The sequence below is a fragment of the Niallia sp. HCP3S3_B10 genome, assembly GCF_052064465.1.
Lineage (GTDB): Bacteria > Bacillota > Bacilli > Bacillales > Cytobacillaceae > Niallia > Niallia hominis.
The window spans coordinates 1-115,343 of sequence record NZ_JBQHVO010000004.1; the positions used below are offsets into that span (position 1 = coordinate 1).

Genomic DNA, 115,343 nt, shown 5'->3' on the forward strand with positions numbered 1-115,343 from the left:
AGGGGCCACCACCATATTTGCGGTGAATTTAAAAAGAATTCTAAAGTTAATGAACGAAAAATAAGGGGAGGAATTGAAGGATTTAGGAAATCCACCTTTCATATATGGAGATATGTGGAAATAAGACATAAAAAACTAGAAAATAGATTTACCGATGATTTTTAGGATTTAAAAATCATCGGTTTTTCAGTGCCCTCAGTGAAGCGACGAGGAGGCTCACGGACCGCCCGCGGAAAGCGCCCGCCTGGAGCGGAAATCAACAACAAAGTTCGTAGGGTTAAACTTAAAAAAATCCTATATTTATCTTAGGGATACTCTAAACTTTTTTAAAACAGGTAATTATGAAATTGATTCAAAAGAAATAATAATTAAAAAAGCACGGATAGTTTTTTTATTGTTCCGTGCTTTTTTCGTGGTTTTTAGCTTAATTTTATTGTTTCTAGAAAAAATATAATGTGCTGATCTAATAGAGATTCTATTTCAGATGTATCCTTTTCATCAAACTTTAAAATATTGTATTCAGTTAATAAGGTAAAAACAGGATATTGATATTCTATTGCTAACATTTTTGGATTAAGCGGTCGTATTTTTTTCATTTCTATTAATTTGGAGAAGACTATTTCAAGGAATTGGATGGTTGTTTTGAATAAATCATTTAATATTATTTCTCTTGCAAGTGAGGAACGATATTGCTCTACTTGAAGAATTCGCCACACTTTTTGTCCGTTCTCGTCTTCCATATATTTCTTGAAGTTTCTATGGCCTGCCTTTAAGAATGATTCTACGGAGTTTACTTTTAAAATATCATCTAATGCATCAACTGGTGGTAGAGTTTTTGAAAAGTCATTCCTAAAGAAAGTAAAGATATCCTCCAAGATAGCATCCTTGTTACGATAGTGATTATATAAGGAACTCTCTTTGATTCCAACTTCTCTTGTAATTTCTCGTATAGATACCCCGCTAAAACCTCTTTGGGAGAAAAGGTCCAATGATGTATAAAAAATTTTATCCTTTGTACTAATTGTCAATTTAGACACCTCATTTTCAGTTATTTACCTATTCAAAAGTATTATGTTCAGATAAAACAATACTAAATTTTAAATAGATATTGCAATTTATTATGAAATGATTATAATATCATTATACACTAACGTTCGTTAGTTTGCACTATGAAGTATTAAACCAAAGTAATTATTAAAAGGAAGTGTAAGTGTTGACCGAGATACTTGCAAACAATGGCAATAATCTTCAACAATATAAAGCTGATTGTGGAAGTTGCTTTGCTTTATGTTGTGTGGCGTTGCCTTATGCGCAGTCTGTCGATTTTGCTAAAGACAAAGATGGTGGGACACCTTGTATACATCTTAAGTCTGATTATAGATGTAAAATTCACCAAAATCTTAGAACAAGCGGTTTTAAAGGGTGTACAGTATATGAATGCTATGGAGCAGGACAAAAGGTTTCTCAACAAACATTTCATGGTGTAAGTTGGGGAGATTCCCCCAATATTGCTGATGAGATGTTTAGGGTATTTCCAATTATGCAACAGCTTCATGAAATGCTTTATTACATACAGGAAGCTTTAAACATACAAGAAGCGAGACCCTTACATGATGATTTGCTACGAATTTATAAGGAAACAGAAATGCTTACGAATGGTAGTCCACCTTCTCTCTTTGAGCTTGATGTGCCAACACATCGTATAATTGTTGGCAATCTGCTGTCAGAAGTAAGCAAAATAGTAAGAGCCAAAGTAAAAGGTGGGAAAAATAGAAAGTATAAAACCATGACGACAAATGATTTAATTGGTGCAAATTTTAAGAGTGCTAATCTAAAAGGTGTCAACTTTAAAGGTGCGTATCTAATAGGTGCTAACCTGAGAGATGCTGATTTAAGAGTATGTGATTTTCTTGGCGCAGACTTAAGAGATACAGACTTAAGTGGTGCAGATTTGACAGGAAGCATATTCCTAACTCAGGCACAAGTGAATGCAGCTAAGGGTGATAAAATGACTAAATTACCTAAAACGATTTCAGCACCACAGCATTGGTTAGTTTAATTTTAAATAATAGTCAGTAACAAAATGATTGGAGTGATAGAATTGGAAATCTTTATTAGCACAGATCAATTTAACTTTATAAAGAGACAAGTACAAAATCTTGTTAATGGTCAATCTACAGCTACGGATGACGGTGTAATAAATGCTTTGAAATCAATGACTCTAGAAAGGGTTATAGGCAAATTTCCAAAAATAGTTGAAGAACAATAGTCATAAAGAGGTTGGGATGTTCCTTGCTAAAGAAAAGGGGAAAGAACAAGGAACCTTTAAGACTAGAGGAAATTATATTTGTTATGATAGTAAATCATGCAACGAGAGTCTTACATCTTTAGATAAATTATATGAATTTGTGGATCTGTTTAAGTGATAAGAACTGATATACCGTAGAAACAGTGTTAAATGAAATGGGGTCGTGGTTCATTATAAATCAAAAACTTATCCATTAGTAAGCTATCAAAATTTCAGAAATAAAGAAAGTAGGTGTTTTATGTGAAAATAATGGAGAAGGTTACACTAGGAAATGTTGACCAATGGTATATTGCTAGAGGTTCGAATATAGATAATCCAATTTTAATATTCTTTCATGGTGGTCCAGGAAGTCCTCAAACTGGGGCACAACATAAATATAATAGAGAATTAGAGAAACACTTTCTTGTTGTAAATTGGGATCAGCGAGGTTGTGGTAAATCTTATAACAAAAATATAGACTCACAAACGATGAATGTACAACAATTACTCTCTGATGCATATGAATTAGTACAATATTTGTTAGAGCGTTTCAACAAAAAGAAAGTCTATATTATGGGTCACTCGATGGGAGCCTTACTGGGGATACTTTTTGTAAAAAAATACCCAGAGGTAACCATAGCATATGTGGGAATCAATCAGCCTATTAATAGACCATTGGAAGAGGAAGATTCTTATAGATGGACATTAGATTATGCTTCCAAAATAAATGACAAGAAGGCCGTTGAAGAATTAGAGAAAATAGGCGCTCCTAAAAATGGTTCATATAAATCAATTGATGGACTTGTAAAACAGAGAACCTATCTAACAAAAATAGGTGGAGTTACCTATAAGAAAAATGCTATGTTCATCAATATGCATTACTTGTTAAGTTCTCACTTTAATCTGAGGGATCGTTTAAACTTTTTTAAAGGCTTCTCTTTCACTTCTCAATACTTATGGGAGGAATTAAGTTCTTACAATATAACTGAAAGCATAGTTGAGCTAAATGTACCTGTTTACTTTGTAATGGGTCGACACGATAAAATTGTCCATAATTTAGTTGAAAACTTTTATCAAAATGTCAAAGCGCCAAGAAAAAGTCTCATAGTTCTTGAAAAATCTGGTCACTTGGCTTGTTTTGAAGAACCGGAAGTTTTTAACGCATTTATGATTAACAAGGTACTAGAAGAGAATGAGGTAGCCTAATAATAGATTAAAAATTATTGTAATTGATAAGAGAGGATTTTTCATATGTTTGGCATGTTTTATAACAGATATAAGGTTGTTTTTTGGCTTATTTTAGCCTTTTTATTTGGTACAGGTAGTATCTCAAATATCTATACAGGTACTACATGGGAAGTAGCGTTGAATGCTTCTCTTGGTACTATTTGTCTAGTTGTATCTATTGTATTATTAATTAAAAAAGGGAAAAAAGAGAAATGAGTCAAAATACAACTGAAAAAGATGGAAGAGTAATTATACTTTTTACACTTTTGGGGGCTTTTGCTGCCGTGGTAATGATTCCTTATCAAAAGGAGATGGGGCTACTAGATATTTTAATGGAGACCTATCATATTTCTTTTACCCTTGCTGTAATAATCAACATTATTCAGGTGACCTTATATTCATTTATTGCTTCTGCAATTGGACTTCATCTTGCAAGAAGTGTAGGTTTACAAGTTTCTTATCTTAGAAGTTTAGTATATAGAAATCACAGAGATACTTTGTCTTTAAAATGGGTAATAATTGCGATCCTAGGGAGTGCAATAGGAACATTACTTATATCACTCCTAGAAGTAAAGGTATTTCAACCGCATCTTGTAAATCAAATAGTACCTACAGTTAATCTTTGGAAAGCCGGATTGCTTATGTTTTATGGAGGTATTGTTGAGGAGATATTACTACGCCTGTTCCTTCTATCCCTGATTGTATGGATTTTCTCCATTTCTTATCGGAAGCAGTCAAAGCCTATACCAAAATCTATCTATTGGATAGCTATTCTGATATCAACATTATTATTTGGGCTCGGTCATTTACCTGCAACCGCTTCTGTCTTTGGTGAAATTACTACATTATTAGTTGTTCGTGCCATAGTATTAAATGGGTTGATGGGTGTTTTCTTTGGTTACTTATTTTGGAAAAAAGGGTTAGAGTACTCAATTATTGCCCATATGTTAGGGGATTTATTTTTGCATGTAGTATGGTATTCTTTGTTCACTTAATGGTAGGCATGTATAACATATGAGTTTATACAATAGGAGAATTGAAGTAGTGATATAAAATTTATTAAATTCAAGGAGGAGAAAAGGGTATGAAGGATATAACATTACGAGATATAGATAGTACCAACTTTTTTCAGTGTATATTGTTAAAGTCACAGGAGTCTAAAGGATACCCTCTTTTTGAGGAGCATGTTGCTTCAAATGCATTCTCCATTGCACAGTCAAAGGTTGAACCAGAGTGGATTACGAAGGCAATTTATAATAAAGAAAGTCAGATGATAGGTTTTGCGATGTATGGTCTCTCTCCAATTTTAAATGTGTTTTTTATTACACGCTTAATGATTGATTATAGATATCAGGGAAAAGGATATGGAAGATTAGCTATGTTGGAAATAATACAGGAATTGAAAGAAATCTCTTCTGGAGAAATCTATACAAGTTTCGTACCTTCTAATGGAAGAGCTAAAAAGTTGTATACGAGTTTAGGTTTTAAAGATACTGGTCGTGTCGTTGAATTTGGGGGAGAAACCGAACCACTTTACTGTTTACATGTTAGTTAAAATAGTGGAGCCACCTGTATAGCCCATATAAAATTAGTAAACTTAGTAGAATTAACAAGGGTTTAAGATAAATTGTCAGGAGTCATCAAAATGGACTTGAAAGGGATCTATAGTAATTGGGAGATTGGAAAGGTTATAGAGATTAGGGAAATTAACCAAGGCTTTATGAATAAAACCTACTCTATAATTACAGAGGAAAATTCGTATATTTTAAGAATTTATGAGAGTGAAAGTGATTTATCAAAAGTTAGACGTGAGTATTTTGTATTGGAGTATCTTAAAGATTGTCAGGTTTCCTTTGAAGTACCAACCTTTATAAGAAGTAGTGACGATTATGTTTACCATTCTTCTGAAAATGGAATTATTGCAGTCCTAATGCCTCTCTTGAAAGGAGATAGTCCAGACTTAAGCGATGCTAACCAAGCTTATGAAGTTGGAAAGGCATTGGGGAAATTAAATAAAGCACTGAGTAAACTAAGTGAAAGTATACATAAAAATCTAGGGGGAAATCCCAGTTATGATCAATTTCGTAACTTTCATCCCTCAATAAAAAACATTGACAAAATCTTTGATCAGTTACCAACTTCTTTTGCCAAAAGACAGCAACTACATAAGATTTTTCAACAAATAGATAAGGAAATTGAAAATAGTTATTATCCTATGCTTGCAAAACAGTATATTCATGGTGATTATACTCCGGGGAATATATTGACAAACAATGGTAAAGTAACAGGAATCATTGACTTTGAGTTTTTTTGTTATGAGGTTCGACCTATGGATTTGGCAATTGCACTAGGAGGAGGTCCGAAAGCCTTATGGGAAATGGACAAAGACCTAACAAACGTTGTTATGTTAACTAAAGGCTATGTAAGCATGAACCCTTTAACAGAACAAGAGCTTTTGTGTATTCCATTTTTAATTAGGCTTCGTCGTGCAGCAATGTTTGTTTATTTTACAGCAAGATATTTAAAAGGGCTTGATAATGAAAAGTGGATGAGTGGAATTATAGATTGGATACTCTTTAGTGAAGATTGGCTCAGGGATAACAAAGGAAGATTACTAAATAAGATTCTACAAAAAGGATAAGCGGGAAGGTGAGTGCCTTCCTTATAAGGTTTGGTATTATGATTTCAAAAAAGCTTGATTTTTAAAGTACCTCTTCCGTTTATAGTTTTAACTAAGTAAATTAAGGTTATATATTCTGATTATGTATGTTAGTTTTGGAACAAGGCTAACAAGTAAATCGTTAATAAGCGAAGTGGTTTAAGAATTAGTATTGTATTATTTGGGAGAAAAGGTTAAAATGGCTTTAATAACTAACAAACGTTAGTTATTAACCAAGGAGAACTAATCTATAGATTGCTTAGAGTTAAAATATTCCGAGGGATTAAAGAAGAATTAGAAAAAAGAGGGATAATATGACACGAAACATTTTAGTTAGAGAAATTACAAAAGAGAATTGGGAAGAAGCCTTCAAAATTTCTGTTCATGAAAATCAAGGTTCATTTGTTCCTACTGTAGCAGAATCTCTTGCTTATGCTTATCTTAAGCCTTGGGATGAGGCGTTAGATCCTTACGCTCTTTATAGTAACGATGTAATCATTGGAACATTCTACATTTCTTATACACCAGGTAGTGAGCATAATTATTGGATTGGTGGATTTCAAATTGATAAGAAATATCAAGGAAAAGGGTATGGTAAAGCTACTTTACTTAAAATAGTAGACTTCATAAAAATTATCCATCCTGCCTGTAAAAGTATTTCATTAACTGTTGAAAAAGAGAATAATCAAGCAATATATTTATACGAAAAAGTAGGATTTACAAGTCAGAAAAAAGCTAATATGTATGGAGAACTTGTTTTTAAGCTGGATCTTACAGACTGAGGGAAGAAAATAAGCACCATTTAAAGTTTAAGGGAAGATAGAAATCTAACGAACTTAGTGTTGAAGTTTTACAGTTGTGCAGTTTTATATATCAAAAAATTGAATCTTAGTCTATGAGCAATAATAGATTCTTTTGATACCATTATCACTAAAAAATTCTTTTCTAAGGAGGTACACAAGGTTGAATAAGATAACAGGAAAAAAGGCTAGAAGTCTCATGTTTTTAGGGTTTGCCCTTATATTCGTTGTTATAGGAGTACTTATTTTTTGGGATAAAGAAACATCTCATAAAACCCCTTCAACAGAGGTATCTGCTGATAAAGGAACATCACACGGGGAAAAAGCGACTGGAACAGGAGAGGGCGACGATAATACCGAATCTGTTACAAAGGACCAGCCTGATGATGCAAAGTATCAACTTATTAATGGAAAATTAGTTCCTACAACTGAATCAACAACAACAGTGGGCGGTTATTATGACAAGCTATCATTTATTGAAAAAAACATGTCGAAACTGTCCGACCGAGAATATGAAACGGATTCTATTGTTTTAACTTGTAGAACAATTGGAGCGGAGCGTTGTGAAGACCCACTTATAACCTTTAAAAATCCTCCTTCTACTGTAGAAGAGGCATATGAATTACTCAAAGGGCACCTTCCTATTGATGTTGCGATTGAAGGTGAGAACCAAACCAGCGATACAGTGTATGAATATTTGCTATCAAGTAATCTAGCACGGGAAAGTTATTCTGAGGTAGATTTAGCAGCAGGATCTATTCCTCTAAAATTAGAACTCTCTAATGAAGGTAAAGTAGTAAAAGCAAGATTCAAATAAGATTACACGAGCAAAAGTAAAAAAATTCCCCAAAATGTCCAACTCAGGCGTACAATTTGGGGAATTATCTTTCTAAGTTTCAGGCATTGGTGCTATATGAATTGTTAAATTAACAGGGAAGGGTAATTTAAGTAACTATAGAACTGATTTAGCATTATTTTTATAAATTTTAGGAGGTCACAAATGCTACTCGGAAGTGAGAGTTATCAGTATAAAGATAGTTATTTTGTTGTTGTACGTCCAATTACATATGTTGTAATTGGGATTTTGGTATTTGTAAGTGTTGTAACTTTTATAACATTAAAAATGAGGAAAAAGTAGAATATCTGTTACGCTATAGGATAGTTCTAGGTTGAAATAGACTGTGATTGCATAATAAAAAGGAGCAGAATAAAATCTGTTCCTTTTGTCTTGCTACTTGTCTTTTAAATGTGAATATGTTTAGATTTAAGTTATTTGACATGTAAAATTGATTTTTTTCCCCGTAACCGAGCCCATTATTCTCAAAAGATAGCTGGCTTTTATAATATGGTTGTACAATAATAACTATAGTGAATTCATAAATTTATCGGTTTCTCATACATATGACGCTGAAGGTCTTCAATTGTCTGTGGCGGCAACTTATCTATTTCCTTTATAGCATTTTTAATATCTTCTTTTGCGTTACTAATAATTGTTTCTTCTAGCTTTTCGCTCCATAGTCCTTTCTTATTAAGAAATTTTCTGAAGCGTTTTAAAGGGTCCTTACTTTTTGTTTTTTCTACTTCATCTGAATCTCTATAAAGGTCAGGATTATCACCTGAAGTTGAGTGTGGACCATATCGATATGTTAATGCTTCAATAAGTGTCGGTCCTCCGTTATTAATTGCTTGATTACGTGCATCTTTTGTGGCTTTGTAGACGGTTAATACATCCATTCCATCTACTCTTATACCTTTAATACCAGCCGCAACAGACTTTTGTGCTATCGTTTTTGCAGCAGTTTGCTTTGAAAATGGTGTGGATATTGCAAATTGATTATTTTGAACAAAAAAGATAGCTGGTGTATTAAAAGCCCCAGCAAAATTCATTCCTTCATAAAAATCACCTTGTGAGGTACCGCCATCACCTGTATACCCTACTGCAACTGCCTTTTGGCGTTTTTTCTTTAAACCGAGGGCTATTCCTGCCGTTTGAATAATTTGTGCACCAATTATGATTTGTGGAAGCAACGCATTAACACCTTCAGGAAATTGACCAGCTTTAAAATGTCCTCTGGACCATAGAAATAAGTTTTGTAATGGCACACCATGAAATAATAATTGTGGAATATCTCGATAACCCGGTAGTATCCAGTCATCTTTTTCAAGTGCAAATTGACTTCCTAACATTGATGCTTCTTGCCCATAAATAGGGGCATAGAAACCAAGTCTCCCTTGGCGATTTAACAAAATAGATTGCTTATCAAGAGCCCACGCATAAACCATCCTTTTCATCAATTCAATTAGTTCCTTATTGGACAATTTTGGAAAATTAACCTCATTAACCACATTCCCTTCTTCATCTAAAACTCTCAATTCTTTAAATTCCCTTTCAATTTCATTTAATAGATTTTCATTCAAAAGAACCCAACACCTTTATAATGTAATTTTATACGAACGTATATAAAGTAATTATAATAATTTTGGGTAATACTGTCAATATCAGCTGAAGATGCACAGTGTTATATAGATAATGCTTTTACAACAATCACAGTAAAAATGAGTTGAAAATCTACGGACATTCTATATCATTAACATTGAGGTGAATACTTTTGACACTTGAAAAACAATTGTTAAATCTAATCTCTATAGTAGAAGAAATTGAAGGTAAGGAACTAATCAAAATATATGAAGTTATGGGATATAGCCCACAGATAATAAGAAATTTATTAACTAAATTAAAAAAAGAAAAGTATATTGATTCCATAAATCGTTCCATCTATCGAATTACTCCATTTGGAAAAGAAGTTCAAAACTCTTTATATTTTAAAAGGGATTTGTACAGCAAGCATTGGGATGAGAAATGGTACATAGTCCTAATTGAAATACCAGAAAAACTCAGGAAGAAAAGAGATATATTTAGGAGAAAACTGATCCAATATGGATTTGGACAATTAAATAAAAGTGTTTATATTTACCCTTGGGATATTACAAAAGATGTAATGAATATCATCGATACACTTGAGATTGAGGATTTTGTAACGATTCTGGCAAGTAATGAGTTCCTATTAAATAAAATTTCTAAAGAGGGTGAGAAGGGAGCGAATAAAGCATTAGAAATATGGAACATTGAAGAACTTAATAATATATATAAGGAAAAATTTGATCAGTTCGAGAATGAGTTTAAATCAGGAATTAATAACCTAATAACTAATCAATATCCGGATGATTTAACAGTATTTATCTATTATTTGGAGGTTGGTAAAATAATAAACGAACTGATGGACATTGATCCAATGTTACCCCCAGAGTTTTTACCGGGGAGCTGGGTTGGTACAAAGGTATTATCAGAATTGAATAGGCTATATAAGTTGTTAGCAAGTATTATTCCAAAAGAGTCCTTCTATTCTAATTTTGTTGAGAAGGATTTATAGATTTAGTTTCTTTTATAGGGTTTTTAGCCTTACTTTCAGAACTGTTAAAGGAAAAATCTATTAAAAAAACATGAATAGTGAAGTTAAGTAAGGGATGCGTTAATCCAAAAATGGATTAACGCATTTTTGCTGACTAGTAATTGGTTTATAAGGAAAATAAAATCTGATAAAAAATCAATTTAATTAAGTTTTAGGGGATACTGAATGGTTAGCAATCTATACTACCAATACGCCGAGATGTAATTTAATGGATTTATTAATTAATATCTATCTTTTTTTCGCTTCTCATATATTTGACCCTAGAGATTTCAGCCGTTTGCGGAGGCAGCTTTTAAAATTGCTCATAGCATTTTAATATTTCTATATATTCTAAAAAGCAATTATTTTATTTAATAACCATTCACGGGTATCAGTACACTCAATAATTAATAATCCTTCTGTGTTAGGGGCCATTTTACCAATTAGTTTTCCTTTTGAATTCCATGCACAACTTCCCCCAGCTGCTTTATATCCGCCTGTTTCACCACAGTAATTTGCCATTAAGACTGTCATATTATAATATTTTGCCGTGTGCTGAAGTACCATAGTATCATTTTCATAACCATTGGTTGACAACAATGCGCTGGTGATATAGACAGAGGTATTAGTATAGTAAGCATTACTACTGTGGATAGGGCTGCTTGAATCAGCACAGATGGCAAAAGAGAATATTTCATTTTTTTCAATTACTTTTGGATTTAAATCGCCCGGAATAAAGTAGTGTTCTTCGCCTGGATGTAAAAAATGTTTTGTATAAAGTTCAAAAGTACCGTCTTTAAAGAATATTAAACTACAAATAAATAAATCTTTCCCTAATCTAACAGGTGCCCCTACAACTGCATTTACTTTATTGTTAATACAACAGTTTTGAATATCTATTAATCTTTCATCCTTGATAGAGAATGCAAGTTGATTTGCACGATCTAATTCGTACCCCGTTAAAGAGAGTTCAGGAAAAATGACAAAATCTCCGTTATTTTTTCCTGTTGTTTCAATGACATCACAATGCTTTTTTATGTTGGATATGATGTCTCCATCTATTACTGAGATTTGAGCTAACGCAATAGTTATACTATTTTTTTCTTGTAACAAAAGGTGCTCTACTACCATAAAATGCTCCTCTCTTATACCTCAAAACATGTATAAAGAATGTTGTGAAACCTTGTCATCTCCTCTCAAAACTCATTATCAGAATATTAACCAAACAAATTTAAAGGGTTTAATATCATTCAGAGAACTGTAACATTAGAATTCCCTACCATATTAAATTAGGTAAATTTTACACTAACAACCGTTAGTATGGAAGTGCAAATATTTTTCTATTAATTGGTATTTTCCTGTTGCATTTTAAAAAAGAAGTATTATAATAATCAATGTACTAACGTTCGTTAGTATACATTACAATAAGGGTAAAAAATAACAAAATAAAGGAGATTATTAGATTGAGTAAAATAATGCGTTTAGAAGGGTTCATTGTTTTTTTACTTGCCATTGGATTTTATTATGTAAATGATTTTAGTTGGGTAATATTTATTGTTTTCTTGCTTGCCCCTGATATTGGGATGATAGGATATACGATTAATAATGCAATTGGTGCATATATTTATAACATTTTTCACACTTATTCGTTCCCTCTTATTTTAATAGGAGTGTCAATTTTGATGAACGTTGATATCTTCTTGTTGATTGGCTTGATTTGGAGTGCCCATATTGGAATGGATCGGGCATTAGGTTATGGACTAAAATACAGGACAGGGTTTAAAGTCACACATCTTGGCAAGTTGTGATTATTAATAAACTATTATGGTGAAATCATTTATATAATCAATTGAATTTTGAAGGGGAGAAAGAATTATGAAGAAAATAGCCGTTTTTTGTGGATCAAGTGATGGGGCTCAAAAGGAGTATAAGGAAGTGGCAGCGGAGCTTGGTAAAGAACTAGCAAATAGGGGAATTACATTGGTTTATGGAGGGGCTAGTGTAGGAGTAATGGGTGCATTAGCTGATTCAGTTTTACGTAATGGGGGAGATGTCATCGGGGTAATTCCTAGGTTGTTAGAAGAAAGGGAAATATCGCATAAAAAGTTATCAAAACTATATGTTGTAGATACCATGCATGAAAGAAAGGCACATATGTCTGAGTTGGCTGATGGGTTTATTGTTTTACCAGGAGGTCCTGGAACCTTGGAAGAATTTTTTGAAATTTACACATGGGCACAAATCGGCATACACCAAAAACCTTGTGGTATTCTTAACATCAACAATTATTTTAAACTACTATTTGAATTGCTTGATCATATGATTGACCAAAAATTTTTGCAAGAAAGATTTAGGTCTTTAACGATTATAGAAAACAAACCAGAAGATTTATTAGATAAACTTTACCAATTTGAGCCACTAGCAATTAAAACGTATCTACGTTAATTGTTATAAAGTAATTGCTAATTATAGGATATACCTACTCCTTGGTAATAAAATTAAAAAGGGAGAATTGAAGTTATGAAAGTTAAAAAAAGGTTTAAATTTTTGAAAGTCGCTAGAAATGTATTTTTAATTCTATTATCTATCTTTCTACTTTGGATGGCATACCATCAGTTAATGACTAAATTAGAACAAAATAAGTACCCTGCAATTGGGCAATTAGTAGAGGTTGATGGGAAGAAAATGCATATCTATAAACAAGGGGAGGGTGAACATACCATTCTCTTATTAAGTGGGCTAGGTACGGTAGCCCCATCGCTAGATTTTGAACCGTTGATGAATGAACTAGCAAAAAATAATAAAGTTGTAGTCATAGAGCCTTTTGGTTATGGTTGGAGTGACATAACAAAGAAGGAACGAACTGTTGATAACATTGTAGAGGAAATTAGAACAGCTCTTAAGGAAAGCAATATCAATGGACCGTATATCTTAATGCCTCACTCCATTTCGGGAATATATAGTATGTATTATGTAAATCAATACCCTAATGAGATAGAAGCTATAATTGGGATTGATAGCACTTTACCCAGGGCAACAGAGTACTTTCAAGAAGCTACACCAAGTTTACCAGGATATTTAAAACTTGTTGCCCCAACAGGGATTGCAAGAGCTGCAGTAAATATTATTCCTGACAATTTTCTTCCAATTGCAGATGAAGAGACTTATTCAGAGGACAATTTAAAGATGACAGAGAAGCTTTCTGCGTGGAAGGCATATAATTCTAATGTTATAGAAGAAGCAAAAGAATTAAGTGGAAATATCAAGAAGACAAGAGATATGTCGTTTCCTTCAAAAATGCCTATTCTGATGTTCACGACTAAGGAAGACAAGGTAAATGAAGAAGGAAAATCAAATGTCACCTTTTATCAAGACGAACTTCGAAATCAAGATTCGAGCAAACTCATCACTTTAGATGGACATCATTATTTACATTGGACAAAATCCCAGGAGATGAGTAAACAAATTAATGATTTTATTAAAAGTTACATTGAATTTGAATAAAGCCCGATGGAAAGGAATCGGAGCAACCTAAAGAGATCATTGAAGGTCATGAGAGGATAGATTAATGGGGTATAACAAGCTTCAAACAAAAATTGAATTATTAAGAAATATGATGATTGAGGTTGGTTTAAAAGAGGGACTTAGTAGTACCGAAACTATAAGGATAAGCAAAGAGCTTGATAGATTAATTATCAGTACTTTCAGTAAGAAACTAAGATGCTAGCTAAAAGCTAACCTTGTTCAGATTCGAATAAAAGGCTCAATACACGCGTATATTTGGATGCAGAAGCCTAACGATGCAGGTTATGCAGCTTATAAATTTATTGAAAAGATTTCTTCATAAAGTGTTTTATAGATAAAAGGTGATATAAACTATTATAATGTCTCCCATGGTATACTACCCAAATGAACCAAAAAACCTTCCACTAACTCATTAATGGAAGGTTTTTTGGTCTAATAAAAAATTTTACTACATATAAATTTACTTCATTTTAGCTAATTGTTCTATAGCCTCCAATACCTTCTCAGGATGATTTTCAGGAATCATGTGACCAACATTGGGTAATATGACCATTTTAGAATTTGGAAGATCCTTTTTAAGTCTTTCAGCCATTTTGATAGTTCCAAAAGGATCATTTTCACCTACAACTATAACAGTGGGAACTTCTATTTCCTTATAACGAGGGCTAATCTGCATTGATGTTAACGGAAATGCTAAAGTATCCTCTCTATTAGCTTTAAACTGAGTTGGTCTACCCCATAAAGCTAATAGTTTTTCCTCGTAACCAGCTGGAGGTGTCTCCGGTAAAAACGTTGCTTTAGTTGTTTCTTTACCCATTGACTTACCTAATGGTGTTGCTAATAGGGTATTCATAATTAAATCGCCCAAGATAGGAGTAGTTACTAGTTCTGAAAGGGTATCTCCATGCTCAGCAGGGTATCCTTCTTTATACATTGCTCCTCCCAAGGTAACAAGACCTTCAACATCCTTAGGAAATTGAAGTGCATAAGACATAACCATGGTGCCACTCCAAGAATGTCCCACAAGGATAATTGGCTCCGTTATATTCAGCTTTTTTAATGCATTATGAATTAACTTAGCTTGTGTAATTGGAGTGACTTTTTCGTTGGATGGCCTTTCGCTATGCCCATACCCAGGGCGGTCAAATGCGATAGCCTTATATCCTACTTCGGCTGCAAGCTCAATTACATCGGAAAAATCCTCACTTGAAAGTACGCCTCCATGCCGGAACACAACTGGCTTACCATTTCCTTTACTCAAAAAATGAAGTTTGATACCATCAACTTCAACAAAATCTCCTTTAGGAGGATATGCCAATTCAGTCTTTCTAAATTGATATTGGTTGTAAAAATATAAAGAAACCATTCCTATAAGGAAAGTTACAAAAAAAATGATAAGCATATACTTCCACCTCATTCTATTCACCTACTAAAAAGTACTTCATTAACATACTTGTAAGTATGTTATGTTCAAAAAAACACCCGGTTTTTAACGGGCATTTTTGGGATTTATTCCGTCCCATATTATTTTCGATATAGAGTCAACCATTTGAGCAAGAGGTACGGAACTTGGAGATACCGTCCACATGAGAACCATCCCATTTATTAAGCCGTGGAGAGTTATAGATAAAGATCTAGCATCAACTTCTTCAGAAATCAACTTTCTTTTTTGAAGGTCCCTTAAGATTATTTCAGTTCCTGCAAATAGATTTGCAAACACTTCATCTAACTTCTCTTTAACTTCAGAATCACGCCTTCTGGAGATAAACTCAAAAAACAAGGTAGGTTGTTGGCTTTTGTCATCTTCACAAGCTTTAAACTGGTTATGAAGCAATCTGCTTATAGCAAGTTCAGGGCTTGAAGACCTAAATACCTGTTCTAATTGAGAAGGGAGTTCCATTAATAAATTTGTTAGGCTCGTATTTATTAACTCAATAAAAAGGTCTCCTTTACTAGAAAAGTGCCAATATACAGCTCCTTTGGTTAATCCCGCATCCTCGGCTATTATATCAAGGGTTGCGCCTTCGTAACCAAGTTCTCCAAATACTTTACCTGCAGATTTCAATATTTTAGTTCTCGTATCTAAGTGATGATTTAGGTTTGGTTCCTGAAAATCAACTAATTTCTGCCGCATTCCCTCCTTACTACCAAAATGTCTCCTTACAGTAGTCCAATGAACTCCAGCTAGTTCCGCAATATCGGCAAATGTTATTTTATCTACAGGATATTTAGTGGCTAGATCTTTAGAAGCCTCCAAAACTCTCTCATGCGATCTCATTTATTACTACCTCCATTTGTTACATTAGAATACCCGTAAGTATGTTAATATTGTAAAATTATTGAAGTTAGATGTCAATAGCTTTTAGTAATGACCTTGCACCAAGTCGTGAAGATATTGAGGTGACTAAGCGATTAGCTGAGGCGGGTAAGACAATGTGGATATAGGTTTTAGTCCATCTTGTAGTATGTTCAGATAGATTATATCTCTTAAAGAGAAGGGTTATCTATGAATCGTACTTATAGCGAATAATCACTAAACTCAATTAATTTAAATATTGTATACTTTAGTACAAATTATTACATTTTTCGAGTTGTTTCATAATAATTATATGCAAAATTGGTAAATAATGTGATAGATTTGTAGTGTAATACATAAAGAAGGGGAGTTAATTATGAAAAAGAAAACTATGGTAGTATTTTCAATACTATTAGCGGTTCTATTGACTGCATGTGGAGATTCTACATCTTCATCAGGCGATGGTAACAAGGGAGATAATGAGAAAACAAAGGGATTATTGAAAACAGAGGATATTGATAAAATGTACACTGACCCCGATAAGTACAAGGGGTATGAAGTAGAACTAACTGGGCAAATCTTTACTGATCCAGAGAAAGATGATGAGGGTACTTATTTTCAAATGTGGGGAGACCCAGAAAATGTTGAAAAGAATACTTTAGTTGCTGTTAATGACCCAAATTTAGAAGTGAGAACTGACCAATACGTAAAGATAAAAGGTATAGTGAAAGATAAATTCGAAGGTGAAAATGGTTTCGGAGCAGAAATAGTAGCACCAATGATTACTGCAGAAAGTGTAGAAGTTATTGATTATATAACAGCAATCGCGCCAACTATAAAAGAAATAAAAGTAGATCAAGAGATTAATCAGCATGACCTAATTGTTACTTTACAAAAAATAGAAATTGCTGAGAACCAAACACGAGTATATATTAAAGTCCAAAATAATACACAGGATAACGCATCTTTTTATTCGCACTCTACAAAATTAATTGTTGGAAGTAAACAGTTAGAAGAAGAATATATGGATCCTACAACAACAGGACTTGCTGAAATCCAATCCGAACTGCTACCTGATATTGAAACAGAAGGGGTAATAGTGTATCCTGCAATTGATCCAAATGAAACATCGTTAAAGTTACATGCCGAAACATACTCAGATAATTATGATTTGGATTTTCAACCATATGTTTTTGAGGTAACTATAAATTAAATTGGACTAAGAGATAATAAAGTATTTGACTAATGTATATCTAGTCAAATGCTTTGTTTTTTTTCGTTTTTCTTTTGGTTTACAGATAGAAACGTTACGGTGAACCGTATCACAAATAGTGGTAAAATAGAGAGTGGAAATTGTACTTGATAATCAGTGGTTAGATAAGTTATTTACTAACATAAAATGAGGAATAAGAGAAGATTAAAAATTGAAAAAGCCTCTGGTATACACCAAAGGCTTTTATCATCTTTTAAGTTAGTTTATTGCATTAACGAGTGCTTTTCCAAATTCTTCAGCGCCATCTGGGCCGTCACCTGTGATAATGTCACTATGTGCAATAACATGTTTCTCAACATACTTTACATTATTTGCTTTCAGTTGGTCTTTTTGTACGTCAACAGGGTAGCAAGTTGCTTCTCTACCTTCAAGTAAGCCAGTTTGCACGACAGAAACTGAACCAGCACAAATTCCAGTAACAAGAATTTTATCATTATGTGCTTTCTTTAAATACGTGGATAATTCTCCATTATTCCAGAGATGATCATTTGTGCCAGAACCACCAATAACAGAAATAACGTCAAAATCGGTTGCTGTAGTATCGGTAAAGACCTTTTCGGATATTGCCTTACCTTCAAAATCGCCAATAATTTCGCCAGTTTTTGTGCTTGCAATTGTTACATCTATTCCTGCTTTTTCAAGTGCCTCTTTTGGTTTAAATAATTCATCTTCATTAAATCTTTCGGGTGGTATAATTAAAAGTGCTTTTTTACTCATAATTGTTATTCCTCCTAAAATAGTTTGTCTTTAACTCACAAATATATATTACAACCTGTTTGTTATTCTGGGAAGAATGCACTTTTTTGTAACAGGGTAACCTTAAAGTAACAATTGAAAGCGGAGGCAGAAAATATGTCGGATACACTTAGAGATGAAATTAAAGAGAAGATAATAAATGGTGATTACAACTGTGAAAAAGAACTTACTTTATCGATTATCAGTGGTAAGTGGAAAGTTGTGATTTTATGGCATTTAGGTGTTGAAGGTCCGCACCGCTTTAGTGAATTACAAAGATTATTTCCAAAAATATCCCATAAAATTTTAACGAATCAATTAAAGGAATTGGTGGAAGACGGCATTGTTCATCGAGAGGTTTATCCAGAAGTTCCGCCTAAAGTGGAATACTCAATGACTGGATTGGGTATGACGTTACTTCCAATTGTGGAAATGATGTATGATTGGGGGAAAAAACGAATAGAAGAAATCAAAAGAGAAATAGGGGAATCAAATTAAAAGTAATAGAGTGTTTAATTAAAAAAGTAATGGTATGAATCAATTTCATAAATTTAACGCTTAGAGCCTTAAGGTCTCAGAGACACAAAAAAAGGAGTACCTCCCCAAAATGTCGAATTTAGTAAGCACCACACAAACTAATAAGACTGGAGGAAGACTCCCTATGACTATTATACGACAAGGAAGCCTATTTGACCTACAAGAATTATATCATTTAGAACCTACCCAACGGTTTGAAGCTGTTTTTTCTACCATTGACATTGAACCGATCTTCGCTGTGGTAACGAAGAAATCGCGTTTTGGAAGGCCTGTTGAGCTAAACTATGCAGCGATGATTTATTCGCTCATCGCTAGAATTACGGAACGAATTCCATTTATTAAGGATTTAGTGAAACGATTAAAACATGACATGATCTTCCGCCTCGACTGTGGGTTTTTAGTTTCCGACTCTATCCCTTCAGAAGCAGCTTATTCTAGAATGATTACTATTCTTTGTGAATCCGATGTTCTTGAAAATGTGCAAGCAGTTATGTTCACAGTGACTCCCCGGAATTTGTCGAATATGGATAGAGAGTGTATCTACATGAATTTGCTAAACTGAAATAGTAGCTAACTTATTCTAAAATGTCTATTCGGAAAATAGTTTTTTGTAAAATCTGAGAAAAGAACAATTCTAAATAGGCGTTTTTACAGTCGCTATATTTATTAAACAATAATCGTAAACTTATATGTTATGGACTGTGTAACATTTATGTGAAACAAGGTTTTCTGGGGAGTCACTGTGGCAAAGATTACTATAGTGTGTCCTTACTTTTTTTAAAACGTTTCCATATCAAGAGCACTAAATTAATGAAAATAATGTACACAAATACTAGGATCATATAAATCCAAAATAAGAGGGTGATGGTGTCTTGCCATTTATTTAACTCTAATTGAGTAACTGTTATAACTAGTATTAAGAACACAACTGCTAATCCTATTAATATCCCCATAACAGTGTAGCGTAGTTTTTTAAATGTCATTTTGTCAATCCCTTCATTAAACATGAGACACATATTCTCCGTAATAATCTCCTGTACTTGCAGTAAATTCTCTTTGTTTTCCATAATTATCCTCATAAGTATATACTGAATTCGATAGCCTCAGTATTTAACTGAGGAATTGGCAGCACTTGAACTGTACGGGCAATGTTACAGAAAAGAGTCGAGATAAACGAACAAACGGCACTAAAATTTTCTTCATAAATTCCTCTTTTAATTATTTTAAGTGGAGGTTGTTATGAAGGGGCATTTTTATGTAACCGATTACACTTCTATGTTATCATAGGAAAATATTATTTCAATAAAAGATACCGAATAATATCCTGTTTCTAAACGAAATCGCATAAACAAATGGATATTCGATAGCCAAATCCCCGTCTTTTGATAAGTTTTATTTTATTATGGTTTTCCTCCATGATGCCATTGGAAAGGGGGAGAACGCCAACACCCTCCCCTGAAGAATACCTTCATAAAGTTATATTCGCATTGACTCCTCGGATTTTGTTGAAGATTGACAAAGAGTGTTACTACAAGAATTTGCTAAATGAAATAGCAGCTAATTGATTCAGAATGTCTATTAGGAAAGTAGTTTTTTGAAAAATCTGAGAAAATAAAAACCAATCCTAAATAGGCTTTTTAACAGTCAGCTTTATTTATTAAACAATATTCGGAGCGGTCTATGATATGAATGTACAACATTTATGTGAAACAATATCTTCCGTGGAATCAATGACTGAGAATAATCCCTAAAAAAATAAATTTTAACCAATAAAAGAGGAGTCTGAAACGTCTTGTATGTGAAAGGAGGCTTAAGTAAAATGGGTCAAACGAGTTTGCATCAATCAGATACATCCATAGATAACATCGAAGAGTTTAAGAAATTGTTCAGTGAATATAAGAAGCATGTGTTTGCAATTGCACTTTCTATACTAAGAGACTTTGAATTGTCTGAAGATGTGTTACAGGAAGTGTATATTAAACTTTTTCAGCATATGAAACATAATGAGATAACAAATGTTAAAGCGTGGCTTACTAGCGTATCTCGAAACACAGCATTAGATCTGTATCGAAAGAAAAAGCGGGAACTAACAGGTTTTGACAATGATTATTTTGAACATGTGCAATATCTTTCGGGTGATCCTTTAGAAAAAATGATTTTATCTAAATACTTGGAATTGCTTGATTGCGAGGAAAGGCAGATTGTCATCTTGAAGGACATCTCGGGTATGAAGCACAGAGAAATCGCCAAAATCGTTGAAATGCCTTTGGGAACAGTACTTTGGAAGTATAGTTTAGCTCTAAAAAAACTTAGAAAAGGTATAGAGTAAGGAGGATTTCTGATGAAGAAAGATAAAATATTGAAGCATTTGGACAATGCTATTGAAAAGCAAGTGCCAGATGTTTGGGATGAAATAGAGACTCAGATACATAAAGCGGAAAAACTAGGCAATGGAGAAAAGGTTGTTAGACTAAGTAATGTTAGTACCCAAAACAAAAAAGTAACTCTTTATAAAAGAATTTCATTAGCTGCAGTAGTTGGCTTAATTGTTGCTATTATGTTCACTTTTACTCCTGTTTTAGCAACTATTCAAGAGGTATATGATAAAATCTTTTCGAGTAAGCATATTGATGATACCGGTGTAAGAACGGCAATTAATCTAGGGAATGGTCAAGCTGTTAATCAAACATTTTATGATAAAAAATATGATATAACCGTGCATTTTGAGAGTGTAATGACGGATGATAAGGAGACAAAACTTCTATTGACCTATCAAAGTGATAATACAGATTTAAAAAACGTTTATATTGATTTGTTTGAGGGTGAAAGTTCGATCAACCTGATAGTCGGAAATCAACAAAAGAAATTAGGTTCTGTAGGTTGGGGAAGTAGATATTACGATAGTAAAGAAAACAAGGTGGCTGAAGCCTTATCTTTTGCTTCAGTAAAAGAATATGAAGGACAGGACATTCGTTTAGAAATTGAAAACTTGACAATATATGATGATAAAAACGGGCCTAGTAAGGTTCAAACAATTTGGCCTATTGATTTTAAGCTTGCTAAATCAGCCATCTCAGATAGAGAAACTGTAGAAGTAAATAAAGAATTCACTTTTAGACAAGAAACATACAAGATTAAGCAGATAGAATTTTCGCAGCTAGAAACAAGAGTGGTCGTTACTATACCACCTAATCCGAATGCCGTGCAGAACATGGATGGAATACAAACTAGAGTAATGAGTAAATTGGAACATAAATTTCTTGATGCAAGAAAAATAGATAAGGAATATGGTTATATCGTTGATGAAAAAAAATCGGGTGTATTTTTGAAATCAGCTGGTGAACGAGTTGACCCAATTTTTAGTAAGGGTGAAGTTGAAGGTGCAGAAGATGAGTACATTATGATTTTTGCTCCGGTTAAAAATCGACAAGACTGTATTCTTGAAATCGGTGACGATATTAAAATACCACTCATTGGTAGTGGAACTGCAACTTTAGAAAAACAATCCGAAGATAGTGAAAAACAAATTATAGACGAAGTGTTAGCTAAAAATGGATATACAGCAGAACCACTTTCACATGATGAAATGAAAGAAATAGATTTATATCTTAAAAAATATCAATCCGAATTTTCAATCGACAGAACAGTAATAGGAAAATTGAAAAATCATGAAAATTCTAAAATTATAGAAGTTTCCATATCACAAACATCAGATATTCTTACTGAAATTCAAGCTGAAAATCCAGAAGAAGCTGAAAAAGCTAGAAAAGAAAATGGGTTATCTTTCATTCCGATTTATTTAACGAACTGAGAAATAAGTTATGTTCACAGGGACTCCCCGGAATTTGTCGAATATTGATAGTGAGTGTAACTATATGAATTGTTAAACTGAAATAGTAGCTAATTTATTCTAAAATGTCTGTTCGGAAAAATGGAAATAGTAGGAAATTTAAATTATCAGTATAAATTGATTAAAACAGAAAAAATTGAAATCTTTTACATGTGTAATTAGAATCCATATGTTAATATTAATTAAACAATAAGTAAAAGGACCGAATAAAAATGTTAAAGGATATCAGTGATTGGGAACTAGTGGGCTATGGTGGGAAAAGTACACTCGAAAAAGAGGAGTTACGTTCTCCAAATCGAATAGATTATTTGATTAAATATCCAAGAGAGTTTGATGAAGGTGTTTCTTGGGAAGATCTTACTGAATTAATTGCTGCTAAAATTGATACACTTTGCGGTCTTGAAATGATGAAAGTTGAAATGGTAATAAGAAAGGGGAAGAGGGGGTGTCTTTTACGTAATTTTGTAAAAGAGCACAATGCAATGATGGCTGAAGAAGGTGGTTCCCTTTTGCCTAGTCTAGTGGACGGTTATCAAGAATTATTAGAGTCACCTCTGAAAAACATTGAATTAATTGAATATGGATTCAAATTTATGGAGAAATTTCCTTATTGGTCCGCGATGAAATCTGAATTTATTAATTTACAATTATTCGATGTCCTAATTGGCAATCAAGATCGACATCCGTTTAATTGGACATTGCTGTTTTTACATTCAGGAGTGAAATTTTCTCCAATATATGATAATGGTGCCTCCTTAGGCTTCCGTTTTGACGATACTAAACTTGCATACATGTTGTCCAATGAACAGGAGTTGAACAAATATACTAACAAAACAAGAGTAAAAGCAGGTATATTTGAAAAGAAAAAAGTCAAAGCTAGAGATTTGATCATATATATTAGTTCTCAATATCCAGTTGAATTTAATAATGGTGTAAAGATGTTAGAGGACTTTGACATGAAGCAATATACTATTTTTATAAAATCATTAAGTATTCTAAGTGAAACACAAAAGAAGTGGTTAACGAATCTAATACCTTTTCGAAGGGGAAAAATATTAGATTGGGTAGGAAGGGGTGAAGAATAATATGAGCAACGTTCACACATTATTAGTTGTTTGGCAAGATACGAAAAGTCGGTTGTATTATCACGTAGGAACTTTATCTTATTATAATGATCAATACGAGTTTGCTTATACAAACTACGGAACAGGTCATCGAAAACTTAAAGATGCATTAGATAATGGCTACATGTTGCATCCTGCATTTCCTGATGCAAATAAGATATATCAGTCAAAAAAACTATTTCCAGCATTTGATCGTCGATTGCCTTCCCCTGATCGTTCCGATTTTAAGGCAATCATGTCTGATTTGCGTTTAAACGAAAACTCTACAAAAATGGATTTTTTACAACAAACACGTGGTCGACTTGCTAATGATACCTATTCTTTTGAGCAGCCACTACGTCGAGAAAATGATGGGAAATTTTACTCTAGCTTTTTTGTTCATGGAATGCGATATCAAAACCTTCCAGAAGAATGGCCAACATGGTTAGCCGTTAATGAACAAGTAAAGTTAATACAAGAGCCAACTAATCCTCATGACACTCATGCTGTTGGAATTTTTACTCAAGGAGGGAAACATTTAGGTTATGTCCCTGGTTTTTATAGTAAAGCCATCTTTTCATTATTATCATATAATGCGAAGCCAGAGGTTCGAGTAATTTATATTAATGAAAAGTCAACTCCACATTGGTGGCTTAAATTAAACTTTGAATGTAAAGTTCCTTCTATTCAATTATCTGCTTCATCAGAAGTATTGTCTGTGATGCAATAAACAAAATAGTTAAAACAAGCTCGTAAATCTAGATTGTTTAGAGGTACGGGCTAATTATATACTTTTAAAGTAAGTTAATGAAATGGCGTCCCTTTCCAACTTTACGTTGAACCCTATCATAAGTAAATAAGCTTTTGTTATAATAATTAGTATCAAAAACACCCTGGAGGCAAATATGCTATCATTTGAAGATAAACTAAAAATCATCGAATCGTTCCCCCAATTGGAACGAAAAAATGTGTCATTAAAACGTGTTAATTTTCATTATTTGGAAAGTGGAAGTGACAAAAAGAACGTAGTGTATCACTTACATCCAAATGGAAATGGATTTGTGTATGCGGACAAGCTAAATGAGTATGATACAGATGATAAAGGTATGGTAAATATTCGAGATTTTTCAGAGGAAGAATTAAGAGAAATTATCGAAAAATCTATTCAATCATTAGAACCCAATGCACTAGAAGGAGAGAAGATTGAAGAAGAAGCAATGGAAGAAGAAAAATGGGCTGATTCTGAAAATAATACGCTCCTCCTTCTTCAAGAAGAAGGATTTTGGAATATATATGCCGGAGTAAATTTAGAAAATAGTTTTTCAAGCTATATGGAAGCGCGTGAATATCTACAAGAAGAAGGCTTTACCAAATCTAACATGTAAGAATTATAGGAAAGTCAGGATAGCCATACTCCTAATCAAGAGTATGGCATTTTGAGATTGAAAAAATGGAACAGCTAAGGGGGCTTATCCAAAAAAAGGGAGAGAAAGAACTTGAGCCAAAATAGTGTAGTGCCAAACACCTTTCTATATACATTTAATTATGCTGAAGAAGAAGAACATTTATGTAAATTGGAAGTTCGTTCCCTATTTCGTGCTAACTTACATGCCTTTATATTAGAGAGCAGGATGAATGTAGACCCAAGTAGGAGTCCTTTTATAAAAGGAAAAATAGAAGTTCTATTTAAGGGTGATACGTTGGTAGATCTATTAAAAAAGGTTGAAGCCATGCCTGCGTGGAATAGTACTTATAAGGTAATTGGCATCAATTATCGAGATATAGATCCCCGAGATAAAATGGGTTTTGAAGAAAGGAAAGCGATCGCTAGACAAGTTGGATGCTTGATTCCAGGTGTAGCGAATCTTCATCATCCTGAGATAGTTTTCGCGATTACCAAGTTAAAAGGAAAATGGTATTTCGGATGCTATTCGGAAAACCAAGGTATTTGGCTTATTCATCAACAAAAGCCTCACAATTACTCAACGGCATTAAATACAAGAGTGGCCAGAGCACTAGTGAATATTGCGGTTCCAGAATTAACTGGTGTTAAGGTGATTGATCCATGCTGTGGCATCGGGACAGTATTGGTAGAGGCCTTATCGATGGGAGTTAATATAACAGGTAGTGACAACAATCCTTTAGTAATGAAAGGCATTCGTAATAATCTCGCACATTTTGACCTTTCTGGACCAGTATTCTTAAGAGATATCAGAGACATAACAGAAATGTATGATGTTGCCATTATAGACATGCCTTATAACCTTTGCTCCGTCGTGTCAGATAAGGAAAAATTTGAAATGCTTCAATGCGCACGTCGCTTTGCGAAAAAAATGGTCGTCGTGACAACGGAAGATATAGATGAAATACTAAATGAAGTAGGTTTTGAAATAGTAGATCGGTGTGAAGTTAAAAAGGGGAAGTTTATACGCCAAATAATTGTTTGTTGTTAATGCGTGGGGATGGAATCAAAGAAATTTTCCATTTAGAAGGGAAAGATTGTTTACTATTTTTTCGATTAAGTAAAACAGAAATCATCATAACAAAACAGTATTCCTCGGTCAATTTGAGGAATGCTGTTTTGTTTTTTTATTCTTGGAAAACTCACTATTATGCGGATAAGTTCATGCCATATTTTAATAGTTAAAAAGAAATTACTTCGAAAGTAGCTGTGAATAAATAGTTATAATTGTTAAACTATTAATAATATCATGAATTATCTTCCATTTAATCCTATAGGAGGGAAGAAGATGCAGCGAAAAGAAAACATGGCTTCAAATCAGGAAGTAGAATCGAATCAAAACCAGAAATTTGAGATTCAAGAAATGCTAGTACAGGAACTAGATATAGCAAAAGCAACCTATTTAGAGTACAGCAATAACCACGCTTATTATGAAGAGAATAGAGACAAAGAAATGAAACAAACATATTATAAAGATAGCTCGCTTGATAGAAAAACGATGCATGAGTTACTAGAAAAAACACATCAAAATAAGTTAGGTTATGCACCCCACCGTTATGTTTATCCATGGGTCGATCTTAATGAGAATGGGAAACTTAAAAGTATTTATTCAGGGAAGGAAATGGATCCGCTAGCTGTTATAGAAAAGGATATTCGTATGCTTGAAGAGACAGGTATTAATAGTAATAGTTTATCCGATAAGGTCACGTTAAACTGTGAGCATGTAGTACCTCAGTCTTGGTTTGATAAACGTCAGCCAATGAGAGGGGATTTGCATCATTTATTTGCCTGTGATCCCTCGTGTAACAGCCGCCGTGGAAACAGCCCTTATGCGGATTTTCCTGACTATGTTCCAGAAAGTTCTATTTTAGGTATTAAAGAAGGCTGTGGAAAGGCGGATGAAGGGAAGTTTGAACCTGAATATGGAAAGGGAATTGTTGCAAGAGCAACCTTTTATTTTATGACTCGATATATTGGAATAATGGACAATAATCTAGTAAATCTGGAGGTTTTACTAGAGTGGCATCAGAAATTTCCGGTATCTTTGTATGAAAAACATCGTAACCTTGCTATCTATGACTTACAGGGAAATCGGAATCCATATATTGATTTTCCAGAGCTTGCAGAGAGATGGATATATGAAAAGTAAATCAATCTCCATTTGAGAGAAGAGTTTAAATAGATTCTCTCTTTTATAAGGCCCCATAGTTAGTTTAGAGGCTGGGACAAAACTAAATAACTAGTCATTAAAGACGAACAATCTTTAATTTAGCTCTTAAATAAAGCTACTTTCTCATGATGGTTATCTATGTTTTTAAACATAGTCAATTATAAAAACTAAGTCGTTCCATTGCGCTACAGACGCACGATGCGCCGGAGAGGAAGCTTAGCCTTTCCTCTATCTCCCGCAGGAGTCGAGCGTTTAATTCTGGGCTAGAAGGTCTATGTGAAAATTATGGTGTGGAGATAAAAGCTGAGGAGCAAAATAAGCCATCCGAATCTATAACTATTCAAAAACAAACACTTAAGGAACCTGTCGGAGCTGTAAATTTTCCTGAGAATAAAAATAAACAAAATACCAAGATAAGCCTTGAAAAGGTAAAGGGGAAGGTAAGTCTCGATAAAAGTCAAAGGCCAGTTATTATCGAGAAAACGCCTGAAATTACTGCGACAGTATCTTGGAAGACTGGTACCGATTACGATATATATGCTTTAGTCTACACTAAGAATGGTGAGCAAATAGATGTGGCTATGTTTGGAGCAGAAGGAACCACTCCTCTTAGAAGCTTTGGAAACGGAGCAGTTGAACACATGGGGGATGTTAGGAGAGATAGTCGAGCAACTAAGACAGAAGTAATAAAATTAAGGTTAAATGATACTATACTCGCAGTTGTTCCCGTGGTCTATTCTGCTCAGTCAAATGGGACAGGCTCATTCCACAGATACAAGGTGTCCATGAGTATAGATAATCATAACGGAACATCTGTTACCATATTTGCCAAGAATGCAAATAATAATGACAGAATTTATTCCTGTGTGCCCGGAATCCTTCATAATACGGAAGATGGGGTTATGATAAGTCCGTTGGATCTTTATAGTAAGCCAAACTCAGAATTTAGACCTAAGCTTAGGATGGGTGCTTCTAATTTGGTCGAGGTAATAATGGATGAAGGACCGAAAAATGATTACAAGTAAATTAGTATTCTATAAAAAATTTAACGTTTTATGGTTTTGTTTTAGATAGAATCGATTCTAAAAGTGACTTTTTAAGTCAATCTATTTCCTAAACAATATTTTTCGTGCATCACTAGTACTGAAAAAAACTATATATGATTAAAAACTGAAAATAGGAGGGTTATATGAGTGGAGATGGATTGATTTGGCTTGTATTGATAGTAGCTCTATTAATTTTAAATTTTTCTGCAATTTACTTCAATCGAAGAATCAAATTACCTTTTTGGTTATCAGGTATTATCTTAGGTGTATTTGGCCCCATTATTGCTTTCATTTCTGGTTCCCTATTTGTGAATCTGGACCATAGTAGTGGTGGTACTGGTGAAGGAGCAGGATTTGGAGCAGCTTTCATTGGTTTAGTCATTATTGCTAACGGAATTAGTTATCTAATCATCGGCATAGCTGCAAAAATAAAAAGTTTTCTAGCGCATAAGAATATTAATCAATAGCTAGAAAACGGAACACACAAAATATTTTCCGGATAGTCATTGTACAGTGAGCCACTCAATCACACCTGTTGAAATCTCCATCCCTGCTTTTTTGATGAAGAAATCTGGAAGCTTGATTCGTATGACTAATTTGAGAGTAAGGGATTCTATTATTTTTTATAAAATGGTGAATGATGAAGTACAGTAGCGCAAGTCCATACCCTTGTCTTTTGTATTTTTCAATCACTACTAGTAAGCCAATTGAACCTTCATCGTGAATGCCAATAAATCCAATCACCTTATTATTTGAAAACCCACCGAAAAGAGTACCTTCCATAAGACGTTGGATAACATATGTATAATCATTGGTAGGATAAAAAGTTTTCACTAAAGAAATGTCATTTTCATTAAGACGTCTTATGGTTAATATTGGTTTTGGAATAGTTACGGGAAACTCTTTTAAAATCGCTGCCTGATAATAGGTATCTCTATGAATTAAATGGTATTTCTCCTGAACATAAGATTTGGCCCAACTTTGAAATACTTCGCATTCTTTTATCTCTTCAATATCTTGTAACAATCTCTTATAATCTTCCAAACTGTCACAACTAATCATATAGGTCTCACTCGGAACATCAAACAATACACCCCCGTGAATATCTGATCGTATGATATTTGCTTGATGTCGTTTAATACTTTCTATTATATTAATATGATGAAGAATATTTTTATTTAAATACCTAAGCGCCATAGCTTCCATTTTTTAAGCTTACTCCTTTCGGGGGTCATAAATCTTCATAACTTTTTACTTCCACAAAAATAGCGTTAACCCATCTGAATGCTAATTGATCGTTTAAGATAGTTGGAATCATTGCTTATTAAACTATTTTTTCCTAATTCCCCAAGCCTTTAGTGGTTAATTAGTATAAGAGAAGAGGGATATTCATAGCTCGTCCGAACCTGTACTCCCCCCATTTACTATTCGTGGCCTTCAGCCCATGGCTGGCTTCCAGTCTTAACCATTTCCTTCAACTTTTTTGGTCAGCATAAAAGGTATTATTTGAAAAAATGGAAGCGCTTTACCTACACTTAGTTTACACGATAAACAAAGTATAGGTAAAACACAAATTTCTTTTAGGAACTACAAAAGTATTTTTCTATTAAGTAGATACGGAGGAGAGAAAATGAAGAAAAAGGTTGTCATTACAGGTGGAAGTGGTCTACTTGGCCGAGATGTCATAAAAGAGTTTATCAATCATGGTTATGAAGTTCTTAATGTGGATAGGCAGTATCCAAAAGAAGCGCTCTGCAGAACAGTAATAACAGATTTAACAAATCTTGGTGAAGTATATGGGGTATTAGCTGATGCAGATGCGGTTGTCCATCTTGCAGCGATTCCGGTTGCATATTCCCATCCAAATGAAGTGACCTTTGAAAACAACGTTATATCTACATATAACATTTTAGAAGCAGCAGGGAATTTAGGGATTAAAAAAGCGGTAATCTCTTCAAGTGAGTCCTCCTATGGTATTTGTTTTTCAAAGCAAAATTTAACACCACAATATGTGCCAATAGATGAAGATCACCCACAATTGCCGGAAGATAGCTATGGTTTATCCAAGATTGTTAATGAAAAAACAGCGGATATGATTCATCGTAGAACAGGGATGCAGGTCGTATCTTTTCGTTTAGGAAATGTTATCTCCCCTGAAAAGTACGAAAATTTCCCTGAATTTATCCATGATCCAGAACAGCGAAAAACGATTCTGTGGAGTTATATTGATACACGAGATGCTGCGAGTGCCTACCGATTGGCAATTGAGACAGATGGACTTGGGTCAGTTGCCCTTAATATCGGGGCGGATGAAACAAGTATGGATATAGAAAGTAAACAGTTAATGGAAACATGCTTTCCAACTGTAAAGGATTTTCGTAAAGATATATCTGGATTTGCGCCATTATTAAACAATGAAAAGGCGAAGAAATTATTAAATTGGCAGCCTGTTCATAAGTGGAGAGATTACGAAAAAATGTAATGACTATTTTAATAAGGAGAGATAATAGATGATTTCTAATCTTAAAAGTACTACTACTTTGCATAACGGTGTTGAGATGCCATGGTTAGGTTTAGGCGTTTTTCTAGTAAAGGATGGAGAAGAAGTTGTAAATTCAGTTAAAGCTGCTCTTGAAGTGGGCTACCGAAGCATCGATACTGCTGCTGCTTATAAAAACGAAGAGGGTGTAGGCAAAGCCATTGCTGAATCAAATGTTCCTCGTGAGGAACTATTTATTACAACAAAAGTTTGGAATGCTGACCAAGGATATGAAGCAACATTAGCGGCTTTTGACGTAAGCATGAAGAAATTGGGGCTCGATTATCTAGATCTGTATTTAATTCACTGGCCACTTCCCTCACAAGGAAAATTTTTAGACACATGGAAAGCACTTGAGCAGCTTTATAAGGATGGACGTGTCCGGGCAATTGGGGTAAGTAATTTTAAGGTTCATCATCTTGAAGAAATAATCGCAAACAGTGAAATTGTGCCGATGGTCAACCAGGTAGAATATCATCCCAGATTTAATCAACGAGAATTGCATGATTTTTGCAAAAAGCACGGCATCCAGCTTGAAGCTTGGTCTCCATTAATGCAGGGTGGTCTGCTTGAGGAACCAATTTTGGTTGAACTTGCAAAAAAATACAATAAATCACCAGCGCAAATTATTATCCGCTGGGACATACAAACAGGAGTAGTGACGATTCCAAAGTCGGTTAAGCCCCATCGCATTGCTGAAAATAAGGATGTCTTTGATTTTGAACTTTCAGAAGAGGACATGGATAAAATCAGTGCACTAAATCAGGACCAAAGGATGTTTGCTGATCCTGATACTTTTTATAAAGTATAAGTTTAGTATTAAATATTCTCTAGTAGTAATAAAAAGGGCAACCGAATAATACAAAAAAACAGCATCCTCCATTGATAGAGAGGTGCTGTTTTTATCAAAATACCAACTCTAATATTCAGGATACAGAAGAATAATCTGAACTAATAAAATTGACTCCTTTTTCTTAGGAGATGATATCAAGATAAAGGAAATCCCCGAACAATGTTTAAAAGCCTAGACAGTAATTTCCTTGGAAAAGAATTGTTTACGTAAACAATTACAAGTATACAAAAAGTAAACAATACGTATACAAAGTCGTTTACGCGTAAACAAATGTGTAAACATACTGTATTTACCTAATGTATACACATTTGTATTCAAAGATTACGAAAATGTCTACAAATACTCTTAGTTTACGAGATGTTTACAATTAAGTGTTTTTTTGGTAAATCAATTGATTTAATCTAGCAATCTCTTATAGCCTTAAATAAGAAATAGGAGATTTAGAAAACAGAGTATCCAATAAAAAGAAAAGGAATGATGAAAAGATGAGCTCTAGAATTGCGGCTGTAGATGTTGGTAATGACTCCATTAAGGCAATCTTTGGAGAAGTAGAGTACGAATTGAATATTCCTAATATTGTGGCAAGAGATACAGAAGATCGTCCTGTAATAGGAATAGAAGAATTAGATAACAAGAATCCTCTCGAAGGAATACATATTAAGGTTCACTCCCCTGCATTAAAAGAAAATAATGCTATCTATCGTGTTGGCCATTTAGCAACAAAGAGTAGCAGTGCAACCGAATTAGATCCAGGCAGTGCTAAATCGGAGGAAGATCAAACTTCAGTCATGCTTTTTGCTACATTGGCTTTAGATGCAGTCAATGAGAAGAATTCGAATTCTTTCCCACGAATGAAAAATGTCATTGACGCAAACTATACGCTTGGAACAGGGCTCCCTCTAAGAGAAGTAAAGGAAGGTAAGGACGCTGGATATCGATCTAAATTAGTTGGTTCTGTCCATCAAGTGGAATTTCTTGTGACACCTAAATACCAAGGGTTGAAAGTAAATATTAAATTTAATGAAGTGAAAATTTATCCTGAAGGATTTGCAGCCTATATCAATCTTGTCATGGATAATCAGTTGAAAATTATTAATAAAGATTTAATTGATAAAAGAATAATTATTCAGGATATAGGTGGTTTATCTACAGATATCGCGGTTATAAAAAATCGAAATGTCGATGATGATAAAGCGCAAGGATTTAATCTTGGTGTATCGGAATCACTAGAGTCTATAAGAGAAGAAATTCGATCCAAACACGGCATTGAATTAGACAGTCGACGTGATGTAGTGGAAATTATCACGCGAAAAAATGACAGAAACCATATTATGGTTAAGGGAAGCCGGACAAGTGTTCATGACATTACGGATCGTATCTTACTTGAACTAGCGAAAAAACAATATCGATTATTACGTAACGTATGGCAGAAGAATTCTCAGACAGAAATCTGTTATTTTGTTGGTGGAGGAGCAAATGTACTAAAAGAGTACATTAAAACATTAAATAATAATTTAGATGGCTATAACATTGAATTCTTTGAAGATGAGAAAGAGAGCATTTGGATGATGGCAAATGCTTATTATAAGCTCATTACTGATTTTGTAAGAAAGACAGAGAAGCCTAATCTACCGCAAGAACCTGTGAAAAATTAATAGGGTGATGATATGAAAAGCTCTAGTTCAAAGGGAATTAAGCGAGGACAAGCTATTTCATTTCGTGTCCCTTCTGATATTCCTGATCATCTTTTAAATCATTTACAAAAGCTTAAGGAAGTCGAAAGAAGAAATTTTTCAAGTAAAATAGCTGAGTTTGTGCTACAAGGGGTTGGTCAGTCCTTTTCAAAGGAACGAGAAACAATTACAATTCCTCTTCCCCATAAATTAAGCAAATCACAGCGAGATTGGTTGAAGCACGAGCATTCTGAGGCGTTGTTAGGTGCGATTATATACCAGCTTTTAAAAGATCCAGTTCGTTCAACAGCTTTGCTTGCATCTTTAAATAGTAATTCTTTAGATATAGACGAGGCCTTGTATTTGCAAGAAGAAAGAACAAATGAACGGGAGAAAGTAGCGGAAGCGGATGACTATTTGCATGCAACGGAAGAAACAGCTGTTATCGAAGAGATAGATAGCATGGATGATTTAGACAATTTTGATTGGGATAAAGCAACACATAATCAATCAATAGAAGCAGAAGCGGAAAAGGAACCAGAAGACAGTGAAAATGAAGATTTAGATAGTTTATTAGGAGACTTTCTTCATTCCATGAACAAGTAGTGTAGGTTGAAAGTTAGGATGCACAGGGAATTCTCGAAATTTGTCGAAGATGGATAGAGTGTGTAATTCCATGCATTTTCTGAAATGATTTAGCAACAGATTCTAAAATGTCTATTCAAAAAATAGATAGTTAACTAAAATAGAGAGATTAAAACCAAAAAATGCTGAGAACTCAACATTTTTTGGTTTTTTGTTTGGGCTCAATCGCTTCCATAAATAGGATTTTTTACAGTTACTATATTTATTTAAACAATTTCCGTAGATTTATATGCTAAGGGATGTGTAACAGTTAGGGGAAACAAGTTTTTCATGGAGTTCCTTTGTACGGAGAAATGCAATACAAGTGATAGAAACGATAAAACAAAAATTCGACAAAAAAACCAATAAATAGTTTGACATTTCAAAAAACAGACGTTATATTAATAGAATGTGAAAAATTATCTGAATGTTTCTAAAACAGTGATTAATCGGAGGTCATCTTATGGAACAACGTCAACAATGGGGATCACGGTATGGCTTTATCTTGGCAGCTGTCGGATCTGCTGTTGGTTTAGGGAATATCTGGAGGTTTCCAGCAGTTGCTTATGCAAACGGAGGAGGAGCCTTTTTCTTACCTTATTTATTTGCAATCATAACAGCAGGGATTCCAATATTAATTTTAGAGTTTACAATCGGTCAGAAATTTCGTGGATCAGCACCATTATCGCTGTTCCGTTTAAATAAAAAAGCAGAATGGCTTGGTTGGTGGCAGTTATTAATTGCCTTTGTCATCTGTACTTATTATGCAGTTATTGTCGCATGGGCGATAAAATTTACAATTTATTCATTTGGTACGCAATGGGGTTCAGACCCTGAAAGCTTCTTTTTTGGTAGTGTATTAAAGATAGCGGATCAACCTGGCACAATAGGCGGATTAGTTCCTGGTATTGTTATTCCAGTACTTTGTGTGTGGGCAGTGGCTCTCTTTGTTTTATATCGTGGAGTTTCAAAAGGGATTGAAAGATTAAATAAAATATTCCTTCCTATCCTGATTGTTATGTTTTTAGTAATCGTAATTCGTGCTTTAACTCTTGATGGAGCGACACAAGGATTAAACGCATTTTTCAAACCAAACTGGGAAATGATTCTTGACGGAAAGGTTTGGATTGCAGCATATGGGCAAATATTCTTCTCTTTATCGATTGGATTTGCAATCATGATTACTTATTCAAGTTATCTACCAAAAAAGTCGGATATAAATAATAATGCATTCATTACTGCATTTGCAAATTCTGGCTTTGAATTATTGGCAGGTATTGGTGTATTTGCTGCACTCGGCTTTATGGCAAATCAACAAGGCGTTGCTGTTGAAGATGTAGTAAGTAGTGGGATTGGACTAGCATTTGTAGTCTTCCCTAGCATCATCAATGAATTCCCTGGAATGAATGGTCTATTTGGGGTATTATTCTTCCTTTCTCTTGTTTTTGCAGGTATGACATCGCTTATTTCTATCGTAGAAACCTTCATCGCAGGAGTTCAAGAGAAGTTTAATGTATCACGAACAAAAGCGGTACTAACAAGCGGGCTAGTGGCAACAGTAATCTCCTTGCTTTTTGCAACAAATGGCGGTTTATATTTACTTGATGTAGTTGACTACTTTATAAATAACTTTGGAATTGTTACGGCAGGATTAGTAGAAGTCATCTTAATTGCTTGGTTCTTTAGAGGATTAAATGGACTACAGACTCATTCGAATGCTATTTCTGATATACGTATTGGTGCTTGGTGGAAGTTCTGTTTAAGTATTGTAACACCTCTTGTTCTTGGTTATATGATGGTTGACAACATTCGTCAGAATTTAAAGGAGAATTATGAAGGATATCCAACAACATTAATTTTGTATGCAGGTGTGTTAGTAGTCGCTTTGAGCATCATTATTGGGGTTCTTCTATCCTTTAAAAAGTGGAAATCTAATGCTCTAGACAAGAATAAGGAGGTTGTTTAATATGTCAGCTAGTGCGATCACCATGATGGTAGTTGGAATGGTTATCCTATGGGGCGGCTTAGCAGCCAGTATCTTTAATGTCGTAAGAGTTTCTAAGAAAGCTAAATAATAATTTTAAAAGGGATTGGCCATAACGATATGGTTGATCCTTTTTTATTGGTTGAAAAAGAGGAAAAGTTCACTAAAAATTCAAAATAAATAATGGATAACAAAAAACAAGTTGACGAATATCGACAAAATACGTTACTATAAAAACTAATTGAATAAGACCTCACTTTTTTTTACAGTGAGGTAGAGGCGCGATATTTAACAGTCTTTAGTGGAGTTTGAGGAGCTTTGATGCTAGGGAGAAGGAAATGTCGCCGAAGTTTGTAATATTCTCCATATTACATGCTGGGTCTGTAGTTAAGAGCTGCAGGACTGTCTCAATAAACACCTAGTTTATTGAGTTGTGCTATCTCATTTGGGATAAAAGAGAGGACTTTAGGGCTATCGCATATACTACGACCTGAGTTTATCTCAGGTCTTTTTTTGTTTTAGTAGATTAATAGGAAAACAGGGGGAAAGACATCATGAGAAACAAGTTAACATTATTTTTAGTTTTAATATTATCCGCAATGCTTTTATTAGCTGGATGTGGGACAAGCAGCGATTCAGCTTCTGGATCGAATGATGATAATACATTTAAAGTAGGGATGGAGGCAGGTTATGCTCCGTTTAACTGGACGCAAAATGATGATTCTAATGGTGCGGTGAAAATTGAAGGGTCTTCAGAATATGCTGGAGGCTATGATGTAGAGATTGCTAAAAAAGTGGCAGAAGGTTTAGGAAAAGAATTAGTGATTGTAAAAACAGAGTGGGATGGCTTAGTACCAGGATTAGTTTCAGGAAAAATTGATGCCATCATCGCAGGGATGTCACCGACTGCAGAGCGTAAAGAAACAATAGATTTTTCAGGTAACTACTATACATCCAATTTAGTAATGGTAGTAAAAAAAGGTAGTGAGTTTGAAAATGCTACGTCTATCCAGGATTTTAAAGGAGCAAAAATTACGGCACAGTTAAATACATTCCATTATTCTGTTATTGATCAAATTAATAGTGTAGAAAAAAAGACGGCAATGGATAACTTCCCCGCTATGAGAGTAGCACTGGAGTCAGGAGTTATTGATGGATATGTATCTGAACGTCCAGAAGGGATTAGTGCTTCCACTGCAAATGATAAGTTTGTAATGGTTGAATTTAAGGATGGATTCAAAACGTCAGAAGAGGAGACAACTACCGCTGTTGGTCTTCAAAAGGGCAGTGACTTAACAGAGAAGATTAACAAAATTTTAGCAGATATTCCAGAAGAAGAACGTACAAGCATGATGGATAATGCTATTAAAAATCAACCTGCAGCAGAATAAAAAAGGATAAAACCGACTGTAGCCTTTATACAGACGGTTTTATCAAGTAAGTGAGGAGAAAAGATGAGTTTTGAGTGGATCATTAAAATAATTTCAGAGAACTGGCCGATGTTTCTTCGTGGTGCTGGTGTAACGCTTTTGATTGCGTTAATCGGAACTATTATTGGAGCAGCAATCGGATTGGTTGCAGGGGTTATTCGCACTATCCCGACCCCGGAACGAGTAGTAAAAAAAGTTATATTAAAAGTAATTAATATCATCTTGTCTATCTATATTGAATTCTTCCGCGGAACACCGATGATCGTCCAAGCGATGGTTATCTTTTATGGTTCCGCGCTAGCTTTTGGTTTAAATATGGATGTGCTCACTGCAGCTATTATTGTTGTATCCATTAATACAGGAGCATATATGGCGGAAATTGTTCGTGGTGGGATTGTTTCCGTTGATAAGGGCCAGTTTGAAGCGGCTCATGCAATTGGCATGAATCATCTACAAACAATGTGGAATGTAGTGTTACCACAGGTTATTCGAAATATCCTACCAGCAACAGGAAACCAATTTGTTATTAATATTAAAGATACATCTGTATTAAACGTAATTTCTGTTACGGAATTATATTTTGTTACAAAATCCATTTCAGGAAATAACTTTAGATATTTTGAATCGTTTTTCGTAGCTTGTATGATTTATTTTGTAATGACCTTAATTGTTACGAGAATATTGCTATATATGGAGAAAAAGTTAGATGGATCGAATAATTACACGATCATCGGAAATGATGCACAGTTAGAATTAGATAAAAAATAATGGAAGAAGGTGAAGAACGATGGAACAAATCATTGATATACAGCATCTGAACAAATCCTATGGAACACATGAAGTACTTAGAGACATTAATTTCTCCGTAAATAAAGGGGAAGTTGTTTCCATCATTGGTTCCTCTGGATCTGGTAAATCTACGCTTCTTCGTTGTATAAATTTATTAGAAAAAGCAAGTGGCGGGCAAATATTTTACCATGGTGCAAATATATTGGATAGCAATCATAATGTCGCAGATTATCGCAAACATCTTGGTATGGTATTTCAACAATTTAATTTGTTTAATAATCACAATGTCCTTAAAAATTGTGTGGTGGGACAAGTAAAGGTGTTGAAACGATCCAAAGAAGAAGCAGAAAAGATGGCCATGCATTATTTAAAAGTTGTGGGAATGGATAAATATATTAATGCAAAGCCAAAACAGCTATCTGGTGGTCAAAAGCAGCGTGTTGCAATTGCGAGAGCCCTATCGATGAGTCCAGATGTCATGTTGTTTGATGAGCCTACTTCCGCTCTTGATCCAGAAATGGTGGGAGAAGTACTAAAAGTCATGAAAGACCTCGCCAATTCCGGTCAAACGATGATCATCGTAACACATGAAATGGAATTTGCGAAGGAAGTATCTGATCGGGTTATCTTTATGGACAAAGGAGTTATTGCAGAAGAAGGAAGTCCAGATCAAATTTTCCATAACCCGACACAAATACGTACGAGAGAATTCTTAAAGCGCACTTTAGTAACGCAACCATCCTAACTTATAGCTATAGCTAGAGAATGAGGAAGATAATCCGCAACCAAATAAGTGAGTTTTAGTCATAGAAGATGGTCTCTGCCTGTGTAGAGGTCATCTTTTTCTATTAGCAAAAATTGGTGAAATGGGAATATGCATCTAAAGCGCCCTAATACAGGCAAAATGGAGCATAAGATTGGTGAACCATAGCATAAGTTAAAGATGTTTTTAATATTTGAGGATTCTATGTCATAATAGAGTGAAGTGCAAGCTGTGCTCTAGGAAGGATAGATATCTTATGAAATACATGAAATCACAAATGAAAAAGTTAATCAAAGATAATAAGGACTTACAGATACGCTTAAAGGATTTGATTGATGAACATGACCTTGATAAAAGTTCGGCTATAAGAGCATTGTATCATTCGGAAGTAGCAGCAGGCGGAAAGTATCAATCCGCATATCAAGCATTAGACTTACCAAAAGGGTAGGTCTTTTTTAAACTGTTTTATGAAGGATTGTACATTTGCCAAGAAAAGATAGCGTATAATAGAAGTTTGTATAAGAGAATGAATGTTACGGAAATAATAAAAAGAATAAATAAAAAAAGAGGCTTTGTGATGAGTGAAAAAGGTTTTCATGATTTTAATTTAAGTAATCAAATAGTAAAGGCTCTAGATAGTTTAGACTATCAAATTCCAACAGAAGTACAGAGGAAGGTGATTCCTCTTGTGTTAGAGAAAATAGATCTTGTAGTGAAATCCCAAACAGGAAGTGGGAAGACAGCATCTTATGGGATTCCAATTTGTGAATTAATAGAGTGGGAAGAAAATAAGCCTCAGGCGTTAATTTTGACACCAACAAGAGAGCTTGCCGTTCAAGTAAAAGATGACATTATTGATATAGGAAGATTTAAACGAATAAAAGCAGCGGCTATTTATGGAAAACAGCCTTTTGCCATTCAAAAAACAGAATTAAAGCAAAAAACACATGTAGTGGTAGGAACACCAGGACGTGTATTAGATCATATAGAGAGAGGTACGTTGACTTTAAATCAAATAAACTACCTTGTCATAGATGAAGCAGATGAAATGCTGAACATGGGCTTTATTGAACAAGTGGAGGCTATTATAAAGGCATTACCAAAGAATCGAGTGACAATGCTATTCTCAGCTACACTACCTGAGGCGGTTAAGGACCTATCTCTTCGCTATATGAAGACACCTATTGATATAGAAATAAAGGCAACGGGACTCACAACAGATAAAATTGATCATTCGCTTCTGAAAGTAGAGGAAAAGGACAAATTCTCTATTCTTCAAGATATAACGATTGTGGAAAATCCTGATAGCTGTATCATTTTTTGCCGAACAAAGGATAGAGTAGATACATTATGTGAGCAGTTGTTAGATTTAGGGTACAGCTGTGATCAAATTCATGGTGGTATGGTCCAGGAAGACAGACTTGAAGTAATGAATGATTTCAAAAGGGGAGAGTTCCGCTATTTAATCGCAACAGACGTAGCGGCAAGAGGTATTGATATTGATAGTATCACCCATGTTATTAATTATGACCTTCCTTTAGAAAAGGAAAGCTATGTACATCGTACTGGACGAACAGGTCGGGCAGGGAAAAAAGGGAAAGCTATCACATTTGTTACCCCATTTGAAGATAAGTTTTTTAAAGGGATTGAAGAATATATCGGTTTTGAAATTCCAACTTTAGCAGCACCTTCCAAAGAAGAGGTTTCTGCAAATAAAGCAGACTTTGAGGCAAAGAAGAACGTGGAGCCAACCATTAAAAAAGCAAAAAATGAAAAACTAAACAAGCATATTATGAAGCTATACTTTAATGGTGGTAAGAAAAAGAAGCTCCGAGCAGTAGATTTTGTGGGTACCATTGCTAAAATAGACGGAGTAACAGCAGAGGATATTGGGATCATTACAATAATGGATACACATTCTTATGTTGAAATTTTAAATAATAAAGGGCCTATCGTACTGAATAAAATGAAGAAAACAACCATAAAAGGAAAGCTGTTGAAGGTATATGAGGCTAATAAGAACGGATAAATGATTAGTTACTATTGATTACGAATCTTTCGTATAGTTCCTTTGGGTTTATTGTAATTACCTTTCCCATATATAGCATCAACTACAAAATTAGCTATCTTTGGAATTTTTAAAAGAACGTCATAAGCAAGAAAGACCTTATTTGAATGAATGATTGTATGGAGGTTCTTTCTACTGCTCCACTGTTTTTGATATAATAATACTTTAGTACAAATTCAAGCGGTGGAGGAAATAAAATAATGAGCAATTTGCCTAATTGTCCGAAATGTCATTCGGAATATACATATGATGATGGGACACTTTTGGTTTGTCCAGAATGCGGATATGAGTGGACGTCAAACACTGATTTGGAAACAGACGGTGATAATAGAGTGATCAAAGATGCAAATCGAAATGTTTTGAACGACGGAGATACAGTTACGGTAATCAAGGATCTTAAGGTAAAAGGCAGTTCCTCTGTTTTAAAGCAAGGAACAAAGGTGAAAAATATTCGCTTGGTAGACGGTGATCATGATATTGATTGTAAAATTGCTGGATTTGGAGCAATGAAATTAAAATCGGTATTTGTAAAGAAAATATAGGCGTTTAAGAACAAGGCAGTCAAAGGGACGGTTCTACTGGAGGACAATTAATATTGTTTTACAGTAGAACCGTCTTTTTGCAGCTTATAGAACGAACATTTCATAAAGTGCTTCTGTAATATCTTCTGGTGAATATCCACGAACCTCTCGTTGAAATAAATAGGAATCACTTTTTAGAGCGGCTAATAAAATATCTGCTTTAAAGACATTGGTGTCAGGTTTTTTTGAAGTGCTGTTCATTTCATTAAATAGGTTCACAAATTGCTGATGCAATTGATCGTGTAAGGGACTGCGCGTTCTGGGTTTTGAGGGGGGGATGCTTCAGAATCCTCTACACCTTTAAGCAATTGGGCTTTGCTTTCTCTAAATTGGATGAATAAACGAATAATGCCTTTTAATCGCATAAAGTTTTCCAGTGTATTAAAGTACGGTGGGATGACTGTCCTTAAGGAGTACAAGAGGAAAAACGAGTGGTTGGAATAAATTAGTTTTAACATATGACTATATGTATAATCATAAATTACAAATATAAAAAAGCCCAAACAATTAGCCGAATCCTTCGTTGGTATCTTCGTATAATTGTTTGGGTTCATCTTAAATTAGCATATTTATATCTTCATATTTTTGCATGTCTAGTTAGCCTAGTACAAAAGCGTTTTAATTCCTATTTCTTTTAATTAAATAAAGAATTATGCAATGTATTCCGCCATTTTTCGATAAATCCTTCTTTTGGAGGATCAATGTTCATTAAATCAGGTGTATAGAACTTAAAGCGATTTTTTCCATTGTTTTTCGCATAGTACATTGCTCTATCCGCATTTTCAAGAAGTATTTCTTTCGTTTCACCGTCATTCGGATAGAGACTTATACCAACGCTAACAGAAACTTTGGCTTCCGCTTTGTTTATGGAATATGGTTGCGAACTACTTTGGATAATCCGGTCTGCAATATTTTCTAATTCATTTTTTGATGATTCTTCTACGATAACAATGAATTCATCTCCACCAATTCTGCTTATAACATCCTCTTCTCTTAAATTATCTTGGAGTCTTGAAGCTACTTCGATAAGCAATTGATCTCCTGCGTCATGCCCTAACGTATCATTCACATTTTTAAACCCGTCCAAATCGATAAACATAATGCCAAAACAATGCCCATGTCTTTTTGACCGAGCAAATGTTTTTTCAATATGGCGGTCGAGTGCTTTTCGATTTGGTAAATCAGTAAGGTCATCAAGATACGCCATTTGTTTGAGGTTCAATTCTAGCGTCTTTCTGTCTGTTATATCTATTAATCTATTAAATGACCATTTATTTTTGAAACAGTACCGTTTTTATCGATAATAGGAATAGCTTTTTGAACGACCCATTTTACATGGCTCTCGTCTTGAATGACCCGATATTCGACCTTACTAGGATGTCCTTTCAACAATTTATGTTCAAATTCTAAGATTTTTGTAAATTCTTCCGGGTGAACATATTGTTTATAATCAAAGGGATACTTTAGCTCATTGTTAATAGTTTTTCCGAAAATCTTTTCTAAATCCTTTGAGAAATTTATTAGTCCATTTTGAATATCAACAGAATAAATAGAGCCTTCTAGTGAATGAAGTAACCGCACATAGTCTTGAATAGTATTCGATAATTCTTTCTCTCTTTCCTCGCGCTTTTTTAGAGATTCTTTGAGGATCTGACTTTGCTTAGTTAGCTCAATTGTTCGACTCCTCATTGTCCATAGTAAAAGTAAAAACACTATAATAATTCCTATTCATATTATTTGCTTTTGTTTAAAAAACGTTAAATTTAAGACTGTCATTAAAATAGATAGGATTATTACTAATATTGTTCTATTTATATTCATATTCTCACCTTGTTTCCATATGGAATTTCTATTCTTATTTCGACCACTAATCCATATTTTACACTATTTATTTCGATTACCTTTAGGGAACACTGAAATATTTAAATTTACAGATTACTGGAGTAGCGACTAGATGCAGTATTTGCTTCTATATCACACTGGAATGGGCTCTGAGCCGCGTGTAAGCTCTTATAAATTTTTACAGTTAACATAACGATTCTGATGTCACCTTCCCACTATGCCTTCTCCTTTTTTTACTCAAAAAAAGACTTCTTTCATTGCTTCAACACGTCCTCTGCATTCCAGTTCATATTTAGTTCATATTTGTAATTTATTATCACTTCATAAGATGAATAGAGGAGGATTTACTTTGAATCAGATGACTAATAATAAAAAGCTTATAGATAGCAGGGAATGGGCTGTGGAAGCCAATGGGCTCGTAAAGGTATTTGGTGATAACCGTGCCGTTGATGGAGTGGATTTACAGGTTCGCACAGGTTCTATTTATGGTGTGCTTGGTCCTAATGGTGCGGGGAAAACAACTACAATTCGAATGCTCGCAACGTTGCTAAAGGCAGATGCAGGTTCTGCAAAGATCTTTGGATACGATATAGGAAAGGAGCCACAGCAAGTTCGCCAATTGATTGGTGTAACAGGTCAGTATGCTTCTGTTGATGAGTCACTAAGCGCGACAGAAAATTTAATTATTTTTTCTCGTCTATTAGGTTTAGGACGTGCAGAATCAAAGCGTAAAGCGATGGAATTACTAGAAGAGTTTGGCCTAACGGAGGCAGCCAAACGTCCATTGAAAAATTTCTCAGGTGGAATGCGAAGACGACTTGATTTAGCTGCGAGTCTTATTGCACAACCCCCGCTTATCTTTTTAGACGAACCAACTACTGGACTCGATCCACGAACACGCAATCAAATGTGGGAGACAATCCGGAAATTAGTAAAGGGAGGATCAACCGTATTACTGACCACACAATACCTGCAAGAGGCAGATGAACTTGCTGATCGAGTTGCGGTCATTGACCATGGTAAAGTGGTTGCAGAAGGAACTGTTAATGATCTGAAGGAATCTATCGGTACATCGTCCTTACATTTAAGTATTCAAGATGAGCAATATATGCAGGAGGCTCGCTTAATCGTGGAGCGTGTGCTTAAGGTCCAATCAGCTGTATCAGCAGAAGGCGGAAAAATTACAGCACCTATGGCAGATGCTGATAAAGTAACAGATTTACTTATCACGCTAAAAGAGGCTGGTATTTCATTAGCTGAGCTTAGCGTGCAAAAACCAACATTAGATGAGGTTTTTCTTACTATCACTGGTTCAAAAGAAAATACTGCAAATAAAGCTAGTAAATTGGAGGAATTAGCATGAGTAGCACTACAATGAAACCAATTCGTGAAAGAAAGCTCCGGGGAAACTCAAGTTTTCGTCAGGCGGTTAGAAATTCATTAACAATGGCCTACAGAGGTTTACTTAAGATAAAGCGTACGCCTGAGCAGTTATTTGATGTAACTTTACAGCCGATTCTTTTTACACTTATGTTTACGTATATTTTTGGAGGGGCGATTTCTGGCAATGTACAAAACTATTTACCGGTCATTATTCCCGGTATTCTCGTTCAAACGGTTATTACAACATCTGTTGTGACAGGAGTTCAGCTGAGGGAGGACATGGATAAAGGGGTATTCGATCGATTTAAGTCTCTGCCGATTGCCAGAATTGCGCCTTTGGCGGGAGCATTGCTTGCTGATACGATTCGTTATACGATTGCCACAACCCTTACGTTTACAATGGGATATATAATGGGATATCGACCAGAAGCTGGTATCGGTTTTGTTATCTTAGCAGGACTTCTTGTGATTGTTTGTTCATGGGCAATTAGCTGGATTTTTGCTTTCTTAGGCGTTATTTCGCGAACGGCTTCTAGTGTACAAGGAATTTCCATGATTGTGTTATTTCCGGTGACGTTTCTTTCCAATGCCTTTGTTCCAGCTGATACCATGCCTCATTTTCTTCAATTATTTGTAAAGATTAATCCAATCTCTCACTTGGTTACAGCAGTAAGGGATTTAACGAACACGGGGACAATTGGCTGGGATTTCACCATCTCCATTATTGGAGCGGCGGTAATAGTAGCTATCTTTGCTCCAATGACTGTACGTGCTTATATGCGTCGTGCATGAGTTTTAGATAAAATAATAGAATAATGAAAGAAGAACGGTCAATAATTTGGCGGTTCTCCTTATTTCTTTAAAAGGAATGATAATATGGCAAAAATACTGATAGTAGATGATGACCCACATATTAGAGAATTAATTCATGTTATTTTAACAAAGGAAGGCTTGTCTAGTGTAGAAGCAGGAGATGGAGAAATGGGTCTGTCTTTACTCGAACAGGATAAAATTGATTTAATTATACTTGATATTATGATGCCGAATATGGATGGATGGACATTTTGCCGGGAAGTACGGACTTATTATACAGATACATTGCCAATCTTAATGCTGACTGCAAAAGGAGAGACTACGCAAAAAGTGAAGGGTTTTGACCTTGGAGCAGACGATTATTTAGTAAAGCCCTTTGCTCCAGCTGAGTTAGTTGCAAGAGTAAAAGCTTTACTTAAACGCTATCAAATCTCCCTTTCGAATCGTTTGGAAATTGGCAATGTCATGATCGATCGGGACTCGTATAAAGTGTCGATTGGCAAGGAGGAGATTACCCTGCCATTAAAGGAATTTGAATTATTATTTAAACTTGCAACCCATCAAAAGAAAACTTTTTCAAGGGAACAATTAATTGAAGATATTTGGGGCTTTGATTATGAAGGGGATGAACGAACAGTTGATGTTCATATAAATCGATTGCGCCAGCGGTTCCCTGAAGAGGAATGTCCCTTTAAGATAACGACGATTCGTGGTCTTGGTTATCGATTGGAGGTAAGACAGTGAAGAGAAAGGTAGCAAAATTCATAAAACGAACAGCTGGTTTCCTTGCAATCATTCTGTTTTTACTATTATGCTGGTCACTAGCCTATGGGCTAACAGCATGGCTTTATGATGTAATCCAAATAACGCCCCGAGATTTCATCAGGCAATTAATGAATTCTTTAGTGGGATTTTTCTTTTTTGGCTGCTTAATATCGATTATCACAAAAATTCCATGGGTAAGATCAAAACAAGACAAACACTTGTATCCAATCATTCAGGCAATAAAGATGATAGCTGAAGGAAATTTTAATATCGATCTTTCTTATTATAAAAATCAGTTTCGTGAAGGAGACAATGATCATCCTTATTATCAAATCGTAACAAATATAAGTCACATGGCAGAAAAATTAGGAGAAATGGAAGAACTGCGTCAGGAATTTATCTCCAATGTATCCCATGAAATCCAGTCACCCTTAACTTCTATAAGTGGTTTTGCCCATGCCTTGAAAAATGATGATTTAAGTTCAGTAGAACGCAAACACTATTTAAGCATTGTTGAAATGGAAAGCATCCGTTTGTCTAAATTAAGTGAAAATCTATTAAAGCTTACTTCTTTAGAATCGGAACATTTGCCTTTGAATCTAAAAGAATACCGTTTAGATTATCAACTCCGCCGGATTATTCTTGCCAATGAGCCCCAATGGCCAGAAAAAGAAATTAATATGGATATCGTTCTACCAGATGCAACGATTACTGCAGATGAGGAAATGCTTGATCAAGTATGGATTAATTTACTTCATAATAGTATAAAATTCACGCCAGAAGGAGGTACTATAACAGTTGAGGCATTTAAATCGGAGAATGGGATTATTACTGTTAAAATAAGAGATACAGGAATCGGAATGGACCAAGATGCACTCATGCATATATTTGAGCGTTTTTATAAAGCAGATAAATCAAGAAATCGGAACATGGGGGGAAATGGTCTCGGTCTTTCCATTGTCAAAAAAATCATTGATTTACATGAAGGAGAAATTCAAGTACAAAGTGAGATGGGAAAAGGAACAGAAATAACAGTAAAAATTGGGAAGCGGAGGTAAGGTTCTAATGAGGTCGATTAACCCGACCTCTGCTTCTATTTTCCAAATAAGGAGCGATTAAGATGGTAAATAAAGTTTTCTTAAATGATTTTGCATTATCTGTTTCCAATTATAAAGAGAAAAAGGTAAAAAGTACCGATTCTGAGAAGCTGTTAACAAGGCTAAGCTTTGAATTTAAAGTAAGAGGTGGGGAAGAATACCACGTAGTTACGAAGTTTTTATACGAAAATGTATTTGATGTAAATATCCCTAATGAGCAAGTGGCTTTTAGAGGGAAAATCAACAAATATTCCACTTCCTATACCAATTTCTCCGATGAAAACAGCATTAGTGATTTCTTTTTGGAATTAGTGGAAGTGGAATAAATTCAGAAGGGAATTAGCAAAACAGATCATCTTTATCGGATTTAGAGATCTGTTTTTTCTTATATATACACGGAAAGGGAGGTTCTCTATATGAAATTAAGTATTTTAGATCAAGCACCTGTTTTATCTGGGAAAACCTCTCAAGATGCACTTATAGAATCAATGAAGCTTGCCCAATGTGGAGAAAAACTAGGATATACAAGATATTGGATTGCGGAACATCATGATTTTCCCGGCCTTGCTAGTTCTGCTCCAGAAGTAATGCTTGGGTATATTGGTGCCAATACAGAAAAGATAAGAATTGGTGCTGGAGCCATATTATTACCACACTATAAACCGTATAAAGTAGCGGAAACATTTAATATGCTAGCGACATTATTTCCAAATCGAATCGATCTAGGAATAGGGAGAGCGCCAGGAGGATCTGCCGAAGCTTCGATTGCTCTCTCTGGGAACTTTTTAGAAAATGTTCGGAATATGCCTAACTCCATTAAAGAGCTTCTACATTTTTTATATAATAACTACCCAGCTGATCAGATGTTCTCCAAAATAACAGCACACCCTTTTCCTGATGTGGCTCCTGTTCCATGGATTCTCGGAACGAGTGAAAAAAGTGCTATACAAGCGGCAGAGCATGGGACAGCCTATGCATTTGGACATTTTATGAGCGATAGAGATGGAATCGAGATTGTGAATACATATAGAAGCTCATTTAGACAAAATGGTGGCATTCAGGAACCTCAAGTGATTGTAACGATATCGATTATTTGCGCGGAAACAACAGAACAGGCTGAAGAGCTGGCTTTAAGCTGGTTCCTATCGAAAATCCAAACGGATAAAGGGAAAAAAAATAAAGGCATTCCCACTATAGAAGAAGCAAAAAATTATTCTTTTACGAGTGAGGAACAAGAAAGAATGAAAGAAATGCGTCAAAAGATGATTATTGGAAATCCAAAAGAGGTTAAAAAGGAATTGGTTGAGCTGCAATCAGCGTACAATGCAGACGAAATGATGATTGTGACTATTACGAATAGCTATGAAAGTAGAAAGAAGTCTTATGAGCTTATTGCAAAGGAAATATGGTAATATTTTTTAAAACGTAAGGAAAGAAGGTCATTCAAATGAAATTGAGTGTACTGGATCAATCTGTTATTAGTAAGAATTTAAATGCAGGGTTTGCACTTCAAAATACAATTAAATTGGCAAAACGAACAGAGGAGCTTGGCTACACTCGTTTTTGGGTTGCTGAACATCATAACTCCAATGGAATTGCTGGGACTTCCCCAGAGGTTCTTATCTCGACTATTGCCGCACAGACAAATAAGATACGTGTAGGCTCTGGTGGCGTTTTGCTTCCACAATATAGTCCTTTTAAAATTGCGGAAGACTTTAAGGTGTTAGAAGCATTGTATCCGAACAGAATGGATTTAGGGATTGGACGTTCACCAGGTGGATCTGCGCCTACTCGGCTAGCTTTAACAGATGGAATGAGAAAAAGCTTAAATGAATTCCCGCGTCAGGTTACGGCACTTCAAGAATATATAGCCAATACGCAATCTAATCAAGAGGTCCAAGCGTATCCATCCATTGAAACTCGACCAGAAATTTGGATGCTAGGTGTCTCGCAGCGGGGAGCTAGATTAGCCGCAGAAAAGGGAGCTGCTTTTACTTATGGGCACTTTATAAATCCAATCAGTGGCAGCATTGCGATGAAACATTATCGGGAGAACTTCCAGCCGTCTAGCATTCTTAGAAACCCACAAGCAAATGTATGTGTATTTGTTGTTTGTGCACCAACACAGGAAGAAGCAGAAGAAATGGCAGTTAGCCAAGATCTTTGGCTGCTAGCAATTGAAAAAGGCGAAGACACTTTTATTCTTTCAAAAGAAGAGGCAAAAGGGATTCAGCTATCAGAAGAAGACCAAGCAATTATAAGAAAAAATCGAAAACGAGCGATAATTGGGACGCCCAAAAAGGTAAAAGACGAGATTTTGCATTTAAGTGAAGTCTATCAAACAGAGGAATTTATGATAATCACCAATATTTATGACTTTGAGGACAAAATGCAGTCATATACCTTATTAGCAGAGGCCATTCTTTAAATTTGGCTGTTTGATACGAAAGCAGTCTTAAACTTTGAATGTAAACACTTATTAAATTTAGCTATAATAATGTAAAAGGGGGTGCTTACAGTTGGAGAATCACATACGATTGTCTGATACTACTTCCACTCATGCAAAGCCTATTATTAGAAAGGCGATACTTTGCATGGGGCGAAACAAGTAATTTTTATCGCTAACTAATATTTTGGCTTTGCACCTTATTTTAGAAAAAAATAAAAATAAGGGAGCGGGCAAAATTGAAGTATACAAATGCAACGAATGTTTTACCTGAAAAGCTTGTTGTAGAAATTCAAAAATATGTTCAAGGTGAGACCTTGTATATTCCGAAACAAGAAAATGCGTATAAGAAGTGGGGAACTTCAAGTGGTGGAAGAAAAATGCTAGATGGCCGAAACAATGCAATAAAAGCAGCTTTTGCTAATGGAAGCACTATTCAGGCATTGGCAATAGAATATCATCTCTCCACGGAAACAATTAAGAAAATCGTGTACTCACATAAAAAGAAAGACTAGCACTGGTGACCTCTCATCAGTGTTTTTTATGTAAAAATTGTTTCTCAATCATCTTTTCCATTTTAGAAAGGGAGTGAGTTTTACTAAAATAGAAAGACAGGACACAACAAAATAATAGGAGAGAATGCAATGACAGAACCATTTATCAAAAATGAACAACTGAATTTTATTAAAAAACAGATCGCCATTATTAAGGATAGTATGAATAAAAGCTTACCTAAAACAGTGTTAGTTGCCGTAATAGAATTAGCTCATGCGAAAGTTTTAGAACTTTTTCCTCAAGCATCAAGTGAACAGCAAGCGTTATTGGATATTTCCAAATGGAAAACAAAGAATGAATACGATCAATACATCGAGGGACTTACTGCATATGTATTGCCATTTCCGAAACTGACGGAACAACAACTAAAAAAATTATTTCCAAAGCAAAAGAAATTAAAATTACCTGATTTAACAACAATCGATCACCATAAACTAACCTATTTAAGCTGGACGGATGGAAAGTCTAATAGAAAATTTATTATTTATGATTTAGAAGGACAATTAGTAGGAATGGAGGGGAAAATGACAGCAACTAATAAAAAAAATATTTGCTCTTTCTGCAATAGCTTTGGAGAAGTTGCTTATTTTTCAACGATTACCAAAGACAAAAAACCCAAAAATGCAGATTATTACAAGGCTATTGGAAATTTTATTTGTACAGATAGCAGCGAATGCAATAGGAATATAGACAATACCGCATATTTGCAAGAATTTTTTCAGACCGCAGAAGGACGGCGCTACTGAGGACATCATCAGTAGAACTGTCCTTTTGCTTGTATTTTAATTACCTGTGCTAAGGTTATCAATCCTCTTTCTAATTCATCGAATGTAGCATAAGAATAGGATATGCGCAGATGCTGATCATCTGTTTTATCATAAATGATTCCTGGATTGATAAGAATTCCTTCACGAAGTGCTAAATCAAATAGCTTTCGTGTAGAGATGCTTGGCTTTAGTTTTAGCCATATATAGAACCCGCCTTTAGGAGAGAGCCATGTTGCAATATCTGAAAAATATTTCTTTAATAATCCCATTGTAAAATCTCTTCTATACCTGAGCTCAGCTTTTACGTCCTTTAGAAAATCCTCATATAAGCCATGATGCAGCCAGCTTTCTACAACAGACTGAGATAAGGTGCTGGAACCATAATCTGTCTGCATTTTTATATCGGCTAAATGCTCTATGACTGGTTCTGGTCCTACAATCCAACCAATTCTCAGTCCAGGACTTAAGGATTTGGAGATACTGCCAATGTAAAGAACATTTCCTTGCGTATCGATTGCTTTTAAAGGCCTAGGCGGAGGGCTGTCCAGCCATAAATCTCCGTACACATCATCTTCAATAATAGGAATCGATTCTTTTTGGCAAACTGCTATTAAGTCAGCTCGCCTCTTTTCAGACATTAATGTACCTGTTGGATTGTGAAAATTAGGGATGGTATATAGTAATGCTGATTTTTGCTGGGTCTTACTCTTAATTCGTCCAATAGCATCGTACGCTAACCCTTCTTCATCAAGAGGAAGTCCTATTAAGTTCATTCCCGCAGATTGAAATACATGAATAGAATTTAAATAGGAGGGGGCTTCGTGAAAGATAGTAGACCCTCTTTTTAATAGCCCAATAGAAAGTAATTGCAATGCTTGAAGTCCTCCTGAAACGATTAAAATGGATTCAGAGGAAGTTATAATTCCTTTCGTCTTCAAATAGGCACTTACTGTTTGGCGTAAAGCTAAGCTTCCCTTCGGTTCTGTATATCCAAGAGAGAGATTTAATTTTCCGCTAGATTGAAAGGTTTGTTCCATGCGTTCTTTAGGTAGCAATTCTGGAGAAAGCTCACCTGTTCCCAACCTAATAATACTTGGATTTGCTTCTGCTTGATTAATTTCTTGGATGATAGAAATGTTTGGTTGATGTATGCCTGATTTTACATAACTAATCCAATCTGGCGGAGGAGTAGATGCAAGCAAGCTCCACGTATTATTTATTACCTTTGTTCCGCTCCCCACCTTTGCTTCAATTAACCCATCAGCAGCTAGTTCCTCTAGGGCTGTTATAATGGTGCTTCGGTTAACTTGGAATTGCTTGGCTAAATTCCGTTGAGAGGGGAGCTTCATACCAATTGTCCATTCTCCATGCGTTATTTTCTTTTTCATAAAGGAAGTTATTTGCTGGTGTAAAGAAACGGTTGAGCTTTTTTGTGGTTTCCATTCAATTTCTGCCATGAGTATACTCCTATCTTTATTTTCTCTTATTTTATCAAAATGGTTGGGTTAATGACCATCCAATTGGATGGAGACAGAACGCCTCTTCTTCGCTATTCTGTAGGAAGAAGAGGGGGAATAAGGATGGAAGCATTATTACATGGAATGATATTGGCATTTGGGTTAATACTACCTTTAGGCGTTCAAAATATATTTTTGTTTAATCAAGGAGCAACACATAAAAAATTCACATATGCGTTACCGGCAATCATAACAGCTAGTATCTGTGACAGTTTACTAATCTATTTAGCTGTTGCTGGTGTCTCTGTGGTGGTATTTACCTTTGCATGGGTAAAAGCATTTTTGTTTTTTATTGGATTCTTTTTCTTAGTATATATGGGATGGGCTATGTGGAAGAGTGCTGCGGAAGTGGGAATTAAACAAGAAAAAATACGGTTTTCTCCACGTCGACAAATTACGTTCGCCGCCTCCGTTTCTTTATTAAATCCACATGCAATTCTGGATACGATTGGAGTCATCGGTACAAGCTCTCTTGCTTATAGTGGTGAAGAAAAAATTATTTTTGCGGTTGCTTGCATGAGTGTTTCATGGATATGGTTTTGTTTTTTAGTTTTGCTAGGTCGAAAGCTTGGGCAAATTGATACCCATGGGATCGTTTTAAAGCGCATGAATCAGCTATCTGCCATAATCATTTGGGGAATGGCACTTTATTTGGGAACAAATCTGTTAACCTTGTAGAGGACCATGGCCACGTCTGTTAATCTATTTGGGCATCCAAAATGACAACCTACCAATATTTCGCTATAATGAAAAGGTTGTAATTACCCTTCAAATGATAAAGGGGGTTTTTTTAGATGATTCAATTGCATAATGTCAGTAAAAGTTATGCGAATTACCAGGTCATTAAGTCTATTAGTTTAGCGATACATAAAGGAGAAATCTTTGGGATAATTGGTGCGAGTGGTGCTGGTAAATCGACATTACTTCGTCTAATGAATTTATTAGAGGCTCCAGATACAGGAGAAATAGAAGTGGATGGGCGAAATCTGACTAGCTTGAGCTATAAAGATCTTCGTAAAGCTCGTCAATCTATTGGAATGATTTTTCAGCATTTCAATCTTGTTGCTAATAAGACGGTTTATGAAAATGTTTTAGTGTCTTTAGAACTTGCACGTTTTCCGAGGAGAGAACGAAGAAGTCGCGTTATAGAGTGTCTTCAATTTGTTGGATTAGAAAGCTTAATGGAGAAGTATCCTGCCCAGTTAAGTGGTGGTCAAAAGCAGCGTGTAGCCATTGCAAGAGCCATTGCCAATAATCCGCAAGTTTTGTTATGTGATGAACCAACCTCTTCACTTGATCCGAAAACGACAGCTGAAATTTTACGTGTATTAGAGGATGTAAATAAACGGCTAGGCGTAACGATTGTAATCGTCAGCCATGAGATGGAAGTAATTAAAAGTATATGCAATCGAGTGACGGTCATTGAAGACGGTGAAATTTATGATACAGTGGCAATTGAACCAAAAGGAATACAGCAAATCAATAATACTTCAAAACGCTTGGTAGAGCAGCTGAAAAAGGATGGTGAGCTAGACCATGCCTGAGATATTGATTCAATATAGAATGGAAATTTGGCAATCAATTGGACAAACCTTTGTAATGGTTGGTATATCTATTTTAGCAGCCATTATAATAGGTCTTCCAGTTGGTACCTTGCTTTTCTTAACTAGAAAGGGCAAAATGTTGGAGAATCCTTTTGTTTTTTCTACGCTGAATTTAATAGTAAATATTATTCGCTCGTTTCCATTTTTATTATTGGTTGTCTTCCTTATTCCGTTTACAAGAATAATTATTGGAACAGCCATTGGAACAGCTGCTGCAACTGTTCCATTATCCATCATAGCAATCGCTCATTATTCTCGTTTAGTGGAGCAATCCCTTTTGGAAGTACCAAAGGGTGTTATAGAGGCAGCCATTTCGATGGGGGCATCTGTAAAGGAAGCCATCTTTAAATTTCTTTATGTAGAAGCTCGTTCAGGACTTGTATTAGGATTAACAACATCGATTATTAGCTTTATTTCTTATTCGACAATTATGGGAGTTGTCGGGGGCGGAGGTATTGGGGATTTTGCCATTCGCTATGGATATCAGCAGTTTAAAACAGACTTAATGATTTATATGATTATTATAATGGTTGTTTTTGTACAGCTTATACAATTTACTGGTACAGCAGTAGCAAAAGTGATTGATAAAAGGTAAAGACAGGAGAAAAAAATGAAAAAAATATTATTTTTAATGATGATAGGTATATTCGTGTTGGCAGCTTGTGCGAAAGAAAATGAGTCAGATAAAAAGGATGCACAGAATACAGAAAAAGAAGAAGTAACATTAAAAGTTGCTTCCTTAATTCCTCCAATGACTGAAATTCTTGAACTTGTAAAGCCAACATTAGCAGAAGAAGGTATCAACCTTGATATGGTTGTATTGAGTGATAACGTGCAACCAAATACTGCTCTTGCAGCTGGAGAAGTAGATGCAAACTTTTTTCAACATGTTCCATATATGGAGGAATTTAACCGTAGTAATGATGCAGAGCTAGTTCCTGTTGAAGAAATCTATTTTGCAAACTATGGTGTGTATTCAAAGGAATATGATTCCATGGATAAAGTACCAGATGGAGCGGTAGTTGCGATTGCAAATGATGTATCCAATATTGACCGTTCCTTAGCATTGCTGGCTCAACATGATGTAATTACATTAAAAGAGAAAACGGGATCTTATTATACAAAAGCAGATATTGTAGAAAATCCGAAAAATTTAAAGTTTGAAGAAGTAGATTTATTAATGCTTGCTAGAATGTATGATGACGCTGATTTAGTTGTAATGACACCAGCTTATGCATCACCGCTTGGCTTAACACCAAAAAGCGATGCATTGCTAACAGAAGGTGTAGAGAATGACTTTGCGATTACGTTAGTAGCTCGTAAGGATAATGCGGATTGGGAACCAATTCAAAAGCTAGCAGAAGCTATGACGAGCCCAGAGGTTCGTAAATTCTTAGAAGAAAATTATGCTGAAACAGCGATCCCTGCCTTTTAAATGCAAGGTTCTTGGAAGCATATTTTATTGATAAATAGCATATCAATGCCTTATCCCAGTTTTTCTTAGGGTAAGGCTTCTTTTGTTTGGACAATTCTTGTTCATTTCTGACTTTTAAAAAAGGAATAACTATCGTATAATAAAAGGAAACTATTTAAAATTTTTTGAAAATAAATGAGGCTTTAACCAGGTAAATGCTTGAGACAGAAAAAATGTATCAGTTTAATCGCGCCAAAAAGGGAACGCTTACATTTTTCTGAAAATCTAAAAGTATAAGGAAGGTTAAAATGAGCAGACAAGAAACGAAAACAGACGTTATTTTAATTGGTGCCGGGATTATGAGTGCAACGTTAGGGATGCTTTTAAAAGAATTAGACCCTAATCTGCAAATTACAGTGTTTGAAAAATTAGCAAGTGCAGGAGAGGAAAGCTCCAATGAATGGAATAATGCGGGAACGGGGCATGCAGCACTATGTGAGCTAAACTACACAGTGGAAAAACCAGATGGCTCAGTAGACATTAAGAAGGCGTTAGAAATCAACGAACAGTTTCAAGTTTCCTTGCAATTTTGGTCTTATCTTGTAAACAATCAAGTACTACATAATCCAGAAGACTTTATTATGCCATTGCCACATATGAGTCTAGTATTAGGGGAAAAGAATGTGGATTTTTTACAAAAGCGTTTTGAGGCAATGGTGAGAAATCCGCTGTTTGAAGGAATGGAATTTTCAAAGGATCCGGAAAAACTGAAAGAGTGGATCCCTCTAATAATGCAAAACCGTGATTATAAGGAGCCGATAGCAGCAACTAAGATGGATTCAGGCACAGATGTGAATTTTGGCGCTTTAACGCGACTGTTGTTTGCCAATTTAGCAAAAAAAGATGTTGGAATTCACTACAAGCATAGTGTGAATGATTTAAAACGAACAGCAGATGGCCATTGGGAAGTGAAGGTGCAAAATCTAGATAGTGGCATCACTGAAACTCATTCTGCCAAGTTCGTCTTTGTCGGCGGCGGTGGAGGTAGTCTACATTTACTGCAGAAATCTGGCATTCCTGAAGGGAAGCATATGGGCGGATTCCCGGTAAGTGGAATATTTTTAGTGTGCAAGAATCCAGATATTGTTGCCAAGCATCATGCAAAAGTATATGGGAAAGCAAAAGTTGGGGCTCCACCAATGTCTGTTCCTCATCTGGATACCCGTTTTATCGACAATAAAAAATCTTTACTATTTGGTCCATTTGCAGGGTTCTCGCCCAAATTTTTAAAAACAGGCTCGATGTTTGACTTAATTTCATCCGTCAAACCAGATAACTTGTTTACCATGTTGGCAGCAGGTGCCAAAAATATGTCTTTAACAAGCTATTTAATTCAGCAGCTCATGTTATCCAAAGAGAAGCGCATAGAAGAGTTACGGGAATTTATTCCGAATGCTAAAGCAGATGATTGGGATCTTATTGTAGCAGGTCAACGTGTGCAGGTAATCAAAGATACAGAGGCTGGGGGCAAAGGAACACTTCAATTTGGTACAGAGGTTGTGACTGCTGCTGATGGTTCGATAGCAGCATTGCTTGGAGCTTCACCTGGAGCTTCTACTGCTGTTCATGTCATGCTTGAAGTTATTCGAAAATGTTTTCCAGAGCAAATACCAGAATGGGAATCAAAATTAAAAGAAATGATTCCATCATATGGAATACCATTAAAGGAAAACCCTAAGCTTCTGCATGAAGTTCATACATTAACTGCACAGACACTTCGTTTAAGTGAGAAAAAACCAATTTATAACTAATAGTTGATTGGAAAGAGAAGCTAGTAATATGGGAGAAAAAATTTTTTAAGCACATCCTTTAAAGTCACTATCATTTATTGCTCGGTTGATAATGAAAGAATCCTCTGTTTTACTAATTGTTTGAACTAAATATCATATACAAAAGGACTTTCATCTTAGATGGGAGTTCTTTTTTTTTCTGTCTAATAGGTAAATAGACTTCTGGAGCTTATATGTAACAAATCATCTGTGGACATTTCCTAGTTATACTAAACGAAAATGCATGTAATTTTTACGATATGATTGACAACGCTTTCAAAAAGAGTTAACGTAGTTAATATGACGAACAAACTAACTGATTAAAAAGGACCGCGAAGGAGGAAATTAAGATGAAGATTATCAACCCAGTACTGAAAGGATTCAATCCGGACCCTAGCATTTGCAGAGTTGGTGAAGACTATTATATTGCAGTATCTACTTTCGAATGGTTTCCGGGAGTACAAATTCATCATTCTAAAGATTTAGTTAATTGGGAATTAGTTGCACACCCATTACAAAGAGTATCCCAATTAGATATGAAAGGAAATCCTAACTCTGGTGGTGTGTGGGCACCTTGCTTGAGTTATAGTGACGGAAAGTTTTGGCTTATTTACACAGATGTAAAAGTAATAGATGGTGCTTGGAAGGATTGTCATAACTATTTGGTTACTTCTGAAACGGTTGATGGTGATTGGGGAGAGCCAGTAAAATTAAATAGTTCTGGATTTGATGCCTCCTTGTTCCATGATACGGATGGAAAGAAGTATTTGTTAAATATGCTTTGGGACCAACGAATAGATCGTCATCCATTTGGTGGAATTGTGATGCAGGAATATTGCACAGAGCAGAAAAAGTTAATCAATAAACCTCAAAATATCTTTAAAGGTACGGATATTAAATTGACAGAAGCACCGCATCTTTATCATATTGGCGAATATTATTATTTGTTAACTGCAGAAGGTGGAACGGAGTATGAGCATGCAGCAACGATTGCGCGTTCCAAAAACATAGAGGGTCCGTATGAGGTTCATCCAAATAATCCAATTTTAACATCTTGGCACGACCCTAGAAATCCATTGCAAAAATGTGGACATGCGTCTATTATCCAAACACATACAGATGAATGGTATTTAGCCCATTTAACGGGTCGCCCTATTCATCCAGATGATGCGTCAATTATTCAACAAAGAGGATACTGTCCTTTAGGCAGAGAAACAGCTATTCAAAAGCTTGAATGGAGAGATGCCTGGCCATATGTTGTAGGTGGAAAAGAAGGAAGCTTGGAGGTAGAAGCACCAAAGATTCCTGAAACCAAGTTTCCTTCCACCTATCCAGTATTGGATGAATTTACTCAAGATAAGCTAAATATAAATTTTCAAACATTACGTATTCCATTTACAGAACAATTAGGTTCCTTAACGGAAAGACCTAATCATTTACGCTTATTTGGTCAGGAATCATTAACATCCACTTTTACACAGTCTTTTGTAGCTAGACGCTGGCAAAGTCTTCAATTTGAAGCAGAAACAGCAGTAGCTTTTACACCGGAAAATATACAACAGGCTGCCGGATTAGTAAATTACTACAACACAGAAAATTGGACAGCATTACAAATAACATACGATGAAAATCTTGGTCGCATCCTTGATTTAACGGTTTGTGATAACTTCTCGTTCTCCCAGCCACTAAAGGAGAAAATTATTGTCCCAAGTGAAGCGGAATATGTATATTTAAGCGTAACTGTCGAGAATGAAATCTACTACTATTCGTATTCCTTTAATAAAGAAGAGTGGCATAAAATAGATATTAATTTTGAATCTAAGAAATTATCGGACGATTATATTCGCGGAGGAGGCTTCTTCACAGGAGCATTTGTAGGAATGCAATGTCAAGATACAAGCGGCCAAAACATATCAGCAGACTTTAAGTATTTCCGTTATGAAGAAAAAGAGTAAAGCTGCAAGTCTGAGACAAATCAAAATATATAACGGGAAAAGGTGAAAAATCTTTCAAATAGCTATTTAATTTCACTAATTTTCTTTCTTGAAATTTATAAAACTCGAACAATTATACGGAATTTTATGAGCATTTCCGTATAAATTGTTTGGTTTTTTTTATTTGGTTGGAATACCTATGGCCCAGCTTTTTAAATTCTTCTTGAAAGCTCCCTTTTTAGCATGTCGGAAATTTAGACACAAGGATGAATGAAAGTGCTAACATTTAATTTCCTCCTTTAGACGGAAAAACAATATGTTAAGTTGTAAGAGTTTTCATTGTAAGATAAAAGTGTAGTAAATATTAAATAATTCCATTAACAATAAATCATGTTGGAGGTCATTAAAATGAAAAGAATTCTATTAGCTTGTTCATCAGGTATGTCTACAAGTTTACTAGTATCAAAAATGAAAGATGCTGCAAAAGAGAAAGGAATTGAAGCAGAAATTTGGGCTGTTGCTCAAGATAAAGCGCAAACAGATATGGAACGTGCAGATGTACTTTTAATTGGTCCACAAATGCGCTTTTTGAAAAAGAAGCTTGCTGTTGCGGCTGAAACAGTTGGTATTCCATTAGATGTTATTGATCCGGTTGCTTATGGACGTATCGACGGATTAGCAGTATTAAATAAAGCATTAGAATTAATCGAAAATAATAAGTAATCATTTATTTTAAAAATGAAAACACTTACTAATTTAAGGAAGAGAGGATAAACCTTATGAATAAATTTATGGAGGTTTTGGAAAATATTCTGTTGCCAATTGCTGAAAAATTGAATAACAATCGTTATTTAGCAGCGTTACGTGATGGTTTTATGGTTGCCTTGCCGCTAATCATTTTTGGTTCAATTTTTGTTGTAATTGCGAACTTTCCTTTCCTAGATAAATGGATTAGTCCAGAAGCATATACAGCTTACCAAAATGCGTTAGGTCCGGCATCTGCTGCAACTTTAAGTATAATGGGGCTATTTGTAATAATGGGTATAGGATATAAATTGACCCAACATTATGGGCTTGAAGCGATTTATGGTGCAGTAGTGGGGGTAGCATCATTTCTTATCTTAAACCCACAAGAATTAGGGGAAGTAACAGGCGTTATCCCGACTGCTATTCTTGGTGCACAAGGGATGTTCTTAGGAATTTTCACTGCATTTCTTTCTGCAGAGCTATATCGCTTCTTTGTGAAGAAAAACTGGACGATAAAAATGCCTCCTGGTGTTCCAGATTCTGTATCTCGATCATTTAGTGCATTGATTCCGATTACATTAACATTGACAATCTTTTTAATCATTCGTATTCTATTTAGCTTTACACCGTTTGATACAGTACAGAACTTTATTTATACCATTATTCAAGAGCCATTAACTGCTTTAGGTAGTAGTCTGCCAGCAACAATCGTAGTTGTACTATTAATTCAATTATTCTGGTTCTTCGGTTTACATGGTCAGATTATTATGAACTCTGTCCTAGATCCAATTTGGTATGCATTGAATGATCAAAACTTCAGTGCCTTCCAAGCAGGAACAGAGCTTCCAAACGTTGTTACAAAGCAATTTATGGACACGTTCTTAGTTGGTATGGGTGGTACAGGAATGACATTAGGTGTTGTTATCCTTATCTTCTTAATCGGTAAGAGCAGACAAACAAAAGAACTTGGTAAACTAGGTGGTCCAGCAGGGATATTTAACGTAAATGAACCAATTATCTTTGGATTACCAATCATTATGAATCCATTAGTTCTTATTCCTTGGCTATTAGCGCCAGTAGTTGTAACGGTAATTACTTATCTTACAATGTCAGCTGGTATTGTTCCAAAACCTGCAGGAATCATTGTTCCGTGGACAACACCAATTGGTATTAGTGGATTTTTAGCAACAGGTAATGACTTGAGAGGTGCAGCACTTCAAATCTTTAACTTACTTGTTGTAATGGCGATTTGGTGGCCATTCCTAAAAGTATTAGATAAAAATTATTATGAAACAGAAAAACAAGGATAATAAAAGTATAAAATAGAAATTTAAATTTAAGGAAAGGGGTTTTACCTTCGTTAAGTATAAGTGTAAACCCCCTTTGGTATTCGAGAATGGAGTGACAGGGATGGAAACAGATAACAAGATGACAGAAATAGCTTTTCAAATTATTCTTTTTGCTGGAAATGGTCGTTCATGTGCGATGGAAGCAATACAAGAAGCAAAAGAGGGGAATTTTGACGAGGCGGATCGGTTAATAGAAGAGTCAAGTGCAGAACTTGGAAAAGCGCATGGTTTTCAAACGAAATTACTCCAAGAAGAGGCGAGTGGAAATGGAGCAGGTGTGAACGTAATTTTAGTTCACTCTCAAGATCATTTAATGACTGCTATTACTGTTCGCGATTTAGCTACTGAGATAATAGAAATCTATCGTAATAAATAAGTTGGGGGTTTCAAAAAATGACTGTTCAATACAAATTTCCTGAAGGTTTTTGGTGGGGAAGTGCCACATCTGCAACGCAAATTGAAGGTGCAGCAAATGAAGCAGGAAAAGGAAAAAACATTTGGGATCATTGGTATGAGGCAGAGCCAAATCGCTTTTTTGATAATGTAGGACCTGGAAATACTTCTAATTTTTATTATCAATATAAAGAAGATATTCAATTGATGAAGGAAATTGGACATAATTCGTTCCGCCTATCTATTTCGTGGTCTAGATTAATTCCAAACGGACGGGGAGAAGTTAATCCAGAAGCAGTGAGCTTTTATAATAATGTAATTGATGAGCTTCTAGCTAATGGAATTGAGCCATTCGTTACCCTGTATCATTTCGATATGCCATTAGAAATGCAGAATATCGGTGGCTGGGAGAATCGTGAAGTAGTGGATGCATACCAAGCATATGCTTTGCAAGCTTTCCAACTATTTGGTGATCGTGTGAAAAAATGGTTTACATTCAATGAGCCGATTGTTCCTGTTGAAGGTGGATACTTGTACGATTTTCACTATCCGAATATTGTCGACTTTAAAAAGGCAGCACAAGTTGCTTATCATACAGTTTTAGCACATGCAAAAGCTGTCCAAGCTTTCAGGGGTTGGAATAAAGACGAAGACACGAAAATTGGGATTGTCTTAAATTTAACTCCATCTTATCCAAGAAGCCAAAATCCGTACGACTTAAAAGCGGCAAATATTTGTGATTTATTCTTTAATAGAAGCTTCTTAGATCCTGCTGTTCTCGGCGAGTATCCAGAGGAATTGGTAGAAATACTACGTGAACATGGACAAATGCCACATGTAGAACAAGGCGACTTAGAAATAATAAAGGAAAATACAGTGGATATCCTTGGTGTTAACTATTATCAGCCACGCAGAGTAAAAGCAAAAGAGCATTTACCTAATCCATATAGTCCTTTTATGCCAGAATGGTTCTTTGATCCATATGAGATGCCAGGCAGAAAGATGAACCCTTATCGTGGCTGGGAAATTTACGAAAAAGGAATTTACGATATCATGGTGAATTTAAAGGAAAACTACGGAAATGTAGAGTCCTTTATTTCTGAAAATGGCATGGGAGTTCAAGACGAAGAGCGTTTCTTGAAAGACGGACAAATTCAAGACGACTATCGAATTGAATTCATTGAAGGCCATTTACAATGGTTGCATAAATCCTTAGAAGAAGGCTGCAATGTAAAAGGATATCATCTATGGACATTCATGGATAATTGGTCTTGGTCTAATGCCTATAAAAATCGCTATGGTTTTATTTCAGTAGACATAAAGACACAACAAAGAACGCCAAAGAAAAGTGCCCACTGGTTTAAAAATGTAGCAAAAAATAATGGGTTTTAAAGAATTTTCTTATCCATCACATAATGGACAAAAGATCTCGTCTATTGCTAATGAGAACTCGAGGGATTGGTTGGGAGTTCCATTGTTTGAATGGCGCAACTAACTAACCATCAGTTCGTGTCAGCCTAACTGATGGAAGGTTCACTTTATCATTTCTGATAAAAAATTTTCAAGATATAAAGGATAGGTTCTGATCAAGGATTAAGATCAGAACCTTTTTGAGTAAGAATGTTTTTTGAATAGAATAATACCTCAAAAATTATTGAGCGACCAAGCTCCTATGAAATAACAAGGGAATAACAAGCAACTTACCTTGTTATAATAGCTGGAAGGAATTATATTTATATAGTATTAATGTAAATTTATAAAGGAAGGAGACTTTATTTTGTTAAGCTCCCGAATGAAACAAGTTTTACGTGAATTATTGGCAGCGGATACACCTGTTACAGGCGAATATTTAGCTACTGTTAATCATGTTACTGCTCGAACAACGAGAGAAGATATTAAAAATTTAGATGCGCTATTAAACAATCATGGTGCCAAAATAATCTCTGTTATATCCAAAGGCTATACATTAGAAATTTGGGATAAGCCTGTCTTCCAACAATACTTACATTCAATCTTTGTAGAAAACACTCTGTCTCATGTTAGTATTCCTAAAACACCTGAGGATAGGGTTACCTATATTATTATCCGTTTTTTATTAAATGACCATTATCTTAAATTGGATGATCTTGCAGATGAATTATTTGTAAGTAAGTCTACGATTCAACAAGATATTAAAAATGTGAAAGAGATTCTGCAAAAATATGACATTACACTTGAGGCAAGACCAAATTATGGACTTAAGGCAGTAGGGGATGAAATAAAGGTTCGTTTTTGTTTATCAGAATATGTACTTGATCGAAAAAAACAGTCAACCAATACAATTGACAGCCCGCTTCCTTCCATTTTTGACGACGAGAATATGGAAGCTATTCAAGAAATTATTTTAAGACAAATAAAGAAGTACCAAATAACCCTTTCTGATATTGCTATAAATAATTTATTCATTCACATTGTCATTGCTCGAAAACGAATTATTAGTGGTCATTATGTGGCGATATTCCATGCAGATATGGATGAGATTGAACAACAAAGGGAATATCATGTGGCAAATGAAATTGCAAAAGAAGTAGAGGAACTATATCAAATTAAGTTTCCGCAAGCAGAAATAGCCTATATTGCCATGCATTTACTTGGAACAAAGCTAGTTACCCAGAAAAAAGGTCATATTGATCATGTGATTGAGGATGATATTCTTCAGTTAGTTGATTTTGTCTTGGCAAAGATGGAAGAAAAACTCGATTTAGGGATTTCGATGGATGAAGAGCTTATCTTTGGCATGAGCATGCATTTGAAGCCAGCTGTTAATCGAATCAAGTATGGCATGAATATTAGAAATCCGATGTTGCAAGAGATTAAGAACAATTATCCACTTGCCTATGAGGCGGGAATTATTGCAGGACTGGCAATTAAAGAGTATACAGAAATTGAAATGGATGAGAATGAGATTGGCTATTTAGCTTTGCATATCGGTGCGGCAATGGAAAGAAAAAAATTACATTCAGGTCCAAAGCGCTGTCTTGTAGTTTGTGCTTCTGGCTTAGGAACAGCACAGTTAATTTATTACCGATTAAAATCTTATTTTGGAAGCAACTTAGAAGTGATTGGGACAACCGAATATTATATGCTTGATCAATATAATTTAAATGAGATTGATTTTATTGTAAGCTCCATTCCAATCAAGGAAAGCTTTGCTGTACCTGTGATAGAGGTAAATGCGATTCTAAAGGAAAGTGATTTAAAAGCAATTGAAAAATTTATTTTAACGCATAGTAATCATCAGCCAATGGAATCATTTTTCCTTCAAGATCTTGTCTTCTTTAAGCAAGCATTTCATACAAAAGAGGAAGTATTAGCCTTTTTACATGGACAATTAATGGAGCAAGGTTTTGTGGGTAAAGCCTTTTTAGAAGCAGTATATGAACGGGAAAAAGTGGCCCCAACCTCTTATGGGAATTTGGTTGCAATCCCACATCCAATTACTCCGCAGACAGAAAAAACATTTTTATGTGTTTGCACGTTAGAAAAGCCCATTGACTGGAATAACAATCCGGTGCAAATTGTCTTCTTGCTATGTGTGAAAAGAAATAGTCAGGAAGACTTGCAAGAAATGTATGATGTCCTTGGGAAATTTATCGAGGATCATTCGGGCGTTCATAAAATATTAAAAGCAAGCTCTTATGAGGAATTTTTACGAATAATGAAAGAAGCATAAATAAGAGGAAGTATGCACTTAAAAAATAGTTTAAAAAAAGTGGGAATCTACCTTTTCGGTAATATTCCCACTTTTTAAATAGCTTTTTTCTTATTCTGCTACGTCAGCCCACTTATACTCATAAGTTGCTCCAAATGGATTTACGAATACGTTTTGAACTTTTGGTGAAATTAGTTGTGCTCTAGATGCTTGGTAAACAGGTGCAATTGGTGCATCTTCAAATAATAATTTCTCTGCTTTTAGGAAATTTTCATAACGAGCAACATTATCTGTTGCATATTTTGTTGCAGTATCGCTAACTAACTGATCATATTCTTTATTGGAATATCCAGTTTTATTGTTTCCTCCGTCTGTAATCCACAGGTTCATGAATGTATATGGATCAAGGAAGTCTGGACCCCATCTAGAAAGTTGAAGCTCATATTGCATATTAGTATCTAAGTCAAGTCGTTGCTCTTTTGGAACTTGTTTGATGTTAACTGTTAGTCCTTCTAAGTTTGTTGATAGCTGATTAGCAACATATTGGATTAATGTTTTTGTTGTCGCATCATCATCTGCTAAAAACTCAAGCTCTACTTTATCAGTACCTAACTCTTCTAAACCTTTTGCCCAGTATTCTTTAGCTGCTTCTAAATCATAGGATACAAGATCGCCGCTAACTTCACGGAAGTCTTCTCCAGTTTCTGGCATTGGAGTGAAGTCTGTTGGAACAAGTCCATCCGCTACGATAGAACCGTTATTTAAGATTTCGTTAACTAAAGCCTCTTTGTCAAATGCGCGGCTAATAGCTAGACGAATATTTTGGTTTGCTAAAGCCTCAGATGTTGTTTGGTTAAATTTAAGGAAGTAGACAAATGTATCTGCTGAAACCACATAATTCTCATCTGTTGAATATTGGTCAACTAAATCAGATGTAAGATCCATACGGTCAACAGATCCCTTTTCATATAAGTTAAGTGCTGTTTGTGGATCTTTTACTACTTCAAATGTTAATTTATCCATTTGAACTGTGCTTGCATCCCAATAATTATCGTTCTTTGCAAGTACCCATGAATTACTTGTGCTATCCCAATCGGACATTGTGTAAGGTCCGTTTGCTAATAGGCTTTCAGAACTTGTTGCAAAGCTATCCCCTTTTTCCTCCACAAACTTTTGATTAAGTGGTAAGAATGTGCCGAATGTAGTTAATGTTTCAAAATAAGGAGTTGGGTTTTCTAATTCTACAACAAGTGTATAATCTCCATCAGCTTTTACTCCTAGTTGGTCAACAGCAAGTTCACCACTGCTGATAGCAGAAGCATTTTTGATTACGCCATTCATCATATATGGACCATATTCTGATCCAGTATCAGGATTGACAGCACGTTGCCATGCGTAAACAAAGTCATTTGCTGTAACTGGCTCTCCATTTGACCACTTAGCATCTTCTCTTAATGTAAAAGTCCAAGTTAAACCATCTTCACTAACGGAATGCTTTGTAGCAATACCAGGTGATGGTTGTGTATCTTTATCTAAGCGGTAAAGACCTTCCATAGTAGCTCCTAAATAGATAAATGAAGATTCATCTGTAGCTAAAGATGGATCCATTGATGGAATGGCCTCAGGATTTAAAAAGTTAAGGACCTTTTCGCCGGAATTTTTTTCATTGTCGTCTGCATCTGTAGAAACGTTGGTATTATCACCAGAGCATGCTGCTAATACACTTAGCACAAATGCGAAAGTGAGAAGTAATAACCAATTTTTTCGCTTCATGAAGTATTCCCCCTGTTATTTATGTTTGTTAATTCTGAATATTGTATATGTAAAGAACATTCAAAACTATAAAAATGATTATACCTATTAAATAGTCAATTTGTAAAGTATTGTTGGATAATTATTGAAGAGATTAATATATTTGGGGATGATTTCTTTGTTTTTATTGCATAGTGTGTTTTTTTATTTAGAAAAAAATAAGATACTAGAAAATATGGTATGATAGAATTGGAAAATAGTTTGTAAACTATTCAAAATGTGTAAATCTATGAGCGAATTGATAGGGAGGAAATAAGAATTAATGGAATGGAAGAATTTATATAGAGGCTTTATTATGGGAATTAGTGATTTAATACCTGGTGTGAGTGGTGGAACAATTGCCGTCATTTTGGGTATTTATGATCGTTTGCTAGATGCCATCAGTGGTTTTTTTAGTAAACGCTGGAAAGAGCAATTAGGTTTTTTAATACCGTTAGCGGTCGGAATGGGTACTGCTCTTTTATTGTTAAGCAGATTGATTGAATTTTTATTGGAAAATTATCATGAGCCAACACAATTCTTTTTTATTGGATTAATCATTGGTGTCATTCCACTTATGCTTAAGCAGGCACAGCCGAAAAAAAACTTTGGTTCCCGACATTATATTATTCTAGCATTAGCGGCTATTCTAATTGCTTCAATGGCTTTTTTAAACCCAGAAAAGACTACCGAACCAATAACCTCTTTATCTTTATTATCGGTCATTGGGTTATTTTTCTCTGGCTGGCTTGCTAGTATGGCAATGTTGCTTCCTGGAATTAGTGGCTCGTTTATTTTACTGCTGCTTGGTGTATATTCAACAGCCATTAATGCATTATCTACATTAAATATCCCAGTAATCTTGGTTATTGGACTTGGTGCAGTAGTTGGATTTATTGGAAGTAGTAAAGGGATTAAATATTCACTATCCCATTTTCCGCATATCACTTATGCAATCATTATAGGGCTAATTCTTGGCTCCCTTTTCGTTGTTTTTCCAGGAATGGTTACAGGAATAACAACCCTTATATTCTGCTTGATTACTTTTATATTAGGCCTTAGTGTAACAATGCTTTTTGGTTCGGAAAAAAAGCTTATTAAAGGAAAATCTGATAAATAATAACAGATTAACGTTTATAGGAAAGAGAGAGATTGGATGAAATATCGCAAAGCGACTGTTGACGATATCAACTTGCTAGTGGAAATGAGGAAAATTCAATTAGTTGATGAAGGAATTAAAGCTGATAAAGATATTGATAACGAGCTGAAAACTTTCTTTCAGAAGAAATTAGCTGAAGGAACTCTTATTCAATGGGTAGTAGAGGTAGAGGAGCAAAACGAGATCATAGCAACAGGAGCAATTGTTATTTATGACTTTCCTCCTTCCTATACTAATAAGAGTGGAAAAAAAGCTTATGTAACCAATATGTATACGAAAAATGATTATCGTGGAAAAGGAATTGCTACAAGTCTATTAACAAAATTAGTAGACGAAGCCAAAAACTTAAACATTACGAAAATGTGGCTAGGCGCTTCAAAGCTTGGTAGACCTGTTTATAAGAAGTTCGGCTTTAAGGAAACAGATGAGTGGATGGAGTTGGAGCTATAAAGAGAAAAAGGCTGTCCTGCTTTAGAGGGCAGTTTTTTTTAATTGTTGAGGGGTTTTTTATCAACAGTTTGTATGCGAGAGTGGAGTTTGATTAAAGACCGTTTTGTTAGGAAAAGGGAGGAAAGTAACAGAGAAAGCTAGCTCAGCAAAGAAATTTGCTAAAACAATCCACAACCTTAATCAAAATTTACAAAATAAAAGGAGCCTCCCAAAAAAGGAGGCTCCTTATCAAAATCTATTAATTACGAATCAAATAATCAAAAGCACCTAAAGAAGCAGTTGCACCTGAACCCATAGAAATAATGATTTGCTTATAAGCACTGTCTGTACAATCTCCAGCTGCAAATACACCTGGTAGGCTTGTAGCGCCATGCTTATCAACAAGAATTTCACCCATTCTATTACGTTCAACAGTACCTTCTAACCAATCTGTATTAGGAACAAGACCGATTTGAACGAATACACCTGCAAGCTCGACATGTTTTTCTTCGCCTGTTTCACGTTCAATATAAGTAATACCGTCAACTTTATCAGTACCAGTAATTTCTTTTGTTTGAACATTTTTAAGAACTGTTACATTTGGTAGGCTATAAAGACGCTCTTGTAAAACAGAGTCAGCTTTTAATTCTGACATGAATTCAAGCACTGTTACGTGTTTCACAATTCCTGCCAAGTCAATAGCAGCTTCAATTCCTGAGTTACCGCCACCAATTACAGCAACATCTTTTCCAGTGAATAATGGTCCATCACAGTGTGGGCAATATGCTACACCTTTGTTCTTAAATTCTGCTTCACCAGGTACGCCAACATTGCGCCAGCGAGCGCCAGTTGATAGAATAACAGATTTACTTTTAAGTACCGCACCATTTTCTAACTCGATTTCTATTAAATCTTTTTTCTCTAGGCGTTTAGCACGTTGAAGGTTCATAACATCAATGTTATATTCTTTGACATGTTCTTCTAAACTAGCAGCAAGTTTTGGACCTTCTGTTTGTTTCACACTAATGAAGTTTTCGATAGCTAAAGTGTCCATAATTTGACCACCGAAGCGCTCTGCAACAATACCTGTGCGAATTCCTTTACGAGCAGCATAGATTGCAGCGCTTGCTCCAGCAGGACCACCACCGACTACTAATACATCAAAAGGATCTTTGTCAGCAAATTCAGAAGCATCAGCTGTGCTACCCATTTTTGCTAAAATTTCTTCTAATGACATACGACCACTGCCGAATGATTCTCCATTAAGGAAAACAGTAGGGACAGCCATGATATCCTTGCTTTCTACTTCTTCTTTGAAAGCTGCCCCATCAATCATTGTATGTGTGATGCCAGGGTTTAATAGACTCATCACATTCAATGCTTGCACAACATCAGGACAGTTATGGCAAGTTAAGCTAATGTAAGATTCAAAGCGATATTCACCTTTGATTGCTTTAATTTGATCGATTGCTTTTTGGTCTACTTTAGGAGCTCTACCACTTACTTGAAGTAAAGCCAATACTAAGGAAGTAAATTCATGACCAAGAGGGATACCGGCAAAAGTGATTCCAGTGTCCTCACCGACACGATTTACACTAAAGCTTGGTGTTCTCTCTAATTGGGTATTTTCTACTTTAATGTATGAAGACATGGTAGCTAGTTCATCAACTAGTGCTAGCATGTCGCGGGAAACATCATCAGAACCCGCGCTAACCTTAAGAACCACATCGCCTTCCATCATTTGCAGATATTGATTCAGTTGCCCTTTTATCTCATTATCTAATAACATATAGAGCCACTCCCTTAAATTTTACCAACAAGGTCTAGGCTTGGCTTAAGTGTTGTGCTACCTTCTTGCCATTTTGCTGGGCAAACTTCACCTGGATTGTTGCGAACATATTGTGCAGCTTTAATTTTGTTTACAAGTGTGCTAGCGTCACGGCCGATGCCATCTGCGTTGATTTCAACAGCTTGGATTTTACCATCTGGATCGATAATGAACGTTCCGCGATCTGCAAGACCAGCTTCTTCATTTAGAATTTCGAAATCACGAGAGATTTTTTGCGTTGGGTCACCAATCATGATGTATTCGATTTTACCGATAGCATCTGAATGATCATGCCATGCTTTATGTGTGAAATGAGTGTCTGTAGAAACAGAGTACACTTCTACACCAAGGTCTTTTAATGTAGCATATTCATTTTGTAAGTCTTCTAGTTCAGTTGGGCAAACGAAAGTGAAATCAGCTGGGTAGAAACAGAAAATGCTCCATTTACCTTTTAAGTTTTCTTCTGTTACTTCAATAAATTCACCTTTTTGAAATGCTTGAGCTTTAAACGGCGCAACTTCTCTTCCAATAATTGACATCTTTTAAATTCCTCCTATTATGAATAAAATTTATTACTAGTTTAGACGAATAATCCAAACTTATGCAAATAATAATTATTACAATTCAACATTTATTATTATATAAACCTAATTATTTTGTCAAGGATAAGATAGAACTTAATAATAATTATTTTAATTTTTATATACCATATTTCTCGCTTCCTTTTGTAAAAAGTAGATAACATTCGTATGAAATTTAAGTTATTTTTGTTGCATATTCAGTGATTTTCATTTGTTAAGGGTTTTTCTCAATTAAGGACCATTAACAAAATTTATTCGTAAAAGTCTTTCCCTCTACTAAACTTGTAGAAGGAATTTTAATCGTTTTAGTAGAAAACAGTATATAATAATTTTCGATAATTTAAAAAATTAAGTTATTTTATGGCGGGAAGGAAGTTTAAGATGAAACTAACATCTAGGGAAATGGAAAAATTAATGATTGTAGTTGCTGCAGATCTTGCCCGTCGCCGGCAAGGTAGAGGCTTGAAATTAAATTATCCAGAATCGATTGCCATTATTACATATGAAGTCTTAGAGGGTGCGAGAGACGGCAAAACAGTAGCAGAGCTGATGCAATATGGAGCAACTATATTGAAAAGAGAGGATGTAATGGAAGGCATCCCGGAAATGATCCCAGATATACAGGTAGAGGCAACCTTTCCTGATGGAACGAAGCTTGTTACCGTTCATAATCCCATACGATAAAGGAGAAGTGCAATGATTCCTGGTGAATACGTTTTGAAAAAGGAAGAAATTATTTGCAATGAAGGAAAAAATGCTATCACAGTAAAAGTGCTAAATAAAGGAGATCGTCCCGTTCAGGTTGGTTCTCATTTTCACTTTTATGAAGTAAATAATTCCTTGCAGTTTAGTAGAGAGGAGGCAGTTGGAATGCATTTAAATATCCCAGCCGGTACTGCTGTCCGCTTTGAACCAGGAGACGAAAAGGAAGTGCAGCTTGTTCCCTTTTCAGGGCAGAGAAAGGTCTATGGTTTAAATAATCTAACAAACGGTTTGGTATAAGAGATTGCGAGAAAGGAGGCTTATTAATGAGTTTTCGGATGACGAGAAATCAATATGCAGATATGTTTGGCCCAACAGTTGGAGACGCTATTCGCTTAGCAGATACAGAACTTTTTTTAGAGATAGAAAAAGACTACACGATATACGGAGATGAAGTAAAGTTTGGTGGGGGAAAAGTAATACGTGACGGGATGGGACAGCACCCGCTGGCTACACGGAAGGATACGGTTGACCTTGTCCTAACAAATGCCATTATTCTTGATTACACAGGAATATATAAGGCGGATATTGGCGTAAAAGATGGGAAAATTACAGCAATCGGAAAAGCTGGAAATCCTTTGTTGATGGATAATGTCAATATTGTGATTGGAGCTGCTACAGAAGTAATTGCCGCAGAAGGAAAGATAGTTACGGCTGGTGGGATTGATGCACATATCCATTTTATCTGTCCTCAACAAATAGAAACGGCCCTTAGTTCAGGAGTTACTACAATGATTGGTGGAGGTACTGGTCCTGCAACAGGAACGAATGCAACGACATGTACACCGGGAGCTTGGAATATTCATCGTATGCTTGAGGCAGCAGAAGCCTTTCCGATGAATTTAGGGTTTCTTGGAAAAGGAAATGCATCAAGTGAAGACGCGTTGGCAGAGCAAATTGAAGCAGGAGCGATAGGCTTGAAGCTGCATGAGGATTGGGGGACTACAGCTGCAGCTATTGATACAAGTTTAAAAGTTGCGGATAAATATGATGTGCAGGTAGCGATACATACAGATACTTTAAATGAAGGCGGCTTTGTTGAAGATACCATTGCTGCCATTGATGGACGAGTAATCCATACTTATCATACAGAAGGCGCAGGTGGGGGCCACGCACCAGACATTATAAAGGCAGCTAGTTATTCGAATATTTTGCCATCTTCTACAAATCCAACAAGACCTTATACGATAAATACACTGGAAGAGCATTTAGATATGCTGATGGTTTGTCATCACTTAGATCCATCGGTTCCGGAAGATATTGCATTTGCTGATTCTCGTATTCGCAAAGAAACCATTGCAGCAGAAGATATTCTTCATGACTTAGGCATCTTCAGCATGATTTCATCAGACTCTCAAGCTATGGGAAGGATAGGGGAAGTAATTACTAGAACATGGCAAACGGCGGATAAGATGAAAAAGCAAAGAGGGAAACTGGAGGAAGACAAGGGAGTTGGCGACAACTTTCGTCTAAAGCGATATGTATCAAAATATACGATTAATCCAGCAATTGTTCATGGAATTTCTGATTATGTTGGATCCATTGAAGTAGGAAAATTAGCTGATTTAGTTGTATGGGATCCTGCTTTCTTTGGAGTGAAACCGGATCTTATTTTAAAAGGAGGATTAATTGCACATAGCATAATGGGGGATCCAAATGCTAGTATTCCCACACCACAGCCTGTTTTTTATCGGCCGATGTTTGCAAGTTTCGGTCGTGCAAAATATCAAACCTCGATGACATTTGTTTCAAAAGCAGCCTATGAAAAAGGAATTCATCAAGCGCTTAATTTGCAAAAAATAGTTAAGCCTGTTGCTGGAATAAGAAAATTAAAAAAAGCAGATATGCTTTTTAACGGAGAGACGCCAACCATTGAAGTTGATCCGCAAACCTATGAAGTAAAGGTGAATGGAAAGCTTGCGACATGCGAGCCAGCAAAGACGCTGCCAATGGCACAGCGATATTTTTTATTTTGAGGTGATTAAGATGATTATTGAAAAGATTGTTGGAAATATAGCAACATTAGAAAAAAGAGCAAATCACGTAGAAAGAGTTTATTTGCACAGTGATGATTTATTAAAAAGAGTCCAGCGAGTTGTGACAGACCATGGGAAGGAAATCGGCATTCGCTTAGCAGATAAGAGGGAACTCCTTGATGGAGACGTATTATACATGGATGACAAGAATATGATTGTCATTTCTGTGAAGGAAGATGATGTTCTAACCATTCAGCCATTCAGCATCCAGCAAATGGGTGAAATTGCACACCAGCTTGGAAACCGTCATTTACCTGCACAATTTGAAGGCAATGAAATGATTGTTCAATATGATTATTTGGTAGAAGAATTATTACAGCAATTATTAATTCCCTATAAAAGAGAGAATCGAAAGGTAAAGCAGGCTTTCCGCCATATTGGGCATAGCCATGACTAATTCTTTATATCCATTGCTGCAGCTAAGTGATTCTAACTTTCCTTCAGGGGCTTTTTCTCACTCCTTTGGCTTGGAAACATATATCCAAGAAGGGACAGTGACGGATAAGCACAGCTTTTATGAGGCATTAACAATTTATTTAAAGAAACAGCTCGTCTATGCAGATGGTCTTGCCTTTCACTTAGCATATGAAGGAATCGCAACAAGTAGCTGGGATAAAGTTTTAGAAGTAGATAGAATTTTATACGTTTCCTCTCTAGCTGAAGAAACAAGAATGGGAAATAAAAGAATGGGGGAAAGGATGGCTAAGCTCTGCCAAGACCTCTATCACTCTGCTAATATAACAAAATATATTTCCCATATAAAAGAAAAGGATGCTTTTGGACATACAAGCATTGTATTTGCGATTCTTGCTCACTATTTGAATGTGGAAGAAGTGCTTGCTATGAAAACCTATCTTTTCACATCCGTCTCTTCCCTTGTTCAAAATGCTGTGCGCGGCATCCCTTTAGGACAAACAAATGGACAAAAGATACTGGTTGAAATCCAGCCGTTAATAGATACGTGTGTGGATACCATTATGGGGTTAACAATAGATGATTTTGCGAGTGTTAGTCCCGGACTTGAGATAGCACAAATGAGGCATGAACAGTTACATGTCCGTCTTTTTATGTCATAAGTTTAATTATTAGCAAATGGAGAGTGAAATAAATGGAAGCAATACGAATTGGAATCGGAGGCCCAGTTGGTGCAGGGAAAACGATGCTTGTTGAAAAATTAACTCGTTCTATGCAACATGAGCTTAGCATGGCCGTTGTAACAAATGATATTTATACGAAAGAGGATGCATTATTTTTACTGAAAAATGGTGTGTTGCCAGAAGATCGAGTTATCGGTGTAGAAACAGGAGGATGTCCTCACACCGCCATTAGAGAGGATGCATCAATGAATTTCGCAGCTATTGATGAGCTAAAGGAATTACATCCAGACTTAGAGCTAATATTTGTCGAAAGTGGTGGAGATAACTTGGCTGCAACCTTTAGTCCAGAGCTTGTAGATTTTTCTATTTATATTATTGACGTAGCTCAAGGAGAAAAAATCCCACGAAAAGGTGGGCAAGGGATGATTAAATCGGACTTGTTTATTATTAATAAAATTGATTTAGCTCCATATGTTGGTGCGAGCTTGGAAGTGATGGAGCGAGATACGATTGCAGCAAGAGGAGAGAAGCCTTATATTTTTACAAACTTGAAAGAGGAAATTGGACTTTCAGAAGTAGTGGAATGGATTAAAAAGCAAGCATTTCTCATTGGACTATAGATAATGACTTATACAGGTGTTTTGCAATTTTCTGCAAAGAAAAGACAACATAAAACAGTGCTTAGTGATTGTTATTATGAAGGAGCTATGAAAATTACGCGGCCAGTTTATTTAGAAGAAAGTGCACCATCCATTTATTGTATTCATGTAGGAGGAGGTTATGTGGATGGAGATAGATATAAAACATCCATTTGTGTGGAGGAAGACGCCGCAATCTCTGTTACCACCCAATCCTCTACAAAAATATATCGAACACCAATGGACTATGTGAAGCAAGATACGGTGATTACCCTTGAAAGAAATAGTATATTAGAACACTTTCCTGATCCTATAATCGCTTATGAACAAGCTAAATATTTTCAAAATACAGTTGTACATATGGAAGAAGGATCCTGTTATTTTGCTAGTGATATCATCACTCCTGGATGGGCGGCGGATGGGAGTTTCTTTAAATATGCATGGATTCGCTCCAAGCAAAAAATATATAGAAATAATAAACTAATCTTCTTTGATCATCTTTATTTGAAACCGGAAGAAGACTTTACATCTATTATGCAAATGGAAGGTTTTACCCATATTGGAACACTTGTACTTGTACATGACCAAGCGGATCGCTCCTTTTATCAAGAATTGAATCACTTAGTGGAAAAGGAGGAAGAGGATATCCGCCTTGGTATTTCCAAACTACCTGAAAATGGAGTCATTTTACGCATTTTAGCTTGTAATACCGGAGTAATTGAGAGAATCTTTCAATCAGTGCATACCTATGCACGGAAGTTTCTTTTAGGAAAAGAAGCACTTAGATGGAGAAAATACTAACATAATAAGTCAAACGGAGGAACATCAATAATGGAATTTGGATTGCTGTCCATCTTATTATTTGGACTAATACTTGGATTTAAGCATGCATTAGAACCAGATCATGTAATTGCAGTTTCTACGATTGCGAGTAGAAGCAAAAATTTATGGAATTCCTCTTTGTCTGGGGTATTTTGGGGAATTGGACATACCTTTACATTATTTGTATTTGGGTTAATTGTCATTGGATTAAAACAGGAAATATCAGATCCAGTAGCGATGTCTTTGGAATTTATAGTTGGCATCGTCCTTGTTTATTTAGGAATTTCAAATGTTTTTTTAAAAGAAAGAAAAACACATTCCCATCACAGAAATGGAGCAACTTCTTATTGGAAGTCCACTTTATTAGGATTAGTTCATGGGCTTGCGGGAAGTGCAGCAATGGTTCTATTAACGATGAGTACAGTACATACCATATGGGAAGGTGCAATTTATATCATTATTTTTGGTATAGGGACCTGTGTCGGCATGTTACTATTTACTACTGTATTAGGTGTCCCATTTGTATTCTCAAACAAAGGGGTAACGGTAAATGCCCTTTTTACAAAAATCACAGGAAGCATCAGTATCCTATTTGGAATTTATTATATGTATAACATCGGAATCAATGATGGTTTATTTAAGATTTGGATATAAGATCATTAAAAGAGGCTGGGACAAAACTAAATAACTAGTCTTTAAAGACGAACAATCTTTAATTTAGCTCTTAAATAAAGCTACTTTCTGATGGTTATCTATGTTTTTTAATATAGTTAAGTGTAAAAACTCAGTCGTTCCATTGCGCTACAGACGCTCGCTTTCCGCGGGGAGGAAGCTAAGCCTCCTCGCTGCGCTGCGGGGTCTCAGCCTTTCCTCTATTTCCCGCAGGAGTCGAGCGTCCTCCGCTCCATTACACTTCGTTTTTAAACCTTTTTCTAAAAAACAAACACGAACTATAATGTAATTTAATTACATTATAGTTCGTGTTTGTTGTTGGTTGAAATGCTTATGTCCCAGCCTCTTTTAAATCCCCACTTTATTGAATCAAGACTGACTTCTTTCTACTTCTCCATGAATACTTTTTAAAACAATAAATAGTAATTAATATTCAATAGAATTTTTCTTTTTAATAATACTTCAAATTAGGGAGAAGATAGTAAGAATAAGATAAAAAAATGGTGGGAGACAATATGATCGGTCATAGTCTGAAGACAATCATGGTATTTGTTGGAGTTTACCTTCTTTATATTGTAATTTCTTGTGTCATTGTTCCTTATTTTTATCATCCCAAGGCAGACCCTTTTTGGAAGCCAACGACTAAACTCAATCAGAATGATAAAAAAGTGGTCTCGCCTGATAAAGTCGTTTTATTACAAGATAGGGAAGACTCAGGTTTAGCAAGGCTGCAATTGATAAAGAACGCAAAGGCATCTGTTGATATATCCACTTATGCGATTCAAAAGGGACCATATGCAGATTTATTCTTCGGCTGTTTGTTTGATGCAGCGAATCGTGGTGTCAAAGTAAGGCTTTTATTAGATGGCATAGTCAATCAATTCAACAAAGATTTACGTTTATATAGCTATGCGATATTTACTCATCCAAATATCAAATTGAAGTATTATGAACCTCTTCATTTAGGAAAGCCTTGGACATGGAATAATCGATTTCATGATAAGCTATTTATCATTGATAGTGAACTTGCTATAGTGGGGGGAAGAAATATAGGGGATAAATACTTTAGCGCAGCAGGAACAAAAGGAGCGTCAAATGATCGAGATGTTATTGTATTTACAGAGGAACAAAAGGATACCAGTGTATTAAAGAAAATAGATGATTATTATCAATATGTTTGGGAACATCCTTTTTCAAAGAATGCAGTTAAAAAAATATCACATAGGAAGATACAATTAGGGAAAGAAAAAGAGGAAGAAGCAATGGACCTTCTAACACATGCAAAAGATGTGTATCCATTGCCAATAGATAAAGCAATAGATTGGAAAAAAGATGCTTATTCAACTGACAAGGTATTTTTGCTGCACAATCCACATCAGCGGGTTAATAAAGATCCATTAATTTGGAAGGAACTAATTTCTTTAACCGAGCAATCTACAAAGTCCATTTACTTAGAAAGTCCATATATTGTTCCTACGAAGAAAATGCTTGAATATGTAAAGCCAGAGAAAATAAAAGTAGATCATTGGAAGGTGCTGACAAACTCTGCTGCATCAACACCTAATATGGTTGCTTTTTCAGGATATTGGTCAAACAGACACTCTATCATTAATTGGGTCGATGAATTATTTGAATATCAGGAAAAGACAGAGTCCCTTCATGGAAAAACATATATATTTGATGAAAAAATTAGTTTGATTGGTTCCTACAATGTAGATGCCAGAAGTACGTTCCTAAACACAGAAACCATGCTTTTGATTGATAGTGAAGAATTTGCTCACTTTTTGCAGAAAGAACTAAATAAAACGGTCGATAACCATAGTCTTCAGGTTTCAGAAGATGGAAGCTATAAAGCAAAAGAAGATGTAGAGCAAGCAGATGTGGCATTTTGGAAGAGAATAGCTATAAAAACTTTAGCTCCTATCATCAAATTGTTTGCATTTTTAGTTTAAAGGAAGAAGTGAATGAGAATATTTTCTAGGAAATATATAAATATATCGTTAAAAGCCTCCTTGTTTCACGTGAAACTTGGAGGCTTTAAATGGTTTAATAAAGAACCATACCTGCATGAGTTTATATTTTTTTAAAAGAAAAGTACAGGGGAATGGAAATTGTCTAATACAAAGGGAAAAGGTAAGCAATTGCTTTGCCCCCTATAAAAGGGAAGGTAAGCACAGGAATAAGGATACAAGAGAAGATTTTCACTATTCAACTAAATAAAAAGAAAAGCCGGCATCTCGAAGAATGTGTGGCTTTAAGCAGGTGAATAATAACGGAAAAAAACAAAGCGTGAGGAATAAAGTTCATCAACCTAACCCAAAAAGTAAAAACAAAAAGCTACCTAATCAGGCAGCCTCTATCTCACTCATTAATGCATGCATATTCCCCTCGGAATCACGAAAGAAGGCCATCCAGGTTTCGGTAGTTCCCATCTTAGCAACAAGGTGTGGTTCACTTTCCATAAGAACCTTCTTCTTCCTTAACTTCTCATAAGCTGATTTGATATCCTCCACTTGAAAATAGATCGTTGAGCTTAGATGATCAAATTCTTCATTTTCAGGTAGAGTGATAAGTAAACGCAAACCGTTACAAACAAAAAAGGCCATATTATCTGTTTGAAACAAAAGTGGAAGGTCAAGTTTTTCTTTATAAAAGTGAACGGCTTGTTCTAAATTTCTTACTGTTACGCCAATTTGTCCAATTTTTTGTATCAAAATAGTTCTCCTTTCTATGAAATTATCAGATAAATCCATTATATAGTATAAATATTTCCAAAATCTATCAAATATCTAATGGAGGATTTACTTTTAAAGTATGGAGGTATCTTAACTATATCAAATTTAAAAGAGTAATAATCTGTAAACTAGTTCATCCTGATAGGAAGAAGGGAGGATGAGGATGTTTTCTCTAGACGATCTTGATAAATTCGCATGGGCCTTTTTCGTTATATTGCCTATTGTTAGCTTGATTCATGCCTCTGGACACCATTTTTTTGTTTGGCTGTTTGGCGGAAAGGGTGATTTGATCGTTGGAAAGGGGAATGAGCTATTCTGTATTGGTCCCATCCATGTTCATTTGTTCTATTTTATAGATGCAACTTGCTATTATAAAGGAATTGAAGAAAAAAAGAGATGGCAACGGATTTTAATTCATAGTGGAGGAATTTTATTTAATCTATTGTCCGTTTTAGTAATAAATTTATTCATTATGCAGGATGTTTTCCCAAGAAGCTCCTTTTTCTATCAGTTTGCGTATTTCTCCCTATACTATATCTTCTTTGCGTTGCTTCCTTTTGATTATGGAGAAAATGCACCAAGTGATGGCAAGGCCATTCTATTGGCATGGAAACAGAAGAAGTAAGAGAGAAAGTGACTAATTTGGGAATAAATATTGCTCATTTGGGGTATATGACAAAAACTACAAGATCTATAGAAGGAGGAATGGCGTTATGTTAAACCAAGCGAGAAAAGAGTTTCATATAGTAAAAGGAATTGCTCCGAATGTAAATCAGGAAGCGTTATTTAATAATAAAAGAAAAGTGTTTCTATTTGGCTCTCCGAGTTATACAAATATTGGCGATCAGGCCATAGCGTATGCGGAAGAGAAATTTATTAAAAATTGCTTCCCTTACTATGAATATATTGAAATTATGGATTATGCAACAGAGGAAGGAATCGATTTAGTTAAAAAGATTATTAAAACGGATGATGTTGTTTGTTTTACCGGTGGAGGAAATTTAGGAAGCCTGTACTTGGATATTGAGGAGGATCGCAGAAAGGTCATCGAGTCATTTAAAGATTACCGAACGATTGTGTTCCCTCAATCTGCCTTTTTTGAGGATACAGAGGAAGGACAAGCAGAAAAGAAAAAAAGCCAAGAAGCATATAACAAAAATCCTAACCTCACTTTAGTAGCAAGAGAGAATCAGACATTAGAAATCTTAAAAGATACTTTCCAAGCAAATGTACTGTACACTCCAGATATGGTGCTATCCCTTTCCATTGAACCAAGGGACCTTGAAAGGGAAGGTGTTCTATTCGTTCTAAGAGCAGACAAGGAAAAAGTAACAGAAGAAAATTTTGTCTCAGACTTAATGAACTTGGTTGGAAAAGATAATCCAGTGGAACGAACGGATACGGTGCTTTCAGAAGTTGATGTGATTGATTATGCTGATCGTGAACCTCAATTATTAAAAATGCTTGATAAAATTGGTTCTAAAAAATTAATAATCACAGATCGGTTGCATGCAATGATCTTTTCAATTATCACAAAGACTCCTTGCTTGGTATTCGGGAATAGCTACGGAAAAGCGAAGCACTCGTATAATGATTGGCTACATGAATTATCATTTATTGAGTATACCGATAATAAGGATTTAAACGAGCTTCCAGCTATTATTGAAAGATTACAAAGTGCTGAGCCCAATAAGATTGATGTTAGAGAGGATTTTCAAGTGTTGAAGGATTTTTTTAGAGGGTAAAAGTAGTAAAGGAGTATCCGTTTAGGATATCTCCTTTTACTATGTAGTTTCCGATAATTTACTATGCTCCAAAAATTTTTGATCCATGGACTTCTTTCATCTCTAACTGAACAGATAGAACTGGAAGGTTAGCAGAGGTAATCCCTCCACCAGGAAGAATAATGATTTTTCCAGCAGCGTATTCGATATAACTTTTCAGCGTAGGTATATTATCTTCAATTTTAGTAGATAGAGGACCACCATGTGTTAATATCCGGTTTACCCGATGGGAAATGAGCCAGTCGATTGCTTGGTTCTTTAACTCAGGAGCAATATGATCAAAGGCCATATGAAAGGTAACCTCCAAACCAGTAGCAGCGGTTAAGCATCTTTCCATTGCTTCTTCATCAATCCATTGCCCTTTATTTAAACAACCAATTACCACTCCATTAACACCAAGCTGTTTAAAAAGATGAATATCCTGGCACATAATATCCACTTCATCTTCGGTATAAATAAAATTCCCACCTCTTGGACGAACAATTGCCATTACTTTAGTATTGGTATTTCGACAAAAGGAGATAGTTTTAGCAGCAACACCATAGCTAACAGTCGTTCCCCCTACAGATAGATTATCGCAGAGCTCAATCCGATCTGCACCATTTTGAATAGCTCTTGGGACGAGTGTGAAGTTTTCTACGCAGATTTCTTTTATCATTGTCTCAACACCTTTTAATTAACGTCTAATTTAGCTAGTGTACCATATATTTACTGTGAAAAATCGGTTATACTTGATGATGAAATATAAAAATTTAGAAAATTAGGGAAATAAGGAGAGGGAATTGAGTGATATTACATACTTCTATTCAAGGAAAAGGAGAACCGATTGTATTTCTTCATACTGGTTTGCAAACAGGGTTAACAGATTTTGAGTATCAAAGAGCTTTTTTTCAAAGGCATTATCAGGTGATTTCTCCTGATTTAAGAGGGCATGGTCATTCTGTAGTTGCCAATTTTTCTAATTTCTTTGATGAATCTGCTAATGATTTGTTTGAAACGTTGGAACATGTAGGAATAGACTCTGCTCATATTGTAGGAGGATCAATAGGAGCATTGGTAGCCATCATTTTTGCAAAAAAGCATCCTAAAAAAGTAAAGAGTTTAACTATCTCGGGGGTTATGCCCTTAAAGCCTGATAATTGGGAAGAGTTACATCTTAAAGACATAGAGCAACAAAGTCACCTTTTGCAAAAGGAAGAGGTAGCTGATTATTTCAACCAAATTCATAGAGGGGATTGGAGAGAAGCCCTTTTAATAACACAAGATTCAACGTGGTATCCATTTCATGAAATTAAGGATATACATGCATTAAAGATGCCGATTCTTTGCATAGTAGGCGAAGGAAAAAGAGACGAGATAGAGGGCGCTTGCTATTATCAAGAAATAAATTCGAATATGCACATTGCAGTTGTTCCTTTTGCGGCACATTTAGTTCAGGATGAACAGCCGGAGATTTATACTAAAATGTTAGATTCTTTTCTGATGAAATATGGCGATGCAAACATAAAAATGGGTGAGGAAAGTTAACCACTTATTAAAAAGTAAAGTGGGTCTTGTTTTATAATTTCCAATATGTTAAAGTATTTGGAAAATAAGAGGTGATTGAAATGGTTAAACGTACGCACAGCATCAACCTTTCACAATTACATCATCATAAAAAGTAGTCTTGCTATTTCGATTTAAAAATCGTACATAGGAAGACTATTTCTCATGAAACCGCATTTGATTAAGTTTTAACTACTTAAATCAAGGGCGGTTTTTTATTTTATTTTAAACAGGGGGCATGAAAAAATGAAGAAGATGATTTACCAAAATGTTAAAGGAACAATGGATTATTTACCGAGAGAGGAAGAAATCAGAAGAAATATTCGGAGAACAATGGAAGATGTATTTATTCAGTATGGCTGCAAACCGCTTGAGACACCTATCTTAAATTACCAAGAATTGCTTGCTTCTAAATACGCAGGTGGAGCGGAAATTTTAGAAGAAATGTACACTCTTTCTGATCGTGGCAAAAGGGAGCTGGCGTTGCGCTATGATTTAACCATTCCCTTTGCGAAAGTGGTAGCGATGAATCCAACGCTAAAAATGCCTTTTAAACGCTATGAGATTGGCAAAGTATTTCGAGATGGTCCGATAAAGACGGGGAGATATCGAGAGTTTACACAATGTGATGTCGATATTGTAGGTGTTCCATCGCAAATGGCAGAAGCAGAGCTTATGATGATGGCTTTGAATATTTTTGATAAATTAAAGATGGAAGTAACGATTCAATACAATAATCGAAAATTATTAGTTGGGTTTCTTCGTCAATTGAATATTGCGGATCAATTGATAAATCGGGTGATTTTGATAGTAGATAAAATAGAAAAAATTAGTAAAGAAAAAATAAAGGAAGAACTAAGAGATGCTGGATTAGAACAAACAGTAATAGAGGAGATTGATGCTTTTTTACAAAAGGATTTAATCGGCATAATAGAGTACTATCAACAGCTGGCAGAAAAAGAAGAGAGCATTAGAAAGGGGCTGGAAGAATGGAATGAATTACAATCGTATATAAAGAAGTTTGGACTGGAGCAATATTGCGTATTCAATCCGTTTCTTGCGAGAGGTCTTGAAATTTATACTGGAACAATCTATGAAATTTTCTTAACTGATAAGAGAATAAAGTCGAGCATAGGTAGCGGCGGAAGATATGACAATGCGATAGGCGGATTAATTGGCTCAAAGCAAACCTATGCAACAGTGGGTATTTCCTTTGGGTTGGATGTTATATTATCTGCTCTTTTATTAGATAAAATAGATTTTGATGATGCAAAGCTGGATTACTATATTATTCCGATTGGTCGACCGCTGGAAGCTTTTTTAGTTGCGAAAACACTTCGTGACAAAGGCTTTAAAGTAGAGCTCGAGTTAGGAAAGAAAAAACTGGTGAAAGCTTTAGATAAAGCAAATAAAGAAGGTGTCAAAAAGGTGATTATACTAGGAGACGAGGAAGTGGCAGGCAATATGTATAAAGTGAGAGATATGAAAACAGGAGAAGAATGGATAGTGAATTTCGAATATTAATCATTAGACGAGGCAGTAGATGGGAGACATTTACTGCTTTTATTTATGTGAGAGTTGATTCAAAGGATATTAGCAAGTTAAAAAAATAGTCTCTAAGCCCGAATGGAAGGAAAAACGAGCAGGAAGGTAACAGAGAATCCGTCTCTGATCCCGAGCGGAAGAAAAAAGGAGCGCGGAGGTAACAAACCCGTCTCTAAGCTCGAATGGAAGAAAAAAGAAGCGCGAAGGTAACAGAGTGGTCAAAACAAAGCCCATTTTTCATAAAAAAGAAGGTAATAGAAAAAACACGTTCCTATTCGTTTTCAAATCAATCAAAACCCCCTTCTCTACTACAGCTAAAAGCATTTTCCAAAGAAACGTCTTCAACAGACTATTTCCAAAACAAAAGAAGCATACTACAAAAGAAAAAATTAAGATTAAAGTTTATTCGTTGTAATGTTACTTAAATGATGATAACATATAGTTATGTAACATTATTAGGAGGCGAACGGATGGAATATGTCGATCCTATAAAAGAAATTGAAAGTATTAATGCAATTAAAGAAGTATTGCGTAAACAATCACAAAGAGATTTGTTGCTTTTTGTGTTAGGTATAAATACTGGGATAAGAGTAAGCGATTTACTTGCATTGAAGGTTCAGGATGTAAAAGATGAATCTGGAATGAAAGAGTTTTTGTATCTTCATGATGCTGACGAAGTAAAGGCATATTATTTAAACGGTAAGGTGCATACGGAGTTAGAGAAATATATGGAGGAACGCGAATTTAAAGAGGATGAGTTTTTATTTAAGTCACAGAAAAATAATCAACCAATTACTCGCCAGCAAGCTTATCGGATTATTAATAAGGCGGCGAGGCTAGTTGGAATTCCCGGGAAAATTGGAACCCATACGTTGAGAAAAACTTTTGGCTATCATGCATATCGAAAAGGGATTGCGATTTCCTTATTGATGAATGTATATAATCATACATCGAGGGCAGAAACGTTAAAGTATATTGGGATTGATAAGCAAGAAAAGCGTTTAGTAAAAGTGGATGTCAATCTTTAAAAAAACCTCCACCAAACTAGGTGGAGATTAGTCAAACTTATAAATAGTCATCATCATTACTAGCATCTGTATCAATATCAACATTAGTTAATTCGTTAATGATGTCCTCATGGACTTGAACTTGCAATGTATCTTTATCTTTCATAAATTTAAAAACACCATTATTGAAATCAGTGCCTTGTTCTTTAAAGAAAATTCCCTCATACATTACATGTTTTGTATGATTGAAAATTAGGCGATAGCCATTTCCCTCTTTTACTAAATATGCACGTACACCTTTTTCATATTGGCCTTCTGGGTTTTTCAAAAAGCGTGCAACAGAAATAATATGAAGATCAACAAAAGGGATTTCACGCAATAAGGAATTAATAATGGAGCCTTTAGCAATTTGTTCCCAACGGCTTTGTGCAGTTTGACCAAGAACAATTTGTGTGATTTTCTTCTCTCTAGCTACTTCTGCAATCACTTTAGAGATTGGTCTCGATTCCTTATCTTTAATGATAAACGCGTCGGCACTATGACGTTCAGCTAATTCTTTCCATCTAGCAATATAATTTGATTTTTCTGCATCCAACTCATCAAATGGTTTCGGATCAACCGTAAGGATATAAAGTGGACAATCAAGCATATTCGCTATTTTACAGCCTCTTTGTATAAGGCGTTCACCGTTAGGTCCGTAATAAACGCATACTAGAATACTTTCATCCATGCGTTCTTTTCCATTTACCATAATTTTTTTCACCTCAATAGATGTGAATGATTTACACCACTAATAATAAACTATGTATGACTATAACGTATGCTACTTTATGAGTCAATGCATTTCTTAAATTATCCAAATGACAATTATTATCCGTTTCTTTTACTAATAGTAAGGTTAGACATAGTTTCCATTATAAATACGTTTTATCTCAAGAAAACCCAAAATATAAACTTGCATAAAAGGAGGAGGATACAACAAATGACATGGTTACATTTTATGATATTGCTGCCATTTATGTTTGCACTAATTGTACCTTTTATATATAAAAGGCTAACGCCTCGGATTCATACAGGTTGGTTCGTCCTGTTTGTTCCATTCACCATTTTTCTTTTCCTATTGATGTACATCCCTAAAATAGCGAAAGGAGAGGTGTTTACTTCTACAGTCAACTGGATACCTGCTTATAATATTAACTTTACTACGTATTTGGATGGACTAAGCTTAGTATTTGGTTTATTGATTGCTGGAATAGGAGCTTTGGTGATTCTGTACTCTATATTCTATTTATCAAAACACCGGGAAGCTTTGCATAACTTCTATGTCTATTTATTGTTATTTATGGGGGCGATGCTTGGGCTAGTAGTATCTGATAATTATTTTGTTTTATATGTATTTTGGGAAATTACTAGTGTATCCTCCTTTTTACTAATAGCTTATTGGTATGAAAGAGATCGCTCAAGATATGGTGCCCAAAAAGCAATGTTGATTACTGTCTTTGGCGGGCTAGCTATGTTAGCAGGACTGATCATGCTCTCTATTATGGCAGATACGACAAGTATTAGAGAGACCTTAGCGAATGTCCATCTAATCCAAAATCACGGTTTATTTATACCAGCCATGATTCTTCTTTTGCTTGGCGCTTTTACAAAATCGGCGCAATTTCCGTTTAGCATCTGGCTGCCTGATGCTATGGAAGCACCTACGCCCATTAGTGCGTATTTACACTCTGCCACGATGGTAAAGGCAGGAATTTATCTAGTTGCTCGTTTGACACCGATTTTTGGCGGCACAGCAGAGTGGTTTTGGTTTGTTGTAGGAATTGGTTTATTCACTTTATTATATGGATCCTTTAATGCAGTGAAACAGACAGACTTAAAGGCATTATTAGCCTATTCAACGATTAGTCAATTGGGACTGATTATGAGTTTACTGGGTATAGGTTCTGCTGCATTATATAAGGATTTAGGAGTAGAAGAAGCGGGATTATATGCAACAGCTATTTTTGCAGCTATTTTTCATTTAGTAAACCATTCCACCTTTAAGGGTTCTTTATTTATGGTTGTAGGGATTATTGACCATGAGACTGGTACTCGAGATCTTCGGAGACTTGGTGGATTAATTCACTTAATGCCCGTATCCTTTACGCTTACTGTAATTGGTGGCTTTTCAATGGCGGGTCTTCCTCCATTCAATGGCTTCTTAAGTAAAGAGATGTTCTTTACTGCTGTAGTGAATGCCTCCCATATGGAAATATTTAATCTTCCATATCTGGGTATGATTATTCCCATTATTGCGTGGATTGCAAGTGTCTTTACCTTTATCTATTGCATGATCTTGGTATTCAAAACATTTAAAGGAAAAAACAAAGCGCCAAAATTAGATAAAGCGATTCATGAAGCACCAATTGGTTTATTAGTCTCGCCGATTATTTTAGGGGCATTAGTTATTCTGTTCTTCTTTATCCCTAATGTTGTTTCCAAGTATTTATTAAAGCCAGCTTTTGCATCGGTTTTACCATCTCTTGCGCATACGGTGAAATCCAAAAAGATCAGTGCCTTCCATGGATTCAACACAGAACTTTGGATGACGATTGGGGTTGTGGCTGTTGGAATTATCTTATATTTACTATTAAAAAAATGGTATAAGATTTATCGCCTTTATCCACAAGCTATCACCTTAAGCAATTTATATAATCTTAGTTTGGAATATATGGAGAAGGTGGCAAAATCAATAACAGATTTTTATATGACAGGATTCCTTCGTGATTATTTAGTCTATATATTTGGATTCCTTATTGTCATAATCGGGGGATCTCTCGTGTTGTTTAATGGGGTCACGTTCGATATGTCTCAGGACTCACCAATTAGTTTTTTTGATATTGGCATAGTTATTGCAATGATTATAAGCTCGGTTACCGTTCTTTTCTCTAAATCAAGGATTACATCCATTGTAGCAGTTGGTGCCCTAGGATTTCTTGTCTCGTTTTTCTTTGTACTTTTTAGAGCTCCTGATTTGGCACTCACACAATTAGTAGTTGAGACAGTGACAACCGTTTTATTCTTACTGTGCTTCTATCATTTGCCGCAATTAAAGAAGGAAATTAGTAGGATTCGTTTCAAAGCGGTCAATGCCATTATTTCAATAGGAGTAGGCGCAGTTGTTACAATTGTTGCTCTTTCAGCTAATGGTACCCATCTATTTGACTCTATTTCGAGCTACTATGAAGATTCCTATAAATTGGCAGGAGCAAAGAATATTGTTAATGCTATCTTAGTTGATTTCCGAGGGATAGATACAATGTTAGAGATCCTTGTCCTTACAGTTGCTGGTCTAGGAGTGTATACATTAATAAAAGTTAGGCTTGTAGGAGGGGATAAGAATGAAGAAACCAAATGATATTATCATTCGAAGTGTCACAAAGGTTGCCGTCGTTATTATCCTTACCTTTGCCATAAATCTATTTGTATCTGGACATCACTTTCCAGGTGGGGGATTTATTGGCGGACTTACCTTTGCTGCCGCGATTATTTTGCTTTTTCTCTCTTTTGATATTGAGACTGTTCGAAAAAATATTCCTGTTGATTTTAAAGTGTTAGCAGGGGTAGGTGTATTAATTGCTGTTTTAACAGGTGTTGGTGGAATGGTATTTGGGGAAGCTTTCTTGACTCAAGCATTTGGATATTTTGACTTGCCTGTTTTCGGAAAAACAGAGTTAGCGACAGCTGTCATTTTTGATATTGGCGTTGCTCTAGCCGTTATCGGTACAGCGATAACCATTATTATGACAATTGGGGATGATCGCTGATGGAGACATTAATGTCTATTCTAGTGGGAGTATTATTCTCCATTGGAATTTATCTTATTTTAACAAAGACATTATTACGAATAATTTTAGGAACATCTATACTTGGTCACGGTGTAAACTTGCTTATTATTACAATGGGGGGATTGAAAAAAGGTGGTCCTCCCCTTTTAGGAATAACCGATCACACTTTTGCTGATTCGTTGCCGCAAGCATTGCTGCTTACAGCTATTGTTATAAACTTTGCAACGACTGCTTTGTTTTTAGTCCTAAGCTATCGAGCATTTAAAGTGCTTGGCACCGATGATACAGATTTATTGAGGGGTAATGAGGATGAATAATATTGTAATATTGCCGATCATCCTTCCTATCGTTTTTGCGATGATTATGGTGATTTTTAGAGACAAAGTTACGCTTCATCGAATATTAAGTCTAATAGCAATTATTTCTGTTTTTATTGTAACGATTATTTTAATCTTTCAAATTAAAGCAGAAGGAATACAGTCCATTCAGTTAGGGGGATGGGAGGCGCCGTTTGGCGTAAGCATGGTTGCAGATATGTTTGCAGCGCTTCTTGTTTTAGTTACTAGTATTATTGGATTTTGTTGTTTATTATACGCATTTCATTCAATTGGTGAGCAAAGAGAAAAATATTATTTTTATCCCTTATTTTTGGTCTTAATAACAGGGGTTAACGGATCTTTTTTCACGGGTGACATTTTCAATCTATTTGTCTGTTTTGAAGTAATGCTTGTTGCTTCATATGTATTAATTTCATTAGGAGGAACAAGAGTTCAGTTAAGGGAATCAATCAAATATATTTTAATAAACATTATCTCATCTTTTCTATTTCTAGTGGCAATTGCTTATTTATATGCGATTACAGGAACGCTAAATTATGCACATTTGTCGGTTCGAATTGCCGAAGTTGGTCAAGATGGATTAATGACAACCGTAGCGATATTATTTTTAATTGTGTTTAGTTTAAAGGCGGGGCTATTTTTATTCTTCTGGCTTCCAGGCTCTTATAGTGCACCACCGACGGCTATATCCGCTATTTTTGCTGCCCTTTTAACAAAGGTTGGAATGTATGCAATTATCAGAGTATTTACCTTGATTTTTTATCATGAAGTACAAATAACACATTTATTAATTGGCATCCTTGCAGGTATTACGATGACACTTGGGGCAATCGGAGCGGTTGCCTATAGAGATATTTATAAGGTAATGACCTATAATGTGGTCATTGGTGTCGGCTTTATTTTAGCAGGAGTCGCTACTTATACAACGGTAGGGATGACTGGTTCTATCTATTATTTCATTCATGATATGGTGATTAAAGCACTTATTTTCCTATTAGGAGGCACCGTAATCCATCTAACAGGAACAAGTAAATTAGATGAAATGAACGGATTGATTCGCTTGCATCCTCAGTTAGGCTGGATGTTCTTTATTGCAGCACTGTCTTTATCAGGGATACCTCCTTTAAGTGGCTTTCTAGGTAAAATATTTATAACAGAAGGGACATTTACTGCAGGATACTATTGGCTAGGTGCATTTGGACTGATTAGTAGTTTATTTGTTCTTTATTCTATTATGAAAGTATTTATGTCGGTGTTTTGGGGATATACGGATTTAACACTTGAAGAAGAAAAAGGGACAACAAAAGGATTAATGCTGCCAATTTCTGTGCTTACTTTCTTGACGATTGCTTTAGGCATTGGGACAGAAGGAATACATGAATATGTAGATATGGCAGTGGAAGGGTTAATGAATCCTCTTTATTATATAGAGGCTGTTTTGGGAAATGGAAAATAAAAGGAGTAATTAAATGGATGGAAAGAGGTGATTAATATGCCTATGCAAATATTAATTAACTTGTTAATAGGTGTCATTTGGATGTTTTTGCAAGACACCTGGAATGTATTGACCTTCTTTACTGGTTATTTATTTGGAATTCTCGTTCTCTTTATCTTGCGCCGCTATATGTCAACTAACTTTTATTTAGAGACATTTTTTGCAGTCATTAAGTTGTTCGTTGTGTTTATTGAACAGCTGTTTACATCGAGTGTAGTCGTCATTCGACAAATAATAAAACCTAGGATTAATATTTCCCCAGGAATATTTTCCTTAGAGACGGAATTAGAGGGGGAATTAGAGGTTTCCTTGTTAGCCTTATTAATGAATTTAACCCCGGGATCAGTTGTTGTGGAGGTCACTTCTGATAATAATAAGTTTTTTATCCATGCAATGGATATACCCGCTCAAAAAGAATCCATCTTTCGTTCGAAGGAAAAATTTGAAAAGGCTATTAAGAGGGTGACTCGTTATGATTGATAATCTATTGGTTGGATCCTTAATTTTACTTGTTCTATCTATATTTGCAACGGTTTTTCGGCTGGTCAAAGGTCCATCTGCTCCAGATAGAATTCAGGCGCTTGATTGTTTGGGGATTAATTTAATTGCCGGAGTAGCTATCTTTTCTGTGTTGCTTCGAAATACAGGTTTTTTTGAAGTAATTTTATTAATAGGGATTCTATCATTTATTGGAACCATTGCCTTTGCACGATATATTGAAAGAGGTGTAGTCATTGAGCGAAAACAATCCGATTGAGCTTATAGCAGTTCTACTTATATTTTTTGGCGCTATCTTCTGTTTTCTTAGCTCATTAGGACTAATAAGACTTCCAGATGTTTATACGAGATCACATGCTGCATCCAAAGGCTCTACAATGGGAGTACTTTTTACTCTTGTTGGAACGTTTGTCTTTTTTATCATAGAGGGAACTTTTAGTATTCGTTTATTTCTAGGAATTTTCTTTGTTTTCCTAACCTCACCTGTCGCATCCCATGTAGTCGTGCGTTCTGCCTATCGTTCTAAAGTAAAGCTCGCAGATGTAACAGTACAAGATGATTTAAAGGCTGAAATGGAAGAAGAAGGAATCGAAACAATAGAAGTTCAGCACAAGTAGGCTGGTTTCATAGATTGATTTTTTTGGATAGGAAAATTAATATTGGAACGATTGAGGCTGTGGATTCATTAAAAAAATTACGTTACATCTTCATGAAGAGAGAAAGTTATTTATTTCTAATTGACGAAATTTCGCGATTTCTATATAGTTAAAAACGAAATACCCGTACTGAGACGGGAGAGGTTCATAGCGAATACCCTCTATAAAAAACTATGGATACATGCAATCAACGCCATGTCCATAAAAAGGATATGGCTTTTTTGTTTTATTCAGCTAGTTTCTGCGTAAGGTAAAATACCTCTCTTTTATGCAGTGTTGGGAAACACCAAACAAGGAGGAGCTCAAATGTCTGGAAGAAAGAAAGAAGAAGGATTAACAGATTTAACTTTGTTAGGAAATCAAAATACTCAATATAAAAGTGATTATGCACCAGAGGTGTTAGAATCGGTAGATAATCTCCACTCTGATAGAGATTATTTTGTAAAATTTAATTGTCCAGAGTTTACTAGCCTTTGTCCAATAACTGGACAGCCTGACTTTGCCACAATGTATATTTCCTATATCCCAAATAAGAAAATAGTAGAAAGCAAATCTCTTAAATTATATTTATTTAGCTTTCGCGATCACGGTGATTTTCATGAAGATTGTGTGAATATTATCATGAATGATTTAATCAAACTATTAGATCCTCGATATATCGAGGTTTGGGGGAAATTCACTCCACGTGGCGGAATATCAATTGATCCATGGTGCAATTATGGAAAATCGGGCACTAAATTTGAAGAGATGGCAGCCCATCGATTAATGAACCATGATATGTATCCAGAAAAAGTAGATAATCGATAATAAAAAACCAGTTAACAACTCGCAATTTTGTGGTTGTTGACTGGCTTTTTAAAGTCATATTTTCCTTTGTGGATTAAGGCAAGATATTCCCAGCAGCGCGATAAATACTGTACCATTCTTCTCGTGTTAAATGAACATCACTTGCTTTACAGCAATCGATTAAACGATCCACATTCATTGTTCCAATAACCGGCTGCATGTTAGCAGGATGGCGCAATAACCACGCAATCGCAATAGTTGTATTGCTGACTTGATACTTTTCAGCAATTTCATTTATTTGTTGATTTAATTCAGGAAATTTTTCATTTCCAAGGAATACCCCTTCAAAAAAACCATATTGGAATGGAGACCAAGGCTGGATTGTAATATCATGCAAGCGACAGAAGTCTAAAATACTGCCATCACGATTAATTGCAGAGTCATTCTCCATATTTACATTGATTCCATTAGAAATCATATTGGCATTTGTAATACTTAGTTGCAATTGGTTAGCCACAAGAGGCTGTTTCACATATTTTTGCAATAGTTGTATTTGCATCGGATTTTGGTTAGAAACGCCAAAATGACGAACCTTTCCAGATTGCTCAAGAATTTGGAATGCTTCTGCAACTTCCTCAGGTTCAACTAAAGCATCGGGACGATGAAGCAGAAGGGTATCTAAGTATTCTGTTTTTAGCCTACTTAATATTCCATCAACGGAGTTTAAGATATGTTCTTTTGAAAAGTCAAACATTCCTTTGCGAATGCCACATTTGGATTGCAAAATAATATTTTCGCGTACACTTGGAGACATATGAATAGCATCTGCAAATATCTCTTCACAAGTACCGCTACCATAAATGTCTGCGTGATCAAAGAAGTTAGCACCTTGTTCTAAAGCAGTTTGTACAAATTGCTCTGCTTCCTTTTTTTCTAATGAGTTAATACGCATGCAGCCAACCGCTACTACAGGCACTTCTAAATTACTGCTACCTAGTTTGATTATTCTCACGTTTCTCAGTCCCTTCTATTAATAGAAAACGCTTTAATAATTGTGCAAGATTAAAATTTCTAATACAGTAGACCATTTTTATTTTGCCATAGAAAGGAGATGAACACCAACCTTTAGACTTATGAAATCGAAAAATACTCCTTTTCTAGCAAAAAAAATAGAAAAGGAGTGCACTCCCATTTCGAGATGGAAGAAGCACTCCATTTCTTTTCCTATTATTTTGAATTTTAATCCTCCATTGTAGAAAGATCGCCAGTAGGGAGTCCGAGTTCCCAAGCCTTTAAAACACGTCTCATTATTTTTCCGCTACGGGTTTTAGGAAGCTTTTCGCAAAATTCAATTTCTCTTGGAGCGGCATGAGCGGCCAAGCCTGTTTTTACAAATATACGTATTTCTTCTTTTAATTCATCTGTTTCTTTATAGCCGTCAACTAGTGCAATAAAGGCTTTAATAATTTCACCTCGAATAGGATCTGGCTTTCCAATTACACCTGCTTCTGCTACTGCCGGAAATTCAATTAGTTTGCTTTCCACTTCAAATGGACCAACTCTTTCTCCAGCCGTCATAATAACATCATCCACCCGTCCCTGAAACCAGAAGTAACCTTCTTCATCCATATAAGCGGAATCACCAGAAACATACCATTCATCATGTTGAAAATAACTATTGAACTTCTCCTGATTATTCCAAATTGTATGCATCATTGATGGCCAACCTTTTTTAATGGCTAAATTCCCCATCTGATTTGGCGGCAAAATATTTCCGTTATCGTCCAGAATAACAGCTTCTATCCCTGGAAGAGGTTTCCCCATTGAGCCTAACTTGATATCCATACAAGGTAGATTACATATCAGCTGTGCACCAGTTTCAGTCATCCACCAAGTATCATGAATGCGATGTCCAAATACTTCGTGACCCCACCGGATTACTTCCGGATTTAGCGGTTCACCTACGCTTAGAATATGACGCAAGGAGGAGAGGGTGTATTTTTCGGTAACCGTATCCCCAGCTGCCATTAGCATCCGGAATGAGGTAGGTGCACTGTACCAAACGGTCACTCCAAATGTTTCAATCGTTTTATACCAAATATCAGGACTAAAGCGCCCACCTGCAACCACATTTGTTGAGCCAGTTAGCCAAGGACCAAAAATGCCGTAGGAGGTACCTGTTACCCAACCAGGGTCAGCTGTGCACCAGTAGACATCATCTTCTTGTAAATCTAAGACCCACTTTGCTGTCTGGTAGTGCTGGATCATCGCATTGTGGACATGAAGCACACCTTTTGGTTTTCCAGTGGAACCAGAGGTATAGTGAAGGATTAATCCATCTTTACGATCAACCCATTCTATGTCTAATTCAATAGAAGCAGAGCGAAAATATTGAAGGAAATCTTTTGTTTTATCATCCTCTTGTACATCTTCCCCAACAATAAAAATTGTTTCTAAAGCTGGTAATTCTGTATGTGGAATCCTATTTACAAGCTCAGGTGTAGTAATGATAACTTTTGCCTCACTATCATGGAGACGGTCCTTTACGGCATCCTCCATAAATGCTTCAAACAGTGGACCAACGATGGCTCCTAATTTTATCGCTCCAATTAAAGCGAAATATAATTCAGGGGAACGAGGCATAAAAATAAACACTCGATCGCCTTTTTTTACGTTTCCTACTTTTTTTAAAACATTTCCAGCTTTATTTGATAATTTCTTTAAGTCTTTGAATGTGTATGTCTCTTTTCTTGATGGATGAAAATAGTGGAGGGCTACTTTGTTGGCACGGTAATTCTCAGCATGACGGTCAATTGCTTCATAAGCTAAGTTAACTTTTCCAGTCTGATGCCAAGAAAATTCCTTTTCTGCTTGGTCCCATTTGAAATGTTGGTACAAGTCCTCATAGTTCTCAAGGTTATGCTTGCCTTTAACAGGTGGAAACGCTTTCAATTCCATTCATACATCCCCCTCATTTCAATTTTTTAACAACACTATTATAATGGGAAAACACTATATATACAATTTTAATGTTGTAATTGAATAAATATTCCTACATTTAAAAAATGGATAGGGGTATAAGTTAAAACTTTTCTATATAAAGGAATAAAGCGGCTGGGAAATAAGCATTTCTACCAAAATTAAACAAGAACTATAATGTAATTAATTTACAAAAAAATTCGTGTTTGTTTTTTAGAAAAAGGTTTAAAAACGAAGTGTAATGGAGCGGAAGACGCTCGACTCCTGCGGGAAATAGAGACGCTTTAGAACCCGCAGCGCATGCGAGGAGGGCACTGAAAAAGTATAGTTTCTCCAAATTAAATAAGTATTTATTTATTTGAAAGCGAATATAAAGTTGGTTTGGAGAGGCGACAGCTCGACTCCTATGGGAGTTGCGAGAAAGTCCGAGACCCTGCAGGAACGCAGTGACGAAGCGGCTCGGCGCTCGCCCCATGGAAAGCGAGCTGTCGCCTCGGGAAACAAATGAAATACCCGAATTTAAAAGTCGGCCACCAACAATTATGATTATATTGCAGTTTTTCAGTGCCCTAGCATGCGAGGAGGCTCAGCTTCCTCCCCGGCGCATCGTGCGTCTGTAGCGCAATGGAACGACTGAATTTTTACACTTAACTATATTAAAAAACATAGATAACCATCAAGAGAAAGTAGCTTTATTTAAGAGCTAAATTAAAGATTGTTCGTCTTTAAAGACTAGTTATTTAGTTTTGTTCCAGCCTCTTTAATGGGAAAGTCTTCATTAAAAAGGACTATAAAAACAGTAGTATTAAATATAGTGAATGAAAAGCAAAATGAATAGATAAATCAAAAGAAGTAGTACTTGAAATTTAATTGTAGCGTAAAACCTTTTGTTAAACTTTTGAGATGGAAGTGGTTTTTCCTTCCATTCATCCAAGTAGTCATCATTTTTAAGAATCACGTGATGGAATCTTCGGAAGCTGAACGTTACTCCGTCAAAAAAGCCTCCTTTTGCAATATATTGAAATAGAAATACAACGATATAAGAGAAAGTAAGATAAAAGACAGTATTAATATAAGAAACAAAAGTATATTCAGAAGAAAAAATAAAAAAAAGAATTCCCGTCATAAAGATATTTATTAGAAATAGAGACCATTTTTTATTAAGCATGTTTATTCACCTTTACTAAGTATGTTTGCAACACGAATAATCGTATTTTAACCTAACTTTTATAGAATGTACATTTCCGGAAGCCATATGACTATAAAATATTGAGCATATATACTATTAAATAGTCAAAAAGAGTGTCACCTTCTTTTTCATATAGTTGAAAGATAGTTGAATTAATCTAGGAGGAATCGGATTATTATTTACAATATTAAGGAAGAAAAGAACTAATAATGTAAATATATCCTATTATGAAATTCTACAATAATAATACTGTCTTCTAATTTCAGGGAGAAAAGTATATTGGGATATGGATATTTTTAACAATTAATCGTTCTTTTGCCATATCTTTCTCTATATTTTTAATATAAATTTTTAGAATTTTAATACAAAAGTAAGCGCTGTCTTTGTTGTTCTAATGCAAAAGCACTCTAGCGCACTATAGCAATATTTGAAATTATCTCTATATTTAGTCTTTACAACTCTACTAGAATAATAGTATACTCACTTTAGCTTCTTTTTTAGATGTAATTTACAGAATAATATAACAATGGGGGGTCTTTTTTAATGAAGCGAAAATTAACTTGGCTGCTTTCACTTACATTGATACTGAGTGTATTTTTAGCAGCATGTTCTGGCGGCGATGATAACGCGTCTGAAGGTACTGATGGTTCATCAGAAGAAAATGTTGAACAAGTATTAAACTTAATTAACGGAGATGCGATTCCTTCTATGGATCCATCAATGGCAACAGATCAATATGGTTTCCAATTCTTAGGTGCTACAATGGAAGGTCTTAATCGTTTAGGTGAAGGCGGAGAAGTTACACCAGGTATTGCTGAAAGCCATGAAGTATCTGAAGATGGCTTAACTTGGACGTTCAAGTTACGTGAAGATGCAAAATGGGAAAACGGAGATCCTGTAACTGCTAACGATTTCGTTTATGCTTGGCAACGTGCTGTAAATCCTGATACAGGTTCTGAGTACGGTCCATATATGATGGGTGGCGTAATTAAAAACGCTGCAGAAATTAGCCAAGGTGATATGCCAGTTGAAGACTTGGGAGTTAAAGCAGACGGCGATTATACTTTAGTTGTTGAACTTGCTAACCCAACACCTTATTTTGAATCTTTAACAACTTTTGGTACATTCTTACCATTGAACCAAAAATTCGTTGAAGAAAAAGGCGAGGCTTTCGCTACTAGCTCTGAAAATCTATTAGCTAATGGTCCTTTCAAATTAGAAAACTGGGAAAGTACATCTCAAAAGTGGAATCTTGCTAAAAACGATACTTACTGGGATGCAGATACAGTTAAGTTAGAAACGATTAATTATGTAGTAGTAAAAGAAGCTCAAACAGCGGTTGACCTTTATGAAAAAGGAGAAGTAGACCGTACTGGTTTATCTTCAGACTTAGTTGACCAATATTCTTCTGATGAAGATTATACAGTTAAAGCAGGAAACTCTGTATTCTATTTGAAAATAAATCAAACAAGAAACGAAGCGCTTGCTAATAAAAATATTCGCGCAGCTATCAGCCGTGCGTTTGATAAACAGGCTTTAGTAGATACAATTTTAAATAATGGTTCTTTAGCTGCTAATGGTCTAGTTCCAGCAGACTTTACTCCAATGCCTGACGGTAGTGGTGATTTCCGCGAAGTTAGTGGAGATCTTGTAACATATGATACTGCTGCTGCGAAAGAATTCTGGGAAAAAGGTTTAGAAGAATTAGGAACTGATTCAGTAGAAATCGAATTCCTAGGCGGAGATACAGATGTATCTAAAACAATGAACGAATATCTTGCTAACCAATTACAAACAAATCTACCAGGATTAAAAGTAACTCTAAAACAAGTACCATTTGAACAACGTTTAGATTTAGATACTAATCAAGACTACGATCTTCAATTAGCTGGTTGGGGTCCTGACTACCTTGATCCATACACTTTCTTAAGCTTATGGATTACAGATGGCGGAAATAACAAAATGGGTTACTCAAATGCAGAGTACGATAAATTGTTAGAAGAAACAACAACTACTCTTGCTACAGATAACGAAGCTCGTTACCAAAACTTCTTAGAGGCTGAAAAGATTCTATTTGAAGATGCGGCAATCGCTCCTGTATATCAAAGTGCTGGCGCATTCCTATCATCTCCAAAAATTCATGGCTTAATTGAAAATCCATTTGGACCAGATTATGAATACAAATGGGTATCTATTGGAGCTGAAGAGTAATTTCGCTTTTTTGAAAAATTCGATGCTATGAAATAAGAGGGAGTGTATGCTTTTATAGCATATACTCTCTTGTATTTTTGAGTAGGAAAATTCTGATTATAGCAAAAATAAATTATTATGCTATAATAAACAAAGAAAATTAGGAGGTGCACAGATGGCTCGATACTTACTTCGACGTTTATGGTATATGTTAATAACACTGTTCATTATCGCAACAGTCTCCTTTTTCCTGATGAAGTTCCTTCCAGGAAGTCCGCTGAAGGCTGACGATAAATTAAGTGAAGAACAAAAAACAATTATATTGGAAAAATATGGTTTGAACGATCCGATTCCTGTTCAATATGTACGTTATTTAGGAAACCTAGTGCAGGGGGATTTAGGGGTTTCGTTTGCATTTGATAATACGCCGGTTACAGATATTCTAACGTCTAAAATTGGCCCTTCTGCGCTTTTAGGTGGACAGGCTTTAGTGCTGGGAACTGTTGTTGGAATTCTACTGGGCTTAATAGCATCTATTTATAGGAATGGTCCAATCGATTTTACATCCACCATTATAGCGGTACTCGGGACATCAGTTCCATCGTTCGTATTTGCAGGACTATTACAATATTTCTTGGCGGTGAAATGGGACTTACTACCTGTTGCGCTTTGGGATGGGTTTGAATATACGATTCTACCAACTATTGCACTAGCAATCTCACCACTAGCTGTAGCTGCAAGGTTCACTAGAACTGAAATGATCGAGGTTCTGCATTCACATTATATAACGACAGCTCGTGCAAAAGGAGTTAGTGAAGCAGGAATTATTTTCAAGCATGGATTACGTAATGCATTGATTCCTTTAGTTACAGTAATTGGGCCAATGGCGGTTGGCTTAATGACAGGATCCTTAGTAATTGAGCAAATATTTGCTGTTCCTGGAATTGGAGAGCAATTTGTATCATCTGTTAATGTAAATGATTATCCGACAATTATGGGGACAACATTATTGTTTGCCTTTGGGTTTGTAATCATTATATTAATTATTGACCTCCTATATGGATTAATCGATCCTAGAATTAGAATTGCAGGAGGTAATAAATAAAATGGAAAAGAAAAATCTTAATCAAATTGATAAGAATTTATTTAAGCCTCTTAATCAAGAAGAAAATGTTAGTGAAAAAATAACGGCACCAAGTAGAACCTTTGGGCAGGATGCAAGAAGAACGCTAATGAAAAACAAGCCTGCTATAGTTAGCATATTCATAATTTTGTTAATTATTATTATGAGTATAATTGGTCCAAGTATGAATGACTATGGTAACGATGATCAGGAACTTTCTCGAGCAAAGCTTCCGCCTAGGGTGCCATTATTAGAGAATGTTTCTTGGTTGGGTCTAAATGGTACATTATCAGGTCGATATGAAGGCACTGATGTGGAAGATGCAACTACAAAGGCAATGGCTCGTTATAAAAGTACAGATGAGTTTGTTGATATTAAAGTCCTTGAAGAAGGAGACGGTTCAAGAAATTCTGCTGCTGTTAAAGCAACCTTTCATATCTATGAAGCAAAGGAGATGGATGATACCTATTTCTGGTTTGGTACTGATACACTTGGTCGTGACCAATGGACAAGACTTTGGGAAGGTACAAGAGTATCCTTAATCATTGCATTTGTTGCTGCAATTCTTGATTTATTAATTGGGGTAACATACGGTGGTGTCTCTGGCTTCTATGGCGGAAGAGTTGATAACGTATTACAGCGTATTGCAGAAATATTAGTAGGGATTCCAAACCTAGTAATAATTCTTTTAATGATGCTTATTCTCCAGCCTGGTATTGTCTCCATTGTTATTGCATTAGCAATTACAGGATGGATAGGTATGTCCCGTATTGTTCGTGGAGAAGTATTAAAGCTAACAAATCAAGAATTTGTTCTTGCTGCTAGAACGTTAGGAACATCAAATGGTACGATAATTAGAAGACACTTAATTCCGAATATAACTGGTATTATTATTGTTAATACAATGTTCTCCATTCCAGGAGCTATCTTCTTCGAAGCATTCCTAAGCTTTATCGGACTTGGTATTGTCCCACCTAATGCTTCACTAGGTGCTTTAATTCAGCAAGGGTTTGCCAATTTACGATTGTACCCATATTTACTAGTTTTCCCAGCGGCTGTATTATCAGTATTAATGATTGCATTCAATATATTAGGTGATGGTTTGCGTGATGCATTCGATCCAAAAATGCATAAATAGGAGAGTAGGTGTTTATAAATGAGTAAATTATTAGAAGTCAAAGATTTAAGAGTATCATTTAACACCTACAACGGTGAAGTACAAGCTGTTCGCGGTGTTAGCTTTGAGTTAAATAAAGGGGAAACACTAGCAATTGTAGGAGAATCCGGTTCTGGTAAATCCGTTACTTCCAATGCTTTAATGAGACTTCTTCCTGAACCACAAAGTATTATAAAAAGTGGAGAAATTTTATTTGAAGGCGAAGATCTTATTAAAAAATCGAAGAAGGATATGCAAAAAATTCGCGGAAAAGATATCTCTATGGTATTCCAAGATCCAATGTCTTCTTTGAATCCTACAATGAAAATCGGGAATCAAATCATGGAAGGTCTAATCAAGCATCAAAACATGAATAAAGCTGACGCTAAGAAACGTGCGCTTGAGTTGCTTGAATTAGTAGGCATTCCACAGCCAGCAATTCGCATTAATCAATTTCCACATCAATTTTCAGGCGGAATGCGTCAACGTGTGGTTGTAGCAATTGCGCTTGCGTGTAATCCGAAGATTTTAATTGCTGACGAACCAACTACAGCACTTGATGTTACGATTCAGGCTCAAATCCTTGAATTGATGAAGGACATTCAAAAGAAAACGGAGAGTGCGATTATTTTTATTACCCATGACCTTGGTGTAGTAGCAAATGTTGCTGATCGCGTAGCTGTTATGTATGCTGGTAAAATTGTTGAAATTGGTACAGTAGATGATATTTTCTATAATCCAAAGCATCCTTATACTTGGGGATTAATTGGATCAATGCCTACACTTGATAGTAAGGATGAAGAACTATTTGCTATACCTGGAAGCCCACCAAATATGTTAAAGCCTCCAGTAGGAGACGCGTTTGCGCCTAGAAATCAATTTGCACTAGAAATTGACACAGTGATGGAACCACCAATGTTTAAAGTTTCTGATACACATTATGCAGCAACTTGGCTATTACATGAAGATGCACCAAAGATTGAGCCACCAGAAGCGGTTAAACAAAGAATGCTTGGTTTCTCCAAAACAGGTCGCAAGGACGGTGAAAAAAGTTGACTAACGAAAAATTATTAGAAGTAAAGAATTTGCAAAAGCACTTTTCAGCTGGTAGAGATAGAATCATTAAAGCGGTAGACGGTGTATCCTTTGACATTTTTAAGGGAGAAACATTTGGTCTTGTTGGTGAATCTGGTTGTGGAAAGTCTACAACAGGTAGAACCATTATCCGTCTTTATGATGCAACAGGTGGAGAAGTTAAATTTGAAGGCGAAGATGTGCATGGAAAAAAATCAAATGCAGAGCTTCGCAAGTTTAACCGAAAAATGCAAATGATTTTCCAGGATCCTCATTCCTCTCTTAATCCGCGTATGACGGTACTGGATATTATTGCAGAAGGTATTGATAATCATAAGCTTGCAAAAACACCAGAAGAACGTCGTCAGAGAGTAGAAGAATTACTTGAAGTAGTTGGATTGAACAAAGAGCATGCTACACGCTTTCCACATGAATTCAGTGGTGGTCAACGACAAAGAATTGGGATTGCTCGTGCGCTAGCTGTAGAGCCAGATTTCATCATCTGTGACGAGCCAATTTCTGCACTTGATGTTTCTATTCAAGCACAGGTTGTTAACCTATTGAAAAAGTTACAAAAGGAACGTGGATTAACTTATTTATTTATTGCCCATGATCTATCTATGGTTAAATATATAAGTGATCGTATTGGTGTTATGTATATGGGAAATATGGTTGAGTTAGCAGAAGCAGATGAGCTTTATGATAATCCACTTCATCCATATACAAAATCATTATTATCGGCAATTCCGCTTCCAGATCCACGTTATGAGCGTGAACGTACAAGAATCGCTTATGATCCATCCGTACATGACACTAGTGAGCCAGCAGAGTTAAGAGAAATTACTCCAGGTCACTTTGTGCGTTGTACTACGAAAGAGTTAGAGAAGTACAAAAGAGAATTGAGCCTAAAGAAAAAATAAGCATCAAATTTAATCTATTAAAGAAGACCTCCCAAATAATCCTTGCCAAGATGCAAGGATTTTTTCATTTCTCAGGAAATGAATCTGTATTCTTTTTCTTTCCCCTATCATTACATATGTAATCCTAAATGGAGGAAAAATCGTTTTCTAAAAAACGATAAAAACCGACATACCCTTATTTGACTAAACAGTATCTTGTCGTAGAAAGGAAGGCTGTGTTCTCTATAAATAGTAAAACTCCCATCAAAAAACACAAGAAAATCCAAAAAATATTAAAAAATTTACATGACTACGCTAAAATAAAGGAAAATAAGTAAAAGAAGAGTGGAAATATATATTATAGGAGTTCATAAATGGTCAATTCAATATTAAAATCCCAATATGATAAAGCGATTCAACAAACAAAAACGCTTATCATGAATGACGTAAATAAGTATTTAGAAAAACAAGAAACTAAACCATCCTTTGAACAATACATGGCTGATCGAAAGGTGTTTATCGAGCAAATATGGTTAAACACATGGATTAATACAGCTGCCAGCCATATTCGTTATTCTGAAAAAAAGGATTATCTTACTAGTAAAGGTTTTGATATCAGTGATCTTAATAAAAAGGATATAAATCGATTGTTTCGAAATGAAATTCGAGATGTTGATGTATTTTCATATGAGGGTTGGCTTAAAGCACATATAGGCGACCATAAAGAGAAATGGGAAAATAGATATAAAGAGATACGGAAAATCTACTTACAACATGTAGAGGAAAATAATGATTTGGAAAGGAAGCGTAAATATTCCGCTAAATTCTCTTATTATATAGAACAATTAATGGAGAAACATTATGAGGAACTTTTTCTTTATATACGCTATTTAACGGGATGTAATATTGCTGTTGAGATCGATAGAAATGGGATTATTTTGCCTTCCATGGAAATAACGTTTGAAGAATATCTATCGAATGAAATGGACATGTCTTATAACCAATTTTACTTTTTAGAAGACAGAACAGAAACATATGAAAATTTAATTTTTCAACATCTCATTGATTTTTTTCCTTCATGGGTAAAAGATAAACTACCAACGCGTATAAAGGAGGAATATCAAGAAGTATTTAATCAATCCTTATCCAACTCCTTTTTACTAGAAGCAAGTACGCCGTTACTTAAAGAAATTACAGGAGAGTTTCTAGAAGATTTATTTCCTGAATATATAATTGATTTAGAGAAGCTATTAGATATTCCTTTTGATATGGAGATTCATAAGGAGATAATGGAGAAGGATCGCAAAAGAAAAGAACTGAAAGAAGCGGAGGATCGCGAGGAACAAAGGCGGCGAAAAGAAGAAGAAGCAAGAATGATTGAGGATATTTTTGGTAAAGAATACTATCCTCCAACTAGTAGAAATATAAAATATGTATTGCATACCGGAGAAACGAATACTGGTAAAACGTATCAAGCAATTAATCGCATGATGGAGGCAGACAGTGGTTTATACTTGGCTCCATTAAGATTGCTGGCATTAGAGATTTATGAAAAACTAAATCAGCAAGGTGTACCTTGCTCTCTTAAAACAGGGGAAGAGGAAAAGCTTGTACTAGAGGCACAACATCAGTCTAGTACAGTAGAAATGTTTCATGAGAAAGAATATTATGACGTAGTGGTTATCGATGAATCCCAAATGATTGCAGATAAGGAACGGGGATTTTCATGGTATCGAGCAATAACGAAGGCAAATGCAAAAGAGATTCATATTATCGCAAGTCTACATGCAAAAAATATGCTTCTGCAGCTACTAGGCGATGCAAATGTGGAAGTCCACGAGTATCGTAGGGATACGCCGTTACAAATAGAAGGGGATTTATTTCAATTGAGCAAAACAAGGAAAGGAGATGCGCTTGTTTGCTTTTCAAGGAGAGGTGTATTAGAAACCGCTTCTGAGTTACAAAGAAATGGCTGGCAAGTAAGTGTAATTTATGGAAGTATGCCTCCAGAAGCTAGAAAAAAACAAATGCAGCGGTTTATTGAAGGAGAAACAAAGGTAATTGTTTCCACAGATGCCATTGGAATGGGGCTTAATTTGCCGATAAGAAGAATCGTATTCTTAGAAAATGACAAGTTTGACGGTATAAGAAGAAGGATGTTAAGCTCTCAGGAAGTGAAGCAGATTGCAGGTAGGGCAGGAAGAAAAGGAATATACGATATTGGCAGAGTTGCTTTTACAAGCGATCGTAAAAAGATGAAGTATTTATTAGAAAAAAAGGATAATGATCTTTATGGATTTACGATTGCACCGACTAATGCTGTATTAGAAAGATTTCAAAAGTACTCTAATAACCTTGGGCTTTTCTTCTATTTATGGGGACACTTTAAAAGTCCAGAGGGAACAAAAAAGGCATCCTTAGCAGAGGAAGTACTATTATATGAAATGATAATGGATACAATGGTGGAAGCTAGAATGTCCTTACATGACTTATTCAGCTTCTTGAAGCTTCCGTTTGCAACAAGTGAAGCAGCCTTACGTGCTCAATGGAAAATCAATATGGAGGCAATTGTTGAAAATAAGGATTTACCAGAACCTAAACTAAAAACAGACAGCTTGGAGGAGTTAGAGTTATCGTATAAGGCTATCGGCCTTCATTTATTATTTTTATATAAATTGGAAAGAAGAACAGAAGCATATTATTGGGAAAAGTTAAGAGGAGAATTGAGTGATCAAATAAATGATCATTTGAAAGCTGGAATTAAAGGGAAAAAGCGTGTTAAAACATGTAGAAAGTGTGGAAAAGAGCTGTCATCTAGATTTAAATTTTCTATCTGTAATGATTGTTTTCATAGAACATAATTTGGAGTAGTATTCTATTGCATATTGCTGACAGAGAAAGGGAAAAAGAAGAGGCTGGGATAAAACTAAATAAATAATTTTTAATAAGAACAATCTCTAATTTAGCTCTTAAATAAAGCTACTTTCTCATGTTGGTTATCTATGTTTTTAAATATATCAAGTGTAAAAACTAAGTCGTTCCATTGCGCTACGGGGTCTCAGCCTTTCCTCTATTTCCCGCAGGAGTCGAGCGTCCTCAGCTCCATTTCAATTCGTTTTTAAACCTTTTTCCCAAATGATAAACACGAACTTTTATGTATATTATAACTATAAAAAAGTTCGTGTTTATTATTAGTTGAAATGCTTATGTCCCAGCCTCTTTCCTACGATTAATCAAGTATTTATTTATTTGTTGATTAGAAGTTTTAATAAAATAGATAAGTTGAGTCAAAAGCAAAAGTCATTTACACTATAAATAATGGAAGAAAATAGAGCAAATTTCCTTTTGATTTTTATCATAAATACTATACTATTAAAATAGAAACTAATTTAAGGAAGGTAATTAAAATGGAATCGAAATTCAAGTTCGGAATTCGCTCCAAAATTATCCTTGGCTACATTGTTATTATACTTTGTTTACTTGTGTCGGTAATTTTGCTCAATAATCAAATTCGATCCTTGCAAGAGGAACGTAACTCGATTATTAATTATGATTCTCGCATACAGGAATTAACTGCTTCCATTGAAAAAAGTGTTTTAGATATGGAAACAGGTCAGCGTGGATTTATAATAACAGGTAACCAAAGCTACTTAATTCCGTATAACGATGGGAAGGAAAACTGGGAAGCGCAATTTGATGAACTTTATCAGTTAATGAAAGATAAACCTGCACAGCAGGAAAATTTATTAGAAATAAAAGATAATATTGAAAATTGGATTAACACAGCAGGCGAGCCAACCATCCAATACAAAGAACAGAATAATCTAGATGCTCTAAATGCTTTTTTTGAGTCAGATTCTGGTCGAGAGTATATAAATGATATTACAGAGAAGTTTAATTCACTCAGAGATACAGAAAAGACTGCATCTGCTAAGCAAGCAGCAAAATTAGATGCCCAAAATAATACTGTAACCATTGGTCTATTTGGTGCATTAGTTTTGATTTCCCTTGTTGCGATTATTATTGCTAGTCAAATTTCTAAATCCATTGTTAGAACGATTAAAGAAGTGACAGGCACTATTGGTACGATTGCAGCATCTAAAGGCATCATTAATACACGCATACATGTGCGAACGAATGATGAAATAAAAGAGCTTGCTGTAGCGACTAATCTGCTTCTTGATAATGTAGAGCAGAGAGAATGGCTACAGTCTAATGTCGCCGATATTGTGATGAAATTTCAAGGGCTTGCTTCTATTGAAGCTTTGTCCAATACATTTATTACAGAATTGGCTAAAAAAACAAATGCTAGTTTTGGAGCATTTTATGTAAAGGATGCACAACAAAAGAAAGAAATGTATGTAAAGGCCGCAACGTTCGCAGAATCAGGCGATGCGATTGGCAGAGACACTTTTCAATTAGGAGAAGGGCTAATTGGTCAAAGTGCAAAAGAACAGCGCATGATTCACTATAAGGAAATACCTAATGATTACCGTTTAATCGCAACCGGTTTAGGGGATGTTTCACCAAGAAGCATTATAATTGTACCCGTTATGTTTGAGGGAGACGTTATTGCTGTCTTGGAGCTTGCGACGATGAGTGAATTTACAAAGCTACAGCAAGATTTGATTGTTGGTATAGTAGAATCATTTGGAGTAACGATTAATAGTATTATGGGTAGAATGGAAATTGTTCGCTTATTAAACGAATCTAGAGCCATGACCGAAGAGCTACAGGTACAATCTGAAGAACTACAAACACAGTCAGAGGAATTACAATCACAGTCTGAAGAGTTGCAAATGCAAAAAGAAGAACTGATGGCTACAAATGAGCAACTAGAAGATCGAACAAGAGAAGCGGAAGCGAAGACAAAAGATTTAGAAAAAGCAAAAGAGGAATTGGAAGAGAAAACCGAATTGGTCATTCAAAATTCTAATTATAAATCAGAGTTTTTAGCAAATATGTCCCATGAATTAAGAACGCCATTAAATAGTATTCTAATTCTTTCGGAAATGCTTGCAGAAAATGACGCTAATCATCTGTCGGCAGAGGAGATGGAGTTTGCGAATGTCATTCATTCTTCTGGTAAAGATCTCCTTTCGCTTATAAATGATATTCTTGATCTTTCAAAAGTTGAGGCAGGAAAGCTCGATGTTCATTTTAGTGAGGTAAGTATTAATGATATTACTTCACAATTGGAGAGAAGTTTTGCCCCTATTGCAAAGCAGAAGGATGTAGAATTTATTATACATAAGCAGGAAACGCTGAAAGATATTATGTATACAGATGAAAAGAGATTCCAACAAATTATAAAAAATCTATTATCCAATGCCTTTAAGTTTACGGAAAGTGGATCCGTTTCTTTAAATATTAAGAAAAAGCATCAGATAAGTCGAAGCATGAAAGAATTAAGCAGAGAATGGCTGGAAATTTCGGTTTCGGATACCGGTATTGGCATTCCGAGAGATAAACATAAATTAATCTTTGAAACATTCCAGCAGGCAGATGGTGCCACTGTACGTAAATATGGTGGTACTGGTCTAGGACTATCTATTTGTAGAGAATTTGCTAGATTACTAGGTGGATGGATTTCCTTGAAGAGCTCAGAAGGAAAAGGAAGTACATTTACCTTAACGATTCCAAGTCTTCCTAATGGAATAGTTGATGCAAAGCTCAATATTAGTGATATAAATGTTGCAGCTACAATGGAAGTGAAAAAGCAAGAGGCTCGATTTGAAATAGATAAAGAAGAACAGAGACATGAGGAAGAAAGAAAGGCGGAAATCATGTTGTCTAGTGACAAGCATGATGATGTATTTAAAGGGAAAAAAGTATTGATTGTTGATGATGATAACCGCAATATATTTGCTCTTAAAACAACCCTTGAAAAAATAGGGATGGACGTCCTTGTTGCACACAATGGAAAAGAATCGTTAGGAATTATTGAAGAAACACCTGACTTAGATGTGATTCTAATGGATATTATGATGCCAAATATGAATGGTTATGAAACAATGACTATTATTCGTCAAACAATGAACTTGACCGAAATACCTATTATTGCATTGACTGCTAAAGCAATGAAAAACGATCGCGAGAAATGTCTCGAAGCAGGCGCATCAGATTATATTAGTAAACCACTAGATTTAGATCAATTATATTCTGTTCTAAGAGTATGGCTAGTTAAGTAAGGAGGAGGCGGTTATGAATAATCCATTCCTGAATAACGAACACGAGGTAGATAATCCAGATCATGCAGATATAGAAGTGGATCTGCTGCTTGAAGGGATATTTCGATTATCAGGTTTTGATTTTCGTCAATATAACCGGTCTTCTATTACACGCAGGATCTACTATAGAATGAAAATGGATAATATTCCTACGATTACACGACTACTTGAACGAGTGATTCATGAAGAGGTTTTCCTGGAACAGCTTTTAAATGATTTTTCTATCAATGTAACGGAAATGTTTAGGAATCCAAGCTTTTTCCGTGCATTTAGAGAGCAAGTAATCCCACATTTACGAAAGTATGATGAAATCCGGATATGGCATGCGGGATGTGCTACAGGGGAAGAAGTTTTTTCGATGGCTATTTTATTGGAAGAAGAGGGGCTAAAGGAAAAGGCAGTTATATATGCAACAGATATGAATGAAAATGTACTGCAAAAGGCAAGCAAAGGGGTATTTCCTCTACATAAAATGCAAGCATATACTAAGAATTATATGCTTGCAGGAGGAACAAATGCGTTCTCGGAATATTATAAAACAGACCATCAATATGCTTATTTTCATTCTGATCTATTGAAAAATATTATATTTGCCCAACATAATTTAGTAACAGACCAATCTTTTAATGAATTTCATGTCATTATTTGTAGAAATGTACTCATTTATTTTAATCCCATGCTCCAAAACCAGGTGCATCATCTATTTTATGAAAGTTTAAGTAAAGATGGCTTTATTGGTTTAGGAGATAAAGAGACATTAAGCTTTGTTGATGTAATGCCAAAATATAGAGAGCTTGCTGGTGGAGAAAGACTTTATCAGAAAATCTACTAAGAACTATAGGAGCTCTTCTAAAACAATAAAAAGGATTTCTCTTTAGGAGAAATCCTTTTTATTTACTATGTACTCATTAAAGAAATAAGTAAAGTGTTAATTATTTGCCTTTTGCTTGGATCATTAATACACACATGTCATCTGGCTGATTAGACTGTTGCTCTTTTGTTAGAAGGTGATCCATTACGGAGCTGGTATGTTCCCATCTTTTGGAGGAAATTGCTTGGATTTTCTTTTCGGCTTCAAATTCACAAGGTCCCATTGCTTCTAAGACACCATCCGTATAAAGGATGATTTGTACATCTTTTTCAAAGGTAACTTCTTTAGTATTAATTTCCATTTCATCGAAAAATCCTACTGCGCAAGTACCTTGTTCTAATGCAACTACTTCCTTTTCATCCATAAGCATATATCCATAAGGATGACCAGCATTGACATATTCCACTGTTTTCTTCTCTGTATCTATTACTAAATAGATTGCCGTAAAGTAGAATGGAAGACCTTCTTTTTCATTTTTTAATAAGGTCATATAGCGATTTAATTCTTTGATAACAAGATCTGGCTTCACTAATTGTTTAACTGATTCTCTCAGGACAGAAGAGATAAACATGCACACTAAAGAAGCGGATATTCCATGTCCCATCATATCTAATAAAATAATTGCATATTTGTGATCATTAATTTTATGCCAATAATACATATCACCTGCAAGATTAAAGGAAGGCAAATAAGAAACTTCAATATGCATATGTTCATCTTCTAAAGGGGCACTTAAAAGACTTCTTTGTACATGTGTTGCTAAGTCTAATTCATACTGAATTTTTTTTTCGTGTTGAGTATGCCAATCAAGCTCTGCCTTTAACCGTAGAGCAACGCGTATTCTTGCGAGGAGTTCGATTTTGTTTAGAGGTTTTGTAATATAATCTACACCACCAATATCCAAGGCTTCCGCGAGCTTATTCTTGTCTTCTAATGCTGTTACAAAGATAATCTGAATATCCTTGAGGTGTTCCATCTTTTTAATGCGTTTACAAGCTTCAATGCCATCGATTTCTGGCATCATAATATCGAGCAATATTAAATCCACACTATTCCCTGTCGAAAGCGGAGCATCAAGTTGTAAATAATGAAATAATTCCTGGGCTGAAGAGAGAGAAACACAATCATCGTACCCAGCGTTTTTTAGTATTTTTTCCATTACAAATAGATTGACAGTATTGTCATCTACTAAAAGAATAGTCATAATTCTTATAACTCCTTGTCTATTATGATGTTAAGAAATAAATTATGTATACCTTATTTTATTTAAAACCATCAAGTGTATATAACTATAATTATACAGATATTTATTGGATAATAATAATTATAAGTATTATAGAATGGAAAAGAAAAAAACATCGCAACATAAGAGTTCTCTTAGATTGGATGTTTTTTCTTTTATAAGCTGTTTTTTTTAAAACCAATGGGAATATGCTTAGCCTATGGAATGAATGTGTATGATTGGAATCAGCATTTCGAAAAATCCTTATTCGTTATGCAGTGAAATTTCCATCATAGCTAAGCATAATGGCTGATTTCACGCCATCAAGTTTTGAAATAGTATTAATAAAGGTAGAGTTATTCTCTTTCACACGAATTTCGTATGTTACTTCAAAATCGTTTCCAGGCATAATTGATTTTGATTTAATGGAGAATTTTTTAGCATGAGTTGAAATAGTTTTTGTTAATGAATCTTCTAACGCTTCATTTGTATATTTAACAACTAATAAATAAGGATTTTCAATTTTGATTCGGTTAGTAAACAGAATAAGAACTAAACCAATTAGGATAGCACCTAATATAACTAGGATAATAAAGCCTGCTCCACAAAGTATTCCTGTAACAATTGCCCAGAATAAATAAACTAAGTCCATAGGATCTTTAATAGGAGTTCTAAAGCGTACAATCGATAAGGCACCAACCATACCAAGTGATAATAGAACATTGGATGATATCCCGATAATGATTAAGGCAGTTGCCATTGATATAATAATTAGAGAAATATTAAAGGTGTGGGAATAGATGACACCTGAGAAAGTTTTTTTATAAACATAATAGATAAATAAACCGACGCCAAAGGCTACTAACAGCCCTATTAAAGAATCAATTACGGAAAAGTTACTCGTTTTTTCTAAAATACTTGATTTGAAAATATCTTCGAAGCTAATATTACTCATTTTTTTGTTCCTCCTTGAATTTATATAAATTTATCCATACATTCTGCTGATTTGATATTTAGAATAAGTTCCTTTTCTTCTATCACTTAATTGAAGAAGATTTTTGATTATTTCAGGCAAAAATTCATCGTATTTAATCTCTAAAATGGTGATATCTGGGTTGGTTTCAACCATAGGTAAATCCTTGTTCAGTACATCATTATTTCGGAAACTTGTTTTAATGGAGCTATCAAAGGTGATTCGGACATTCCCATAACGATAGATAAATACTTCCCGTTCGTAATCAACCACTGTATGTGGCTTTAATTGATATAAACTCATCTGAATGAATAGTTCTTTGACCAATTCGCGATGGTCATTTTCCATCCACTTAATATCTCCAATGCGGATTTTTTCATATTCTTCTGCTGTAATTCTACATTTATCTTTATAGGTCAAATTATTACGTTTGCTTTTTTTTTCTAAATTTAAGAGGTTTGTATTATAGTCATACAATCTTACTCGAAATTTATCTCGGTTAAGAAGTCCTTCTTTTTTTTGAATAAGTGCCTTGTTTTCAATATTATCGAAGTAAACACTTCTAATTAGATACTTCCCATTATTAGTAGCATGGGGGTCAACTTCCATCACATGCTTTAATTTATTTCTTAATAAGTAACAATCTATTTGATTTAATTCATGTTTTAGTTCGGTTCGGCCATTTAAGCCGTTTAGTTTTTGTGCTTCCATTTTGATTCTCCTTTCTGTTAACTGCTTGGACACATTATCATTTATAAACCTTAATCTATCCTTAAGATTTTTAAGAAGGTATTAATTTTTTGTAAAAATACTGTAAAAGTAGATGCAGGAGAAGAAAGATGAGACTTTTTTTTCTCTATAGATGGAAAGAAAAATAAAAAACGAGATTCTAAAGGAATTGTTAAGGTTGTGCACTCATAATGAAGGCATGGTGAAAGAAAGGAGACATAGTAATGAAAAAAAGTAAAATGAAAAAGTTAGTCTTGCCTATTGCATGTACCTTGCTTTTATTTGCATGTAGTGAGGACAGCGATAACTCCCAAAATAGTAACGATAGCTCACTTAGTGAAATGGATGTGAGTGCATATATTAGTGAAAATATAAGTTTTGAGGAGGAGGATTATCTAACGAATTGGGAAGAAGAAAATCCTACTTATATTACTTTAGATGGGGACAAAATTTCTTACGATGAATCGGCTGCAATAATGACATCTGGATCAACTGTTACCATAAGGTCTGGCGGAGTATATGTTTTAAGTGGTGATTTAGCTGACGGGCAGATAGTAGTTGACGCACCGGATACAGGAGAGGTTCAATTAGTTTTAAATGGAGTAGACATTCATAATAGTGAGTCTTCAGCTATTTTTGTAAAAGAAGCAGAGGATACGATTATTACGCTTGCAGAGGAAACTGAAAATGTTGTGTCTGATGCAGAAACTTATACCGAAGATGATGGATCTGGCGAGCCCAATGCAGCAATCTTTAGCAAGGATGACTTAACAATAAATGGGACAGGTACTTTGGAAGTAGTAGG

The 115,343-nt window shown here is 35.3% G+C and carries 113 protein-coding genes, 4 pseudogenes and 2 riboswitches (1 of these 119 running past the window's edge); of the genes and pseudogenes, 93 read left to right on the forward strand and 24 right to left on the reverse strand.

The features are described from left to right. Positions 1-419: 419 nt before the first annotated feature. Positions 420-1,028, reverse strand: coding sequence for a TetR/AcrR family transcriptional regulator (locus ACTNDN_RS03565; protein WP_441130786.1), 609 nt, complete (start codon positions 1,026-1,028; stop codon positions 420-422). 185 nt (positions 1,029-1,213) lie between these two features. Between ACTNDN_RS03565 and ACTNDN_RS03570 the strand changes: the two genes are divergently transcribed. The 10 genes and pseudogenes from ACTNDN_RS03570 (at position 1,214) to ACTNDN_RS03615 (ending at position 8,111) form a co-directional block, all read left to right on the forward strand. Further along, entirely contained in the window at positions 1,214-2,059 is an 846-nt protein-coding gene (locus tag ACTNDN_RS03570; RefSeq protein WP_251629520.1) for a pentapeptide repeat-containing protein, read from the forward strand. 42 nt (positions 2,060-2,101) lie between these two features. Beyond that, positions 2,102-2,426 (forward strand): annotated as a pseudogene (locus tag ACTNDN_RS03575) (hypothetical protein). 131 nt (positions 2,427-2,557) lie between these two features. Continuing rightward, positions 2,558-3,493 (forward strand): alpha/beta fold hydrolase, encoded by a 936-nt coding sequence (locus ACTNDN_RS03580; RefSeq protein ID WP_441130809.1) that lies wholly within the window; start codon positions 2,558-2,560, stop codon positions 3,491-3,493. A 45-nt stretch (positions 3,494-3,538) separates the two neighbouring features. Then, positions 3,539-3,730: a hypothetical protein gene (locus ACTNDN_RS03585; RefSeq protein ID WP_251629523.1), complete on the forward strand. Its 192-nt coding sequence runs from the start codon at positions 3,539-3,541 to the stop codon at positions 3,728-3,730. Next, entirely contained in the window at positions 3,727-4,509 is a 783-nt protein-coding gene (locus ACTNDN_RS03590) for a CPBP family intramembrane glutamic endopeptidase (RefSeq protein ID WP_251629524.1), read from the forward strand. The genes ACTNDN_RS03585 and ACTNDN_RS03590 overlap by 4 nt, the downstream gene beginning before the upstream one ends. 89 nt (positions 4,510-4,598) lie before the next feature. Continuing rightward, complete coding sequence (locus tag ACTNDN_RS03595; protein WP_251629525.1) at positions 4,599-5,069, forward strand: GNAT family N-acetyltransferase; 471 nt, start codon at positions 4,599-4,601, stop codon at positions 5,067-5,069. Between the two features lie 90 nt (positions 5,070-5,159). Beyond that, positions 5,160-6,155 carry a phosphotransferase gene (locus tag ACTNDN_RS03600; protein WP_251629526.1) on the forward strand — a complete coding sequence of 332 codons (996 nt, stop codon included), beginning with the start codon at positions 5,160-5,162 and terminating at the stop codon, positions 6,153-6,155. Positions 6,156-6,487: 332 nt separating this feature from the next. After that, a complete protein-coding gene (locus ACTNDN_RS03605; protein WP_251629528.1) occupies positions 6,488-6,955 on the forward strand; it encodes a GNAT family N-acetyltransferase in 468 nt (155 codons plus the stop codon). Positions 6,956-7,136: 181 nt separating this feature from the next. Continuing rightward, positions 7,137-7,790, forward strand: coding sequence for a hypothetical protein (locus tag ACTNDN_RS03610; RefSeq protein ID WP_251629529.1), 654 nt, complete (start codon positions 7,137-7,139; stop codon positions 7,788-7,790). A gap of 183 nt (positions 7,791-7,973) precedes the next feature. Then, positions 7,974-8,111 (forward strand): hypothetical protein, encoded by a 138-nt coding sequence (locus ACTNDN_RS03615; RefSeq protein WP_251629531.1) that lies wholly within the window; start codon positions 7,974-7,976, stop codon positions 8,109-8,111. Between the two features lie 236 nt (positions 8,112-8,347). On the opposite strand, the gene pdhA is transcribed toward ACTNDN_RS03615, so the two are convergent. Further along, entirely contained in the window at positions 8,348-9,391 is a 1,044-nt protein-coding gene (gene pdhA, locus ACTNDN_RS03620) for a pyruvate dehydrogenase (acetyl-transferring) E1 component subunit alpha (RefSeq protein WP_441130787.1), read from the reverse strand. Between the two features lie 191 nt (positions 9,392-9,582). On the opposite strand from pdhA, the gene ACTNDN_RS03625 reads away from it, so the two are divergent. Beyond that, on the forward strand, positions 9,583-10,404 hold the full coding sequence (locus tag ACTNDN_RS03625; RefSeq protein WP_251629536.1) for a PaaX family transcriptional regulator C-terminal domain-containing protein: 822 nt from the start codon (positions 9,583-9,585) through the stop codon (positions 10,402-10,404). A 369-nt stretch (positions 10,405-10,773) separates the two neighbouring features. Here ACTNDN_RS03625 and ACTNDN_RS03630 read toward each other — a convergent pair whose 3' ends face one another. After that, positions 10,774-11,553: a carbon-nitrogen hydrolase family protein gene (locus ACTNDN_RS03630; RefSeq protein WP_441130788.1), complete on the reverse strand. Its 780-nt coding sequence runs from the start codon at positions 11,551-11,553 to the stop codon at positions 10,774-10,776. A gap of 344 nt (positions 11,554-11,897) precedes the next feature. Between ACTNDN_RS03630 and ACTNDN_RS03635 the strand changes: the two genes are divergently transcribed. From ACTNDN_RS03635 to ACTNDN_RS03650, 4 genes are all read left to right on the forward strand, one after another. Then, complete coding sequence (locus ACTNDN_RS03635; protein WP_251629576.1) at positions 11,898-12,230, forward strand: DUF4260 domain-containing protein; 333 nt, start codon at positions 11,898-11,900, stop codon at positions 12,228-12,230. 67 nt (positions 12,231-12,297) lie between these two features. After that, positions 12,298-12,867: a TIGR00730 family Rossman fold protein gene (locus ACTNDN_RS03640; RefSeq protein ID WP_251629539.1), complete on the forward strand. Its 570-nt coding sequence runs from the start codon at positions 12,298-12,300 to the stop codon at positions 12,865-12,867. Between the two features lie 75 nt (positions 12,868-12,942). Further along, positions 12,943-13,926: an alpha/beta fold hydrolase gene (locus tag ACTNDN_RS03645; RefSeq protein WP_251629540.1), complete on the forward strand. Its 984-nt coding sequence runs from the start codon at positions 12,943-12,945 to the stop codon at positions 13,924-13,926. Positions 13,927-13,990: 64 nt separating this feature from the next. Beyond that, positions 13,991-14,149 carry an aspartyl-phosphate phosphatase Spo0E family protein gene (locus tag ACTNDN_RS03650; protein ID WP_285846638.1) on the forward strand — a complete coding sequence of 53 codons (159 nt, stop codon included), beginning with the start codon at positions 13,991-13,993 and terminating at the stop codon, positions 14,147-14,149. Between the two features lie 258 nt (positions 14,150-14,407). Here the strand turns inward: ACTNDN_RS03650 and ACTNDN_RS03655 are convergent, their stop codons facing one another. Beyond that, a complete protein-coding gene (locus tag ACTNDN_RS03655; RefSeq protein WP_441130789.1) occupies positions 14,408-15,349 on the reverse strand; it encodes an alpha/beta fold hydrolase in 942 nt (313 codons plus the stop codon). Positions 15,350-15,436: 87 nt separating this feature from the next. Then, positions 15,437-16,225: a TetR/AcrR family transcriptional regulator gene (locus tag ACTNDN_RS03660; protein ID WP_251629543.1), complete on the reverse strand. Its 789-nt coding sequence runs from the start codon at positions 16,223-16,225 to the stop codon at positions 15,437-15,439. A 71-nt stretch (positions 16,226-16,296) separates the two neighbouring features. Here ACTNDN_RS03660 and ACTNDN_RS03665 point away from each other — a divergent pair, with 71 nt between their 5' ends. Further along, positions 16,297-16,392: a JAB domain-containing protein gene (locus ACTNDN_RS03665; protein ID WP_311298480.1), complete on the forward strand. Its 96-nt coding sequence runs from the start codon at positions 16,297-16,299 to the stop codon at positions 16,390-16,392. A gap of 227 nt (positions 16,393-16,619) precedes the next feature. Continuing rightward, the gene (locus tag ACTNDN_RS03670) at positions 16,620-17,456 is read left to right on the forward strand and encodes a DUF4352 domain-containing protein (RefSeq protein WP_251629545.1); all 837 of its coding nucleotides are present in this window, start codon (positions 16,620-16,622) and stop codon (positions 17,454-17,456) included. Positions 17,457-17,714: 258 nt separating this feature from the next. Here ACTNDN_RS03670 and ACTNDN_RS03675 read toward each other — a convergent pair whose 3' ends face one another. Beyond that, entirely contained in the window at positions 17,715-18,233 is a 519-nt protein-coding gene (locus tag ACTNDN_RS03675; protein WP_235251872.1) for a DJ-1/PfpI family protein, read from the reverse strand. Between the two features lie 135 nt (positions 18,234-18,368). Between ACTNDN_RS03675 and ACTNDN_RS03680 the strand changes: the two genes are divergently transcribed. After that, positions 18,369-18,749: a winged helix-turn-helix transcriptional regulator gene (locus tag ACTNDN_RS03680; protein WP_031535550.1), complete on the forward strand. Its 381-nt coding sequence runs from the start codon at positions 18,369-18,371 to the stop codon at positions 18,747-18,749. A gap of 163 nt (positions 18,750-18,912) precedes the next feature. Then, positions 18,913-19,272, forward strand: a pseudogene (locus ACTNDN_RS03685) (transposase); the annotation flags it as partial. 271 nt (positions 19,273-19,543) lie between these two features. Here the strand turns inward: ACTNDN_RS03685 and ACTNDN_RS03690 are convergent. Next, entirely contained in the window at positions 19,544-19,855 is a 312-nt protein-coding gene (locus ACTNDN_RS03690) for a hypothetical protein (protein ID WP_441130790.1), read from the reverse strand. 263 nt (positions 19,856-20,118) lie between these two features. Continuing rightward, a pseudogene (locus ACTNDN_RS03695) lies at positions 20,119-20,211 on the reverse strand (hypothetical protein); the annotation flags it as partial. Positions 20,212-20,607: 396 nt separating this feature from the next. Between ACTNDN_RS03695 and ACTNDN_RS03700 the strand changes: the two are divergent. From ACTNDN_RS03700 to ACTNDN_RS03740, 9 genes and pseudogenes are all read left to right on the forward strand, one after another. After that, complete coding sequence (locus ACTNDN_RS03700) at positions 20,608-21,117, forward strand: RNA polymerase sigma factor (RefSeq protein ID WP_048718323.1); 510 nt, start codon at positions 20,608-20,610, stop codon at positions 21,115-21,117. Positions 21,118-21,129: 12 nt separating this feature from the next. Next, complete coding sequence (locus ACTNDN_RS03705) at positions 21,130-22,599, forward strand: DUF4179 domain-containing protein (RefSeq protein ID WP_109768502.1); 1,470 nt, start codon at positions 21,130-21,132, stop codon at positions 22,597-22,599. Positions 22,600-22,850: 251 nt separating this feature from the next. Further along, positions 22,851-23,723 carry a HipA domain-containing protein gene (locus ACTNDN_RS03710; RefSeq protein ID WP_441130791.1) on the forward strand — a complete coding sequence of 291 codons (873 nt, stop codon included), beginning with the start codon at positions 22,851-22,853 and terminating at the stop codon, positions 23,721-23,723. Between the two features lies 1 nt (position 23,724). Continuing rightward, positions 23,725-24,471 (forward strand): HIRAN domain-containing protein, encoded by a 747-nt coding sequence (locus tag ACTNDN_RS03715; RefSeq protein ID WP_109768503.1) that lies wholly within the window; start codon positions 23,725-23,727, stop codon positions 24,469-24,471. A 175-nt stretch (positions 24,472-24,646) separates the two neighbouring features. Continuing rightward, positions 24,647-25,126, forward strand: a complete 480-nt coding sequence (locus ACTNDN_RS03720) for a hypothetical protein (protein WP_109768504.1) — start codon at positions 24,647-24,649, stop codon at positions 25,124-25,126. Positions 25,127-25,237: 111 nt separating this feature from the next. Then, complete coding sequence (locus tag ACTNDN_RS03725; RefSeq protein WP_441130792.1) at positions 25,238-26,194, forward strand: TRM11 family SAM-dependent methyltransferase; 957 nt, start codon at positions 25,238-25,240, stop codon at positions 26,192-26,194. 372 nt (positions 26,195-26,566) lie between these two features. Further along, a complete protein-coding gene (locus tag ACTNDN_RS03730) occupies positions 26,567-27,352 on the forward strand; it encodes an endonuclease I family protein (RefSeq protein WP_441130810.1) in 786 nt (261 codons plus the stop codon). Between the two features lie 428 nt (positions 27,353-27,780). Further along, a pseudogene (locus ACTNDN_RS03735) lies at positions 27,781-28,398 on the forward strand (TerD family protein); the annotation flags it as partial. A 164-nt stretch (positions 28,399-28,562) separates the two neighbouring features. Next, positions 28,563-28,886, forward strand: a complete 324-nt coding sequence (locus ACTNDN_RS03740; RefSeq protein WP_048718248.1) for a hypothetical protein — start codon at positions 28,563-28,565, stop codon at positions 28,884-28,886. Between the two features lie 55 nt (positions 28,887-28,941). Here the strand turns inward: ACTNDN_RS03740 and ACTNDN_RS03745 are convergent, their stop codons facing one another. Continuing rightward, entirely contained in the window at positions 28,942-29,625 is a 684-nt protein-coding gene (locus ACTNDN_RS03745) for a GNAT family N-acetyltransferase (RefSeq protein WP_048718250.1), read from the reverse strand. A 424-nt stretch (positions 29,626-30,049) separates the two neighbouring features. Between ACTNDN_RS03745 and ACTNDN_RS03750 the strand changes: the two genes are divergently transcribed. The 12 genes from ACTNDN_RS03750 to ACTNDN_RS03805 all read left to right on the forward strand — a co-directional run bounded on the left by ACTNDN_RS03750 (position 30,050) and on the right by ACTNDN_RS03805 (position 41,684). After that, positions 30,050-30,901: an NAD-dependent epimerase/dehydratase family protein gene (locus tag ACTNDN_RS03750; RefSeq protein WP_048719139.1), complete on the forward strand. Its 852-nt coding sequence runs from the start codon at positions 30,050-30,052 to the stop codon at positions 30,899-30,901. 28 nt (positions 30,902-30,929) lie between these two features. Continuing rightward, a complete protein-coding gene (locus tag ACTNDN_RS03755) occupies positions 30,930-31,769 on the forward strand; it encodes an aldo/keto reductase (protein ID WP_082169303.1) in 840 nt (279 codons plus the stop codon). A 527-nt stretch (positions 31,770-32,296) separates the two neighbouring features. After that, positions 32,297-33,466 carry an Alp7A family actin-like protein gene (locus tag ACTNDN_RS03760; protein WP_441130793.1) on the forward strand — a complete coding sequence of 390 codons (1,170 nt, stop codon included), beginning with the start codon at positions 32,297-32,299 and terminating at the stop codon, positions 33,464-33,466. Positions 33,467-33,478: 12 nt separating this feature from the next. Next, complete coding sequence (locus ACTNDN_RS03765; protein ID WP_441130794.1) at positions 33,479-34,090, forward strand: hypothetical protein; 612 nt, start codon at positions 33,479-33,481, stop codon at positions 34,088-34,090. A gap of 481 nt (positions 34,091-34,571) precedes the next feature. Further along, the gene (locus ACTNDN_RS03770) at positions 34,572-36,074 is read left to right on the forward strand and encodes a sodium-dependent transporter (RefSeq protein ID WP_109768082.1); all 1,503 of its coding nucleotides are present in this window, start codon (positions 34,572-34,574) and stop codon (positions 36,072-36,074) included. Position 36,075: 1 nt separating this feature from the next. After that, the gene (locus ACTNDN_RS03775) at positions 36,076-36,183 is read left to right on the forward strand and encodes a methionine/alanine import family NSS transporter small subunit (RefSeq protein WP_081836551.1); all 108 of its coding nucleotides are present in this window, start codon (positions 36,076-36,078) and stop codon (positions 36,181-36,183) included. A gap of 175 nt (positions 36,184-36,358) precedes the next feature. After that, a riboswitch (Lysine riboswitch) is annotated at positions 36,359-36,539 on the forward strand. Between the two features lie 107 nt (positions 36,540-36,646). Beyond that, on the forward strand, positions 36,647-37,483 hold the full coding sequence (locus tag ACTNDN_RS03780; protein WP_048719145.1) for a transporter substrate-binding domain-containing protein: 837 nt from the start codon (positions 36,647-36,649) through the stop codon (positions 37,481-37,483). Between the two features lie 63 nt (positions 37,484-37,546). After that, complete coding sequence (locus ACTNDN_RS03785) at positions 37,547-38,290, forward strand: amino acid ABC transporter permease (RefSeq protein ID WP_109768081.1); 744 nt, start codon at positions 37,547-37,549, stop codon at positions 38,288-38,290. A gap of 19 nt (positions 38,291-38,309) precedes the next feature. After that, complete coding sequence (locus ACTNDN_RS03790) at positions 38,310-39,056, forward strand: amino acid ABC transporter ATP-binding protein (protein WP_031535507.1); 747 nt, start codon at positions 38,310-38,312, stop codon at positions 39,054-39,056. Between the two features lie 274 nt (positions 39,057-39,330). Further along, positions 39,331-39,522, forward strand: coding sequence for a hypothetical protein (locus ACTNDN_RS03795; protein ID WP_031535506.1), 192 nt, complete (start codon positions 39,331-39,333; stop codon positions 39,520-39,522). 129 nt (positions 39,523-39,651) lie between these two features. Next, the gene (locus ACTNDN_RS03800; protein ID WP_441130795.1) at positions 39,652-41,103 is read left to right on the forward strand and encodes a DEAD/DEAH box helicase; all 1,452 of its coding nucleotides are present in this window, start codon (positions 39,652-39,654) and stop codon (positions 41,101-41,103) included. A 239-nt stretch (positions 41,104-41,342) separates the two neighbouring features. Beyond that, positions 41,343-41,684 (forward strand): zinc ribbon domain-containing protein YjdM, encoded by a 342-nt coding sequence (locus tag ACTNDN_RS03805; protein WP_441130796.1) that lies wholly within the window; start codon positions 41,343-41,345, stop codon positions 41,682-41,684. A gap of 673 nt (positions 41,685-42,357) precedes the next feature. Here ACTNDN_RS03805 and ACTNDN_RS03810 read toward each other — a convergent pair. Together ACTNDN_RS03810 and ACTNDN_RS03815 are read right to left on the reverse strand one after the other, a co-directional pair. After that, positions 42,358-42,945, reverse strand: coding sequence for a diguanylate cyclase domain-containing protein (locus ACTNDN_RS03810; protein WP_441130797.1), 588 nt, complete (start codon positions 42,943-42,945; stop codon positions 42,358-42,360). 29 nt (positions 42,946-42,974) lie between these two features. Then, on the reverse strand, positions 42,975-43,436 hold the full coding sequence (locus tag ACTNDN_RS03815) for a PAS domain-containing protein (protein WP_441130798.1): 462 nt from the start codon (positions 43,434-43,436) through the stop codon (positions 42,975-42,977). Positions 43,437-43,923: 487 nt separating this feature from the next. Here ACTNDN_RS03815 and ACTNDN_RS03820 point away from each other — a divergent pair, with 487 nt between their 5' ends. The 9 genes from ACTNDN_RS03820 to ACTNDN_RS03860 all read left to right on the forward strand — a co-directional run bounded on the left by ACTNDN_RS03820 (position 43,924) and on the right by ACTNDN_RS03860 (position 51,370). Continuing rightward, positions 43,924-44,928 carry a daunorubicin resistance protein DrrA family ABC transporter ATP-binding protein gene (locus ACTNDN_RS03820; protein ID WP_031535491.1) on the forward strand — a complete coding sequence of 335 codons (1,005 nt, stop codon included), beginning with the start codon at positions 43,924-43,926 and terminating at the stop codon, positions 44,926-44,928. Continuing rightward, a complete protein-coding gene (locus tag ACTNDN_RS03825; protein ID WP_048719157.1) occupies positions 44,925-45,740 on the forward strand; it encodes an ABC transporter permease in 816 nt (271 codons plus the stop codon). The genes ACTNDN_RS03820 and ACTNDN_RS03825 overlap by 4 nt, the downstream gene beginning before the upstream one ends. 84 nt (positions 45,741-45,824) lie before the next feature. Further along, positions 45,825-46,505 (forward strand): response regulator transcription factor, encoded by a 681-nt coding sequence (locus ACTNDN_RS03830; RefSeq protein ID WP_031535487.1) that lies wholly within the window; start codon positions 45,825-45,827, stop codon positions 46,503-46,505. Continuing rightward, positions 46,502-47,584, forward strand: coding sequence for a sensor histidine kinase (locus ACTNDN_RS03835; RefSeq protein WP_441130799.1), 1,083 nt, complete (start codon positions 46,502-46,504; stop codon positions 47,582-47,584). Before ACTNDN_RS03830 ends, ACTNDN_RS03835 begins: the two co-directional genes overlap by 4 nt. Before the next feature lie 62 nt (positions 47,585-47,646). Beyond that, positions 47,647-47,949 carry a DUF3219 family protein gene (locus ACTNDN_RS03840; protein WP_441130800.1) on the forward strand — a complete coding sequence of 101 codons (303 nt, stop codon included), beginning with the start codon at positions 47,647-47,649 and terminating at the stop codon, positions 47,947-47,949. Positions 47,950-48,039: 90 nt separating this feature from the next. Beyond that, a complete protein-coding gene (locus ACTNDN_RS03845; RefSeq protein WP_048718620.1) occupies positions 48,040-49,035 on the forward strand; it encodes an LLM class flavin-dependent oxidoreductase in 996 nt (331 codons plus the stop codon). A gap of 35 nt (positions 49,036-49,070) precedes the next feature. Then, positions 49,071-50,051, forward strand: a complete 981-nt coding sequence (locus tag ACTNDN_RS03850; RefSeq protein ID WP_109768075.1) for an LLM class flavin-dependent oxidoreductase — start codon at positions 49,071-49,073, stop codon at positions 50,049-50,051. Positions 50,052-50,308: 257 nt separating this feature from the next. Continuing rightward, positions 50,309-50,584: a CD3324 family protein gene (locus ACTNDN_RS03855; protein WP_031535475.1), complete on the forward strand. Its 276-nt coding sequence runs from the start codon at positions 50,309-50,311 to the stop codon at positions 50,582-50,584. Between the two features lie 129 nt (positions 50,585-50,713). Beyond that, positions 50,714-51,370: a FusB/FusC family EF-G-binding protein gene (locus ACTNDN_RS03860; RefSeq protein WP_031535473.1), complete on the forward strand. Its 657-nt coding sequence runs from the start codon at positions 50,714-50,716 to the stop codon at positions 51,368-51,370. Positions 51,371-51,378: 8 nt separating this feature from the next. Here ACTNDN_RS03860 and ACTNDN_RS03865 read toward each other — a convergent pair whose 3' ends face one another. Continuing rightward, positions 51,379-52,848, reverse strand: coding sequence for a PLP-dependent aminotransferase family protein (locus ACTNDN_RS03865; RefSeq protein WP_441130801.1), 1,470 nt, complete (start codon positions 52,846-52,848; stop codon positions 51,379-51,381). Between the two features lie 123 nt (positions 52,849-52,971). On the opposite strand from ACTNDN_RS03865, the gene ACTNDN_RS03870 reads away from it, so the two are divergent. The 11 genes from ACTNDN_RS03870 (at position 52,972) to ACTNDN_RS03920 (ending at position 65,890) form a co-directional block, all read left to right on the forward strand. Beyond that, positions 52,972-53,586 carry a LysE/ArgO family amino acid transporter gene (locus ACTNDN_RS03870; RefSeq protein WP_048718628.1) on the forward strand — a complete coding sequence of 205 codons (615 nt, stop codon included), beginning with the start codon at positions 52,972-52,974 and terminating at the stop codon, positions 53,584-53,586. A 116-nt stretch (positions 53,587-53,702) separates the two neighbouring features. Further along, positions 53,703-54,452 carry a methionine ABC transporter ATP-binding protein gene (locus ACTNDN_RS03875; protein ID WP_048718630.1) on the forward strand — a complete coding sequence of 250 codons (750 nt, stop codon included), beginning with the start codon at positions 53,703-53,705 and terminating at the stop codon, positions 54,450-54,452. Then, the gene (locus tag ACTNDN_RS03880; protein ID WP_031535464.1) at positions 54,445-55,107 is read left to right on the forward strand and encodes a methionine ABC transporter permease; all 663 of its coding nucleotides are present in this window, start codon (positions 54,445-54,447) and stop codon (positions 55,105-55,107) included. The genes ACTNDN_RS03875 and ACTNDN_RS03880 overlap by 8 nt, the downstream gene beginning before the upstream one ends. A gap of 15 nt (positions 55,108-55,122) precedes the next feature. Continuing rightward, entirely contained in the window at positions 55,123-55,947 is an 825-nt protein-coding gene (locus tag ACTNDN_RS03885) for a MetQ/NlpA family ABC transporter substrate-binding protein (protein ID WP_031535462.1), read from the forward strand. A 287-nt stretch (positions 55,948-56,234) separates the two neighbouring features. Next, positions 56,235-57,737, forward strand: a complete 1,503-nt coding sequence (locus ACTNDN_RS03890; RefSeq protein WP_031535460.1) for a malate:quinone oxidoreductase — start codon at positions 56,235-56,237, stop codon at positions 57,735-57,737. Between the two features lie 368 nt (positions 57,738-58,105). Continuing rightward, positions 58,106-59,710, forward strand: a complete 1,605-nt coding sequence (xynB, locus tag ACTNDN_RS03895; protein WP_031535458.1) for a xylan 1,4-beta-xylosidase — start codon at positions 58,106-58,108, stop codon at positions 59,708-59,710. A 387-nt stretch (positions 59,711-60,097) separates the two neighbouring features. Then, a complete protein-coding gene (locus ACTNDN_RS03900; protein ID WP_031535456.1) occupies positions 60,098-60,412 on the forward strand; it encodes a PTS sugar transporter subunit IIB in 315 nt (104 codons plus the stop codon). Positions 60,413-60,468: 56 nt separating this feature from the next. Further along, positions 60,469-61,746 (forward strand): PTS cellobiose transporter subunit IIC, encoded by a 1,278-nt coding sequence (celB, locus tag ACTNDN_RS03905; RefSeq protein WP_031535455.1) that lies wholly within the window; start codon positions 60,469-60,471, stop codon positions 61,744-61,746. 100 nt (positions 61,747-61,846) lie between these two features. Next, positions 61,847-62,161, forward strand: a complete 315-nt coding sequence (locus ACTNDN_RS03910; RefSeq protein ID WP_035416035.1) for a PTS lactose/cellobiose transporter subunit IIA — start codon at positions 61,847-61,849, stop codon at positions 62,159-62,161. A gap of 17 nt (positions 62,162-62,178) precedes the next feature. Continuing rightward, positions 62,179-63,570 (forward strand): glycoside hydrolase family 1 protein, encoded by a 1,392-nt coding sequence (locus tag ACTNDN_RS03915; protein WP_048718634.1) that lies wholly within the window; start codon positions 62,179-62,181, stop codon positions 63,568-63,570. Positions 63,571-63,955: 385 nt separating this feature from the next. Beyond that, a complete protein-coding gene (locus ACTNDN_RS03920) occupies positions 63,956-65,890 on the forward strand; it encodes a BglG family transcription antiterminator (protein WP_349204531.1) in 1,935 nt (644 codons plus the stop codon). Positions 65,891-65,980: 90 nt separating this feature from the next. Here ACTNDN_RS03920 and ACTNDN_RS03925 read toward each other — a convergent pair whose 3' ends face one another. After that, positions 65,981-67,642, reverse strand: coding sequence for a peptide ABC transporter substrate-binding protein (locus tag ACTNDN_RS03925; RefSeq protein WP_109768069.1), 1,662 nt, complete (start codon positions 67,640-67,642; stop codon positions 65,981-65,983). 301 nt (positions 67,643-67,943) lie between these two features. Here ACTNDN_RS03925 and ACTNDN_RS03930 point away from each other — a divergent pair, with 301 nt between their 5' ends. After that, on the forward strand, positions 67,944-68,780 hold the full coding sequence (locus ACTNDN_RS03930; RefSeq protein WP_048718642.1) for a DUF368 domain-containing protein: 837 nt from the start codon (positions 67,944-67,946) through the stop codon (positions 68,778-68,780). Positions 68,781-68,816: 36 nt separating this feature from the next. Continuing rightward, positions 68,817-69,269 (forward strand): GNAT family N-acetyltransferase, encoded by a 453-nt coding sequence (locus ACTNDN_RS03935; RefSeq protein WP_031535442.1) that lies wholly within the window; start codon positions 68,817-68,819, stop codon positions 69,267-69,269. A gap of 238 nt (positions 69,270-69,507) precedes the next feature. On the opposite strand, the gene ahpF is transcribed toward ACTNDN_RS03935, so the two are convergent. Beyond that, positions 69,508-71,037: an alkyl hydroperoxide reductase subunit F gene (gene ahpF / locus ACTNDN_RS03940; protein WP_031535440.1), complete on the reverse strand. Its 1,530-nt coding sequence runs from the start codon at positions 71,035-71,037 to the stop codon at positions 69,508-69,510. A 14-nt stretch (positions 71,038-71,051) separates the two neighbouring features. Next, positions 71,052-71,615, reverse strand: a complete 564-nt coding sequence (gene ahpC / locus ACTNDN_RS03945) for an alkyl hydroperoxide reductase subunit C (RefSeq protein ID WP_031535438.1) — start codon at positions 71,613-71,615, stop codon at positions 71,052-71,054. A 423-nt stretch (positions 71,616-72,038) separates the two neighbouring features. Between ahpC and ACTNDN_RS03950 the strand changes: the two genes are divergently transcribed. From ACTNDN_RS03950 to ACTNDN_RS03990, 9 genes are all read left to right on the forward strand, one after another. Next, a complete protein-coding gene (locus tag ACTNDN_RS03950; RefSeq protein WP_031535436.1) occupies positions 72,039-72,341 on the forward strand; it encodes an urease subunit gamma in 303 nt (100 codons plus the stop codon). A gap of 12 nt (positions 72,342-72,353) precedes the next feature. Then, a complete protein-coding gene (locus tag ACTNDN_RS03955) occupies positions 72,354-72,659 on the forward strand; it encodes an urease subunit beta (protein ID WP_031535434.1) in 306 nt (101 codons plus the stop codon). A gap of 26 nt (positions 72,660-72,685) precedes the next feature. Then, complete coding sequence (ureC, locus tag ACTNDN_RS03960) at positions 72,686-74,395, forward strand: urease subunit alpha (RefSeq protein WP_031535432.1); 1,710 nt, start codon at positions 72,686-72,688, stop codon at positions 74,393-74,395. Between the two features lie 10 nt (positions 74,396-74,405). Beyond that, positions 74,406-74,852 (forward strand): urease accessory protein UreE, encoded by a 447-nt coding sequence (ureE, locus tag ACTNDN_RS03965; RefSeq protein WP_031535430.1) that lies wholly within the window; start codon positions 74,406-74,408, stop codon positions 74,850-74,852. Further along, on the forward strand, positions 74,845-75,531 hold the full coding sequence (locus ACTNDN_RS03970) for an urease accessory protein UreF (RefSeq protein ID WP_441130802.1): 687 nt from the start codon (positions 74,845-74,847) through the stop codon (positions 75,529-75,531). Before ureE ends, ACTNDN_RS03970 begins: the two co-directional genes overlap by 8 nt. Before the next feature lie 32 nt (positions 75,532-75,563). Beyond that, entirely contained in the window at positions 75,564-76,172 is a 609-nt protein-coding gene (gene ureG / locus ACTNDN_RS03975) for an urease accessory protein UreG (protein ID WP_031535427.1), read from the forward strand. Positions 76,173-76,175: 3 nt separating this feature from the next. Next, a complete protein-coding gene (locus ACTNDN_RS03980; RefSeq protein ID WP_031535425.1) occupies positions 76,176-76,991 on the forward strand; it encodes an urease accessory protein UreD in 816 nt (271 codons plus the stop codon). 30 nt (positions 76,992-77,021) lie between these two features. Beyond that, positions 77,022-77,666, forward strand: coding sequence for an urease accessory protein UreH (locus ACTNDN_RS03985; RefSeq protein WP_109768068.1), 645 nt, complete (start codon positions 77,022-77,024; stop codon positions 77,664-77,666). A 533-nt stretch (positions 77,667-78,199) separates the two neighbouring features. Further along, a complete protein-coding gene (locus tag ACTNDN_RS03990; RefSeq protein ID WP_031539290.1) occupies positions 78,200-79,636 on the forward strand; it encodes a phospholipase D-like domain-containing protein in 1,437 nt (478 codons plus the stop codon). A 393-nt stretch (positions 79,637-80,029) separates the two neighbouring features. Here the strand turns inward: ACTNDN_RS03990 and ACTNDN_RS03995 are convergent, their stop codons facing one another. Then, positions 80,030-80,437 carry a VOC family protein gene (locus ACTNDN_RS03995; RefSeq protein WP_031539289.1) on the reverse strand — a complete coding sequence of 136 codons (408 nt, stop codon included), beginning with the start codon at positions 80,435-80,437 and terminating at the stop codon, positions 80,030-80,032. A gap of 145 nt (positions 80,438-80,582) precedes the next feature. Here ACTNDN_RS03995 and ACTNDN_RS04000 point away from each other — a divergent pair, with 145 nt between their 5' ends. Together ACTNDN_RS04000 and ACTNDN_RS04005 are read left to right on the forward strand one after the other, a co-directional pair. Beyond that, on the forward strand, positions 80,583-81,044 hold the full coding sequence (locus ACTNDN_RS04000; RefSeq protein WP_031539288.1) for a hypothetical protein: 462 nt from the start codon (positions 80,583-80,585) through the stop codon (positions 81,042-81,044). Positions 81,045-81,132: 88 nt separating this feature from the next. After that, the gene (locus ACTNDN_RS04005) at positions 81,133-82,164 is read left to right on the forward strand and encodes a polysaccharide pyruvyl transferase family protein (protein ID WP_031539287.1); all 1,032 of its coding nucleotides are present in this window, start codon (positions 81,133-81,135) and stop codon (positions 82,162-82,164) included. Between the two features lie 61 nt (positions 82,165-82,225). Here the strand turns inward: ACTNDN_RS04005 and ACTNDN_RS04010 are convergent, their stop codons facing one another. Then, positions 82,226-82,861 carry a copper homeostasis protein CutC gene (locus ACTNDN_RS04010; RefSeq protein WP_031539286.1) on the reverse strand — a complete coding sequence of 212 codons (636 nt, stop codon included), beginning with the start codon at positions 82,859-82,861 and terminating at the stop codon, positions 82,226-82,228. A gap of 128 nt (positions 82,862-82,989) precedes the next feature. On the opposite strand from ACTNDN_RS04010, the gene ACTNDN_RS04015 reads away from it, so the two are divergent. The 3 genes from ACTNDN_RS04015 (at position 82,990) to ACTNDN_RS04025 (ending at position 86,321) form a co-directional block, all read left to right on the forward strand. Continuing rightward, complete coding sequence (locus ACTNDN_RS04015) at positions 82,990-83,730, forward strand: alpha/beta fold hydrolase (protein ID WP_048718664.1); 741 nt, start codon at positions 82,990-82,992, stop codon at positions 83,728-83,730. A 264-nt stretch (positions 83,731-83,994) separates the two neighbouring features. Beyond that, positions 83,995-85,272, forward strand: a complete 1,278-nt coding sequence (locus ACTNDN_RS04020; RefSeq protein ID WP_031539284.1) for a histidine--tRNA ligase — start codon at positions 83,995-83,997, stop codon at positions 85,270-85,272. Between the two features lie 491 nt (positions 85,273-85,763). Further along, positions 85,764-86,321, forward strand: coding sequence for a tyrosine-type recombinase/integrase (locus tag ACTNDN_RS04025; RefSeq protein WP_031539282.1), 558 nt, complete (start codon positions 85,764-85,766; stop codon positions 86,319-86,321). 37 nt (positions 86,322-86,358) lie between these two features. Here the strand turns inward: ACTNDN_RS04025 and ACTNDN_RS04030 are convergent, their stop codons facing one another. Then, positions 86,359-87,051: a universal stress protein gene (locus ACTNDN_RS04030; protein ID WP_031539281.1), complete on the reverse strand. Its 693-nt coding sequence runs from the start codon at positions 87,049-87,051 to the stop codon at positions 86,359-86,361. Between the two features lie 231 nt (positions 87,052-87,282). On the opposite strand from ACTNDN_RS04030, the gene ACTNDN_RS04035 reads away from it, so the two are divergent. The 8 genes from ACTNDN_RS04035 to queF all read left to right on the forward strand — a co-directional run bounded on the left by ACTNDN_RS04035 (position 87,283) and on the right by queF (position 93,924). Further along, complete coding sequence (locus tag ACTNDN_RS04035) at positions 87,283-89,700, forward strand: Na+/H+ antiporter subunit A (protein WP_048718670.1); 2,418 nt, start codon at positions 87,283-87,285, stop codon at positions 89,698-89,700. After that, the gene (locus tag ACTNDN_RS04040) at positions 89,684-90,109 is read left to right on the forward strand and encodes a Na(+)/H(+) antiporter subunit B (protein WP_031539279.1); all 426 of its coding nucleotides are present in this window, start codon (positions 89,684-89,686) and stop codon (positions 90,107-90,109) included. The genes ACTNDN_RS04035 and ACTNDN_RS04040 overlap by 17 nt, the downstream gene beginning before the upstream one ends. Continuing rightward, on the forward strand, positions 90,109-90,447 hold the full coding sequence (locus ACTNDN_RS04045) for a Na(+)/H(+) antiporter subunit C (RefSeq protein ID WP_031539278.1): 339 nt from the start codon (positions 90,109-90,111) through the stop codon (positions 90,445-90,447). Before ACTNDN_RS04040 ends, ACTNDN_RS04045 begins: the two co-directional genes overlap by 1 nt. Then, the gene (locus ACTNDN_RS04050) at positions 90,440-91,924 is read left to right on the forward strand and encodes a Na+/H+ antiporter subunit D (protein ID WP_048718673.1); all 1,485 of its coding nucleotides are present in this window, start codon (positions 90,440-90,442) and stop codon (positions 91,922-91,924) included. The genes ACTNDN_RS04045 and ACTNDN_RS04050 overlap by 8 nt, the downstream gene beginning before the upstream one ends. 36 nt (positions 91,925-91,960) lie before the next feature. Further along, positions 91,961-92,443, forward strand: a complete 483-nt coding sequence (locus ACTNDN_RS04055; RefSeq protein WP_031539276.1) for a Na+/H+ antiporter subunit E — start codon at positions 91,961-91,963, stop codon at positions 92,441-92,443. Continuing rightward, complete coding sequence (locus tag ACTNDN_RS04060; protein ID WP_031539275.1) at positions 92,436-92,720, forward strand: Na(+)/H(+) antiporter subunit F1; 285 nt, start codon at positions 92,436-92,438, stop codon at positions 92,718-92,720. The genes ACTNDN_RS04055 and ACTNDN_RS04060 overlap by 8 nt, the downstream gene beginning before the upstream one ends. Then, a complete protein-coding gene (mnhG, locus tag ACTNDN_RS04065) occupies positions 92,698-93,078 on the forward strand; it encodes a monovalent cation/H(+) antiporter subunit G (RefSeq protein WP_031539274.1) in 381 nt (126 codons plus the stop codon). The genes ACTNDN_RS04060 and mnhG overlap by 23 nt, the downstream gene beginning before the upstream one ends. Positions 93,079-93,251: 173 nt before the next feature. After that, positions 93,252-93,298, forward strand: a riboswitch (PreQ1 riboswitch). 125 nt (positions 93,299-93,423) lie between these two features. Further along, positions 93,424-93,924, forward strand: a complete 501-nt coding sequence (gene queF / locus ACTNDN_RS04070; RefSeq protein WP_031539273.1) for a preQ(1) synthase — start codon at positions 93,424-93,426, stop codon at positions 93,922-93,924. A 73-nt stretch (positions 93,925-93,997) separates the two neighbouring features. Here the strand turns inward: queF and ACTNDN_RS04075 are convergent, their stop codons facing one another. The 3 genes from ACTNDN_RS04075 to ACTNDN_RS04085 form a co-directional block, all read right to left on the reverse strand. Then, the gene (locus ACTNDN_RS04075) at positions 93,998-94,915 is read right to left on the reverse strand and encodes an aldo/keto reductase (protein ID WP_349204527.1); all 918 of its coding nucleotides are present in this window, start codon (positions 94,913-94,915) and stop codon (positions 93,998-94,000) included. A 227-nt stretch (positions 94,916-95,142) separates the two neighbouring features. Next, positions 95,143-96,861, reverse strand: coding sequence for an acetate--CoA ligase (gene acsA, locus ACTNDN_RS04080; protein ID WP_349204526.1), 1,719 nt, complete (start codon positions 96,859-96,861; stop codon positions 95,143-95,145). Positions 96,862-97,687: 826 nt separating this feature from the next. After that, positions 97,688-98,050 carry a DUF3899 domain-containing protein gene (locus ACTNDN_RS04085; RefSeq protein WP_048716939.1) on the reverse strand — a complete coding sequence of 121 codons (363 nt, stop codon included), beginning with the start codon at positions 98,048-98,050 and terminating at the stop codon, positions 97,688-97,690. Between the two features lie 564 nt (positions 98,051-98,614). Here ACTNDN_RS04085 and ACTNDN_RS04090 point away from each other — a divergent pair. The 8 genes from ACTNDN_RS04090 to ACTNDN_RS04125 all read left to right on the forward strand — a co-directional run bounded on the left by ACTNDN_RS04090 (position 98,615) and on the right by ACTNDN_RS04125 (position 111,575). Beyond that, positions 98,615-100,282, forward strand: a complete 1,668-nt coding sequence (locus tag ACTNDN_RS04090; protein WP_048716943.1) for a peptide ABC transporter substrate-binding protein — start codon at positions 98,615-98,617, stop codon at positions 100,280-100,282. Between the two features lie 154 nt (positions 100,283-100,436). Then, a complete protein-coding gene (gene opp3b, locus ACTNDN_RS04095; RefSeq protein WP_031539421.1) occupies positions 100,437-101,366 on the forward strand; it encodes an oligopeptide ABC transporter permease in 930 nt (309 codons plus the stop codon). Between the two features lies 1 nt (position 101,367). Beyond that, the gene (opp3C, locus tag ACTNDN_RS04100) at positions 101,368-102,522 is read left to right on the forward strand and encodes an oligopeptide ABC transporter permease (protein ID WP_031539420.1); all 1,155 of its coding nucleotides are present in this window, start codon (positions 101,368-101,370) and stop codon (positions 102,520-102,522) included. Positions 102,523-102,540: 18 nt separating this feature from the next. Further along, the gene (locus tag ACTNDN_RS04105) at positions 102,541-103,596 is read left to right on the forward strand and encodes an ABC transporter ATP-binding protein (RefSeq protein WP_031539419.1); all 1,056 of its coding nucleotides are present in this window, start codon (positions 102,541-102,543) and stop codon (positions 103,594-103,596) included. After that, a complete protein-coding gene (locus tag ACTNDN_RS04110; protein WP_031539418.1) occupies positions 103,593-104,534 on the forward strand; it encodes an ABC transporter ATP-binding protein in 942 nt (313 codons plus the stop codon). The genes ACTNDN_RS04105 and ACTNDN_RS04110 overlap by 4 nt, the downstream gene beginning before the upstream one ends. Before the next feature lie 353 nt (positions 104,535-104,887). Continuing rightward, complete coding sequence (locus tag ACTNDN_RS04115) at positions 104,888-107,374, forward strand: helicase-related protein (RefSeq protein WP_349204524.1); 2,487 nt, start codon at positions 104,888-104,890, stop codon at positions 107,372-107,374. Between the two features lie 546 nt (positions 107,375-107,920). Continuing rightward, a complete protein-coding gene (locus ACTNDN_RS04120) occupies positions 107,921-110,704 on the forward strand; it encodes an ATP-binding protein (protein ID WP_048717732.1) in 2,784 nt (927 codons plus the stop codon). A 13-nt stretch (positions 110,705-110,717) separates the two neighbouring features. Further along, complete coding sequence (locus ACTNDN_RS04125) at positions 110,718-111,575, forward strand: CheR family methyltransferase (protein WP_251628932.1); 858 nt, start codon at positions 110,718-110,720, stop codon at positions 111,573-111,575. Positions 111,576-111,675: 100 nt separating this feature from the next. Here the strand turns inward: ACTNDN_RS04125 and ACTNDN_RS04130 are convergent, their stop codons facing one another. The 3 genes from ACTNDN_RS04130 to ACTNDN_RS04140 form a co-directional block, all read right to left on the reverse strand. Then, a complete protein-coding gene (locus tag ACTNDN_RS04130; protein WP_031539161.1) occupies positions 111,676-112,818 on the reverse strand; it encodes a SpoIIE family protein phosphatase in 1,143 nt (380 codons plus the stop codon). A gap of 289 nt (positions 112,819-113,107) precedes the next feature. After that, positions 113,108-113,791, reverse strand: a complete 684-nt coding sequence (locus ACTNDN_RS04135) for a DUF4956 domain-containing protein (RefSeq protein WP_048717734.1) — start codon at positions 113,789-113,791, stop codon at positions 113,108-113,110. A gap of 30 nt (positions 113,792-113,821) precedes the next feature. Continuing rightward, positions 113,822-114,520, reverse strand: coding sequence for a polyphosphate polymerase domain-containing protein (locus ACTNDN_RS04140; RefSeq protein WP_031539164.1), 699 nt, complete (start codon positions 114,518-114,520; stop codon positions 113,822-113,824). A gap of 242 nt (positions 114,521-114,762) precedes the next feature. Here ACTNDN_RS04140 and ACTNDN_RS04145 point away from each other — a divergent pair, with 242 nt between their 5' ends. After that, positions 114,763-115,343, forward strand: partial view of a carbohydrate-binding domain-containing protein gene (locus ACTNDN_RS04145; protein WP_441130803.1) — the beginning only. It continues 1,417 nt past the right edge of the window; 581 of the gene's 1,998 nt are visible here — the first part of the coding sequence; its start codon is at positions 114,763-114,765; its stop codon lies beyond the right edge, outside the window.

Bases quoted from the DNA above. Each gene is read 5' to 3' on its own strand.
- ACTNDN_RS03580 (WP_441130809.1), top strand. From the start codon at position 2,558: ATGGAGAAGGTTACACTAGGAAATGTTGACCAATGGTATATTGCTAGA.
- ACTNDN_RS03585 (WP_251629523.1), top strand. From the start codon at position 3,539: ATGTTTGGCATGTTTTATAACAGATATAAGGTTGTTTTTTGGCTTATT.
- ACTNDN_RS03590 (WP_251629524.1), top strand. From the start codon at position 3,727: ATGAGTCAAAATACAACTGAAAAAGATGGAAGAGTAATTATACTTTTT.
- ACTNDN_RS03595 (WP_251629525.1), top strand. From the start codon at position 4,599: ATGAAGGATATAACATTACGAGATATAGATAGTACCAACTTTTTTCAG.
- ACTNDN_RS03600 (WP_251629526.1), top strand. From the start codon at position 5,160: ATGGACTTGAAAGGGATCTATAGTAATTGGGAGATTGGAAAGGTTATA.
- ACTNDN_RS03605 (WP_251629528.1), top strand. From the start codon at position 6,488: ATGACACGAAACATTTTAGTTAGAGAAATTACAAAAGAGAATTGGGAA.
- ACTNDN_RS03615 (WP_251629531.1), top strand. From the start codon at position 7,974: ATGCTACTCGGAAGTGAGAGTTATCAGTATAAAGATAGTTATTTTGTT.
- ACTNDN_RS03630 (WP_441130788.1), bottom strand. From the start codon at position 11,553: ATGGTAGTAGAGCACCTTTTGTTACAAGAAAAAAATAGTATAACTATT.
- ACTNDN_RS03635 (WP_251629576.1), top strand. From the start codon at position 11,898: ATGCGTTTAGAAGGGTTCATTGTTTTTTTACTTGCCATTGGATTTTAT.
- ACTNDN_RS03640 (WP_251629539.1), top strand. From the start codon at position 12,298: ATGAAGAAAATAGCCGTTTTTTGTGGATCAAGTGATGGGGCTCAAAAG.
- ACTNDN_RS03645 (WP_251629540.1), top strand. From the start codon at position 12,943: ATGAAAGTTAAAAAAAGGTTTAAATTTTTGAAAGTCGCTAGAAATGTA.
- ACTNDN_RS03650 (WP_285846638.1), top strand. From the start codon at position 13,991: ATGGGGTATAACAAGCTTCAAACAAAAATTGAATTATTAAGAAATATG.
- ACTNDN_RS03655 (WP_441130789.1), bottom strand. From the start codon at position 15,349: ATGCTTATCATTTTTTTTGTAACTTTCCTTATAGGAATGGTTTCTTTA.
- ACTNDN_RS03660 (WP_251629543.1), bottom strand. From the start codon at position 16,225: ATGAGATCGCATGAGAGAGTTTTGGAGGCTTCTAAAGATCTAGCCACT.
- ACTNDN_RS03665 (WP_311298480.1), top strand. From the start codon at position 16,297: ATGTCAATAGCTTTTAGTAATGACCTTGCACCAAGTCGTGAAGATATT.
- ACTNDN_RS03670 (WP_251629545.1), top strand. From the start codon at position 16,620: ATGAAAAAGAAAACTATGGTAGTATTTTCAATACTATTAGCGGTTCTA.
- ACTNDN_RS03675 (WP_235251872.1), bottom strand. From the start codon at position 18,233: ATGAGTAAAAAAGCACTTTTAATTATACCACCCGAAAGATTTAATGAA.
- ACTNDN_RS03680 (WP_031535550.1), top strand. From the start codon at position 18,369: ATGTCGGATACACTTAGAGATGAAATTAAAGAGAAGATAATAAATGGT.
- ACTNDN_RS03690 (WP_441130790.1), bottom strand. From the start codon at position 19,855: ATGGAAAACAAAGAGAATTTACTGCAAGTACAGGAGATTATTACGGAG.
- ACTNDN_RS03700 (WP_048718323.1), top strand. From the start codon at position 20,608: ATGGGTCAAACGAGTTTGCATCAATCAGATACATCCATAGATAACATC.
- ACTNDN_RS03705 (WP_109768502.1), top strand. From the start codon at position 21,130: ATGAAGAAAGATAAAATATTGAAGCATTTGGACAATGCTATTGAAAAG.
- ACTNDN_RS03710 (WP_441130791.1), top strand. From the start codon at position 22,851: ATGTTAAAGGATATCAGTGATTGGGAACTAGTGGGCTATGGTGGGAAA.
- ACTNDN_RS03715 (WP_109768503.1), top strand. From the start codon at position 23,725: ATGAGCAACGTTCACACATTATTAGTTGTTTGGCAAGATACGAAAAGT.
- ACTNDN_RS03720 (WP_109768504.1), top strand. From the start codon at position 24,647: ATGCTATCATTTGAAGATAAACTAAAAATCATCGAATCGTTCCCCCAA.
- ACTNDN_RS03730 (WP_441130810.1), top strand. From the start codon at position 26,567: ATGCTAGTACAGGAACTAGATATAGCAAAAGCAACCTATTTAGAGTAC.
- ACTNDN_RS03740 (WP_048718248.1), top strand. From the start codon at position 28,563: ATGAGTGGAGATGGATTGATTTGGCTTGTATTGATAGTAGCTCTATTA.
- ACTNDN_RS03745 (WP_048718250.1), bottom strand. From the start codon at position 29,625: ATGGAAGCTATGGCGCTTAGGTATTTAAATAAAAATATTCTTCATCAT.
- ACTNDN_RS03750 (WP_048719139.1), top strand. From the start codon at position 30,050: ATGAAGAAAAAGGTTGTCATTACAGGTGGAAGTGGTCTACTTGGCCGA.
- ACTNDN_RS03755 (WP_082169303.1), top strand. From the start codon at position 30,930: ATGATTTCTAATCTTAAAAGTACTACTACTTTGCATAACGGTGTTGAG.
- ACTNDN_RS03760 (WP_441130793.1), top strand. From the start codon at position 32,297: ATGAGCTCTAGAATTGCGGCTGTAGATGTTGGTAATGACTCCATTAAG.
- ACTNDN_RS03765 (WP_441130794.1), top strand. From the start codon at position 33,479: ATGAAAAGCTCTAGTTCAAAGGGAATTAAGCGAGGACAAGCTATTTCA.
- ACTNDN_RS03770 (WP_109768082.1), top strand. From the start codon at position 34,572: ATGGAACAACGTCAACAATGGGGATCACGGTATGGCTTTATCTTGGCA.
- ACTNDN_RS03775 (WP_081836551.1), top strand. From the start codon at position 36,076: ATGTCAGCTAGTGCGATCACCATGATGGTAGTTGGAATGGTTATCCTA.
- ACTNDN_RS03780 (WP_048719145.1), top strand. From the start codon at position 36,647: ATGAGAAACAAGTTAACATTATTTTTAGTTTTAATATTATCCGCAATG.
- ACTNDN_RS03785 (WP_109768081.1), top strand. From the start codon at position 37,547: ATGAGTTTTGAGTGGATCATTAAAATAATTTCAGAGAACTGGCCGATG.
- ACTNDN_RS03790 (WP_031535507.1), top strand. From the start codon at position 38,310: ATGGAACAAATCATTGATATACAGCATCTGAACAAATCCTATGGAACA.
- ACTNDN_RS03795 (WP_031535506.1), top strand. From the start codon at position 39,331: ATGAAATACATGAAATCACAAATGAAAAAGTTAATCAAAGATAATAAG.
- ACTNDN_RS03800 (WP_441130795.1), top strand. From the start codon at position 39,652: ATGAGTGAAAAAGGTTTTCATGATTTTAATTTAAGTAATCAAATAGTA.
- ACTNDN_RS03805 (WP_441130796.1), top strand. From the start codon at position 41,343: ATGAGCAATTTGCCTAATTGTCCGAAATGTCATTCGGAATATACATAT.
- ACTNDN_RS03820 (WP_031535491.1), top strand. From the start codon at position 43,924: ATGACTAATAATAAAAAGCTTATAGATAGCAGGGAATGGGCTGTGGAA.
- ACTNDN_RS03825 (WP_048719157.1), top strand. From the start codon at position 44,925: ATGAGTAGCACTACAATGAAACCAATTCGTGAAAGAAAGCTCCGGGGA.
- ACTNDN_RS03830 (WP_031535487.1), top strand. From the start codon at position 45,825: ATGGCAAAAATACTGATAGTAGATGATGACCCACATATTAGAGAATTA.
- ACTNDN_RS03840 (WP_441130800.1), top strand. From the start codon at position 47,647: ATGGTAAATAAAGTTTTCTTAAATGATTTTGCATTATCTGTTTCCAAT.
- ACTNDN_RS03845 (WP_048718620.1), top strand. From the start codon at position 48,040: ATGAAATTAAGTATTTTAGATCAAGCACCTGTTTTATCTGGGAAAACC.
- ACTNDN_RS03850 (WP_109768075.1), top strand. From the start codon at position 49,071: ATGAAATTGAGTGTACTGGATCAATCTGTTATTAGTAAGAATTTAAAT.
- ACTNDN_RS03860 (WP_031535473.1), top strand. From the start codon at position 50,714: ATGACAGAACCATTTATCAAAAATGAACAACTGAATTTTATTAAAAAA.
- ACTNDN_RS03865 (WP_441130801.1), bottom strand. From the start codon at position 52,848: ATGGCAGAAATTGAATGGAAACCACAAAAAAGCTCAACCGTTTCTTTA.
- ACTNDN_RS03870 (WP_048718628.1), top strand. From the start codon at position 52,972: ATGGAAGCATTATTACATGGAATGATATTGGCATTTGGGTTAATACTA.
- ACTNDN_RS03875 (WP_048718630.1), top strand. From the start codon at position 53,703: ATGATTCAATTGCATAATGTCAGTAAAAGTTATGCGAATTACCAGGTC.
- ACTNDN_RS03880 (WP_031535464.1), top strand. From the start codon at position 54,445: ATGCCTGAGATATTGATTCAATATAGAATGGAAATTTGGCAATCAATT.
- ACTNDN_RS03885 (WP_031535462.1), top strand. From the start codon at position 55,123: ATGAAAAAAATATTATTTTTAATGATGATAGGTATATTCGTGTTGGCA.
- ACTNDN_RS03890 (WP_031535460.1), top strand. From the start codon at position 56,235: ATGAGCAGACAAGAAACGAAAACAGACGTTATTTTAATTGGTGCCGGG.
- xynB (WP_031535458.1), top strand. From the start codon at position 58,106: ATGAAGATTATCAACCCAGTACTGAAAGGATTCAATCCGGACCCTAGC.
- ACTNDN_RS03900 (WP_031535456.1), top strand. From the start codon at position 60,098: ATGAAAAGAATTCTATTAGCTTGTTCATCAGGTATGTCTACAAGTTTA.
- celB (WP_031535455.1), top strand. From the start codon at position 60,469: ATGAATAAATTTATGGAGGTTTTGGAAAATATTCTGTTGCCAATTGCT.
- ACTNDN_RS03910 (WP_035416035.1), top strand. From the start codon at position 61,847: ATGGAAACAGATAACAAGATGACAGAAATAGCTTTTCAAATTATTCTT.
- ACTNDN_RS03915 (WP_048718634.1), top strand. From the start codon at position 62,179: ATGACTGTTCAATACAAATTTCCTGAAGGTTTTTGGTGGGGAAGTGCC.
- ACTNDN_RS03925 (WP_109768069.1), bottom strand. From the start codon at position 67,642: ATGAAGCGAAAAAATTGGTTATTACTTCTCACTTTCGCATTTGTGCTA.
- ACTNDN_RS03930 (WP_048718642.1), top strand. From the start codon at position 67,944: ATGGAATGGAAGAATTTATATAGAGGCTTTATTATGGGAATTAGTGAT.
- ACTNDN_RS03935 (WP_031535442.1), top strand. From the start codon at position 68,817: ATGAAATATCGCAAAGCGACTGTTGACGATATCAACTTGCTAGTGGAA.
- ahpF (WP_031535440.1), bottom strand. From the start codon at position 71,037: ATGTTATTAGATAATGAGATAAAAGGGCAACTGAATCAATATCTGCAA.
- ahpC (WP_031535438.1), bottom strand. From the start codon at position 71,615: ATGTCAATTATTGGAAGAGAAGTTGCGCCGTTTAAAGCTCAAGCATTT.
- ACTNDN_RS03950 (WP_031535436.1), top strand. From the start codon at position 72,039: ATGAAACTAACATCTAGGGAAATGGAAAAATTAATGATTGTAGTTGCT.
- ACTNDN_RS03955 (WP_031535434.1), top strand. From the start codon at position 72,354: ATGATTCCTGGTGAATACGTTTTGAAAAAGGAAGAAATTATTTGCAAT.
- ureC (WP_031535432.1), top strand. From the start codon at position 72,686: ATGAGTTTTCGGATGACGAGAAATCAATATGCAGATATGTTTGGCCCA.
- ureE (WP_031535430.1), top strand. From the start codon at position 74,406: ATGATTATTGAAAAGATTGTTGGAAATATAGCAACATTAGAAAAAAGA.
- ACTNDN_RS03970 (WP_441130802.1), top strand. From the start codon at position 74,845: ATGACTAATTCTTTATATCCATTGCTGCAGCTAAGTGATTCTAACTTT.
- ureG (WP_031535427.1), top strand. From the start codon at position 75,564: ATGGAAGCAATACGAATTGGAATCGGAGGCCCAGTTGGTGCAGGGAAA.
- ACTNDN_RS03980 (WP_031535425.1), top strand. From the start codon at position 76,176: ATGACTTATACAGGTGTTTTGCAATTTTCTGCAAAGAAAAGACAACAT.
- ACTNDN_RS03985 (WP_109768068.1), top strand. From the start codon at position 77,022: ATGGAATTTGGATTGCTGTCCATCTTATTATTTGGACTAATACTTGGA.
- ACTNDN_RS03990 (WP_031539290.1), top strand. From the start codon at position 78,200: ATGATCGGTCATAGTCTGAAGACAATCATGGTATTTGTTGGAGTTTAC.
- ACTNDN_RS03995 (WP_031539289.1), bottom strand. From the start codon at position 80,437: ATGGATTTATCTGATAATTTCATAGAAAGGAGAACTATTTTGATACAA.
- ACTNDN_RS04000 (WP_031539288.1), top strand. From the start codon at position 80,583: ATGTTTTCTCTAGACGATCTTGATAAATTCGCATGGGCCTTTTTCGTT.
- ACTNDN_RS04005 (WP_031539287.1), top strand. From the start codon at position 81,133: ATGTTAAACCAAGCGAGAAAAGAGTTTCATATAGTAAAAGGAATTGCT.
- ACTNDN_RS04010 (WP_031539286.1), bottom strand. From the start codon at position 82,861: ATGATAAAAGAAATCTGCGTAGAAAACTTCACACTCGTCCCAAGAGCT.
- ACTNDN_RS04020 (WP_031539284.1), top strand. From the start codon at position 83,995: ATGAAGAAGATGATTTACCAAAATGTTAAAGGAACAATGGATTATTTA.
- ACTNDN_RS04025 (WP_031539282.1), top strand. From the start codon at position 85,764: ATGGAATATGTCGATCCTATAAAAGAAATTGAAAGTATTAATGCAATT.
- ACTNDN_RS04030 (WP_031539281.1), bottom strand. From the start codon at position 87,051: ATGGTAAATGGAAAAGAACGCATGGATGAAAGTATTCTAGTATGCGTT.
- ACTNDN_RS04035 (WP_048718670.1), top strand. From the start codon at position 87,283: ATGACATGGTTACATTTTATGATATTGCTGCCATTTATGTTTGCACTA.
- ACTNDN_RS04040 (WP_031539279.1), top strand. From the start codon at position 89,684: ATGAAGAAACCAAATGATATTATCATTCGAAGTGTCACAAAGGTTGCC.
- ACTNDN_RS04045 (WP_031539278.1), top strand. From the start codon at position 90,109: ATGGAGACATTAATGTCTATTCTAGTGGGAGTATTATTCTCCATTGGA.
- ACTNDN_RS04050 (WP_048718673.1), top strand. From the start codon at position 90,440: ATGAATAATATTGTAATATTGCCGATCATCCTTCCTATCGTTTTTGCG.
- ACTNDN_RS04055 (WP_031539276.1), top strand. From the start codon at position 91,961: ATGCCTATGCAAATATTAATTAACTTGTTAATAGGTGTCATTTGGATG.
- ACTNDN_RS04060 (WP_031539275.1), top strand. From the start codon at position 92,436: ATGATTGATAATCTATTGGTTGGATCCTTAATTTTACTTGTTCTATCT.
- queF (WP_031539273.1), top strand. From the start codon at position 93,424: ATGTCTGGAAGAAAGAAAGAAGAAGGATTAACAGATTTAACTTTGTTA.
- acsA (WP_349204526.1), bottom strand. From the start codon at position 96,861: ATGGAATTGAAAGCGTTTCCACCTGTTAAAGGCAAGCATAACCTTGAG.
- ACTNDN_RS04085 (WP_048716939.1), bottom strand. From the start codon at position 98,050: ATGCTTAATAAAAAATGGTCTCTATTTCTAATAAATATCTTTATGACG.
- ACTNDN_RS04090 (WP_048716943.1), top strand. From the start codon at position 98,615: ATGAAGCGAAAATTAACTTGGCTGCTTTCACTTACATTGATACTGAGT.
- opp3b (WP_031539421.1), top strand. From the start codon at position 100,437: ATGGCTCGATACTTACTTCGACGTTTATGGTATATGTTAATAACACTG.
- opp3C (WP_031539420.1), top strand. From the start codon at position 101,368: ATGGAAAAGAAAAATCTTAATCAAATTGATAAGAATTTATTTAAGCCT.
- ACTNDN_RS04105 (WP_031539419.1), top strand. From the start codon at position 102,541: ATGAGTAAATTATTAGAAGTCAAAGATTTAAGAGTATCATTTAACACC.
- ACTNDN_RS04115 (WP_349204524.1), top strand. From the start codon at position 104,888: ATGGTCAATTCAATATTAAAATCCCAATATGATAAAGCGATTCAACAA.
- ACTNDN_RS04120 (WP_048717732.1), top strand. From the start codon at position 107,921: ATGGAATCGAAATTCAAGTTCGGAATTCGCTCCAAAATTATCCTTGGC.
- ACTNDN_RS04125 (WP_251628932.1), top strand. From the start codon at position 110,718: ATGAATAATCCATTCCTGAATAACGAACACGAGGTAGATAATCCAGAT.
- ACTNDN_RS04130 (WP_031539161.1), bottom strand. From the start codon at position 112,818: ATGACTATTCTTTTAGTAGATGACAATACTGTCAATCTATTTGTAATG.
- ACTNDN_RS04135 (WP_048717734.1), bottom strand. From the start codon at position 113,791: ATGAGTAATATTAGCTTCGAAGATATTTTCAAATCAAGTATTTTAGAA.
- ACTNDN_RS04140 (WP_031539164.1), bottom strand. From the start codon at position 114,520: ATGGAAGCACAAAAACTAAACGGCTTAAATGGCCGAACCGAACTAAAA.